This is a genomic window from Streptomyces canus, from assembly GCF_001514145.1.
GTDB lineage: Bacteria > Actinomycetota > Actinomycetes > Streptomycetales > Streptomycetaceae > Streptomyces > Streptomyces canus.
Genome location: NZ_KQ948674.1, coordinates 1 through 115343, shown reverse-complemented (window position 1 = coordinate 115343; position 115343 = coordinate 1). Strand labels below are relative to the sequence as shown.

The window sequence follows — 115343 nt, the reverse complement described above, 5'->3', positions numbered from 1 at the left end:
CGTGCTGGTGAGCAGCGCCGCGGCGTGGGCCAGGACGACGGGGTCGTGATCGACGTAGACGATCCTGGTCTCGGGGACGAGTCGCTGGGCGACTTCGTGGGTGTTGTTCGCGGTGGGAAGGCCGGTACCCACGTCCAGGAACTGCCGGATGCCGGCCTCGCCGACGAGGTACTCCACCGCCCGGACGAGGAACGCCCGCTGTGCCACGGCGATGTCGAGGATCTCGGGATTGGCACTTGCGATCTGGTCGCCGACCTCCTCGTCTATCTCGTAGTGGTCCTTGCCGCCGAGCCAGTAGTTCCAGATCCGGGCGGAATGCGGCACGCTGCTGTTGATGACCGGGCGTTCAAGTGGCATGGAGATTCCCCGAGTTGAGCGGACGTCGCTCCATAACCTAGTCGTGTGAACCACCGAGCGCCCGGTGGATTTGTACCGCGACTGTGCAGGTGCGGGTCGACGAGCGCTTCTACTCTGCGGCGGCGAGGGCGAGCGGGTCGAGCCCGGCGAAGCGGTAGTTGAGGAAGGCGATCAAGATGGAAAGGACCGCCGCCCGCCGGGCGAGCGGCGTCTGTTGGACGTGTTCCCAGGCACGGTCCGGCTCGCCGGACAAGCTCATCTGGATGATCTCTTGCGCCAACAGCATCATCGGATCGTCGGCGGCATTCCCTACGGAGACGACCAGACCGTCCGGCCGGGTGTCTCCGGCCAGCATCCGGCCGGCGATCTCGAAGGCGGCGCGCAGGTCGGCCTCGTCGCCACGCACGAGCTCCAGCAGCAATGCCGTGTTAGCCGCCCGACCGGTCACCGGGTCTGCAGCGGCCATTCGGCACAACACGGGAACGACGGAGCGCTGTGATGGAAGCACAGCGGCAGCGTCGGCGGCCGCGGCCAGCTCCCCCGCCTGCTGTTCGTTGAGGTCAGGCACGCCATGCAGCATAGGCCGGGGCGCCACCTGAACTGAGCGAAGTTCGTGGGGTCCACCTGATCGAGTGGTACGGCCCCAGGCACCCCGCCCGCGCATGAACGGCCACCACGCTGGGAGGATGAGGTCGGTCTTCTGCTGACCTACTCGGTAAAGACAGTTGTCAGGAAGGGCAGTAGGTCGGGCGCCGGGATCCAGGAGCCGTGGAAGAGGGTGCCGGATCCTGCACGTGCGAAGGCGCGCACCCGCTGAGGCGTCCCGCCTTTCTCGGCGATCATGCGGAAGCTGTGGCCGAGCTCGGCGGCGTTGGCCACAGCGTGCCCGCCGGCGTAGCTGCCCAGGTCGAATTCGAGTTGCTTGCCGTCGGGCCCGAGGGCGGGGAACAGGTACGGGAGCTGGATTTCGCCGCCGCAGTCGATGTCGATGCCGACCGTCGCGATCTGGACGCCGATGGGGCCACGGTTGGCTGCTCGGACCCCGAAGAAGTACGGCCCGGAGAAGGCCTCGGAGCTCACCTTGCCGGCGACCTCGATCGGCAGCAGCGCCACGCCGCCGTGGGCCATCGTGTAGCCGGCTTGAAGCTCGACGGTGATGTCGAGGGGCCCGGAGCCGAGGCCTGGGGGCGATTCCGGGATGTCCTTCGGGCTGGCGATGCCTCTGCCGTTGAGCAGGTTGACCAACTGCCAGTAGACGGACAGGAATCGGTCCCGGGCCGTGCACGCCTGGCGGTTGAGGTCGTTGCGTTCCACGGCGGTGCCTGGGTGGCTGATCTCCAGCACCTGCGGGCCTTCGTCGGAGATGTCCGTCATGCCGTTCAGTTCCAAGCACAGTGCCCTCAGTCCCGCCAGCATGGCCTCGTGGGCGGGCTGGAGTTCGGGGTCGACGTACGTGAACTGGTCGTCCTCCAGGGCGGGCAGGGCGTCACACACGGCGTTACTCACGTCCAGCGGGACCCGGAACATGGTCTCGGCCTTGCGTAGCCAGCTCTGCCAGAGGCCGTCCGGCGGAAGCAGTCGCAGCAGGCGGCCGGCTTTGTCGGCGTCGCCGGCCGCCGGAGGCGGGGCCTCGGCGGCGCCTCTCGCGGACGGGATGGCTCCCGGTGCCGGGGCGGAGCCGCCTGACGCGGCCCGGCGGCGTTCCTGGTCGGCGGCGTCCCGCATCGTCCGCCACGCGGGGACCCCTCGCTTGGGAGTGCGGGACTTCTGCAGGGCTCGGGCCTCGAGCAGCTCCACGAGCGTGGTGAAGGGCCGGCCGTCGGCGGGCACGCTGATGCCGTTGAACCACGGGCTGAGTTTGCTCTTGCTCAGGTTCACGGCGGGATTCTGCCGCTGGCCCCACGCCGCGATCGTGTCGTACGACGGGCTGCCGGCCTTCGCCTTGAGCTCCCTCAGTGCACGCGCCAGGTGCTCGGCCGCGGGCCGGTCGTCCATGTGTCCCCCGTTCACTTTGAACCTCCGCTGAACACCAATTCCACCAGGTGTGGCCTGCGTCGACGTCCCGTTCGGCGGGCCTGGGGGTCGCTGAACCCCGGGCCGAACGGGATCAGTGGTGTTCACGCCGGTCAGCGGGGCCGGGATTCGAGGAGGGGCTGGCGATGAGGAAGTTCACGGCGAAGTGGCGTGACCAGGCATGGCGGCGCGAGGCGCTGAGGACCGCCGGAGGGTGGGTGGTGTCGGTCGTGGTGAGGGAGCTCGTGCGGACTGCCCTGGGCCTGTGGCTGTCGCCATGACGGGGCGGCCGGGGCGTTGATGCCGGTGTCACCGGCGATGCGTCCCGGCCGCCGCCCGGGGCTGGTTGGGGCAGCCCGTACTGTGCGCGGGGCTTGTCACATATGGAGGGTCCGGCCGTCGAACCAGGCGTGCTTGGGGATGTCGGTACCAGGGAGAACGCCGGTGATGATGGGGGCGGGCGCTCCGGGTACGTCGGTCACTTTCACCCGGGGGTTGAGGGGCTTGGCGCACATCCGGGTGTCGTCGGTGGTCTGTGCGACCAGGCCGACCGGGAGGTTGATCACCAGCATGTCGGTGACGGTGTACCCCAGGTGTGTGTAGTACCTGTCGTGGTCGCCATCGTGGTTGAGGGTCATCAGGTCATATCCGGCGCGGGTGAAGCGCTGCTCGGCATGGGCGATGAGGGCTCGGCCGATGCCTCGGCCACGGTGGCCGGGGCGAACCGCCACTCCGTGGATCATGCCGATCTTCTCCACCATTGTCCCCGTCAGGACGATGTCGTGGGCGATGCCGGGATGCTCGAGGACCCAGCGCGGGACTCCGGCCAGCAGCGCGCCGACCGGTGCCCCGCGGCCGTCGCGGGCGAGCAGGCACAAGTTCAGGCCCGGATGGGACAGGGGTGGTTGGTGCGGGAGTGCCAGAAGCTGCCGGGCCTCCCCGAACGGGTCGGGATGGCCGGGATCTGCCATCGCGATCAGGTTCATGAAGGCGCGGGTGTCTGCTCGCCGGGCGTCGTGGAGAGTGAAGCGGGGGCGTCGGGACGGTGCAGTAGCCATCGCATAGTTCCTTCGTAAAAGGGGGGTGCCGCGCTCTGGGCTTCACTGCGGCCGCCGTGGATCCAGAAGCAGGTGCCGTGACGTGGGGTGACCTCGTGAAGCTCGAGCTGGCCGCTGCGTCGCCGAGCGGGCACACATGCGGCTCGTGAGATCCGCCAACCCCGAAGTGCATTGCTTACTTCTATTTACACATACGCCGAGCCAGAGATCTAGCCTTTCAAGAGATTTCTTAATTATTTTTGATGGCGTAATGTGTCACTGCCGGGTCCAACGGCACCCCGCGTTGCCATTCCTTTGCACCGCATGGACCGCACGGCGATGACTGGATGCATCGCGTGGCCGGTCCATCTCGACAGCTACGGAGCGTGCGGAACCAGCGTCTACGCCGTGTGGCCCGAGCAGCGCCCCGACGAACCGATGGTGGTGTGCTGTGCAGGTCTGTCCGTGCAGGCCGTACTCGTCGAGGAACCCTGTGGCCCGCAGGAGCCGTGGCGCCAGGTGTTCCCGGATCTGGACGACCCCGACATGGAGATCGCCGAACGCTCCGAGGACCTCCTCGCCTTCGTCCTGCTCGGCACGACGGGAGCGACCTGGGCGCCGCGTAAGCCGGGATTCGCCCCTCAGGCACCGATGCACGACTGCTTCGACGGGTTCTGGAGCGCAGGCCTCGACGACCTCACTGACACCGGGCGCGCGGCTGTCGACGCGCTCAGCAGCATCTACGGTCGCCCGCCGGTCCTGCTCACCCTCCACGACACGTGAGACCAGGCCATCTGCCGCGGCATGGCGGTCCGCTCCGCGGCTGTCGGCCGACGCACGGTGAAATCAGTTCTTTCCGTGAGGAGTTGCGTGACGGCATGGCGCGGCGAGCGGCGGCCCGGAACAATTGCGGGCATGCGACACGATCTCGCCGACCTGCTGGAGACCGCCGCCAGCCTGCTGGACAGCGCCGGCCCCCTGGAGCCGCTGCACGTCGCCGTCGGCGGCCGGGACGTCCGCATCACGTTCACGCCCGGCGTTCCGCTGGCTGATCAGCGTGCGAGTGTCGACCGTCTCGCCGCCGCCACCGGTGCCACACCGACGCACTCCAACCTGGGGGCTGCCGCGGCGACTTACACCTTCAGCGCGGAGCTTCCGGGCTCCCGGTTCCTTCTGGTCGGCACCCACCCCACCATCAGCCGGCCTCGGCCCTGCCGTACCACCTCCACGGAGGCGACTGCGGCGCTGCTGCGCGCGCTGGCGCCCTGGGGCCGGGCACTGTCCACCCGTTGCGTCGATGTCTGCGAACTCGTGGCGCAGGACGACGAGGAACGACTGACCGTCCAGCTCGTCGTGGAGAGCGACGGCGATCCCGGGGAGACGCTGCGCCTGGCCGCGGCGGGCACGACCGGTCTGTGGCGGTGCCGCGAGGGCGAGGCCGGGCTCGATGCCCGCGGCCGGCTGCCCTCCGGCGAGACCGTCATGGTCAGCGTCATGTAGCTGCCACCGCGCCGGCCTCGCCGCGGGCCGGGCGTCTCGGCACCGGGCCGGAGAGGGCGGGGCGGGCCCTTCTCCCCGGTTCGGCCGTTGTCACCACGGAGATCCCCTACACGAGAGGCACCTTCCATGGCCACAGATGCCCACACGGCGAAGGAACTCGCCTTCCACGCCCGGCACTACGTCACCGCGGTCGCCGAGCAGCTGCTGGCCGAGAGCATCCCCGTCCGTGCGGTGCATGCCTGCGGCCCCTACGCCGAGCCGGGCCAGTCCTTCGCCGACGTCGAGGGCGGCAGCACAGAGCGCCCGTACTACCGCCAGGAGGGCCGCGACTTCCCCGAGCTGCTCAAGCGCCTGGCTCCTCACGTGCCGCCCGCCGAGGCCCCCTCACATCTGCCCGGACCGCGCTTCACCCAGGCTCAGGCCGTTGCCTATCAACGCCGTGTGCTCGCTTCCCTCGCAGCTCAGGGTCCAGATCCGATCTTCGACCTGCCGGTGCGCGCCAGCGAACTCGAGGCACTCGCGCACTTGCTGGAGTACATCGAGGCCGTCTCCTCGCCGTTCGGGCCCGGGACACTCGCGGCACACTTCGCGCAGGACCTGCGGGACCGACGCGGCGGAGGTTACGAGTCCGTCTACCGGCACCACGCCGCCGTGGACTACGCGGTCGAACTCCAGGAACGGCTCGAACGCAATCCCCGCCCGCAGGGCGACGGGGAGAGCTCGTTGTGAACCAGATGGTCGTCCGACCTCGATGAGGGCGGCGCTTCGCCAGCTGGCGGACGCTTCCTCGTCTCGACGAGGGCAGGCGTCCATGAGGCGCTGACCTGCCTGGCATGGATTGAGTGAGAGGCGTGGACTCGGTCCGGTGGGGCGACCCCATGTCGGCGTAGGTGCGCACTCCGTCAGGGAAGAACGCAGATATGACCGCCATCTTGGTATCGGCCGTGGGCGTGCTGGGAACCGTCATGGGGGCCGCCCTCACCGCCTTCATCGCAGCTCGTACGGAACGGCGCAGAGAAAGATCACAGGAGCGGGTACAGCTGAATGACCTGCGGGTCGAGCATCAGCGATGGCGCCGTGAACGCCGACAGGCTGCCTATCTCTCATTCCTCGAAGCGCTGGGCAACGCTGACCGGGACAACCAGGCCTTCTTCCGTGAGTTGCGCGCCGGGCACGCTCCGGTCCCGCTCGACGAGACGCGGAGCGCCGCGATCAGGCTGAAGTTCAAGGATGCCGAGAGCGCGGGACTGGTGGTGGTGCTGGAGGGCCCCGAGGCCGTCGCGGAAGCAGCCCACAACCTCGTCGATCAGTTGTCCTCCCTCGTCCAAGACGTTCGGGAGTACGCGGAAGCAGTCGCGGCGGACGGCCACCCCAACGGGGGCGACAACGTGCACGAGGCCGGCATGAGATTCGTAGCCGAGCGGAAGGCGTTTCTGGGCTTGGCCAGGGATGCGCTTGATGAGGTGACCAAGCACATCCAGATCCTCCCCGAAACGCAGCTTCGAGATTGAGCGAGCTGACGCAGAAGCAAAGACGACGCGGTTCGGTGGGAACACGACTCGATTGCGCGAAACGCGGAGCAGTACGCGGCCCGGAGGAGGTCCTCCTCCGGGCCGCGTACTGCTCCGCGTTTCGACCGGGCCCCGTACTCACAGCGGCGTGCGGAGCCGGTGCGGCGGTGCAGCGCTTTCGCACCCCGACCAGCCACTGTCCGCAAGGATGCCCTCGGCGTCAGGTGCCGGTGTCGGCCAGGGGCCGGGTGATGCCGGGCACGATCACGTCGATGTCGTCGGCTTCTGTCAACGGCCCGTGAACGACGTACGGCTCGTCGAAGGCGAACGGGAGCACGGCCGTCTTGGCGTGCCACCAGAAGACCGAGTAGTACGCCGATCCCGGGGACCCGACGGTCGGGCACGTCGTGCTGTCCGGACCGGGGCCGTGATGCAGGCACTGGGTGAGGGCGAGCTCCGGGCGCGCGACGAGGCCGGCGGCAGCCGCGTCCCGTGGCGTCTGGACACGGCCACACGGAGTGCGAACGGCCCACCGCTGCCAGTCGTCCGTGCCGAAGATCCACCGTCCGTAGCGGGACCACACCCCAGTCGACAGCATCGAGGGGCAGCGCGGGATCGGTGAACGTCGGCCTCCGGAACGGACCACGCCGCGTGCGTCGGTGTAGGTGCCGCCGGTCTGCCGGTCTCGCATCCTGCGGGCCGCTCGCTGTACGGCACGATTGCGCTCGGGCATCGTTCCTTCGCTTCCTGACTCCCATGCCGCCATCAGTGAGGGAACACACGGCGGGTCAACTTCGCGCTGGGTCTGAGACCTTCGCCGAGCTGGGCTCGGCAGTCCTTGCGGTCCTGAGCGCCGGATGGCATGGGCATCCACGGCACGGACCAGGCGGGCGCACCACCTTGGCGCGACTTTACCGCGCCGGGGCCTCGCTGCGCCGCAGTCGGCATGCGGCCGTTCCGTACACCACCATGATTCAAATATTGCTTACTTCTATATTTCAATGTATCTTGATGATCTGACGGCGCTCGCTCGGCCGTCCCGCAGAACGGTGCCGCCGGCTCTTCTGCTCCGGGGCTCGGACGGACGATCGCCCCCGGAGCGCGAGGCAAGCACCACCCGTGCGACCCCTGTATCGGCCGGAGCTCACCGCGCCGGATCCGCCCCGAAACGAAGGAACTTCGCTGTGCCTCATGCCGTCTCGCACGCCGTAACCGCCGCCCGGCTCGCCGCTTTGCTCCCCGCGCGCCGGGGCCAGGCATGGCAGGTCGCGCCCGCGCCGTACAGCGTCCGACCCAACGCCGCGACGTCCCGCATCACCAGCGGGGATCGAGCCCTGGTCATCGCCGAGTCGGGGGGCGTGATCGAGGTGTTCGCCGACCGGCAGGACCTGTTCGCCGTCACCCCTGAGATCGTCGTCGACGCGTCTGGGCCCGACCCCGCTGCGGTGCTTGCCGCGCGCGTCCTGGGCTCCGTCTTGCCCCGTCTGGAGCGAGAGGCCGCCAACGTGACCGTGCACGCCCACGGCTGGCATCAGGTCATCATCGACAAGGCGGCAGAGCTGAACGAGGTGGGGTTCGCCCTCATCGACCACGGTGCGCGCCCCGCCCCCGTGCCGCGAGGCGACGGCGTCGGCATCGTGTGGATGGACCACACCGGTGCCCGGTGGGGTTTGTGGGTCCTCACCCCCACCGGGAACTTCACCCTCTCCTATGCCGGTCCCGTGGGCGGCCTGTATGACGCGCTGCCCGTCCTGCTGCCCCCGGCCGAGGGTCACCAGTCCGACGGTGCCGGGAGCGTCTTCACCCGTCACCTGAGCAACCGGTTCCCTCAGCTCCGCCCGCTCGACGACCGGAGGGTCGAGTTCGGCGGCTTCGGGGACGCGAAGGGGTGCATTGCGCTTTCGGCCGGGGACGAGCCGGCCGACTGCCCGGACGACAACCGCCGCGTCGCCGCCGAGTTCGGCCGCCTCGGCGCGGACCTGCTGCTCACTGCCGTCCCGCACCTGATCTGACCCGCCGCCCGGACGCGCCCCGGCCGCTTGCCGGGGCGCGTCCGCTCCGAAAGGCCGCACACCAGGCTTCGCCCGCCGCCGCGCCCGCACCCGTCGCTTCCCGACCCGCACGAAGCTGCCGCTCGCTGTCGCGAGGCCGCGTACCCCGCGACCCGCTGGCGCCCAGCTTGTCCTGCCTCGAATTCAGTCCCGCCGGACGGTCCGATACGTCCGATACACGGAAAGGCGGTGCGTGATGCGCCAGCCCGAACCACCCGATGTCATCGAGGAGTTGCGGACGCTCCTCTCCTTCGCCGTGCCGCTGCGGTCCGCGGATCTCGCGTACAAGCTCAAAAGCTGGGGCTACTCGCGGGCACAGGCGATCGCCTGGCTGACGAGCGAGGCCAAGAGGGCCGGCGTTTCCCTCGGCGGGCGCGGCGACGCCCTTCAGTTCAGCGATCGCACCCCGCGGACCGGGCGGGCCCGGGACACGGTGGTGCGAACCGCGGACGACTTCGTCAGCGGGATCGCCGCCGCAGGCCTGCTCGCCCAACTCGAGGGCCGCGGCGGCGTCACCGTCTTCGGGGACTACTACGGCGCGCCGAGCGTGCCGAGCGGGACCGAGCCCCCGGAGCCCGCCGAGCAGTCCACGCCGCCGAACGACGGAAACCACGAGAAGTGAATTGCTTACTTCTTTTCAATCGGGTAACTTGGTGATTACCGATCAGGTGCACCCCTCTCGCCTGGCGCACGCCGGTGCGCCCACATCGCAGGAGTTCACTCATGACGCACATGCAGACCGCCCAGCCGCAGCAGGACGCGCCCTCGGACAGCGCAGGCGCCGACCAGGACACCGGCTCGGGCACCCACGGCGCCCGTCACGCCGGTGTACCCGCCCCGGACGGCGCGGGCTCCCTCTTCGGCTCTCCGGGCCGGCGTTCCGCGCGCAGCCGCGGGCGCGGGCTGCACGGGCAAGTCGTCCAGCAGCTGGGCCAGATGATCGTCTGCGGCGACATCGGCGCGGACCGCCCGCTCGTTCCGGAGGACATCGGGGAAGCGTTCGAGGTCTCCCGCACGGTCGTCCGCGAGTCGCTGCGGGTCCTGGAGGCCAAGGGCCTGGTCAGCGCCCGCCCTAATGTCGGCACCCGCGTCCGTCCGGTCAGTGACTGGAGCCTGTTCGATCCTGACGTCGTCGAGTGGCGGGCCAGCAGTCCTCAGCGCGAGGAGCAGCGTCGCGAGCTGGCCGAACTGCGCTGGATGATCGAGCCCCTCGCCGCCCGACTGGCCGCAGAGCACGGGCAGGAGGAATTCCACCAGCGGCTCAGCAACGTTGCCGTGACGATGGCCCAGGCCATGGCCCAGGGCGACGCGGAGGGCTTCTCGCGGGCGGATGCGGAGTTCCACGCGCTGCTCCTCGACGCCGCGGGCAACCAGATGCTCACGCACCTCGCCGAGATCGTCTCCGGCGCGCTCCGGGCCTCCGGCCCGCCCCTCACCGGCTGCGACTGCTTCGGCAACGCGTCCGTGGTGCACCACGTCCGGATCGTCGAGGCGGTTGCCGCGGGGCACGGCGCCGAGGCCGGGACGGCGATGCGCCAGCTGCTCACCGTCCACCCCGAGGCAGAGGCCGCCGTGCCCGCCCCGCGCGAGCCCTGACCTCCGCCCCGGCTCGCGCGCGGCGCAGCCGTCCCGGCGCCGCTTGCCGCCCGAAGGAGACCTGATGGAAGCCGAGTTCACCGCGGGTGGCCGCATCGAGGTCGTGCGCTGCGCCGATGAGCACGATCCCCTCCCGGCGGGTGCCACGGGCACCGTCACCCGCTGGGACCCTCACCCCCTCGTGCGGCAGCTCAGCGTCGACTGGGACGCGCCGCACGCCCACCGCCGCCTCATGCTCGTCATCGCCGACGACGCCGACGCGATCCGACTGATCTGAACGCCCAGCCGGCCGTACCCCTCCCCTGGTCGGCCGGGCCCTTCACGAACGAGAGAACAGGAATAGCCCCCATGCCCTGTGACGCTTCCCCCGCCGCGCAGACCGTCGAGCTTCCCGAGGGGTGGACCCTCACGCTCACGCCCGCGCTGAACCTGACCAGCCTGACCCTCCGCGACGCCGACGAGTGCCCGCGCGAACACGGGTTCCACCCCGGCCCGCTGCCCTCCGCGCTCGCCGACCGGCAGCCCGTACACCGGCTGACGGACATCGGCGACCGAGAGCTGCGGGCCAGCGCCGAGCAGCTCGTCGTCCGCCACCTTGAGCGTGTGGCCACGGCTCAGGCGAACGCGGACGCCTTCGGCGCGCAGTTCCCCGACCTGGTGCCACTCTTGGCCGGCCTGGCGGGCGAGGTGCCCGGCTGCCGGGACAGGATGGATATCGATCCCGACCGGCTCACGGTGCGGCTCTCTCTCACCACCGACGCCGCGGGGTCGGGCGCCCTGTTGGAACTGGTGAACTCCTGGCTCGGCCCGCACGGACTGAAGAACACCACCGACGGCCTCAGCATGGAGTTCGATGGTCCCAGCCGGGGCCTGGCGGTCACCCTGGACCAGGTCCACGCGACCGGATTCCTCTCGTGGCTGCGAGAGCGTGGTGCGTGATCGGCCCTTCCGAACTCGCCGTCCTGCTCTGCCTCCCGGCGGCAGAGGTCACGCGGCCAGAAGGGGGCGGTCAATGTGCCGGTGCTCCGTCTCACAGCCGACGCCGGCAGCCCGGAGGTAGGCGGCGATTTCCTCCGCTACGGCAACCGACTGGTACTTGCCGCCCTCACAGACCACGTGGACGTCGACCCGGGACCGTTGCCCGCCGGCCCACCTGCCGAGGCTGTCCGCCCGCAGCAACAGCAGGACTTGCTCGGCTCCCTGACGAACGAGGCGCCGTGCGCGGGGCGTTGCCATGACGTACCGGCGGACCTCACGGTCCAGCCCGGTGGCATGAAGCACGCTCTCGCGCACCTCCGGGTCCTCAACGGGGTTGGGCAGAGGGCGGGCGTCGACCAGCATGGCGGAGCCGGTGGGCGCGTCACGATGTCCGTCGCCGTAGGAGATGACGACGCACTGGATGTGCCCGTCGTCGTACAGCCCGCTGAGGTCGTCGGGGATCGTGTCCATGGCATCAGGATCGACGAGGATCGGCCCCCGCGGTAGCCGTTCCGGAATGTTTCCTTTCTCCTCTTTGCATCGGCGCCATCGGCGTTCCCGGCGCGGCCCTCATCTGTCCCGTCCTCCACACCGTGAACCGCCCGTGAGGGCGACGCCGCGGGCGTACGATTGCCCGTGCGGTGGTCAACGCGCCGCATCCCCGCGCGGTACGCGCAGTGGCACGCCCACAGCCTCGGTGGGCCAAACGCCCGGCACGGCTGCCGGGGTGAGGATCGCAACGCAACGTGCGTCCCTCTGCCACGGGCAAAGGGACGGAGCACTGTTGTCGTCATCCCACCCTGGCACGGAGAGCCTCATGGACACCTTCAGCAAACCCCTCGCCGACGGCCGTACCGCACACGTCACCCCGCTGATCACCCTGTTCGGGGCCGTCAGCTACGAGGCTGTCGACGACGACGGCCAACGGATCGCCTCCGGCTGGCTGTACGACGCGTCCGAGCGCGGCGTCGCAATCGGGGACAGGCCGTCCGGGTGCACGCATCTGATTCCCGCGTTTCCGGCGGCGCTGTGGTTCACGCCGGAGGAGGTGTCGCGGCTGAGTGCCCTGGGCGACGCGGCCAAAGCGGCCTTCGACCGCTCCCCCGAAGGGCAACAGCTTGAGGCATGGCGCCGCGGCCAGGCCGAACGGGAGATGGCGGAGGCCGCCCGTACGACCGTCCTGCACTCACCGGAGGGGAAGGTGCTGGTCGCCGAGCGCGCCCGCCTCGCGGCTGCGGCGGAGGCCGTGCTCGACGGTGACGCGGACCAGCGGACCAGCGGGCGAGCGCCCACGACGACGAGGGCGGAGACCCAGGGGCCTACTACCGCGATCAACAGCCCAGGAACGAGGCCGCGTACGCGGAGGCCGTCGACGCGCTCGCCGCGTTCGATACCGAGCACCCGCAGATCGTCGCGGCGCTGACCGAGCAGACCGCCGCCGACGTACGCCGCCGGCTGGACGTCGACTGATCTTCGACCGTGCCGCGCGCGCAACGCCTGGCCACCGGCATCATGCAGTTGTCTCATCTGCCGCGAGGCGGCGGACGGTGTCATCCGGGAGCGGTGCCTTGCGGGTGTGCGTCTACGGCCTCCCGGTGGATCCGAGACGGCTGAGGACGGCGGCTATGGGACCCGGGCTGCCCGGCGCGACCCGCACGAGCAGATGAGCGAGGGTGTAGCCGGTCTCGGTGAGGTCCTTGTCCACGGGGGCCTGCATCCAGGCGTACACGGCGTTCTTGAGCGTGCGCGCGGTCGCCTCAGTCGGGGCAAGCAGCCGGTTGCGTCCTGCGGCGGCGCTGGTGTGCAGGCGGGCGGCACTGGCCCAGTCCCGGGCGCGGACCGCGAAGTGGCCCTGGAGCTCGCGGGCGAGCACGGTGTGCGGGTGCTGATCGCCGAGGTCGTTGTGGACGTGGACGGCGAGCCGCTCGGCGGCGACCTGGGCCGCCGACCAGTCGCCGGCCCGCTCGGCCGCCCGGGCGGTCTCGAGCATGGCACTGTGCTGGGGCATGCCGTCATCCCACCGCGGGTCCGGCGGCTCGAGGACGGCGGCGGGCGGATGCGCCTCCACGGCCGCGGTCGTGCCATCCGCGGACAGCAGGTACGTCTCCACCGATCCCGAGGGCCGACCGATGCTGACCCGGACCGGCCGCTGCAGATTCGTCGCCTGCTCGCGCGGAAAGAGCCACGCCTCGCTGAGCAGCTCCTGCTCGCCGTCCTGGCCGGACAGCAGCGTGCCGCGGCTGTGCACGGTGCCGTCCGGCAGGACCAACGCGGTCGTCAGCGGGTCGAGCGGGATGGCTGTCGTCGAGCCGGGCACGGTCATCGGAGACTCCTCACAGATGAGTGGCAGATGTGCACTAACAGCCACTAGGGGTGTGGAATATGCCAACGGTGTGACATCCCGCGAGGGCCTTTTTGTTCCGGAAGGCCGCGAGCTGGCGGGACGTCCGCCGTCGTGTTGCCCGCCGACCGCCGTGCCAGCGCCTCTATCTGCCCTGGTGAACACCCGGTTGAGGGCGGACGCGAGGCCGTGTCCGGTCCTGTTGACCGGACACGACGGCCAGGTCACCGCCAGAGCGTTGAAGGGCCACCAGAAACTGAGAGATGTGGAGGACGCCGCGAGGGATACCCGAACCACGCGCGGTGCTGGTGGACTGGCACCCGGAGACATTCTCGACGGCGACGCTGACTGGACGACCCCGCACCGATGAAGGCGTCGCCCTCGCCGTGGAGTGCTGGCCTGCGTGCACCGCGAGGTGCGCCGGCGTCACTGATGGCGAATCCTGCTGCGCCCAAGGCTGTGATCTTGAGAGGGTGAGCCGGTACGAGTAGGACCGGAGGGGACGGAGCCACCACCCTTGATCATTCTGGACACCAACATGCTCTGGGGCGTGACGCTGGACAACAGCACCGCCGACCTCCTCCGGGCGCTCGCGGCGGCCGATATCCGCGTCGCTGTCCCGTCGGTGGTCCTGGAGGAGCTGGCTTCACAGCGGACTCTGGACTACGTCGCGGCGCACGCTTCGGCGACGTCGGCGATCGCCCAGCTGGAGCGGCACGTTCCGTGGGGAGGGGTGCCCAGCCTCGGCCGGGCCGACACGGAGCGGCACCGGGAGCACTGGCGGGACGTGTACCGGCAGATGGTCGAAGTGATCGAGCCGAGCGCGGAGGCACTACGGACCGCGCTCTTCCGTGAGTCCAATGTCCTCGCGCCGTGCAAGCGGCTCGGGAAGGGCGATAAGACCGGTTCCCGTGACGCTGCGATATGGCTGACGGCCGTCGAGTACGCACGCGACCACGAGGACGAGACGGTCTACTTCGTCAGCGCGAACACGAAGGACTTCGGCACCGGCACTGAGTACCCGGAGCCGATGAAGAGGGACCTCGCAGGCATTGAGGACCGTTTCGTTCACCTCACCTCCCTCGACAGCGTCGTGGAGATCTTCGCGAAGCCCGCCGAGCTGGACGAGGGCTTCCTTCCTGCGCTCCTGGCAGGCGAGGAGTGGATCGAGCGGGTTGCTGAGGCTCTGTCGGACCACCTGCCGGCGAACGACCCCAACGACGACACGGGATGGCTGAACCGTCGGCTCGCCTACACCCCGCTCGACGACGGCGAGGGTGCGGGGGAAGCCCGCTCCGCGCTGGGGTGGTTCGATCCGCCCACCATCACCTTCGACGGCGTCTCGGACATGACTGCCCACCGCATCGGCGGACAGGACTGGTACACAGCCACGGTCCGGTGGTTCGCCTCCGGCTTGATGATGCTGACCGGACCGTGGCTGGCCCCCGCGGCGAACGCCCTGGTAACCCGCGTACTCGTGACCCAGGATGGCAACGGCGCACGGATGTCAGTCCTGCACAGCCAGCCTCCCCGGGCCCTCACCGGCGAGGAGGTCAGCCGGGTTCCCAACACGTGGACCAACTGGCGGCAGGAGCTGGAGGTGCGATTCCCGCCCAACCCGCTGCCGAGGCACGTCTCGCCCAAGGCGTCGCTCCTTCCTCAGGCCCTCTCGACAGCCGACGTCTTGTCCACTCTGCTCACGATGACCATTTCCAGCTGGGTGAGTCGGAAGAAGGCGAAGTAGGCGCCTGCTGGCCCTCCTCGGGTGGGGCGGAACCCCTGGTCGCCGCAGCCCGAGGAGCGTAGCCGGGCTCAAGGCCTACTTAGCGGCGGCGGCCGCGGCGGTTGAGCCGGGTCAGGTCGGCGCCGCGGACGATGAAGGCCCAGAAGTCCAGGGTTTCGTTCAGCAGGTCGGAACGATGGTCGTGGTCCATCCCCTCGATCGCGGCGAGGAGCGGTTCGGCGTCGCCGGTCTGCCCGGCCTGCCGTACGCGGGGGAAGAAGGAGCGGGCGGCCGGTGAGGCCGTCTCCCCGATGTCGTCGAACTGGCTGTAGACGGTGCGTGCCAGCTCGGCGAGCAGGATCGGGTCGTCGTCGAGGACGTCGTCGAACAGGCGGCTTTGGCAGTCACCGCACCGGTCGGCGACGGCTCCGACCAGTGCCGCCGCCGCGGCCATGTCCGGGGCGTGGACGAGGCGGTAGCTGACGAGGTCGACGGGCGCCAGTGCGAAGGAGTGCTCGTGGGGGCCGTTGCCGGCCGGCCGGGGCGGGGGTGCGGGGAGGGTGAAGTTGAACTCCCAGATGCGTGGGGGGTCTCCGTCTGCGCGCGGCGGCTCGGAGGGAAGGCCCAGGTCGATGATGACCCGGGAGGGGTCCGCCTGCTCGGGCGAGGCCGCGGCGGCATCGAGCGTGGGCGCCAGGTCGGCCCAGTGGTCGATGGCGTCCGCCAGGAGGTCGGCCCGCTCGCGGCGGGGCATGGCCCCGATGATGCCGAGGATGAGCACGCCGCTGCCGGTGCTGAGCACGGGGTAGATGGTGCGCGTGCCGCTGCGGACGCCGGGCGGCGGGATCGGGGGCAGGTTGGCGGCGAGAGCGGCGAGGACCAGGAGATCGCCTTTGAGGATCCGCGTGGTCAGCCGCTTCTGGCAGGGCTCGCAGGCTGCGAGGCGGGCGGCGAGGAGCGCCGCGGCCTTGCTCATGTCGGCATCGTGGTCGGTCTCGAAGGCGGCCCCGGCCACCGTGGAGAACCGTGGTCCGGGGTGATCGTGGAGCGTATTGGCGTTCGCCGACGTGTACGCGCTCCCGGCGCGATCCTGGCGGCTGCGGGCGGTGTTCTTCCGCGCGTGGTCCTTGGTCATGGCCGCGTCTCTCACATCTCTCGCGCTCGGCCCCATGATCCGGATGCGCGTGAAGGTCGAAGCGCAACGGAGAACAGCGTGCAGTCCAGCAACCGCGGTGGGCGGTGTTGCCTCGCGCACTGATGCAGCTCGGCCGGCCCCCTGATGGTGCGGGACCGGGCACCTTTGCCGTGGTGCGTCCCGTTCATGGGCCGGGGCGCGGCTTCGGCCGGTGCGCAACCGGCCGTTGGCGTATTGCCCCAGCTTAGCGACGCGTCCTCAGCAGTGTGTGGGAGTCGCAACTCCTCGTCCAAGAAGATGTGCACTCCCCCCCCGTACACAAGCACCCTGCCGCACGCGCACATGGCCTGCCGGCTCGCGCACGGCGGACGAGCCCTTCCCCTGAGGCACGTCACTGCCCGCGTCGTCGGCGCAGCACGCGCAGAGCATCTGTCCACCGCCGTTGCCGAGGCACCGGGGACACGGCGGGCGGATCCTGCGGTGGCGGAGGGATCGTGGGCGGGGCCGCAGGCGGAGGCGGGAAGTCCTGCGGCAGGTCAGCTGACGGTGCCGGTGCCTCGGCATCCTGCCGGCCGGTCGCTTCTGGCGACTGCGGAAGCTCGGCGACGGTGGCCGGTTCCGTCGTGGCGGCCGGGGCCTCGGCCGCCGGGACCGGAGCGGCAGGTCGCGGAGGGCGTGGGGCGTTCCGTTCGGCATACACCTCGCGGGCTCGTCGGTCGCGCCAGCGGTAGCGGCCCTCCTGGGCGACATACAGCTCGTCCATGATCTTGTGCGCGTCGGCCGGGTGGAAGGCCGCCCGGGTGCGGGTCAGGGAGGACAGGGCGATCGAGACCAGGCCCCAGCAGTCCGCAGTCGGAGCCGGACGGGGCTTGCTGATCCGCCAGTCGTCCCGGGGGTCCTTGCGACGCGGCCACTTCGGCCAGGCCGTCCAGTCCTGCTCGGGGCGGGCCGGGTGCCGGAAGGCGTGGTAGCCGTAGGACACCAGCACGAGTTTCCCGTCGAGCCAGTACACGTGCCCGCCGGCGTCGAGGATGGCCAGCTGCTGCTCGGTGGGGGCGACGCGCTGGTGCTCGACGTCGCGTCCGCCCAAGCGGACCGTGTGGCTGGGGAGTTCGCCGAACTGGCCGAGGTCGCGGCGCAGGAACCAGACGTGTGCGGCGCCGGCATGATGGTCGCGTACAGCGAGGATGCGCCGGCGTACGGCCTGCGGGCTGGGGAGTGTTCCGGGTCGTTCGATGACCACGGTGGTCTCGCCGCACTGCGCGACGACGACCGGCGGCAGCCCGATCGGCTGGTGAGGGTCGTCCCCGGGAGAGGCGAGGGTGCAGCCGGTGACGCCGGGCAGGGCACGGATCTGGTGGCTCAGCTGGATGACGACCTCATCGTCCGCGTCGATCTCCGCCTCCCGGTCGGGCAGCCGGCACGGGCCTCCTCCCTGGTGGGCGAAATGCGGCGTGACCTTCGCTTCCGGCTTGGCTCCCTTGAGGATCAGCGGATCCGTGCAGGCCCGGCACAGGTATCGGCCGCCGGCCAGGCCGATCGGCAGGCCCTCAACCCCCTGATCGACATGGATCGGCCGCTTGGTCTCGGTATCCCACGCGCTTGCACCCATACGGTGATCATGACCGGCGGTACGGCTGTCCGGCCAGACCTTCTCCCGCCACACGGGCACCCTGCACTTCCAGGGCCAGCAGGCCGGGAGGCGACCTGCTCCTGGCGGCCCGCCCGGCGGGAGGCCTCGCCCGACGAGGCGATGAACATGTGCGCGGCAGGAAGTCCGTGGTGCCCGATGCCGTCGGGCGCGAAGGGGCCCCGGCAGCTGCGTACGGGGGATGACGCGGCTGCCGGGGCCCACGGCCAACGTACCGCCCCCGGCCGCCCGTCGGCCGGTGAACACGAGATCGTTGGCCAAGACTCCCCCTCCCCCGCTGCGGTCGGCCGCCCGCCGCGTCACGGGCTCGTGGGCTCGGTCTGGCATGAAGTACCCGAAGTTCCGGCCGAGTTGGCGTCGAATGGCGATCACGTACCGTGGGGCTGACCGGACACGGCAGCCCGCTCCCGTGACCGCGTGGTCGCCGCCGGGACGGGCCCGTGCACGGCGCGAGCGGGTGTGGTCGTACAGGGGGAGGAAGCGGTGACGGAGACCAAGAAGCCGGCGGGCAGCACGCCGCGCCCGGTCCTCGACCCGGATGCGGAACTCTCGGACACGACCCAGAAGGTCCTGCGGCAGGCGATGGAGGACCCTCGCCGGTATGCGGGCCCACCGGTCAACCCACTGCGCGCTGCCGTCCCGCTTCTGGCGCGCGGCGGAGCGGGAGTGGCGAGTGCCGCCGCGGTGTGGTCGTGGACCGGTCGCCTCGAGGTCGCGGATCCCGCCGCGGACACCTCCACCATCGTCGGCGCGCAGGACCATCTGCTACAGAAGGCCGTCGACCTGGTGCACACGCTGCTGTCCGTGTGGCCGCTGGCCGCCGGCGTCGTGACCCTAGTGTGCGCCGGCCTGGTCGCCGACCGGGCGCTCTACAACCGGCAGTTCCGCCGGCTCGCCACCGCCCAGGCGCACCTCGTGCATCCGGAGGATCTGACCGCGGACGCCCAGGAGCTCCTGGCCCGGGCCCGGCAGGCGATGACGGCCGTACTCGACTCCAGAGTGCACCGCGAGAAGTGGCTCGACGCCCAGCGCAACGAGGCGGCCTTCCCCCGGCAGGAGTGGGTGATCGCCCAAGGCCTGCGGGACTACAGCCGAGTGGCACGCAAGGATCAAAGGGCGCCGCAGCAGACGGACAACGCAACGGTGGCCGGGCTGCTCACCTCTCGCCAACGCATGCTCGAGACGAGCCTGCGAGGCATCGAGCGGCGGGTGGCGGCACTGGAGGCGTACGCCGAACAGGTCGCCGAGGCCGATGCCCGCTACGCCAAACTTCGGGAGATCGAGCGGCTGGCCGCGGGCAGCGACGAGCTCCTCGACCTGCTGGCCCGCACCGCGGCCGACGACCTGGCGGTCGCCGAGATCGAGGCACTGACCGACGAGGCTGCCGTCGTCGCCTCGACGTTCACCAAGGCGCTGGAGTCCGCCAGACAGGCAGCCGTGGCCGCCCTTCCCGTCCAGAGCGCGGCATAACCCACCGCACCACCACTCCCCCGCCCACCCGCTGCCCACCGAGGTCGGCTCGCTCACCTGGCCGAACCGGGCCGGGCCGGAGCCCGGGGTCAGGGTCGGGGCTGTTCGAGGTCACCCTCGGACAGCTCGGGATCGTCCTTCGGGGAGTAGCTGGTCATGGCGCTCTGGCGCATCACCGCTTCGATCCGGCGCCACTCGGCGTGCTCGACCTCCGCCGACCGCAGGCATTCCTCGGCCCGGTAGTTGTCCAGCGCCCGCCCGGCGAGGTTGCGCTCCTTCTCCTGGCTCTCCTCGGCAGCGGCACTCACCTCCGGCAGGGTCATCCCGGTGGCGTCCCTGCGCACGTAATACCGGTAGAAGGCGATCGACCACTCCGACAGCACTGTCGGCGTGCCCAGCGGCAGCAACCAGCGCGTCGGGATGAACGTGTAGGCACAACTAGTGGGCAGCTCGACCGGCGCGTTCGCCTCGACGTCGTGGAGCGTGCCCTCGATCTCGTAATGACCGGTGATATCGGGCAGGCCCAGGGTGATGGCCTGCTCGAGGGTGAGCGCCAGGCGCACACGGCTCGTCGTCGACGTCTCGTAGCCGTCAACCGTGCGTTCCACCGGGTCGACGGCAGTGACGGTGAGATCGAACCGGTTCCCGCGGTACAGGTGCAGCCTGAGGCCAGCGGTGAACTCCTCGCGGGTAGCAGGCCTCCGATCCCGCATACGAGGCGGAAGCCGCTGGGGCACACAGACCATGTACGTCTCCCCAACCTGGATCTCCCGGGTACGCATCGAGTCCTCCCGGCGCGACGACACGGTGTCGGCACCCCAGGATCCTTCCCCGGCCGGCCTGCCGCCAGGGCGTACGCAAGCACCTCATAGCGTGCCGGCCCGTAGCCGTCGGCCCTCACCCCAATGGCAGCGGGGCAAACCGGGTCGGCCCAAGGCCTGCCGACGCGTACACACCACTGCCCGCCACTGATCCCGCTGCCCGCCTCATCAGTCCGAGCGTTTCCGGAACCTGCAGAAAGCGCGGCACATCCAGGCCCACGCGACCGGGACCCATCCAGATCCGGTGGCCGAACCGCAACAGCCTCATCGGCCACCCGGCGTCAGGGTCGTCCGGGATCCACTGCGCCGGCGCTGCCTCCGTGCTGGGATGCGTCACCAATACGACGTGCGCACCAGGCGCCGACATCAGCGCCGCCAACTCTCGCGCCGCAGTCACCTCGGCGTGGTCGACGACCACAACGCACGGCTCCCCCGTCGCCCCGTCAGCGATCGCCTGCATCACATCCAAGATCCCTCCAGGCAACGCATCGGGCACCGGTTCCCGCAGACCGTCCAACACCGTCACAGGCCATCCCGACGCCCTGGCCGCCGCCGCGACCCGCCCGGCTATCACCGTCTTACCTGTGCCAGCTCCCCCGCTGATCAGAACGTGCTCGCCATCCCAGGCCAGACCGAGCGTCATCTCCTCCCCAGCGCTAGTCCCCACGGGCACGGCAAGTCGAGTCGGAGCCTTCGTCTCTTGCTGTGTAAGCAGCACGGTCACCCCTCCAAGGTCCAGTGCGGCCTCCTCGGCCGCATCACCTACTAGGGGTGTCGAAACTGGTTCGCGTGTGACATGAGGTGTGGCACCTGTTTCCCATTCCTCAGATGCTGCGCCTCGGCTCCCCTCAACCCGCCGCGCACGAGAGCCCTGGCGAGGCTGGAGTGCTCCTGGGGTGGCCCAACGGTGACGTCGTGCTGGACGACGCCGAGGAGCCCCCGAGGCTTATGCAGGACCTCTTCCAGCGCTGCTCCACAGACACGTAGTGGGCTGTTCCGTCGACGACGACAGTCTCGCCGGTCGCACTACGCTGCAAGCTGGGAGCAGCTTCGAGGCGACCACTCTAGGCGTCGAGCACCCCCAGGTGTCCACCATCTGTGGCAGCACGGCGCTCAATTCCTCCGTCAAGGCTGAAGTTGGCATCCAAGCAGATCTGAAGGGTCGAACAGCAGGAGCATCGTGGTTCGTGATCTGGCGTACTGCCCAGCTAGCAAGCCTGTAGTGGGGCATCTTTCCTCAGCTTTGACGAAGCGGTGCCACAAGGTCTCCCATGACTCCATTGCCGTTGCTCTTGTTCGGTCGGTTGCGAAGTTACCTTCCTTCGTTACTGTTTCGGCGCGCCCTCTTGTCGATGTGGCTTACAGCTTCGGTTCACGTCAAGCTGCGAGCAGTTGCGAAGTCGGTGGACTGCTCACGCGCTCGACTAGCTGGTCTCCGGTGGAGTTTTTTATTGCTTCACCTTGATACTGAAAGACTCCAGCATTCGTAGTGCTGAGGTCTTTCCTTCTCTGGTTCTTCGGCGGCTACGAACGTAGCCAGCTGGCAACCGTGCCGTGCCATCAACCCTCCACAGTTGAGGGGTGGATGTCTCCTTGCTCCTGAGGGAGTCAACTCACCCCGCAGGTGAGTGACTAGGCATGGAAGCTGCGCGCCGATTAAGGAAGCATGCCCGGTCGCCCCTACTCGCGTCACTCCGAATGTTGCCTGGCCGTGTCGCTACTTGGCTGGAATGTTGGCTCGTCCGCTCGTCAGGCCTGACGTTTGCGAGCGCAGATCCGAGTAACTTCTGGACGAGTTTGAGACTCGGCCACGTACCCATTGATCCTTGTAGGGATCTTTGTAGGGATGCAAGTAGGCAGGCGAGTAGCCCTGTAGGGATCTAGGTAGGGATCTAGGTAGAGATCTATACAGGGTGCCAAGTAGGCCTGTAGGGATCTAAGTAGCTACAGATCTCTCTCAATGCCTGACCATTTACTTGCTTGCCACGGTGCACCTGAGGTTCCCCATCCGCCTCTGCCCGTCAGGCCTCACAGGCCTCCTTGGCGACCCCTGGTGCACCCACCCTTCCCAACCAGCTACCCCTCCGACGCTCGATGCTCCAACAGTCCGACCCTCCCAGGGGCCACTCCAGTCCGTCACTACAGCCTGGACAGCACAGACCCTCTTCCCCAACCGCGAATCACCGAGCGTACGAGTTCACCTCGTCAGCACCGCTCGGCCCCCAACGTGACACGCGGAAGCGCGGGTCCCGCCCTACACCCCAATCATTCCTGTTATCTTCCTCGTGTCACGACGTAGCATCTGAAGGCCCGCTACACCACAAGCCGGGATACAGAAGTGTCGCGAACGCCCCAATTTTCGCGAGACTTCCAAGTCTCAGGCTGGCTACAGCAGACCCGCAGCGAGTCGCGGCGTGGCACACATAAACGGTCAAACCTCCTCACAGTGAAAGGCATCCACCATGACCATCGTCTTGGCGATCGCTACGCAGAAGGGAGGGGTTGGCAAGACGAGCACGGTGGTCAACCTTGGCTGCCGACTGGCCATGGACGGGGCAAACGTCCTCATCATCGACCTCGAGCCGCAAGCTCAGGCAGGATCGGCGCTTGGGGTCAACCTCGTTTCCGAGGACGAGATCCGGCGGTCTTTGGGGCTCGCCCTTACCGACTCACTCACGAAGGCGGGCGGCCGCGACCCCCTCGCAAAGATCATGTACGACCGAAGTGAACTCGTGAGCGAGTATGACGGCGGCCGTCTGTGCGTACTCGCGTCTGAGGAATCGACGATGACTGCGGCGCAGAACGCATTCGTCACGAGGCCGTATTCCGACACACCAGTCCTCAGGCGCCGGCTGCTCCACGAGTTCTCGGGCGAGTTCGACTACATCCTCATCGACACACCGCCTGCTGTCTCGTCCCTCAACGCCGTCGGCCTGGCCGCGGCCGACCACGTCATCAGCCTCGTAAACCCGGAGTACCCCACGATCAAGGGGGCGATGATTCTCAAAGAGGCCGTTCAGGCTGTCGAGAACCTCACTGCCGGCGAGTGCAAGCCACGCTTCCTCGGAGCGTTCATGAACCGGTCTAACCCTGAGTCGGCTTGGACCATAGAGGACCTCAACATCCTCGACATGATGATCAATGGCAGCCTGTACCCCTACGTGACGGATATCCGGCGGGATCGGCGCATCTCTCGGGCCTACTTCGACGGAAAGCCAGCCGTCCTCCAGCACCCCAACCAGTCGTGTGGCAAGCAGTACACGGACCTCCTCCAGGAGGTCATTGACCGCATGGACGCACCGGAGGCGTCCTGGCCGATTGCGCAGCTGCCCGACGCAGGTGAGGAGGCAGCGGATGTCTGAGACCCCGGCCAAGAAGACAGCAAAGAAGGCGGCGTCGAAGCGCATCTCCGCTCTCCGACGCCCCGAAGGCAACGGGGCCCTCCTGAACAACCCGGCGCTAAGCGGCGTAAAGGAGACGGTAAGCAGGTCGTACATCGGTGGAGGCCAAGGAGTCATTCCGGGTCCCTCTACATCCGACGATGCTCCGTCGGCCAGCGGCGCCGCAACGCCGGACAGCCGTGACACGGCGGCCGACGCCGCGGTAGCACCGACTACCGACTCTTCCGAGCTCGCCTCAAAGGCTCCGGAGTCAGAACTTCCCGAGATTCCCGGAGATCGAAGCACCACGCCGGACAGCACGCCGGAGCCAGCCAGCGACATCGCCGACGCACCTGCTGGACCTCAGTCCACGACCGCCACCTCTCAGCTCGTGCGTAGCGAAGAGCCTCAAGTCGCTGCTGAGGCGAACGGTGCTGTCACCGGGCCTGATCAAGGCACCCAACTCACGCCCGCAAGCGATCACTCCGCGAACGCCGACGTAGAAGATGGCGACGACGACCACACCGACGAAGCTAACGACGCGAAGCAGGCCGACGCCAAGAAGCGCTCTGCGACACCGCGTGGCCGACGTCGTCAGACCGCTCAGCAGATCCTCGAGAAGTCGTACACCGAGAGTGTGATCGACCTGCGGCTGCGGAAGAAGGAGTGGGCAGCGCATCCCTTCCGCTTCACGCCCGACCAGATCACTCAGATGAACAAGCGCGCCGCCGAAGATAGCGCGGCGACTGGGTTGTCACTTACGTCGGCGCAGTACGTCAACGCCGCGATGGCCATGCACCTGCCCGCCACGCTCGAAGAGCAACTCGATCTCGCCGAGGCCTTCCTCCGAGACATGGGAGCTCGCCGCATCCCCGAAGGACAGCAGTCGTCCTATCGAGTGAGCCCCGAGGTGCTCGACATCGTCCGCCCCTTGTCGAATCACCTCAAAGCGGCAGGAAAGGCGAGAACCGGCTATCACATCTACTCTGCTGTGCTCGCACGCTACTTGCAGGATCTCGCGAGCGAGGGTCCGCTGACGTTCGAGAGCTAAGCGCAAGACGAAGGGGCCACCTCCCGACTCGGGAGGTGGCCCCTTCGTTTTGGGCATCTCCTGCCGTTCGTGCTTTGTAGGGATGTCAGTAGGGACTCAAGTAGGCATGCCAGTAGGTCTGTAGGTATCTACACACTTATCTCTGCTCTCTTCTATCTATGGATCTACGGGTCTTACTGGGCCACGCTCCAGTGCTGCGGCGCATCACGTTTATGACGCCAAAAAACGGACCTCCAGGGCGAGAACCTGCCGAAACACCGAACTGACCGACACGCCAAGTTGCTACGACGTGACACAAACTGGGCCTCGACTGCGATAGTGTGACCGGTGATCAATTGGACAGATGGATTCACCGTGAGGAGGGCCTGACGTGGCGGGGCGCATCACGCCGGCGTCGCTGGCAACGGCCGCGAAGCTCAATCGCATCTGGGTCAAAAAGGCAACCGAACTTGGGTTGATCAGTCCGGCTTCCCTCGACGGCGAAGACGTCATCGTGGTTCAAGTTCTGGCTGTCGTAGATCAGCTCGTTTGGCCGGGCAACAAGCGTTCGAGGAGTCAGTCGAGGACTCTCGAGGTCGGCCTGCCACTCGTGGTGAACACCGCCCGCGACTCCATCACGGACATCCGAACCACCCGGGACACTGTGCTCTGGGTAGTGCAGGACGAGGTTCCTAAGGTCACCAACACCCTTGGCGAACGAGCCCAGTACGTCATCGACGTCCTCGGGCGGAGGTGTGCCTACGCCATTCCGCTCGGCGAGTGGATTGCCACTCTCCCCAAGGGCTACGAGGTCCCAGCGACCCACAGGCTAGCGGGGCAGGGAGTCGTTGCCTCTGCCAGCGCCGACACCGCGACCGAGGACCCCGGCCTGGATCAGTCCGCCGCGGCCTAGAACTTGTGCGCAGAAACTCCGGCTGAGCACAAAAACTGCTGGCCCGGGACTCCACAATCCCGGGCCAGTCACATCGAGGAGGTGAGCGTTACTCCACATCCCTAGCTGAATACGTGTCGCGCGTCCGGCTTCCCTACCTGCCCAGGCGGTGCCGGTTGGCGATGTGAGTTTCCCTCGTACCTCCTCGACTGGAGCCCATCATAGCTACCCGTACGAGGGCTGGCGTAGTCGTGCCCGAAGCAGACCGAAATCGTGCGTCCGCCCGTTCACCAGTTCCTCCGTCCTCGTCGTCCTCGACCGTGCCGTCTGCGTCAGATGGTGTGAAGGATGGCGAGGGGTCTGTGCTCACTTCCAACGAGCCTCTTGTTCTCACGCGGAGCATGCGCAGCGCGCTGCTCTCGTCTGTGTGGACCCTCTTTGCTGACCCGCGTCTGGATGGGGCGAGCGATCCCGTACGTCTCACCTCAGTCCTGGTGCTCGCGAAGGCGCCGGCGGCGTCCGCGCACGTGATCACGATGTCCCGGGATCTGGCCGGCTGGCTGGGCTACGGGGTCTCGCACGTTCTGCACACGGTTGTACCTGATGTCCGGGCCAGCGGGATCGCGACGTGCGTTCCCGCTCGAGACTCGGCCGGTTGGACGCACGCGCTGGATTTCGAGCTGCTGCCGCTCAAGGAGGCGCGTGGTCAGCAGGGGTTGAATCCGCTGTCGCTGTTGAGCCGGCGGGACCTCGCGACGTTCCTTCGCTTCTGCGAGGCGGTGCTGTGCCCGGGCTGGGCGCCGCGGGACCGGCCTGCGACGCCGGCGGGATTCCTCGCGAAGCGGCGGGGGAGAGGGTCGGCCACCGACCGTTTGGCCATGCTGCTGCTGGCGTTGAGCGCCCGTGCCGATGGCGGGGTGCCGATGGCACCGGGGCGTCTCCCGAAGGGCTACACCCGCTCCGAGGCGACGGTGGCCAAGCTGCTGGGCTGCTCCGTCGACGAGGCCCGTCCGGTTCTGAAGCGGTTGCTGGTGCTGGGAGGTGTGGCGTGGGACCGGCCGGAGCGGTACGGGGAAGATCGACTGCTGGTGCCGGCGATCCGGGACGCGTACCAGCGTGCTCGGACAGCGTCGAAGCCTGCGCCCGAGCAGTCAGTTGAGGATGCGTCAGGCTCGTCGGCTTCCGCGGCCCCGGAGGAGCTGGATGCGGGTGCCGGGTGCGCGCGGTGTGGCGAGGAGGGGGAGCGCGAGAGCCTGGTGCTGGCGGGGGATGGCTGGGCGCAGCTGAGCTTCGAGGATGTTCCGGTCGAGGTTCCTGCTGCATGTGGGGTTCAGGAGCCAGAAGTCGAGGCATCGTCGCAGGTGAAGACGGGTGTTGATGGTAGTTCAGGGGAGGCGGTTGCTGCAGGCCCCCACGCTGCCCACCCACCGGTGGTTACTCTCTCTTCTTCATCTGCGGGTGATCTGGACTGCTTTTCCGGCTCTGCCGTCTTGGGCGAGGACCCGCTGCGGGAACGCGCGGGCGCGTACGAGGATCTCCCCGGGGCGACGGAGGTTCTTGACGCTGCGGCCGGTGGGGCGGTCCCGCTTCGCGGGGAACAGCTCAGCGCGTCGACGGGATGGGGGTGGGGCTCGCCGGTGCGAACTGGCGGGTCGGTGCGGCCGGTTGGGGTACCGGACGACCTGACGGTGGCTCTGGCTCCAGTGGCGTGGCTGTGGGCCGGGCTGGGGCGGGCGTCGACCGGGGCGTGGCTGGCGAAGACCGTGCGTCGGGAGCTGGTGCGGCTGCGCAGCTTCGTGGGAGACAGCGAGGGTGTGGCCGAGCGTCGGCTGGCCGAGCGGCTCAAGCGCCGGCTCGACCGGCAGCGAACCCCGGTGCAGGACCTGGCGGCCTGGCTGATCCGGCGGGGGCTGCCGCAGAACAACGGGTGCTGGTCGAACCTGTGCGACGACGGGATCCGCATCGACTCCGGCGGCACCTGCCCCAGTTGCGACTGTCTGATCGGAGATCGGCGTGGCCTGCGCCAGATCGTCGCGACCGAGGTCGCGGCCCAGCATCCGCAGGTGGCTGCGGGGGAGTGGCGCGGGGCCTACGAGGAGGCGCTGCGTGCGAAGTTCGACTACCAGAGCGCGGTGGATGCGGTGCGCTGGGAACGGGCGGCGGAACGCCAAGTTGCCTTCTACGCGGCCGTCGAGGAGCAGAAGGCGCAGCTGGCCGAGGAGAAGGAGCGGCGGGCGGCGCGTCCGTGTGAGGACTGCGGTCGCACCGAGGCCGCCGGGCTGTGCCCGGTGTGCTCGCTGAGCCGGTCCACCAAGGCCCTGGTCGACCAGGCGGTCGACATCGCCGTCGCGGTACGGGCCGACGTGGACGATCCCCAGGCGGTGGCGGCGCTGACGGCGCAGGTCGGCGAGGACACGTGGGCGGTCGTCCGGGGTGCCGGGGCGCCGGACGGCGCCGGTGATCCGGTGTGCCGGGCGTTCGCCGAGAAGGACCTGGCCCAGAAGGTCCTCGAACAGCGCAGGCAGCGGGCCCTTCAGCGGCTGCGGGAGTCCGGGCCGGCCGAGATGGAGGCCGCTCATGTCCGGCGGATGACGCTGCACGGCATGTTCCCGACGGAGAAGAACCGCGAGCGGGCCGAGAAGGCCGCTGCGAAGGCGCGGGAGCGGGTGGCTCAGGACCTGTTGCGCGAGTTCCTCGGCGACCTGGCCCGGGCGCGGGCCGCGGCACTGCCGCGCGAGAGGCCGCCGGCGTGGAGCGAGCGGTGTTCCGACCTGGCGGGCCGCCCGCTCGACGAGGACACGGTCGCGGTCGGCGCGGGGGCGGGGTCGGCGTGATACGGCTTGCACCGTACGGTGGCGAACTGCCGTGCCCGGCGCGGGTCTTACCGGAGGTGTTGGGCGGGCGCTGGGCAGGCACGGCTGTGATCGTCGGGGCGACGCGGGTCACGCGGTGTGCTGCTCGCCGGGGCCCGGTCCACTTCTCAGCCGGTTGTCGCGGGCTCGGCCGGGGCCGGCTGGGTGGCGTGGATCAGCTTGGACCGCGCGTCGGCGCGTTCGGCGGCGGCGACTTCGCCCCAGAACTTGTGGGTGATCACGAACGCGCTCAGTTCCCGGGCTCGTTCTTGCAGGGCCGTGTACGCCGTAGTGTCCTCGGCGCTCCAGCCTTCGGTCGCGGGCCGGACGGAGGGATACCACTTGGCGGAGTCGTCCCAGCCGTCGTTCGGCTCGACCGACCAGGGCCTCTCCGCTTGAATCGTGCGGAGCTCGGCGTGGATCTCATGCAGTTCCCGGCGGGCGTCGAAGAGGACCTTGGGGAAGTCGAAAACGTTCTGGTCGGGCATGAGCGCATCGTAAGCGGCGGGTCTGACACCGCCCGTACCGCGACCAGCCCACCGCCATCGGCGTGTGATGCAGACCACATGCCGGTCGGAAGATTCTTAGCCGGACGGGCGTCCTGCCGGTGCCGAGGGGTGAACGCTCGTACCGATCAGCAAGGAGTACAACCCCGATGACCATCCACGACGGCGCTCCCACGAAGCCGTCCGGCCCAAGCGGCCCTCAGCCGTCGGCCGACCTCGTCGCTGTTCCCCACGTCCGGGTGGCGCATCTGCCCCGCCACGTGCGGGCCGAACTCGCCGCGGCCCGGCGCGCACTCGCCAGCCGCAGGCCTGCCGAAAGAGGCCTCGGGACGGCGCCGGCGGAGACGATCTACTCGATCGCCTTCCTGGGCAGCGCCGCGACGACGGAACCCCGGGAGCGTGGAGCCGACTTCACCTGGGTTCAGCAGGTCGACGGACAGCTGCGCACGATGGTGGTCCAGGCGAAGCGGGCCCCCTACAGTGCCGAGGCTGTCCGGGCCCGGCTGGGCGTCTTCGCCGCCCTCAATGCCCGTCAGGCGATCCTCGAGAGCCGGACCGTGGACGGGTGGAAGCCGGCGGTCGCCGAGTTCGTCAGCATGTGGCTCGGCGTCCCGAACCCCGACACCGAGTGGCTGGAGGCGGTCTCGACGGCGTTGCTAGGCAGCTGGGTGGACCTGCTGGACCAGCACCTCGTCGACGACGCCGGCGCCCTCGGCCTGGAGCAGCTGAAGCGGGAGTCGTCCGTGGTGCACCGCCAGTTGCAGCCGCTGTGGCGGCGCAAGGCGGCCGGCGGGCGGCTCCTGTCGCTCGACCACCCCGTCCCCGGCGGCGGCACGCTCATCGACGTGCTCGCCGACCGCGCCGCCCACGACGGGCCCTCGGTGCTGTGGGAGCCGGACACCGCCCCTGCGGCCTGCGTGTTCTCGCAGCTCTCGCCGGACGAGCAGCAGGTCGTCCGGGCCTGGGCGCAGTCCGGGCGCGCCTCGTGGGCGGAGGCTGCCGACCTGGCCGGCGTCACCGCCGCCGACGCGGACAGTGTCCGTCGCAAGCTGCGCCGGCTGGGCCGACGCTTCGAGGAGCGGACTGCGGCCGCCCGGGTCACGCGGGGCTCGCTCACCAACATCGCCGGGAGCGGGGCATGAACGTCCTCAGCCAGTTCGCAGCCGAGTACCTCGTGGACGTCGCCGCTGCCGTGACGGCCGCGGCGTGGATCGCCCGCAGACGAGGCGGCGGTGGAGGCGGGCCAGGCCAGGACACTTTCGTGATCCCCACCCCTGGCGGAGGGCCAAGAACCGAGGCCGGGACGCCGCACGCAGGCACAACCGGCAGATGATCGGCAGGAACGCCGACCTGGTCATCGCCCTCACCGACCCAGACCACCACCACACTGCCGATCTCGCTACGCGCGCGCTGCGCAGAGCCCCGTGTGGGAAGTCCACGCGCCTGACACGCCGTCGAAGAGCACGAGTGCCCAGGAGCCGGGACGAACGTCGCTGTCCGGTACGGGCCGCGGCCGACGCCTTGAGCACGTCGCGATGGTGGACAGCTGGGCCGTACGCAGACCTTCCCGCGGCGGCCCAGCTGCCATGGCGGCTGTCAGACCAGGCCCAGCGCGGCCAAGGTGGTCAAGGAGAGCCCCATGGAGACAGCGAAGGCACCTCCTGCGGAGAGGACAGTCTCGGCCAGTGACGCGCCGGTGGTGTGGGTGAGGATGCCGGCGCCAGTGGCCACGATTATGGAGACCAGAGCGCAGATCACGACCAGCAGCACTTTGACGCTGAACGACGGGTTGGACATCGGTCCGGATGACCTTTCCGGTGGCCGGACCTTGGGTGCAACGGCACTCAGCCCGACCACCACGTTCGTGTACGTGGGATCTTGCTGAGGCCGTGCCGACGTTCACTGGTCTCGGTGCCTTGCCAGGGCCGCACTACGGCTGTTCATCCCGGTGAGCTCGGAATCAGGGGTTCGTGGGCTCAACAATCGAGCTCTCGAGGCATCAGCCACGGGCTCAGCAACGGCCACTCAGACAGCGCAATAAGGCTCAAGCCCGCTTCGGGGCGCCTTGTTGTCGGCCGACCCAGGACACGTCGGGGTCCCAGGCTCGCGCATGTCGCACGCGCCGCACTGTAGTGGAAAGACCGCGCACCAACACCCGTGACACGCACACGCGTTCAGGCTGGCGGCTGGGCGGCAAGAGCTCGATCTCCGTCATTTCGGGACCGCAGTCGGGCAGTGTGCCGACCGGCCGTGTGCCGCTGCCGGCAGCGGCACAGGATGCCCGGCAGCAGGGCCTCCGGCGGCGACCGCTGGACGGTGACCACCGAACGGCACTGGCGGGCCCGGGGGTTCCGCCCGATTGGCCGCGAGCTGGTCCTCGACAAGTGGGTGGCCGACCAGGCCCCGCCCCGCGCCCGGCTGGTCGGATCGCCCAGCCACATCGACGCAGGCCTAGACGGGCACAACGTCGTCGGCGGACCCGGAGACCATCAAAGCGTGCCGGCCTCACAACGGGCTGCTGGTGGGTGTCTCCACGATGTTCGAGCCGGTCTCCGGGACCGGACCCAACGACGTCCTGCGCTACGGCGCCGCCGACCACATCTTCCTTGGCTGGGTACCTTTCACCTGGCCACCCAACAGCCATGCCAGTAAAGCGACTTGCCGACGATCCGATGCGGGAGGCCCTGTCCGGTGTCCGGCCCGGATGTCACAGGCGGCCGCTAGCGTGGCATGCATGATCCCGCACCGAGCGTCCCCAGTTGAGCCGTGGCCGGGCTGGGTGACCAGCCGGGCGGCGCAGGCCGTGTACGGCGAACACCTGGTTCGCATCTCCGAGCTCATTCCGGCCCTGCTCTACGGCCACATCATGGATCGCAAGGACCTGGCCGTCGCGCACGAGCAGGGTGATCAGGACCGGGTGCTGTCCGCCGTTGGCCTGCAGGTGATGGAGTACCGCGATGAGCTGCTGGAGACGGCCGTTGCCCTGGACGTGCTCGCCCTGTGCCACCCGCCGGGCGGCTACCTGCCCTGGCCCTACAAAGAGGAGCCCGGCGGGCCAGAGGAAGGGGATGAGCTGCGCACGGACGCCTCCAGCGTCGCCAGCCACCTGGCGGAGCACCGACCTGCGCCACGGCACGAGCCGCAGCGGCGACATCCCGCCGCCGTTGCGGGAAGGCTGCACGGAGATGGAGCGCGACGCTGTACGCGCGTACGCCCGCCGGGAGTGGCGGGCCCGCGAAGACCCAAAAGAGTATTGACACCCGTGAGCCCCCGGCCCAGTGGCTGAGGGAGCGGGATTATCAGGGCGGCGTGCCCTGCGCGCGCACCAGAAGATCAGCGTTCGGCTGGTTCCGACTACGCCGGATGGCTGGCTCGGCTTGGATAGTGCATCGAGACGGGACACCGGTCGACGAAAGCCGGCGCACGAGCGCTGGGCGAGAACACCGGCGCCATGGCCAGCGACATCCGACAGCGTCGTGAGGAGACGACACCCCGATGGATTTCCCGGTATTCACCGATGCGGCGCCGCTGACTGCGCTCGAGGTCGAGGCGCTGCGCTCCCTGCACGTCACGTTGCAGGACCTGCGGCACGAGTACGAGTCCGCGCTCGCCATGACCAACCGCTGCTACCGGCTGGAGGAGAACGCGGCGGTGTACACGCAGGGCCGGGCCCTGACCCACCACCCCGACGCCGTGCACCGGCTTGGCCGTCTGGCCGACCGCTACGAGCGTGGCGTCGGGTTGCTCGCCTGGCGCTACGCGAGCGCGGCCGCGGTGCTCGGGACCAGCATCCTGGACCGTGTCGTGGGCGGCCGGCCCGCCCTGACGGCGGCCGCGGTGACGGAGCTGTGCGAAGAGCCGGCCCTCGGCCAGCTGCGCGATGCCTTGTCGATCCCGTGCACCGACCTGCTGATCGCACGAGAGCCCACGTTCCGGGACCGGCACGAAAAAGACCGCCATGAACTTCTCCGTTCGGTGGAGGGCGTCGTCGAGTGTGCTGCGGAGCTCGGCGACGGCGTGCCGACGGACACGGCTGCTCTGTGGGCGGGGCGGCTCACCGAGTTCGACCGCCTGGGCACGGACCCGTTGTACGAAGGCGTCCTGGAACGGCTCCTGCGCTTCGCCGACCAGTTCCCCAACGAGATCAGCTGGTACCTGAAGCAGTCCCGGGCTGGTGCACTGCCCCATCAGATCCGCACGTGACACCAGCGCGGGGTCGGGCTGCCGGCGCCCAGACGTGCGTACCGCAGGGATCATTACGCGTCACCCGACAACACTCCGCAGAGATCAGTAGGTAAACGAGGGGACGGTCGAGGAAAGACCCGGCGGGGAGCGAAGTCACACAATCGGCACGCAGTACATGGCCAGGACTTGGTCATGGGGTGGGGGCGCACCGCTCGCAGCGGTGGTAGTAGCGGCCCCCTTTGGGGCCGGTGTTCCGTTCCATCCACGCTCGGGTCTCGGCAGTCGTCATGGCGTGGAAGGGGACGTGGTAGCTCGGCTTGAGGCCCGTCGGCGGCCGGTCGTAGGCGTCCTTTCGGTGGGCGAAGGAACGCAGCGCTTCGGCATCATCGGCGGCTGGCGGGCTGAACTCCTGTGGCATGCCCTGCCGCAGAATGTGGCAGCCGACCTCGTGCAGTCCCTTGGCGTTACCTGTGGCGTAGGGGTACTGGTCGGGCAGCGTCCAGCGTCGCCACCGCTCGGCCGCCAGGGCCAGGGATTTCGCGAAGGCGTCCCGGTGACGGTCGCAGGTCTGGCAGGTGCCGTCCCGCCGGCACCAGGCCAGCTTGTCCTCGTCGCTCTCGTAGCACCAGCAGTCAGCCCGCGGATACATGCCGTCGACCACGTGCAGCAGGAGGTCTTTGACGTCTCCTGCTTTCAGGACGCCGTCATCGATGCCGGTGAGCAGATCGAGTACAGCCGGAAGCTCGATCTCGAAGCCGTACCCTTCCCGGATAGCCCGCTCCCGGGGGTGGGGGAACGAGCTGCCGAAGGTGAACTCGACTTCGCTGAGCTCAAGTCCGGCGGGCCGCAGAGTGGCCCTGTGGGCGGACGGCATGCTGCATCTCCTGGTGGCTGAGAGGGTGGGTGCGGAGCGTTAGGCGGCCAGGGCGGCGCGGCCGGCCTCGGTGGGTTCGACCATGTCACCGCGTTCCCCGTTAGCCGGCACGACGACGCGGACGAGGTCTCGCTGCCACAGCTCGACGGAGACGCTGTGCCACTCGATTTGGCGCAGGAGCCACTCTTCGTGACCGGGATGGTGTTCGTTCATGCCGGGAGCCGGCGGACTCAGCTGGTGGAAAAAGTCGGACATCACTACCGGGTCGGGGGAGTTCGTGATCAGTGTCAGCAGGGAGCGTTCATCGGTGCTCAAGGCCATGCGCTGAGGCTAGAGGCGGTCGCCGGTTCCACCGGCCAACCCGCGGTGCCGCGCTGGCGGCGTGTCGTCAGGGCTGGGACGTAGCGGGCACCGCAACAGGCGGTGCCGGCATCGGGGCTCCCTCCCAGGAGGCTTTGGCCGCGTTCCACTCCATGAGCAACCGGGCGGGCAGCTCGCGCCGCTCGATGACGCAGGCCGCCAGGGAGTTGACGCGCACGCCCCTGTCGCCGGCCCGTTCGACGAAGCCTCGGGCGGCCAGCCGGTCGACTGCCTCCAGGACTTCAGCAGGCGCCAGGTAGTCGAGCGGCATCAGGAAGAACGCCACCTGGAAGTTCTTGACGTCCAGCACGGTGGCCCGCTCCTGTCCGGCCTGTTCCAGTACGAGCCACAGCAGCGCCGCGGCCTCGTAATGGGAGCGGGCCAGCTCCGCGACCACGTCCTTGTGCAGCGACACCACCAGAGTGTCGGCGCAGTCGGGGTCCAGAGGCATGCAGTGACGGTCGGCGTCCGGCGGTAGGATGCGGTACACGGGCACCTGCATGGCCTGTTCGGCGTCCCGGATCCGGCCCCGGTGCAACTGGGAGCGCCCGGCCCGGTCAGGCGCGCATTTCTCGCCCGGTGCTGCACGGCAGTCCGGACAGGTACGGCTGCGGGCCTTTTCCCGGACGGCCGGCGCTACAGCTCTCGTCACGCCTGACTCACCTCCACGGCGGTTCCTTCGATGGTCCAGAACCTGGCAACGGCCCGGGCAAGAGATTCACCGGGTGCTGGAACTGAGCACCGTTGCCGGGGTCCTGTCCGTTTGGGCGGCCTTCCCCGGGCGCAGCGTCCACGGCACGGGCGCGGTGTTGGTCAGCCACTCGTTGGTGATCAGCCGCTGGACGATGAAACTGCGCAGTTCACGCGACTCGATCTGCCAGCCCATGCCCTCGCACAGCTGCTTGAGGGACGGGCCGTGCTGGTGCTGGGCCCGGAACGCGGCGGCGAACTGCAGGGCATGCGGGCCCCGGTCGGGATGGGAGTCCTTCCACGCACCGTAGGCATTGCGGACGCGTAGCGGGATCTGCATCGGCACGGCCGGCCGCATGAAGGCCGACGCCACCTGCTCCAGCGGCGGCGTGCACAGCGGGCAGTGCTCAACATTTTCGGCGTGGCGGCGCAGCGCCGGGCTCACGCCGTCCTTCCAAGCCTGCCACCGCAGCCGCACCAGCGCCGTGCTGTCGTGAGAGCGCGGGTGCATGCCCGACAGGCGCCGTGCGTCTTCGTCCAGCAGATACCGGCCGTCGGCCAGTTCTGCGAGGAATCCTCGGTCCAGCAGCTCGGGCAGCGCCGCGCGGCAGTGCTCCGGCAGCTCTGGTGGGACTGCGCCGTAGCGGTCGTTGGAGCTGTGGGCAGCCAGGAACAGCGCCGCCAGCCGCGCGGACGGCGAGGCCTTCTTGACCGTCTTGGAGGCGAGCGTGCGGGTGATCCATCCCGAGACGCGGGAGCGTGCGGTCCTGCTGATCGGCAGTGCGTCAGCAAGACCGGGCACGGTCACGGCGACCGGAGTCTCGCGGTCGCCGTCCAGGAGGTCGCCGGCGAACTGCCAACCCAACGATGCGAGCTCGGCAACGGCTGCCGGCGTATCTCCCAGGCGCAGGAAGTCCAGGTCCTGGCCGGTGATGTTCCCCGACCCGGCCCGGGCCGCACGGATGGCAATCACCACCGCGAGCAGTTGCGCGTCGGCACCGGCGAGCCGCACGGACGCCACATGGCTCAGGAGGCGGCGCGCGGCCTCCCCCTGCTGGATCGTCAGCAGAGGAGGGGGGACCGTGCTTCTCACTGCTGGCGCGGGCGGTGCGGGCGATGCGGAGGAGGACTTCGGCACGGGCTCTACAACGCGACCGGCCAGCAGAGGTCACCACCCGTACCGCCGACAGGGTCAGCCAGGCGAGCCGCCCTGTGCCGTCACCGCGGCCTGGCGGCGCTTGGCGCGTTCGACCTGGCGCAGCAGCAGGTCGGCGAACTGGATGATCTCGGCGGCTTCGATCGGATCGTCGAAGTCGACGGTACGGTGACTGGCGGGATTCTTGTACGCGCCCATGGCGCCGGCGAACAGCGCGGACGCGGCCTCCTGTTCACCGCCCTCGGCTCCGGCGTCGGCGAGCGGCCCGCCGACTTTGCCGTTCTGATGCGGCTGGAACGCCGCACGCATCAGCTTCACGCCGACCAGGGAGTTGTCGAGTCCGGAGGCGTCCCGGACTGAGACCTCGACCGCCTTCATCGCGGCGAAGCACGCCGTCTCGTAGTCCCCCAGGTCAAAATTGGTGCGCACCGTGTCTTCCAGGGCCGGGTGGAGCGGGCCCGACAGCCGCTCGCGGGCTTCGAACCGCGTGATGCCCTGCGGGTCCTTCGCCAAGGCCCTGCCGTCGTCGGAGATCCGGCGGAACGCCTCGGACTGGCTGGGTTCCCGGGACAGCAGTGCGTTCGCCTCCAGCCAACACCAGGCATCGGACAGACGGTTCACGAGCGTGTCCATGTCCGGCTCTTCCTGGAACGCCTGCCGTGCCGAACCCATCGTGCTCGCGTACTGCAGATATCCGGTGCCGCTGGCGAGGTGCCGCAGAAGAAGGAGCGCGACATCCCGCGTGGGCAGCTGCCGGATCTGCTGTGCCGGGACCGGCGGTATGTACTGGAAGTTCATGGGGGCACACGCTACGGCGCGGCACCGACACTGACGCTTCCTTTCCAGGCGGGCGCCTCACGGTGTGGAGCCGTCGCGCGCTCCTGGACCTCGGGGCCTGGCCTCGGTGGGCGCATCCGTGGCGATCAGAACCGTCGCATACGCGGGTAGCGGGGACTCGTGTCCCTGCCCGCGCAGGTAGCCGGACGCGGCAGAATGCCTGGACACGGACCTGAAGCAGGGAGGGATGTTGACGACTGCGCGTCACGGCTGGCCCACCGATGAACGCACCGACCGCACCGGCACGAGCGGGGAAGCCGTCCCACCGTCGACGCTGAGCACACTCGACGCGAACGCCTGGTCCGAGCACCTCAAGTCCGCGTGTGTGCACGGCCGGTTGTCGAGAGCCGTACGAGCCGAAGTGGTACGGCGTACGACGGCGGGGATGATGTCGCTGCGTGACCTGCGGATGGTCCTGCTCGTCGCCGACGACGAAGAGTCCTGGTCGCCGGTGCGGGAGTTGGTGATGACGGCGGTGGCGGCGAACCCGGAGACGGTACGCCAGGTCCTCCAGCTGCACGTCCAGCTCGAGATGTGGCCGCCGCTCGCCTTCACCGACACGTCCGGCGCCGCGCAGGCCCGGGTCGGCCTGCCCGGTCACGAGGTCACCGGCCCCGAACGCTGGGGGCAGAGCAAGCAGCAGGCCCGCGACGCGGCGATGACCAGCATGCTGGCCTACCTGGCCGGCGCCACCGACCCGTTCGACGCCTCCTCGGTGCCGCCACCGCGCCACGAGCGGTTGGGCCGCGGCGGACTGGGCGTGGACACCTTCGAGTTCCTGCTCGCCGAGGACATCACCGCGCCCGCGCCCCGTCCCCTCCTGCTGGAGGACCTCCTCGGGCGCGCCGAGCACGGGCAGTACCAGCACCGCCACATGTACGCCCTGCTCTTCACCGCGGCCGGCCCGGGCTGGCAGCAGGCCCGCAGCGCGATGCTCGACGTCGTTGCCCAGCGATCCGGGTACGCGGCCGCGCTCCTGGCCATGCGCGCCAAGGACCTTCAGCTCGAGCAGTTCTCCTACGACGAGGTGCTCGAAGACGCCGAGCACCGGCACGTGATCACGGCGCGGTGCGACGGCGGCGCCGGGGAAGTGCGCGGCAACGTGCAGCGGGCCCGGGGCCGTAAAGCGGGCAGGCACCGCGCGGCGGTCAGCCTGCTGGCGGCGTTGACCGCACTGCCCGAGCCGGAGGTCCGTCTGCCCGACGAGCCCGAACCGGACAAGCCGTCCGCGCAGGCTGCCGGCGGCAAGGCAGCGGCCGACCAGCGGCGTACGAACGCGCTGATGGACCTCAACCAGCTCAAGCTCGACGACGTGATCACCAAGCCCGAGTGGACGTACGAGTCCATCGGCACCCCGAAGAAACCCCGGTTCCGCTGTACGGGCTCGTGCGAGGTCCGCGGCACGGCGGTCCAGGCCGATGGACGGGGTGGGAACAAGTCGGACGCCCGGATGAACGCGGCCGAGGCCCTGCTCGTTGTGATCCGCCAGAGCCGTTCCGAACCCGCCGAGGCTCCCGTCGCATCCCCGGCACCAGCCCCCTCCGAGACGGAAGCCGAGACCGGCCCGGAGACGGCGGGGGAGGGGGAACTGGCCCCGGCCATGGCGGTTACGCCGGTGGTGCCCGTCCAGCGCACCGGGGAGCTGGTGCACCTGAGTGGGGAGTTGGCGGTGGCCGAGGCCTTGGCGGCTGGCTGCGCGCTGACCCTGATCCGGCCCGTACCCGGCCGGGCGACCTGTTTCCTGTTCTACCGGGACGACGGTGCGGCGATGCCACCCGCCGTCCTGCCGGCGCCGATGGCGGAAGCCGTACACGAACTGGCGCTCGCCTGCGGGTCGGAGGCCCGGCGAGCCCAGGTGGCCGGCTGGGCGCTGCCCCTCCCGCTCGCCGTCGACGCGCTGATCGCAGTGGAGCATCCCTCCACCGGGGTGCACCCGTCGGCGGCCGCATGGGCGGAGGTGCTCCGCTTCGGCCTGCAGCTCCTCGCCGACGGCCGGGCTCACCCGGCCGTCGGCCACGACGGCTCCGGTGTGTGGCGCGTCGGGCCGATCACCGGCACGGACCGAACGGTGCTGGACTGCCTCGTCGAGGACCTGCCACCTCACGCGCACTGCGAGGCCCTGCCCGCCGATGACCCGACGACGCTGCGCATCCCGCACGCGGACGACGCCGTCGACACGGTCCTGACCACCCTGGCCGACACGTTCGTCGCCACGCCGGGCGCGCGTGCGCTCTTCGGCACGCACCCCTTCACCACGCCCGCCCAGCCACTCCACCCGGACCTGCAGCAGTGGGCGGACGATCTCGAGGAGACCGCCGAACCCGGCCCGGCGCCGCGTCTGCTCCTCGCCATCGAGGCGCCGAACGAGGCAGACGCCGACGCCCAGCAGCTGCGCGCCACGCTCCTGGTGCACCGCGACGACGACACCGGATCGCCGGAGCCAGCCGGCACGCTCTGGTCCGAGCCGGCCGCCGGGACGGTGGTGCTGCGGCGCCGGATCCAGCGCGCCCTGCGCCGGTGCGCCACCGTGTGGCCGGCCGCCGAACGCCTCGCCGGTCAGCCTCAACCCGCCGGGATGCGACTGAGCCTGGCCGAGGTGGCCCAGCTGGCCGAGTTCGGTGCCGACGGCATGCCCGGACTTGCCGTGCGCTGGCCGGCCGACCTGATCGACGCCCTCACCACCCGCACGGTCGTCGGCGCCCGCTCGGCTACCGGCGCCACCCGCCTCGGCCTGGCTCAACTGCTCGATTTCTCGTGGCAGATCGCCCTGAATGGGCAGCCGCTGACCGAGGCCGAGATGGACGCCCTGGCCGAGGCCGCCCGCCCGCTGATGCGGCTACGCGACACCTGGGTCCTGCTCGATCCGGCCACCGCCCGGCACGCCGCCCACCGCCAACTCGACTCACTCACCGGGATCGACGCCCTCGGCGCCGTGCTGTCCGGCACGATCACCGTCGACGGCCAGGCCTACGCGTGTGAAGCGGCCGGCGGCCTCGCCGACCTCATCACCGCCCTGCGCACCAGCAGCTCCGACGCCCCTCTCGTCCCCGTCCCGGACGGACTGCGCGCGCAGCTGCGCGGCTACCAGCACCGCGGCCTGACCTGGCTGGCCCGCCTGACCGACCTCGGCTTCGGCGCGGTCCTCGCCGACGACATGGGCCTGGGCAAGACCCTCACCGCGATCTCCCTCATCTGCCACCGCCAGCAGACCGGGGCGCGCAAGCCCACCCTGGTCATCGCCCGCGCCAGCCTGGTGACCAACTGGATGCGCGAACTGGCCAAGTTTGCCCCCGAGTTGAAGACAATCGCCTACCACGGGACGGGCCGCACGCTCGGCGCGGTCACCGACACCAGCGTGGTGGTGACCACCTACGGCGTCCTTCAGCGCGATGCCGAGCTCCTCGCGGCGACGCAGTGGGACATGGTCGTCGCTGACGAGGCGCAGAGCGTGAAGAACCCCGACAGCCTCGCCGCCCAGGCGCTGCGTACCCTCACGTGCGCCGTGCCGCTGGCCATGACCGGCACTCCGGTCGAGAACCGGCTCGAGGAACTCTGGGCGATCATGGACTGGGCCAACCCCGGCCTGCTCGGCACCCGCGCCACGTTCCGCACCCGCTACGGCCGCGACGCCGAACGGGATACGACCGGCGAGAAGGCCCAACTGCTCGGCCGCCTCATCAGCCCCTTCCTGCTGCGCCGCCGCAAGAGCGATCCCGGCATCGCGCCCGAACTCCCCGACAAAATCCACTCGAGGCGGATCGTCCAGCTCACCCGCGAACAGGCCGCCCTGTATGAGGCGGCGGTCCGAGAAACCCTCGACGCCGTCCGCGGCTCCACGGGAATCGCCCGCCACGGCCTGGTGGTGAAGCTGATCACCGCACTGCGCCAGGTCTGCAACCACCCGGCCCACTATCTGAAGGAGCCCTTCGACCCGGACGCAGGCCCGGGCGCGTTCGCGGCCCGCTCGGCGAAGCTCGCCGCCCTGGACGAACTCCTCGACCAGATCAGCACCTTGGGCGAGTCCGCGCTGATCTTCAGCAGCTATGTAGAGATGGGTCGACTCCTCCAGGCGCATCTGTCCGCGCGTGGGATGCGACCGGAGTTTCTGCACGGCGGCACGCCCGTGCGTACGCGCCAGCGCCTCATCGACGCCTTTCAGGCCGGCGACACCCCGATCCTGATCCTGTCCGTCAAGGCAGCCGGCGTCGGCCTCAACCTCACCCGCGCCACCCACGTGATCCACTTCGACCAGCAGTGGAACCCCGCGATCGAGGACCAGGCCACCGACCGCGCCCACCGAATCGGACAACACCGGCAAGTCCAAGTGCATCAGCTCCTCAACGACGCCACGCTCGAGGACCGCATCGCCGCCCTGCTCGTCCACAAGCGCGGGCTGAGCGACGCCGTCCTGGCCGGCGGCGAGAAGGCGCTCGCCGACCTCGACGACCAGGAACTGGCCCAGCTCGTTTCCCTCAGGAGCCGCCCGTGACCACCGCCGACCATGCCCCGACCTCCGCCACCCACGGCTGGGTGGATGCCTGGCTCACCGCCTTCGAGGCCGCGGCCTCCGACCCGGTGATGCTCCTGACCGGCGAACGCCTGCTGACCAGAGCGGACATCGGCCAGGTCCACATCAACCACGGCACCGCCAAAACGACCCTCACCATGCCCAACGCCGCACGCCCCCACCAGCCCTGCCTGACCATCAGCCCGCTCCAGAGCCACGAGTGGGAGCGCATCTACCAGGCCATCGCCGCCTCGGACGAGCACACCGACGTCATCGCCGCCGGCCGGCTGCCCGACACCATCACCGACAACGCCGACGTCATCCGCATCGCGCCCGCGCCCGGCGACATCACCTTCACCTGCAGCTGCCGCCCCGACCCCGGCATCTGCCCGCACAGCGTCGCCGTCGGCTACCGCGTCGCCCAGCACGTACGCGCCAACCCCGGAGTCCTCCTCACCCTGCGCGGCGGCTCCACGAAGCAGCTGCGCACCATGGTCCGGGGACGCAAGCCCACGGATCCCGCTCCGGCCCGGGGACCGGAGCAGACGCGGACCGGGACCGACGCACACCATGCCTTCGGCCGGTTCAATGCCCGCCCCACCCGCCCAGCCCATGCCCGCACCAGCCAAACGGTGCCGGCTCCGCTGCTGGACGGTCTGCGGTCCGACCCTCCGGCCCCGGGACCCACCGCCCAGGCCCTGCGCCTGCTGACCCGGGACGCCGCCGTACGGGCCTCGGCACTCCTGGCCGGCCGCCCGCTCCCGGCCGCCGACGACCCCGTCCAGGACACCGCCCGTCTGCTAGCCGACCCCGCCCACCGGCGCTACCTCGAACACGCCGCCGAGCAGCTGGGCCTGTCCACCCTCCAGATGCGCGACCTCGCCCTCGCCCACGAATACGGCGGAGCGGCAGGCGTCGAAGTCGCACTATGGCCCCTGGCCGCCGACGCGGAGATGCTCGCGCACGCCGAGGCGGCGATTCAGCCGCACCGGCCCGCACGGCTCGCCTCCCTCGTCAGCCGGGACAACCAGCTCACCGATGAGGCCGCCCGCATCCAACTCCGCCTCGGCGCCGACGGCCTGTGGTACCCGTTCACCGACTGGCACGGCACCTGGCGGCCCGCCCCCGGCCCCTCGGACAACCCCGCCACCGCATACAAGGCCGCTCGTCGTGCCCTGCGCGACCGGTAGCCGGATGCCCTCGGCCGCCGGGCGTTACTTCTCCTGGAACTCAGTGCTCTTCACACCGTAGAAGGTGGCTTTCGCGGGCCGGACCTCGGACTGTTCCAGAGGGTCAGCCAGCCTGGCGAACCCTCGCTGCGCCGGACCACGTTCAGGAACGTGCTCAGGGCGTCCTTGTCCTCCCAGAGGTCCTGCGCGGTGCTGATGATCAACGACTTCAGGTGTTCCGGCTCGGTCGCTGCGACGCTCGCTGCCACTACTGTCCCCCCCTAATCATGGGAAGATCAGCCAACCAACCGGCGGCTGTGACCCACAAAACCGCCTCGGCCAGGCGCCGGTGTGGTGGGCCCCGCGCAACCCGCGCTGAACAGCACCTGGTTCTCGACGGGCGCCCACACAGCTTCTGGCTTGCCGAGACCGCTGACTGCCTGATGACGCTCTGGGATCATCGTCGGATGGTCGACAGCAGGGATCGCTCGGCACTTCGGCAGCTGGTGGGCGAAGTGGTCTCGCGCCGCCTCAGTGGAAACACGCACGCCACGCTCAACGCGGCATTTGAAGAGTTGGCCATGCCGCACGTACCCAAGGAGGAAGGGTCGCTGCGGGTACGGATCGAACGGAGTTTCGCGCAGACGTCCGACAGCGACCTTCCCCGCGTAGCGGAACGCATCCTGGCGCAAGGGAACCTGAACGCCGCAACGCGCAATGGGATAGAGGACCTGTTGTGGGCGGAGTCGTCGCCCCCGGAAATACCGAAGAGGATTCGGCGCGAGCTGGCACGCGCTCTGGACCTGACGGCCATGGCCCGCAACCAAGCCCGGTTCATGGCGCTGCTGGAGCGCTTCTGGGTGCTCGACCCCGAGGAATCCCTCGCTGACTTGCTGCTCCCTACCGCCAACCGCACTCCGAGCCTCAGACAGCTCATCCAGCAACACGTCTTCCGCAACCAGGAAGACTGGTCGGCTGAAGATCTCTTCGAGAACCTGAGGGCGTTCGAAGCCGGTGACGCACGGTTCGCCCGGTTCCTAGAAGGGGCTGTCTCCGCAGACGTCCTCCTCGACGAACCCGCCCAGCGTCAACTCGTGGACGTGATCAACGAGCGGCTCCGCAGCGCTGGGATCGAGCTGCGCGAGACCGGGACCGACGGGGGCTACCCGCGCTTCACCATGGTCTCAACCCGCCTCGCCGACAATCGACGGCCGAAGAACGTCATCTTCGCCTCGCTCACCAAGCCGGATATCCGCTTCCTGTCCGCGGTGGACAACGACATCGAGATCGTCGGCGACCCCGACAACGTCCTCGTCTACGACCGCGAAATCACGGGCGACGGCATCCGCTGGCGAGACCTCCAGAGCTGGTGGCAAGACACCCAACAGATCTCCAGCGAAGCCGAAGCCAAGAAGACCCTCTACCACCGGCTCCGCCGCAGTCTGCCCGGCAACTCCCCAGGACAGCGCAACCTCTTCGAGCTCTATCACCAGATTCTCGGACCCGCCGTCTACGACCTCCCGGCACTCCTGCCCGAGGTCTGGCTCCACTGGGACCACAAGACCGTGCGCGAGCGGGGCCCCGAAGCACTGCTTCGCTCCCGCATGGATTTCCTGCTCCTCCTGCCCCACGGGCAGCGCATCGTTTTCGAGGTCGACGGGTCCCAGCACTACACCCGAGACGACGGCCAGGTCCCCGACAGCTCCAAGTACGCCGAGATGGTGGCCGGCGACCGTGACCTCAAGCTCAGAGGCTACGAGGTCTTCCGGTTCGGCCACGACGAACTCAAGGACGCCGAATACGCACGGGGCCTCCTGCACGAGTTCCTGCCGGCCCTTTTCCAGCGTTTCGACGTGAACGGCTGGACCAGGTGATGTCGAGATCTCCCCGACGGGATGGTCTGGCGCCCACGAGAAGCCCAGGGACACCTCGCAGGCCGCACGTAGGACGACCGAGCCCGTACGGGGCGGGCTCCTGGGCCGTGCCCCCGTCATGGTCTCGCAGTCGAAGCCCGGAAAAGGAATCACCGTGACCATACGACTGGTGCCTCACCCGGCGTCGTTCCCCGCAGATCCACCGCCGGACCCCGACAGCGCCTGGGCCGTCGCGGCCCACGACTGGCATGCGTTCGACGAGGTCACCAGCATGGTCAACCACTGGGACCGGCCGAGCTGGCGGCCGGGGATGCGCGCGGTCTACTGGCTGCTCACCTTCTCCACGCCGCTCCTTGTCGACCACGTCCGACAGTGCCAGGAAGCCATCCGTCACCTCTGCTTCGACGCGATCGGCATGCGGAGCCTGCACCTGACCCTCGGCCGCATCGGCGTCGCCGACGCCCTGCCCCGCTCCCAGCTGACCAACCTTGCCGCCGAGGTCCGCCGACACCGCCTTCCGCCCGGATTCCCGTTGAGTGCCATCCCGATGACGGCGTCGCGAGGCGCGGTGCGCTACAGCGTGGCCCCGTGGACACCCGTGATCACCCTCCACTCCCGGCTGGCCCGGGCAAGCAGCACCATCGGCCTGCCGCCCATGGACTCCAGCGGTTATCTGCGTCCTCACCTCGGCATCGCCTACTGCAACCGGCCTCTGCCGGCGTCCGAAGTCCGCGCGGCGGTCGAGACCTTGCGCCTCCTACCGCCCGTGCCGCTGCTCGTGGACCGCGTGCAGATGGTCGAGATGTGGCGGGTAGAGGGGGCGTACCACTGGCAGGTCCTGGAGGAGATACTCCTGCCCACGGCAGCCTGAGCACGACCGAGACCAGGAGAGTGGACGACCATGAGGCACACGCCTTCCGGCACCGCGACGTTCTTCGGAGCGATGGGGCGAGGCAAACCGCCCTTGCTGTCCGACGCGGATGCCGACGACGTCATCGCCCGGCTGCGGCACGCTCTTCACACCATCGAGTGCCGAGAGCTGGGGGCCGACGCGGCCAAGGAGCGGTTCGGCCAGTTCGCGGACACCAATCCGGGCCACGTGTTTGTCGGGGTCGATCCGGACGACCTTCTCGCGCAGTACCCAGACCATACGGAGCTCCACAGACTCCTTGGCGCCGTACGCGACCGAGGGTCGGCCGTCGCCGTCACTCTGACCGCTGAGAGGGCATGAGCGGGGGCCCGGCGGCCGCGCCCAACTGCTCCCAGGTCTCGTACACGGGACATCGTGATCAGCAGCTACGCCGGAGCGAAGTCGTCGCACGCAGCAGGGTGATGGCCGTCAACCGGTGCAAAGACCAGTCATGCGACAGGAGACGCCCCGCTGGTCTGTGATCCACCGACGAAGTTGGTGACCAGCGCGCGGATCCGGGAGCGGAGCTCCGACCACTCGTCGTTGGCGCCGTGGTCCGCCTTCATCTGCTCGAGCACTTTCTCGAGCGACACCAGCGCCACACGGCCACGGCGCCGCTGTAGCGCGGTACGGGCCTGCTGGACAAGCGACTCCCGCTCATCCGCGGCCTCGGCTCGTCGGTGCAGCGCGGTAACCCGGGGGAGGGCATTGAGGTCGCCCAGAATGCGGATGAGCTGGCGATCCGCCCATACGCCGAGCACGACGAGCCTGCCCCTCCAAACCGCGAAGGCGATGCCGAGGAGCCACACCGCAGCATCACCATGCGAACGGCCGGCGTTTCGGCCTGCGGGATGAGCCCGCCGGCGAGCAGCAGCCCGTACGGGCCCTGTGCCAGCCCGATGACCATGAACCAGTGCAGGAGACTGGACGGGTACCAGCGCAGGCGCCCATCCGCGAGAACCACCATCAAGCCGACCACCGTGAGGCCGACCAGTAGCAGCCAACCTGCCGCTGCACTCACCGCTGTCATGTCACGCACGTACCGACGCTAGTGCCCGCCACTGACATTCGCACCAATGTGCAGTTCCAGGACAGGAAGGACGTTGGAGGAAAGCGTCTGCGCCCTGGGATCAGAAGCCCCTATGTGAGGGGACGCGGCTATCGAAGGCGTGGGACGGCCACCCAAGGGTTCGGACGAGCAGCTCCTGTCAGGCCGACTCTGCCGCGCTGTGCTCGGTCTCCGGCACCGGGGGCAGCCAGCGTACGGCGTTGTCGTGGAAGGATGCGTGGATGGGCACAAGGTCTGTGCCGCTGGTGTCGTCGAGGGCGGTGACGTTGATGCCGATCTCCGGGATGTCGCTGTCGATCGCCGCGACGCGGCTGCCGCAGGTCGGGCAGAAGCCGCGCTTCGCCTCGCCTTCGAAGGTCTCGTACCAGGTCGGCTCGCTCTCGCCGGTCCAGGTGACCGTCGCGAATCCCACCCACCACATCAAGGGGGTGCCGCCGAGCTTCTGGCAGTGCTTGCAGGCGCAGGTGTGGGCGAAGACGGCCGGACCCCGGGTGGTGAAGCGGATGCGGCCGCACAGGCAGCCGCCGGTACGTCCCTCGGCTTCTTCAGCTCGCTGGGCGTCGGCGGCGCGGGATGTGCTCGTCATGAGGATCCTCGGGTCGATTCGGGTTCAGTAGCGGATGTGTTCACTGGAGGCGGAGCCGGTGCGTGACGTGGTCGTTCTGAAGCGTCAGGGCGTCAGCTGAAGCGGATCGCCTGGGACGGGCCCGGGTGCGAGGCGCGTGAAGTACTCGGTGGAGATGATCCTGCGGCGGTTGTCCTCGGGCAGGCGGGCCAGGATGCCGGGCAACGGGCGCTCACGTGCGACCTCGCCGCGATGCGCGAGGATCGCGCGCCATTTCTGTTCCGCCCAGGGCGTCACATCGACGGCCGCGGTCACGTACGCCTCCGGGACGGACAGTACGGTCTTGCCGACGCCGGCCAGCAGCGGTCCCAGGTCACCGACCCCGGAGTGCGGGTGGGTGGCTGCGTAGAGGGCGCGGGTCTGCCAGGGCTCACCGGCCTCCGGGTAGAGGTGCGCGAGACCGGCGGCCTCCACCGCGAGCAGGGTCACCCGGTGCGTGTGGCGGTGGTCCGGATGGCCGGTCAGCTGGCCGATGGCGTCATGGGTGACCACGATGTCGGGACGGAACTCCCGCAGCTGCGCCACCAGTTGGAGAATGACCTCGTCCAGGGACGCGTCGCAGAGACGAGGGCGCCCGGGCGCCGACGAGGTGTTGCGGGCATCGCCGTACCCGAGCATCCGCGGTCGGCCAGCACCGAGGACGGCCAGTGCCTCCGCAAGCTCGTCCGCCCGGTGACTGTCCGGCGCCCACGTGGCGGTGACGACCCCTGTGCGTGCACCTCCGGCGGCATGCTGGGCGAGGACCCCGCCTGCGAGGAGACATTCGTCGTCCGGGTGAGCGAAGACGCCGAGTATTGACGGCATGGACGGCGAAGCGGATGTGATCACGGATGGTGCACCTTGTCAGGGTGGGTTGGTCGGCAGGGTCGCCGAGGCGATCCGGGAGGAGTCGGTGAGCCGCTGGGCATCGAGAGACGCTCACGGCGGGGCGATACGGCCGGCCGCGTGCCGGTCGGGTACGCCCGCGGAGCCTTGATTACAGGGGCTCGGCGCCGGTGCGTGCCGCGAAGGTCTTCAAGCCGGTCAGGCGAGGGCGCCGTACGAGCAGCTCACGGGTCAAGGCACGGACCGACGGTCGGGAAGCCTCTTCCGAGGCTGCTTCCTCCACTGCGTGCAGAGCCGTGAGCGCGCGCTCGTAGTCCCCCACAGCGATCAATGCGCGCGCGGTGTCGGTTCCGAGCCTGGCCCGGCGTTCGCCGGTCGGCAGCGTGCTGGGGTGGAGTCGCTGGGCGGCCCGCACGGCGGCGATGTCCTGGCCGAGGAGGTGATGCACCCCGACCTGGTACAGCTGGACTTGACCTGCGGTGAGGCCGCCCGAGTACGACTGCGGGGTCCGTGCCAGCCGGCCGGCAGCGTCGGCGGCCATCTCCATCAGGGACAGGGCCGTGGTCCTTCGGCCTTCGAGGGCAGCGGAGTAGGCGGCCGTGAGCGCCAGGGAGCCCGTCGCCGAAACGAGCGGGGGCTCAGGGGTGCTGGAGGCGGCGCCGGTCAACGCCGTGATCATGTCCTGTAGGAGCAGCACCGCGTCAGCGGCCCGTCCCTGGCGCCGGAGAGGGGTAGCGCAGACGCGTGTGGCCTCGGCCAGCACGATCACGTTTCCCGAGGACTCGCCTGCCGCGACGGCAGACCGGGCGCGTTCCCACGCCTCGTCGCTGGCACCAGACTTCACCGCAAGTTCGCTCGCCAGGATGTGAACCCTGGCGAGTAGGGCGCTCGCCGCCTGACGGCGTGCACCGGTCGTGTGGGCCTGAGCAGCCAGCGCGTCTCGGCGCAGGCGCGGAAGGGCTTCGGCGAGGTCGGCGTAGTGCGCGGAGCGGAACTGGGCACGTGCGACGACAAGTTGGCGCTGAAGGGTGCTCAGATCCGGGGCGGAGGCGGCCACGGCCGTGCCGGGCAGCAGCATCGTCGTCCCGAGAGCTGTGCCCACGGAAAGCACGTGGCGACGGTCGATCAAAGTGTCCTCCTGGGACAGGTTCGTTGCGATGTGTTCTGCCGCGACTACTCACGGTAGAAGCTGTGCGGGTCTGCCGGTAGCACGCCGACGGGTGTGGGTTCACGCGGCCGGTGATCAGGGAGCGCCCTCACCCTTCACCGGGTGTCGGCATGGTCCGAAGGCGCCGGACGGGGGGGTGGGCCAGGACGAGGAATCCCCCGGCCGTGGCGGTCGCCGCGACGGCCATCGACGGGCCGAGACCGATCACGGAGACGAGCGCGCCGGCAGCGAGGGCGCTGAGGAACCTCGGGCCGAACGTCACCCATGTGCCGATCGACTGCTGTCGCCCTTGGTAGCGGGGATCGCACACGCCCTGACGTACCGAGCGCTGGGTCGAGCCGTGCGCGGTCGCCCCGGCGAACCGGACGGTGACGCACCCCCCGATGATGATCTGCCACACAAGGCCCGGCTCGGCGAAGAGCACCGGCACCAGGATGAGCGGCTGCAGGGCGAGCGCGCACAGCAGGAGCGGGCCGACACCCCACCACGTGCCTCGCGGGCGGGCGAGCCGTCGGCCGGCCAGCGCGCCCACGACGCCGCCGACGCTCGCGCACCCCATGACCACGGCCAGGGCAACCGGCGACCAGTGCAACTCCCGGATCACGTAGATGAGGTAGAGGACATCCCAGGCAGTCATCGCCAGCGACAAAGCCGTGTTGGACAGCACGAGCGGCCAGAGCACCGGGTGCCGGGCGGTGTAGCGCAGCCCGTCGCGGATCTCCCGCCACAGGGTGCTGTCCGCCGGCCGTGGGCTCGGCGGCGGCTCCGGCGTACGGATCCGCGTCATGCACGCCGCGCTGATGAAGTACGAGGCGACGTCGGCGACGATGGCGCGGCTCGTACCGAGCAGCGCGATCAGGCCAGAGGCGAGGTAGCTGCCCGCGGCGTCCGTGAAGGAGAACAGGGCACCCATCTTCGAGTTGGCGGACGCGAGCTTGTCACCCCGCGCGAGGGAAGGCAGATAGCTGATCCCGGCCGTGGAGGAGACGTCGTTGACGGCGGCGAGCAGGAGGCCGACGACACACAGCAGCGGCAGCGACAACCAATCGAGGTAGGCGGCGAGCGGCACGCACAGCAACAGGATTCCGCCCACCACCTTGCCCCAGGTCAGCAAGACGAGTTTGCGGTGCCGGTCGACCAGTGCCCCGCACAGCAGGGCCGTCACCGCCGGCGGGAACCGCTGGGCGGCGTAGAGCACGCTCATCTCCAGCGGCGTCGCCCTCAGCGTGATCAGAGCCAGGCTGGGCAGCGCGACGGACGTGACCGCGCCGCCCAGCACCCCGGCTGCTAGCCCGTTGTTGAACAACACGAGGTCCCGGTTGACCGTGTCCTCGGCGGCCACCGGCTCCGAGGACACGGCGGTATGGGGGAGTGGTTCATCGGAAGCCGTCACGCACAGCCTCCTTCGACCTCATCCAGCAGGTTCAGCGCTCGTGCGCGGCTCGGTCCTTGCTGCGGTGTCGAACGGCAGTTGCTCATGCCGGCTCCGCCGGGGCCGGGACTGACGCGGGACCCGAGAGAAGGAATTTTGCCGACTTGGCGGCCAGATGCCGGTCGAGGTACTCCGCAGCGTCGTCGGGGCGCATGCGGGCCAGGGCGACCAGGGCCGTGATGGCTACATCCGCGACTTCCGCATGAGCGTCCTCCCATGGCGCGGTCCCTTTACGGGGGTTGATGCCGCGGGCGCCGATGACCGCCTGGGAGGCTTCCCCGGTCTCCTCGGCGATCTTGAGGACTTGCAGGCTCCACTGCTCGTCTTGGTTCAGACCGAGCGCGGCGTCGTGTTCGTTGAAGCGGCGGGCGAGTCGGTGGATGGTGTCCCAGATTCCGTGCACGGTGGGGTGTCTCCTTCAGGAAGTACGGGTCGGGGCGCCGAATCGGCCGCGCGGGGCTGTTCGTGGGGGGAGGCCGGTGGTGCTGATGACGTGACCGTTGGCGTGGAGGCAGTGCGTGACCGCACGAGGGTGATCCACACGATCACCGGAGGTCTGCGGCGCTCGTCAGGTCCCCCGCTGTTGTACTGACCGTGGCGCTGCTGTCCAGGGCGGGCCAGCGGAAGACCAGCCGGGAATCCGCCTTGTCCAGCACATGGCCCGCGGGCAGGTCCTGGTCCGCTGTGCCGGCCGGGTGCACGGTCACGTGGGGGTAGCCCGCGCCGCGGACGGTGCAGTCCCAATCGCGGACCCGGGCGGCCATCCGCTGGGCGAGGCCCTCGCCAGCGGGGCCGAAGGCGTGGACGATGAACTCGCTGAGCCGCTCGGCAGGGGTGTCCCCGTCCTTGACCAGGACGTGGGTCAGATACGCCAGAGACCCTTCACTCACCAGGGCGGCCGCGTCCGCGCCGCGCGGCACGGCGGCCAGGCCGCCGTCGCGCTCGCCGTCCATCGCGAGTCGGCAGAACCCGTCCAGCGTGGTGGCGAGGAGCAGTTGCAGGGTCTCGAACGATTCGCCGCCAGCCACACGCACGCCCGTGCCGAGTTCGTGGCGAGGCCGTTGCACCGCCTGGTCCAGGCCGGTGGTGTCTACCGGGATCCCGTCCTCGAAGCGGAGTTGAAGTCCGCCGGGCAGATCGACGGTGGGGGTGGTGCGGGCGGCGGATCCCCGGTCGCGGATGAACCCGCAGAACGTCCAATCGCCGGGACCCGCCTCAAGCATGCTCCCGCGCTTTTGCAGGGCGATCGCGCGGGTGTAGCCGTGCATTTCCAGCGGAATGACGAGGTAGCCGCCCTCGGCGAGCTGCTCGCGCCACGCCGGTGCGAGGTCCCACACGTTGTAGGTGATCACAATGCCGTCGAAGCCGTCGGCGGGGACATGGGCCGGTGCTCCGAGCGCCCCGTCGCCGAGGAGCGCGGTGACGCGGCCGCTGCCGGCCTCGGCCGTCAACTGCTGGGTTCGGTGCACCACATACGGGTCGAGGTCGACCGTGACCACGCGCCCGCGCCGGCCGGCGACGTGGGCGAGGAGCTCGGCGTTGAAGCCGCCCGAGCCGACCTCCAGCGTCGTCATCCCGGGCTGCGGGCGAAGGCCGTCGATCATGATGCCCTGCAACCACGCGGCGGAGACGCTGCTGACCGCCCGCCCCTCCTGGTTCCTGAGGGTGACGACGGCGAGATCGTCGTCGTACGCCGTCTCCAGGGGGACCTCGGGCGCGTACCGGTGGCGGGGCACGCCGCGCAGTGCTTCCAGGACCGGTGCCGACAGGCGGTACCCGCGCCGGAGGATCTGTTCGGTCATCTCGTGCCGCAGCCGCGCCGCCTGCGGCGGTTCGCCAGGGACCGGCGGACGCCGGCCGGCCACCGGGTAGGCGTGCACGGGCGGCAGGCCCGGCAGCACGCCCGGCCACACGAGATTCAGCGCTTGGGCGCTCGGCGAGAAGATCGGGCCGAGAGCGGCCAGTGTGTGCAGATCGTGCCACTCCCACCGTGCGAACCGGTGGCGCTCCTGGTCGGGGACGGCCGGTTCACCGGACCAGGCGACGGCGCGCACCACGCCGGACAGCCGCCGCAGGAGGCCCCGGTCGTCCTGGAGGACCGCCACCAAATGGGCGTCCTCGATACGGCAGTTCAGCCCGGCCTCCTCGGCCAGCTCGCGCACGGCCGCCGTGGGGAAGTCCTCGCCCGGCTCCACGCCCCCTCCGGGCAGCTCCCAGACACCGTCGCTGGAGCGTCCCAGCAGCACCCGCCCGAAGGCGTCGGTGATCACCATGCACGCTCCGGCGACCGCCTGCGCCGACGGCGCCCCCTCCTTCTCCACCGCGGTGAACTCCCGCAAGGCGTTGCGCAGGACGAGCACCGCCAGGCCGTCGGCGTCGAACCGCTCCACGGTCTGCCACCTCTCGGTCAGCACCCGGACCTCGTCCTCGTCCAGCGCGATGTCGCGCCGGTCTGCTGGGGTGCCCGCAGCCAGGGGAGTGATCACCACGATCGCGCCGCCCGGACGCAGCCGTCCGGCGAGCGCGTGCATGACCCGCTGCCGGTCGCCGAGGAAGGGATACACCAGGCGGAGAGTGATCAGGTCGTATCCGTCCTCGCTCAGCTCGCCCGGGTCGTCGTGGGCGACGTCCAGGCACAGCCACCGCACGCCTACCGTGTCCGCCCGATCGGCCCGGGCCAGCGCGCTGTCGGCGAAGTCGACGGCATCGACGAGGTAGCCGAGTTCGCCCAGGTAGGCGGCCAGCTCCCCGGTGCCACAACCCGCGTCCAGCGCCCGGCCGTTGGCCGGCGCGGGAACGTGCTCGGCCAGCAGAGCCTTCTCGGCCTGGCCGACCCGGCGAAAGCCCCGGTCCTGCGCGTAGTGCTGGTCCCACTGGTCCCGGCGGACATAAGCCACGGAGCTGCTCCTGATCGTGTGGTGTAGTGATCGGCTGTCGCTGTGGTGCTCGGATTCGGCGCCGGTCAGGTCCCGGGCGCGGTTGCGTGAGCTGAGGACGGGGTCCGGGTCATCCGCATCAGGGCCGGGTCCTTGGCGAAACCAAGCGCGGCGTACAGCGGGGCTGACTCGTCGGAGGCGTGCAGTTCGTAGAGCGTCACGCCGTCCCCTTCCAGATGCGCGAGCAGCGCGGTCAGCGCGGCCTTGGCGTAGCCGCGGCGGCGGTAACCGGGAACGGTGGCGACGGCTTGGATCCGCGCGGCCAGCCCCTTGGGGTACCGGGGAGCGGGGAGTACGGCACCGACAAGAGCGAGAGCACAGGAGACGAGCCCGCCCTCCGGGGCGTCGACGACGTAGGCCCGGGCGTCCCCGCCCGGGATAAGGCGCGCGGCGAGGTGATCGCGGCAGGTGGACAGCCAGTCCTCGTCCAGCGGCTCGGACAGGATGAGTTCGGATCGCAGACGGGCGATCTCGCCCGCATCGGCCGGAACTGCCAGACGCGGCACTCCTCCCGTGCGCGGACCCGGCACGGTGGCACCCACGGGCGTGTGGTCGGCGACGAGAAGGCCGTGCCCGGTGTCGTTCCGCTGCTCGGGGCGGTGGTCTTGGCCGAGGAGGGCGGAGCGGTGTGCCGCGTGCCGGAGCAGCAGGTCGCGTGTTGCCGGGCTCAGCCGCAGACGGTGCAGCATCTCGGGCGCGAACCAGCGCAGCAAGACGCCCTCGGTGAGGCGCAGACGGTCGGGGTCGCCGTTCCAGCGGCCGGCGAACACCTGGATTGGTACGCATAGCCCGTCGGTGCCGGTGGCCCACTCCACTGCGAAGGGTTCCAGGTCCGGGATGACAAGATCGGGGACTTCCTCGCCGAGTTCGCGCCGGACCGTGTCTTCGAGCGTCACGTCCTGCGGCTCGCTGCCGCCGCCGAGCAAGTCGAATGCCCCTGGCTCCCAAATGTCCGGCAGATGATCGCGCAGATGAAGCAGATATCGGCCGGCGTCGTCGAAGATCAGCGCCGAGGCGTTCACCGCCGCCGGCCGGCCGTCGAGCCCTGAAGACAGCAGCTTGGCGCGCAGTGTCGGGGAGCTGACCGTGTCGAATCCGCGCCACTCGGCTCCTGCGACCTCCGCCTCCTGCAGAACGAGCTCGGGCTGCTCTCCGACCAGGTAGAAGGCGAACCGTACGTCGTAATGCCGGTGCGGCGGCTCTCCCTTGTCCGGGCGGGCCTCGATGTCCTGAAAGTCGATATCGATCGGGACACCGAGAAGCTGCGGGGTCAGGCACAGACTGCCTGCCTTGATCCCGGTCTCCTCGCCCACCTCGCGCACCGCCGCGGCGCGCAACGTGCGATCCCCCGGCTCGGGATGACCGCCAGGGACGAGGATCAGACCGCTCGCCCTATGAAGGATGTGCAGCACACGCCGATCCCGGTCAATCACCACGGCACTGCACGTGATGTGCGCTGGCATCGTGGCGCGGCTCGTCGGGTCCTCCACTCCTTCGAGCAGCGTCAACAACGGTTCCACCGCGCCCTGTTCGGAAGGATGGCGCGTCAGGTACATCTGCACGAGAGCGCTGATGTCGGATCGGGCGGGCGGCATGTCAGCACCTCTCGAAGGTCGGGGAACAGCGGGCCTGGTAGCTGCGGGGGCAGGGCCCGAACGAGTTGGGGTGGTCGTCGTCCGGGCCGCGAGCAGGAGCTCCCTGCTGGAGCAGGGCGGTAGGAGCCCGGGTTCCGCGAGCGGTCATTGCTCCTCCTCAGCGCCCATGACGTCGGTGTTGGGAAGCGACCAGGAGAGTTCTGCCGTGGCAGCGCCAGCGGTGACCCACTGCTGGGTGTCCTCGACGTGCAGCTGGTAGGTGGACGGCTCACCTGCGGCCCTCCAGAGACCGGCGACGTCCTGGATTTCTCCCCAGATGTCCCGAGGCCCACAGGCCGTCAGACTCCAGCAGTCGGCTCCAGTAGCCCGGGCGGTGAGCCATGAACCACAGGCCGGGGCCCCGATGACCACGTGGCCGGCAGACCAGTTGCGGACCAGCCCGGGCCGCAAGTGATCGAGAGCAAGCCAGAATCCGCGGGCCCCGTCCGGTGGAGGCGCTGTGCTGGTGTGGACGACGCGGGTCCCGTCCCCGGCCTCGATCCGGTCGAGGAACTCCCGTGAAATGCATAGCCGCTCGAATCCATGACCGGGCCGATGCCCGAACTCCACCGGACGTAGTTCCCCTCGTACGCGGCCGCCGGACGTGGCGGTGATGATCGCCAGGCCGGGCCACGACGGCGACGTGCCGCTGAGGGTCGCCATCGCATGCCCGCCCGGAGCGAGTTGGTCCACCCAGGCCGAAGGCACCCTGGGAACGGCGTACGAGACGAAGATCCGCTCGTACGGTCCGCCGGCTGGCCAGCCGGCCGCCCCGTCCCCGGTCACCGCCCTCGGCCGGTAGCCGAGACCGGCCAGACGCGCCTGCGCTGCCTCGGTGAGATGTGAATCGCGATCCAGCGTGACCACGGTCCGATCGCCGCAGATCCAACAAGCGACTGCCGCGGTCACGGCGGCGCCGGTGCCGATATCCAGTACCCGCTGCCCCGGCCGGAGGTCCAGGCTCTGTAGGAGCCCGGCGGTCATGTCCACCACGCTCGACATCGCCGTGATCGCGCCCCCGGACCTCGGACCCGGGACCCGGCCGAGGAGCCGTTCGCCGGCGTGCTGGACGAGCACGCTCTCCCCGCCGTACAGCAAAGCGAGCAGCTCGTCGCGGTAGGCCGGCTCCGCCCAGTCCAGCAGGTCCCACCGTGGCGGCTCCTCGCCGGGCTGACTGCGCCGCACATAGGCCTGGGGAATCAGCACTTCGCGCCGGATCGCGAGGAGGGCGTTGCGCACCGGGCCCGGCCGCAGAACGCCCGCCTCCTCGAGCCGGGCGACCATAGCCTCCCGCGCTGTGCCCGGGTCCTGGACGACGCGCGGCGACGTGCGTGCTGAGGCCGCTGCTCCGGGCGAGGCGGGATCAGCCGGACCCTGCGCGAGTTCCGGTGTGCTGTCCTGGGCCGGGGCCAACGGCTCCTCCTGTTCCTGTCGCGTGATAGTTCGAGTGCGTATGGCTCAACGAGGTGGAAGGGTCTTCGAACGCACGTTTTTAAGACGCGCTCACTTCCGCCAAAGGACGGGGGCGGTGGGGCGTGTGGGATGCAACGACCCTTGCCCGGACTGGCCCGAGATGAAGCCGATCTTGGCCGAAACGCGGAGAGCCCGGGTGCCCCGGGGCCGGAGGGCGAGCATCCCGTCGGCATCACGAGTCGGCGGTGATGCCGGGCGCTGCGTCCGCGGTCCGGCCGGCGCGCTCGGCAACGAGTTCGGCCATGCCGTCGATCGTGGCGAATCGGGGATCGAAGAGATCGGTGTCGCTGATCGGGGTACTGAGTGCCTCTTCGATGTGGACGGTCAGCGCCACCACCGTCAGGGAATCGAGGTATCCGGCGTCGAACAGGTTCACCTGTCGGCTGAAGCCGAGGTCGTCGTCGGCCACCGAGGCTTCGCGCCGGATGAATGCTTCGATGCTGGCAGCGATATCAGCTGGTGAGGGACTCATGATGGCCTTCCGCAGGGATACGGGGTGCGGGGACGGGCTGGTGAACGCCGCCTCGAACGGTGGTGCGCAGCTCCAGCGGTGATCGGATGCCCAGGGTCCGTCGGAAGTGGTCTTCGAGGCTCTGTTGGTCGATGCCGGCGCGGAGCAGTTGGGGCAGGACACCGGTCTCGGCGTTGCGATCCCCGATCTGCGCACGGAGTTTGGGCCGCTGAAGTACCGCTGCCGGCAGCGTGCCGCGCGCGAGCGCCATCATGAGCTGTGGCTTGCTGACGGGTTCCGACAGGGCGAGAAGCGGGGAGACGGCCCAGCCGTAGGGTTGTACGACGGTCAGCCCGTGCGCGGCGAACACTCCGACTTCGCGGTCACCCGTCTGCAGACCCCGCGCGAGGTGGATCCGCAGTCGGTCCGGTGACAGGCGCGGCAGCCGGTAGTAGTCGATGCCGTCGTGGGTCACGGGGGTGTAGTCGGCGAGGAACTCGTTCATCAGATCGCCGGTGAGGACAAGCGCTCCGGCCGGGTGGTCGGTTGCGATGGCCGCGGCCAGGACCTCGTTGACGATGCCGGCGTGGACATTGAAGTCGCGCCAGTCCTGGCCGTGGAGCAGGGCGGCAGGAATCGTGTCGAGCAGGGCCTGGCGGTCGGCGCGCACCAGACGCCAGGGCAGGCCGAGGTGGTCGGCGACGGCCCGGGCTGCGATAGCATCCTCGCTCAGCGGCCGGGCGTCGAGGCAGTAGGAGTACGCGACGGATTGGGGAAAGTGCCGGCGCGCGTAGGAGGCGATGACGGAGCTGTCCGCACCGCCGGACAGGCAGACGGCGACGGGGAGGTCGGGGTGTGCGGCCGCGAGGTGCTGCATGCCCTGGTCGAGGAGCGCGATGATCTCCGCAGCCAGCTCTCCCACCGTGCGATCAGATCCGGCACGGCCGGGCAGTGCGGCGAAGCGGCGCACCGCACCCGTACGGTGCTGCGGGTCGAGCGTGACCACGCTGCCCGGGGGGATGGCGTAGATGTCGGTGAAGCTGGTCCCGGCCCTGACGAGATCGATCAGGTAGTTCGCCGCGATGACGCCGGCGTCGGGGTGGAAGGCGGCGTACAGCTTGTTCAGGCCGAGGGGATCACGCAGTGCGATCACCTGGCCTCCGTCCTGGCGGACATCGGCGAAGCGCCCGAGGAGCATGCGCGCCATGTCCGGCGTCACGCTCCCGGAGTGTGCGCCCTCAGATGGTGTCCAGCATGCGTTCGTGACGGGCAGGTGCGTTTCAAGCACGGGCGCACTCCTCGCCAATGGTCGCTAGGGCACGGTCGAGGTCCGGCACGCCAAGGTTGAGGGCGATGCGGAACCAGCCGCGCTCGTGGAAGAGCGATGACGGCATCACGAGGACCCCGCGGTCGGCCAGCTGAGAGACGAAGGCCCGATCGTCGGCGCGCGGACAGCGTGCGTAGAGGAACCGCGTGGCGTGGGTGTCCAGGACGGTGATGCCGGCCGCGTGTAGCTGCTGACGTGCATGATGCTGCAGATCGGCGAGGCCTTTCAGATCAGGGGCGGTCTCGCACAGGGCCGCTGCGAGCTGCTGGGTCAGAGCGGTCGGCGCGCAGTGCCCGCCGATCCGCATCTGCCGCAGGAGCGCCGTAGTGGTCTCGCTGCGGGGCTCGAGGCGGGGTGAGACGGCGACGCAGCCGGTGCGCTGTCCCTGCATCTCCCAGGCCTTGCCGAACGACCGCACCGTGAGGGTATGGGCGTAGTACGCGGCCGGAGCCGGGCACGGCGTGTTGTCCCAGACCTGGTGAGCGTGGGCCTCATCAGCAATGAGCAGCGGTGGCTTCGCTCGTGCGTGCCGTTTAAGGACGACGGACAGCTGCTGCAGTTCGGTGTGGTCGTGAATCACCCCGCTAGGACTGGCTGGCTGGGAGATGATCACGCCTCGGGTGCTGGGCGTCCAGGCCTGTGCGATGGCGTGCGGGTCGAGGCGCTTGTCGTGCGTGCTGGACACCAGGGTGTAGGAGAGGCCGAGGTCGGTGAGGTACAGGGGGTAGTCCATCCAGCAAGGGCTGATCAAGATGATGTGGTCGCCAGGGGCAAAGAGCGCATGGAGGGCGACGCGGAGGGCAATCGTGGCGCCCGGCGTCATGATGATGTCGCTCCAGGCGTAGGGCAGAGCGTGCTCCTTGGCGAGGGCGCCGGCCAGCCGACGGCGCACGGGAGTGAACCCGCCGAAGGGGCTGTAGCGCAGATCGAGCGGGCCCGCCTGGGCGGCGAGGGAGGCGAGCACCTCATAGGGGCGGGGGTCGGCCAGGAACTGCGGGTTGGGGAAGGCCAAATCGACCGCGCGTCGTCCGAAGCGGCGCACGGTGGCCCCGTGGAGCTGGGTGAACTCCTCCAGGGGCGTGAGGAGTTCGCTGTGCGCAGGTCTCATCGGTCGGCTCCCTCGCTCGTCAGGAAGGCACGGATGCGCTGGCGGTCGGGCTTTCCGTGCGGTGTGCGCGGGAGTTCGTCGAGGACCTCGATGCGCCCAGGACGCATGTGCGGCGGCAGTTCGGCGGCGCAGTACGCGTGCAGGGCGTCGACGCTGAAAGAGGACTCCCGGGGCTGCACGGCGAGGAGGAGGCGCGGCTCCGAGGCACCGGAGGGATCGGCGACGAACACCGCGACCGCGGCCGCGGTCAGACCGGCAGCCGATACCTCCGTCTCGACTTCCGTGGGGGTGACGCGAATCCCGTGGATCTTGGTCAGTTCGTCGAGGCGGCCCGTGATGTACAGGTCGCCCTCGGCGTCGGTGTAGCCGAGGTCGCCGGAGTACACGACGGTCTCCTGCAGCGGGGGCCGCAGCCCGGGGCGAGACCGGAAGACGCGGGCGGTGGCTTCGGGGTCGCGCCAGTACCCCAGCGCGACCGTCGGACCGCGGTGCACCACTTCGCCGACCTCGCCCGGGGGACAGGGCCGGCCTTCGTCGTCCACGACGTCGACCTGGCAGTCGGGGATGGCACGGCCCACGGAGGCCGGCTTCTCCTGGAGCCGGCCCGGGGCGAGGTAGGTGCTGCGGAAGGCCTCGGTGAGTCCGTACATCGCGAAGACCGCCAGCTGGGGCTGGGCGGAGCAAAGCGCCTGAACGGCGGCGGGCGTCAAGGCACCGCCCGTGTTGGTGAGATAGCGCAGTGCGGGGTAGCGGGCGGTGACGAAGGGGGAGCCGGCTCGCAGCAGGTCGCTCCACAGGGTGGGCACCCCGGCCAGCCCGGTCACCTCGTGGGCAAGGAGTGTCTGGCAGATGTCCGGGGCGAAGGAGGAGCGCTGGATCACGACGGTGCCGCCCGCGTGGAACGTGGCCAGCACCTGGTTCAGCCCGTAGTCGAAGGAGAGCGGCATCAGGGCGAGCGTGCGGTCCTTCGGCGTCAGCTCGAGGTAGTCGGCGACGATCTCGGCACCGGCGAGGAGGTTGTCATGGCTGAGCATGACGCCTTTGGCCCTGCCGGTGGAGCCGGACGTGTAGATCAGACCGGCGAGATCCCGGCCGATGACGCGCGGACGGACCGGCTGTGCCGCCGGTGGCGAGGCAGCGAGGCCCGGCACCGTCAGGATGCGCTGCGGCGGCAGACAGGTGCTCAGCCGCGCGGCCAGGCGGTCGGTGGTGAGGGCGAGGCCCGCTTCGGCGTGGTCGACAATGTGCGCGAGCTGGCGGGTACGGAGCTGTTCGTGGGCGATCACCGGGACGAGGCCGGCCAGGTGCGCCGCGAAGTACACGGCGAGCGTGTCGGCCGAGCGCGGCAGGAGCAGCACAACACGGGAACCCGCGGGGAGAAGGCCCTGCAGGCCTCCCACCAAGTGCCATGCATGGTCAGCGAGTTGGCCGTAGCTGACCGTGTCGTTGCCGTCGATGACGGCTGTCTTCTCCGGCCGGGTGCGGGCGTTGGCCAAGACGAGATCTGCGACGGTGTACATAGGGAGCCTCCTCACCGAGGTAGGACGTCGCTGGTGGTGGCGGTCTCATGCAGTTGCAGGTCGCTCCAGCGCTCGCCAGGTAGCGCGACGCCGTGGGAGGCGCGCCGTGAGGAGTTGAAGCGGTAGAAGTTGTCGTAGGTGGTGGTGGTCGCTCCGTGGTGCTCGACGGCGGTGTGGATGAGCGGGGCGTTGGTGGTCTCCCAGCGGACGGCCGCGCAGCCGTGGTCGGCGGCGTGCGTCCGGACCGCGGCGAGCAGGTGGTCCGCGTCCTCGTTGGTTGCGAGGTGGAAGTCAACGACGTGGGTGACCTTGCGCAGATGGAGCGTGACCGCGATGCCGGTGGGCCGGCCCGCGCTGCGTACGGCGAGGAAGGTGGCCGGGGCCGCGGGATAGGTTGCGTGCCGCCAGTGGTAGTAGGAGCTGTCGCGGGCCACCGTGAAGCCCGCGCGCTGGACGGATGCCGCGCACAGGTCTTCGTAGTCGGCGGGGAACGCGCTGCTCTCCTGGGCGCTCCATGCGGACGGGCCGGTCGCGCGGCGGTGGGGCGAGGCGGGCAGGTCGAGCTGGGTGACGCGGATGCGGTGCCAGGCCCGGAAGGCGGTGTGGATCTCTGGGTTGGGCCGGTAGACGCCGACAATCGGCTCGTGATCAAGGAGCGCGCGCAGCAGCCGGCCTGCGGCCGTGGCGTGCGCGTGGGGGAGTTTGCGCCAGCCGGACAGGTAGATGCCCGGCACCCGCTGTCCGTCCACGGCGAAGGTGGTGTGGAAGTGGTACGCGATGGCTTCGGGATAGCCGTCGGCCTCGACCGTGCGGTAGTCGGCGCGGGTCCCGCGGTAGGGGTTGGCCGTGAACTGGTGGTGGAAGTACGCCGGATCGCTGGCGTGGTCCTTGCCCTGGCGCAGCACCATCTCGAGCGTCCCCGCACGGCGGGCGCTGCTTCCTTCGAGGATCTGTACCGGCCGGTGGTGCGCCACTTCCGGCACCTGCCAGATGGCCGCGCGGGTCGCGCCGCGGACCGCGGCGTCCACCTGATCGGCGAACCCGTGGGCCGTCTCGGCCGCGTGCACCCGGATCAGGTGCAGGACCTGGTGCTGGTAGGGGCCGTGGACGCTCACTCCGCCGGAGCCGACCCAGAGGATGCCCTCATAGCCCAGGGAGATGAGTGGATCGAGCAGGTCCAGGGCGAGTTCCTGCGTCAGGCGGCCGAAGGGGACGGTGAAGTACCGGGCGGACGCTCTCATCTGGCGGGTGGAGTGGGTGTGGGCGCGCGCGACTTCGGCGCGCACGGCGTCACGGCCGAGGGCGGCGAGGTTGTCGTGCTGGTAGGTGTGGTTGGCCACCGTGACCTGGGGATCGCGCGCGAGGTCCCGCAGCTGGGGCCAGGTGAGGTAGCCGCGTTCGGCGAAGAACGGGGCCGCGCGGTCCTGGACGGACGCGTACAGCGGGTCGATCAGCCGGGTGCGCACCCGGTCGGGATCGAGGTCGGCGCTCTTGGTGAGGTGGTAGAAGGTGCTCTCCCGGCGGGCGGCTTCCGGGAGGTGGTCGGCGACGTGCTGGGCGATGTGCTCGGGATCGGCGTACTTCTCGATGGCGTAGACCTTGTCGCGCCATCCCAGTCCGTCGTCGGCGAGCACCCCGGCGGGCGAGAGCGTCACCGGAAGGCCCTGCGAGCGCAATAGTCCGATGCCGGTGAGTGCGGAGACCGGCACGTCGTCGAAGCACACCACGAAGTTGACGTCGGCCGGCAGGTCGGCGGCGCGGGCCTGATCCGGGGAGACGATCGCGCCGCGAGCACGCATCCAGTCGAGCTGGCGGGCGAAGACCTCGAGCGGCACGGTGTGGAGGCGGTGGTAGGGGTTGGCGGGATCCACCTCGCCGATCCGGTGATAGTTGACGCCGATGATGACGGGCGCGGGCATGGTCGGCTCCCACGGGGCGGCTGCCCGGCCGGTCCCGGCCGGGCAGCGGGGCGGCTAGAGGGCGGCGCGGAGCCGTTCGTTGCTGCGCACGACCTGGCTGAGCAGATCGGCGCTCGCACCGACCGCGCGCGCCGCGGCGATGATGGCGGTCATGTCCTTGGGCAGGCACTTGCCGCCGAAGCCGGGGGCGTTGGCGAACACCGCCGTGTGGGACGGCTCGACGCGCGGGTCCAGCAGCCACCCTTCGCGCACGGTGTGCCAGTCGGCGCCGAAGGCCTCGGCGATCTCGCGGAACTCGTTGACGAACGTGACCTTGGTGGCGAAGAACGCGTTCTCCATATACTTGATGACCTCGGCCTCGGCCGCGGTGCACTGGAAGTAGGCCTTCGTCGGTCCCAGGATGGGCACGAGCGCGTCGAGGAAGTAGCCGCGGATCGCCTGCTCACCGCCGAGAATGACGAACGGCATGGTCAGCGGGTCGTCGCAGACCGGGTTGAAGTAGGTGCTCTCCCCGACGTACTCAGGGCTGAAGCAGATCTCCTTGCCCGTGGCCTCGGCGAGCTGCGCGGTGGTGCCGGGCGGGACGGTGGACTTCAGCATCACCCGCTGTGCGGGGACGCGCTTGACGGCGTCGAAGACGTGGGACACGTCGCACTCCCCGCCGGGGCCGGCCGGGGTGTTCACGCACACCACGGCGAAGTCGCATGCCTGCAGGGCGCGTTGCGGGTAGGTATCGCCGTCCTTCTGGTCGTAGGTGACCAGGTCGGCGTGGCGCGCGAAGAGGGTGTGCATGGAGGCCCCCACGTGGCCCATGCCGATGATGCCAACCTTCATGTCAACCTCCGACGGCAGATGGGGCGAGGAACGCTTCGAGACGGCAGGCCACCGCGATCGACGTCAGGTCGTGCGCGGCCGGCGTGCGGACGTCGTCGGCGGTGAAGCACGCACTGGTGTGCATGGGTGCGTAGGCGTAGCGGAGGGTGTCGACCTCCACGCCGCCGGCCGTGAGGCGGTGGGCCATGCGGGCCGCGTCCTCGGGGTCGCGGCAGAGGGCGACCAGGCCGTACCCGCCGTGCTCGGCAACGTCGCTGCTGTGCGGGGCCTCGTGCCAGGCGATGCCGGTGCCGTCGAACACGGTGCGCGCGGCCGCCCTCAACTGTGCGTGGCGGGCGCGCAGTGCGCCAGGGTCTTCCAGCTGGCCCAGGCACCAGGCCGCCCCCACACCGTTGATCTTGAAGTTGGTGCCGAGCCGGCTGCCGAAGGGGCCCGTGGGATCCACCCGTGTGCCGGAGAACTCCGCCACCTGGCCGAAGTTGCGCACCGCGAGGATCTTGTCGGCGACTGCTGTGCTGCGGGTGAGGCAGGCGCCGCCCTCGCCGGCCTTGATCGGCTTGCGTCCGTGCAGGCTCAGGCAGATCACGTCGGCGACGTCGGCCAGCGCCTGCGGTTCAAGCCGCAACAACGGCGCTTGCGCGGCGTCGACGATCACCGGGATTCCGCGCTGGCGGAGGTCGGCGAGCACCTGGGGGTCCTCGTCCCAGTAGCCCCACATCGGAACGGGGACCACGGCGGCGAGCGGGCCCGCCTTGGCCGCCTCGCTCAGCGACTGCGGGGCCAGGCCGAAGGAGCCGGGGCGGCAGTCGATGAACACCGGCTGCGCCCCGAGGGCGGCCACGGCCAGTCCGGTCATCGACGGGCCCAGGGCCGAGACGGCCACCCTCGCGCCGGGGCGGACGCCCACCGCGTACAGGGCGCTGATCAGCGCGGCGGTGCCGCTGGAGACGCACAGCGTGTACGGGGCGCCGACGAGCGCGCCGAGCCGGGCTTCGAGAGCGCGGACGGCGTCCGCGTTGCCCGTGCCGCCGGCGGCGATGGCGTCGTGGAGGTACTTCTCGGTTACGCCGTCCATCCCAGGCCCTCCGAGGTCAGCAGGGCGTCGAACGCCTCGTAGACGGGCAGCAGGTCCTCCAGGCGCGCCAGGCGGTGCGGTGCCTCGCCGTTCAGGAGGTCCCGGAAGGCGGCCAGTTCGGGCCCGTATCCGGCATGGGTGTAGCCGTCCGAGCCGGGCGAGCGGCGCCACAGGACGCGGACGCCCGGGTATTCGGTGACGTGCGGGTCGCCTCCGCTGGGGCGCAGCTGGAGCTCGGAGAGGTCCCGCAGGTGGAACATGTCGCCGCGCGAGGTGGTGACGTGGACGGAGTGGTAGAAGGCGGCCGCGCAGCTGCCGAACAGCACCTCCAGCCGCGTTCCCGCCTTGGGGTTGGTGGCGCCCATGGCGCACAGGCGTCCGCGGTCCACCGAGATCATCTGGCCGGCGGTGCCGGTGGTTCCCGGCATCAGCATCTGGGCCAGGTCGATGGCGTGGATGCCCTGGGCGGCGAAGAGGCTGGCCTCCAGGGAGAGTTCCGCACTGAAGCTCGTCACCGGCTTGCGGGCGACGTGCTCGACCCGTACGCAGGTGGCGGTGCCGTAGGTTCCGGATTCGAGGGCTTCGATGAGCTTGCGGATGCCCTCGGCCCAGCGGAAGTTCATGCCGACGCAGCAGACGGCGTCGGACTGCTGCGCGAGTTCGATCAGGGAGTGCAGGCCCCGCAGGTCCGGGGCCGGCGGCTTCTCCACGAAGGTGTGGAGCCCGGCCTTCAGGGCCCAGGCGGCGTGTGCGGCCTGCTCGGTGACGGGAAGCGCGATGAGGGCGGTGTCGAAGGTGCTGCTGTCGACCTGGTCGGCCGTCGCGTAGACCTGGGGGATCATCCATTGCGCGGCGAGCTGGCTGGCCCGCGGGGCGTCCCGGTCGACCAGGGCGGACAAGGGGATTCCGGCGGAGCAGGCAGCGGGCAGCAGTGTGTCGCCACCGTGGCTGCCGACTCCTATGAGTAGTGATCGCATGACACTCCGTACGCGAAGACGTGCATGGGCATGACAGGGTGCGTGGGGTGCGGGGCCCGATCGCCCGGGCGCGGGCGCGCGTGTCTGGGGGGCGGCCGTGCCGCCTGGCGGGTTCTCGGGACTAGCTGTCGATGTCAGGGAGGAACAGCTGCTGCCCGGTGGGCTCGGCCGCCGGTTCGCGAAGACCGAGCGGGTCCAGGGGGCGCTGGCGCCGCCGGGAGGTCCACCAGGATCCGACGGCATCGGCCTGGCGGCGGTAGGCGTCCACGCCGTAGGCGTGGCCGAGGCGTGCGATCTCCTCGTTCAAGATCACGGCGAAGCCCTCGATGGCGGTGACCTCGGCGGGCCTCAGCGGCCGGATGCTGCGATAGCCGGCCAGGAGGTCCGCGGCCCGTGACTGTCGGTAGTGGGCCCGGCCGTCGCGGTGCACGAAGAAGCCGGTGGCCAGGAGTTTGGCGAGATCGAAGACCGGAGGGGCGCACATGACTTTGTCGAAGTCGATGAAGCCGAACCCGCCGCCGCTGCTGCCGGCCACGACGTTGTCCCAGTGCATGTCTCCGTGGATGGGCTGGGGCCGCAGGGACGCCTGGCTCTGGGCCAGCTGGGGCAGGATGCGGTCCCGCCACAGGTGCCGGGCCACGTACCAGGGCGGCAGGTCCTGGTCGGAGGCGGGGATCGGTCCGCGCTCGAAGGACAGGCGGCGGTCGGTGAAGTCGCCGGCCCCGGGCCGTGTCAGGTCTGTGTGCAGCCGGGCGAGGTCCTGGCCCAGCCCGTAGGGGTCGCTGCGGTCCGCGCCGCCCTTGCCGATCCACGTGCACACGTGCACGGTCCGCGGTCCGTCCGCGGTCGTGATCGTGCCGACCGCCAAGGTTTGAGGGGTCTCGACGCTCGTGACCCCGTCGACCAGCGCGGCAATCCTCCGGATGAGCGCCTCCGGCTTGGGAGTCAGCCGCACGGCGACGTCCGGCAGCGTCGGCGACGGTGAGACGCCTCGCCATACCGCGGCCATCGTGCCGCCGGCCACCGGTTCGAAGCCGTAGCCCGACGGCTGCCACGTCTGCATCGCGCACGCCAGCGCGTCGCTCAGCAGCCGCTCGCTCTCCTCGGCCGACACAGCCGTCCATCCCTCCTACCGCCTACCGGGGCGTCTTGGCCGGGGCCTGCTGGCCGTGCCGAACGTGTCCGTACAGGGCCGGCCAGAAAGCCAGCCCTTCCATGGGCCAGGATGCCAGCACTCCGGCAACCCGCCGACCACGGCCCATGGCGCGCTGCTGCTGCGTCGTGGCCACCAGGCCGGGGATCACCGGATAGGCAGCCAATGCTGCCATCGCGGCAAGATCGGCCGCAGGGCTTCGCCTGCGAATCACCCGGTGCACTTCGGCCACAATCCCTGTGGCCACCGCCGCCGTACTCAGCCCCCACGCCACGGGAATGGCCAGGTGGCGGGCTTTGAGCAGGCTGACCTCGGTGGCCGGAAGCCGCAGCAGGTTCTGTTCACGGCACCATTCCACGGTGACGCCGAAGTTCAGAAGGCCCCGTAACCAGGCGGTCTGCTGCAGGACGAGGTCACGCCCCGTGCGGGGGACCTCGGCCACGTCGCGGTTGGCCAGCAGACCGATCGGCTCACGCGCGAGGCGGGCCACCCAGCCGAGCAGGAGCCCGTCGGCGTAGGCGTACCGCGGAAATCCGCCGATCATCTGGAGGAAGTCCGCGCGGATGAACTCTCCGTGCCCGAACGTCGAAAACGGTGAGGTCCGCGACCACAGCGAGTCGCCGCGGCGCCCTCGCTCGTTCCGGGCGACGTAGTGCGACAAAGTCCACCAGGTCTGGAGCACCGCGTTGCCCGCCGCCACTGCACCGGTGCCTTCGCGGTCCGGGACGACGTAGTCGACCAGCTGCTGGAAGACACGCACCCCGGGAGCGGCGCCGATCGCCGAGCGCAGTTCGTCGAACGTGTCCAGGTGCGGCCGGGAGTCGGCGTTGTAGACGCCGATCCACAGCTCGTTCGCCTCATCAGCGGACGCGAACCGATCCCGCGCCCACGCGACGGCCATGTCCAGCTGCGCGGCACGGTAGGGGCAGACCTCCTGGCAGTGCAGGAGCACCAGGTCCTCGTGGTCCTCGGCGCCGGCGGCGAGGACCTCCCGGAGCAGAGTGTGCGTACTCGCCCCACCTGATGCCGTTTCCTTGACGGTCGTCACCAGCACCACCGAGTCGACAGTCTTCGCCCGCAGGGCGTGCCGCCAGAACCGGACGGTGTCCTCGGCGAGCGCGGTCTCCTCGTACATCGGCACGACACACACCACCCGCGCGCCGCCCGAGAGAGCAGACCCCGTCCCGGAGCCCGCTGCGCGGCGGCCGGCACTGAGGCTACGGCGTACCTGACGCGACTCCAGCACCCTCCGCGTCACGAGGGAGGCCGCCAGCACGCTGGCCGCCAACGAGACTCGTGAGGAGCGCGCACGCGTATCCGATGCCATGAACAATCTCCTGACAGGTCAGCACTGCCACCACCCGGGCGGGCGAGTCAGTGATCCGGCGCCGCCGGTGGACGGCGTTGTGCCACATGAGATTCGTCGCGACCGCGGCGGCGACGGCCGCAGGCGAGTCCTCCCGGTACTGGCGGTGCCACCACAACAAGCCCCGTGCCCGCCCGCTGCGCCAGCAGCGCAGCATGTACTGTCGAAAGTCACTGGGGTGATCATGGTGAATGGCCATGCGCGGGCTGAGCACCGCTCGCTGCCGCAGTAGCAGGCGCCGGCCCAGCTCCACGTCGCTGTAGGCGGGCAGTAGAGCGTCGAAGCCCTCGCTGGCCAGGAGCGCCTCACGCCGGTAGGCGCAGTTCCCGCCGTTCACGTACGGGGCGCCGATCACGTCCGCGGCCGCGGAGCTGTCGGTGTACCAGGGGCCGAACGTTTCGTAGTAGTAGATGCCGTCCCGCAGCTGGCTGTACAGGTTCGACGGGTCGGTCCCGATCACGCGTCCGCCGAACGCCGCCTTCTCGGGGTGCTCGCTGCTCATGCGCAGCAGCTCACCCAGCCAAGTCGGCGCCGGCACGCAGTCGTCGTCGAGGAAGGCCAGCAACTGGCCCCGGCTGGCGGCGATCCCGGTGTTACGGGCACGGGCGATTCCCTGCCGCTCGGGGAGGACGATGACACGGAGGTCTGGACCGTGATCGGTGAGCCAGCTGTAGCGCGGGCAGCCGTCGAGGACGAGGACGATCTCGTACGCGCATGCCGCGGCCGCGAACTGCTCCCGCACGGCCTGTACCAGGCGTCGGCACCCGTGATCGCGGGCTGTCGCCACGATGACACTGATCACGATCTCCGGCGGTGGGGACTGGTGTGTGGTCATGACACCAGTCCCGTCGACTCCAGAGTGTCCCGCAGCGCCTTGGCCGTGCTGAAGAGGTGGCCGGTCATACCGAGACGAACTCCGGCTTCCACCCAGGAGGCAGTGTCGTCGGCGTACAGCGCCCGCTCCAGTGCGAACCCCGCTCGCTGCGCGGCCTCACGAAAGCAACGCGGATTTGGTTTGACCAGCCCCATCTCGGCCGAGCAAAAGACGCGGTCCGCCAGGTCCGAGAGTCCGTGAAATGCCAGGTCGTCGTGCAGCCGGGCAGTCGCGTTGGAGAGGAGCACGACACGGGCCCCAGCACCTCTGGATTTCTTCAGCAGTGCCACCACTTCCGCGTCCAGCTCGCCGTGGTAGGCGAGCCACTCGTCGATCGCGGACTCTCCCACCAGGCCGGTCATGGCCTGCTTCCAGTCCTCGTGGGTCATCTCGCCGGCCATGGCCTGGCGGCCAGGAGGAGACTTCAAGGCAGCGGCCAGGAGCGATCCGCTGTCTAGATCGTGCCGCGCTTCGATCTGCTGCGCGACGCCGGTATCGAACCTGATGATCACGCCGCCCACGTCGCAAACGACAGTGTCCAAGGCACTCGGTTTCACGGAGTCGAGCCCTCCCTTCGGCTGGGCTGCCGCCCAGCACGCTCGGGTCATCGGTACGGGGGAACGGCCATTGGCAGTCCGTGGCCTGCCCTGACTGGGCGGCCTGTCCCGACTGAGCTGCTTACTGCCGCAAGGAGACCTCAAGAAGCTGTGGCCTGGGTAGGGCGCGCGCTGTGGCGGATTGGGGAGGCTCCGTGGCCCGTTGTGGCGCGCTGTGGCGCGCCGCGCAACGGCCGACACGATCACTCACGTCTCGCGGGACCGCTCACGGTGTACGCCAGCCGGCCAGCTGGGGCTGTCGCGGGAGCGCGTCTGGATGAGCGCCGGTCCCGTCGGGGACCGGCGCCGGGATCAGCGTGTACCGGAGGTGGTTTCGCCGAGGAGGGCCTGCCGGAGATGAGGGTCGTCGAGCGAACCGACCCGCATGTGGCAGGGGAAGAACGAGCCTGCCGTGTGTGGCACCCCTACGACGCAGAGGCCCGCGGCCAGGGCCGCTGCAGCGCCCGTGGCAGAGTCTTCAAGTGCCCAGGTGTCAGCCGGATCCGAGGCGAGAGCGGCGCAAGCGGCCAGGTAGACATCCGGCTGTGGCTTGGGCGCGTCCACCATGTCACCTCCGACGATGACGACGCCCGAGAGGTCGAAGAACCTGCGCAGATGTGCCTCGACGACGTCGGTTGGCGCGTTGGACGCCACGGCAACGGGACGGGTGCCGGCCAACTCGGCAACCAGCTGAGTGGCCCCGGGCATGGGTGCGATGACCCTGTCGACGTGGCTGCGCATCAGATCGAGGGCCTCTTCGGCCAGAGCCGAAGAGGAGGCTGGGCGATGGAGCCGTTCAGCCAGGAATAGCCCGACCGCGGTGAGGTCAAGGCCCCTCAGACGGTCCCTGTCGGCTTCGTCGACCGCGGCACCATGCTGAGCAAAGATCGCATCGTAAGCGAGATCCCAGGCCACCTCGGTTGTGATCAGCAAACCGTCACAGTCGAAGACGACGGCGGCCCCAGGCCCTGGCCTAGTGCGCTGAGCGGCGTGATTTATCAACTATGTCCCTGCTTCCCATGCCATCAAACAGATGGAACACCGGACGAGATTGCGGCAGTATCCGCGAACAGTGGAATGCGAAAGGCGCGCTCTTCGGTCACCGACCCGGAGTGCTTTCCAGCGCGTTCCGCAAGCCGTGCACCAGTTCCAGGAATTCTGTGACACTCGTCCGGGCCGGATGTCGGCGGCGCAATTCGCGGCCCAGGTACTCGGCCCGACCGACGATGGCATGGACCAGACGCTCACCGCCGAGCGCTGACAGACCGGCCCGTACAGCCTCGTCCGGCTCTCCCAGAGCTGTCTGCGCCAGCGCGAGGTCGAGTTCGGCCACCGCCAGGCGGGTGGGCGCGACCGCGGGCGCCTCCAGAGAGCGGTAGTGGCTTATGGAGTCCAACGCTGCCGACTGCGCTTCACGGGGCCGATCCAGCCAGAGATATGACGAGGCATTGAAGGAGCCGATAAGGGCCCTATCGACTCTGAAGAGACCGCTCCAGCACGCTGTGAGGTTTGAGCAGAGAGCCTCGGCGCGCCGGGCCGCATCGGCGAAGCCCTCAGCGTTTCCCAAGCACGCCTGCGCACGGGCCACCTGCGCGATGAGGCGAATGGAGGCGTCACCCGAACGCGGTGCCACGGCCAGTCCGCGAGTCGCGGCGGTCAGCGCGTCCAGGGGCCGGTTGTCGTACAACGCGTCCGTGGCGAGAACGTCCTCGGCCCACGCGATCACTTCAGGAGCATCGGCCTGTTGTCCGTGCGCGGTTGCGTCCACCGCCCATGCTTCCACGGCCTGCTGGTGTCCCCCGTCGTGAGACAGCCAGGCGAGGACGACGGACAGCATTCCCGCACACCGGGCGATCTCACGTCCCTCCCGGAGGGTGTGCCGCCGATGATGCAGTAGGACGTGGGCGCGCTGGCGGTGTTCCATCGCCTCATCCCACAACTCCTCCGGCCTACGAGTCGGGTAGGCCAGGGCCAACGCGTCGATACCCGATTCAAGCTCGTCAATCTCCGAGGACGACAGGTCCGTGGAGACGACGCTTCGTGAGAAGGCTGTCGCCATATCGACGACTCCGAGGCGCTCGACTCCAGACTGCGGGCCGCATGAGAGCCCCAGGTCGGCCACAGTCACGGTGCAGCCGGACAGGCGCGAGAGTGTCTGTGCGAGATAGTCCGGCATCGGATGCTGCGGCGTCTGTCCGTCATTGACCCAGTGACCTATGCGTGACCGATCCGGTCGTAGGTCGGAACGCCCATTCAACTCAGCAGTCATCCATAATTCGCGTGCGAATGCGGCGTAGCTCAAACCGGTTTGGTGAATCCACCACCACAAGCGTTCATTTCGACGAACAGACGTCGAGCGCTCACTCATGAGCGTTCCAGGATCGCGCAGTTGGCCACAGCGAGTCCTCCCGAGAGGGTGAGACCTTGCCGAAATAGACAGCTATCTGAATCTGAACCGATTGCTCCGTGGACGTCCGCCACCACCGGTGAAGGGCGGCGGCCGCGGTGACGATGACGACCATGACCAACGCCTGGCACCATTGAGCTCCCGCCGGGCAGGATGAGGTGAGGGTGAGGAGCACTCACTCACGATCGTGTTCAACTCCACGAAGGAGAACAGTCGTTGGAGATCGAGCGCGGAGTGTTTGCCGCGGAGCTCACGCGTTGGCGCACGAATCGCGGGCTGTCCAAGAAGGCGTTGGCGGACCGGCTCAACGTCGACCGCTCGTACATCAGCCATCTCGAGGCGGGCCGCGAACACGGCAGTCCCGCCCTCGCCCGCCGGGCGGACACGGAACTTGACGCCGGCGGCGCCCTGTGGACGGCATGGCAGGGCAGCGACGCTTCCCCGTCGGCGGCCGAACAGAGCGAGTCGACAGCCAGCACAGGCCTGCTGGTCCTGGAGGACGACGCAGCCCTGGACTTCGACGGCAGCACTTTCCACCTGCGGATGCGCCGGTTGCTGCGCAACGACGGCACCGATCCCGTCAGCCGCTACCTCGTGCGTATCGCCGTGGACCGCTACCCCGAGGAACCAGAACGCTCCAACGCTCTGTATCGCAGCAACCCTTTGACCTGGGATGAACTCGGCCTTCAGGCTCACTGCAGCGACGAGCCGATGGAGTGGACCGTCAAACACGACCGCGACGCCGTCAAGGAACTCTGGTTGAAGTTCCAGAGCCCAACCCGCCGCTTCCCTCTCTATCCGGGCCAGGAAGCGGAGATCACCTACTCCTACAGTGTGAGCGCTGGCAAATGGGGCCCTTGGTTCCAACGAGCCGTCCGGTTGCCGACGCGTCGCCTCACCGTGGAACTCGCCTTTCCCTCCGCAGCCGAGCCGGCCGTCTGGGGGACCGAGACATCCCTGAGCGCGGACCTCGCACCACTGCGGACCCAGCCTCAAGCCACCACACGAGGAGATCGCACCGTCTTCACCTGGGCGACGATGGATCCACCCCTGCATGCCCGGTACCGCCTGGAGTGGCGCCTCAAGGCGGGACCCGACACGAAAGAGAACGCCTCTGTGAGCACTCTCTCCGCGAGCCAGGCCATGGCGAACGCCGGCATCATCCAGGACGGCGCTCCCGTCCTCGTCACCCCAGCGCGCCCGTTCGACCTGCCAGCCGAAGCAGACGAGGCCGGGCGCATCGTCGGTGAACTCCTCGGCGCCATCGACCGGGTCCGGAAACTGCACACGTTCGGCAAGGGAATGGGAATCGCCGCCCCCCAACTCGGCATCGATCGTTCCGCCGCAGTGGTCATCCCTCCGGATCCGGCCGCCGACCCGGTCGTGCTGATCAACGCCACGATCGAGGAGTCCTCCGCCGACCAGGACGAGCAGTTCGAGGGCTGCCTCAGTTTCTTTGACGTCCGAGGCCGCGTTCCCCGTGCCCTGAGCATCGTTGTCGCGCACGACGACCTCGACGGCAGCACCCGGTTGTCCCGCTTCACCCACGGCATGGCCCGCCTCGTCGCCCACGAACTCGACCACCTCGGCGGCGTCCTCTACCGGGAGCGCATGCGTCCCGGCGTCCTGCCGATCCCGGTCGAGGAATATCGAGACACCGGCCGGCAGTGGCAGTACGGCTGAGGCGAGACCAGCTGCTGGATGCCGGTCCTCTGCGCAAGTCGCCGCTGCGTCACCGATGTCGGCATGGCCGCCTCGTCTGGTCCCGGTCATCGCGGCATCTGCCCGTCCCCGCACGCCGTATGGGCCGTGGCTTTTCTGCTGGCGAGGTAGGCGAGCGCAGAGGTGAGGACCTGCTGGTGGGTGAGCATGCTCGTGTCGATGATGTGACCGCTGGCGTGGAGCCCGCTCACGGCTGCGCAGCAGCCGCTGTCCAGGTGACGCAGCCGGTCCGCGCGTCTTGCGGCGGCATCGATCGAGCCCTCGCCGGGCGTGCGGGCGGAGATGATGCGCTCTTTGAGTACCGTGGGGTCGGCGTGCAACACGAGGTGGTGTACGTCCGCCGACTCGCTCAGGACTGTCAGCAGCGCGGCCAGCAGGTCCTGGTCGACGACGGTCATCGGCACGATGACCGGGCCGCCGACGTAGGCGTGCAGACCGGCGAGAAAGACCACCACGGTCGCGTCCCACGGCGGGCAGCGTTGGTGGTCCTGCCACGCGCAGGGGTGGCCTCGCAGCGTCTCCCGGATGGCGCGGCTGATGGGCTCGAGATCGGCAACAACCGCGCCGGGAAGCTCGCCGGCGAGAGCGGTGGCGAGCGTTGTCTTCCCCACGCCGTACGCACCACTGATCCACACGATCATCTGTGTTGCCCTTCGCCTCAGGCGTTCTGCGGATCGGCTCGAACGGAAGCCATGTGGAGGTTGGTTGGCCCGGTGTCGGACGCGGCCCGGTCGACGCCGTAGAGGCGGATCACGTTGATGCTGAGGTCAGCGTTGGCGACGGTGCCGAGCGCGTCACCGCCGCGCGCGATGCGGCGCACCGCATCGACCTGCCAGCCGGTCGGTAGATTCGCGAGCCGTCCGCTGGTGGTCGCTCCCTGCCTTTCGTCTTCCTTGCGGTCCCACTCGGCGGTCCAGTCGTCTTCGGCGGGCGGCGGGCCCAGTCCCTCGGAGCTGTGGCGGCCGGCCCAGGCCACGGCTTCGTCGAGCGGCATCCGGGCCTGGTAGCGGTTTTCACGCTGGCCGCCCAACACCACAGTGCGCCATTCCGGGGGAAGGCGATCGAGAGTGCCGAGGAGGGCTGCGGCGGTGTCCCCGTCGGGTAGTCGCTGCGGCGAGGAGGGCTCCCACAGCCGTGTCATCTGTGCGACGTCGACCGTGAGTTCGCTCGCCGTGCTTGCGACGGACGAGCGTGTCGCGCGAAGGGAGTCGGCGCGGGCGAGGAGCCGGTACATCGCGGCCTGGTCGCAGGCCGGCAGCCTGGTCCAGACATGGCGGGCGCGCAATTCGTCCCAGGTGAGGAGGGTGGCATCGTGGGCAGCCGTTTGGACAGCCAGCTTGTCGTGCTGGTCGGCCTCGGCCAGCACGCCCAGCGCGGCGTCGATGCGCGCGACCCGCGCAGGGTCCTCCACCAAGGCGTCATCGCGGGCGAACGAGCAGGGGCCCAGATGGGCACCGAACAGGGAACACGGTCGCCCCTGCTCCTTGCTGCGCTTGCCGCAGTCGTACAGGGCGAGGCAGACGACTTCATCCGGTGTGGTCCAGGTGGCCCACACCGCCCCGCCCTCGGGGCGCGCGAGCGGGCGGATGCGGCCCGCGTGCTGCTCTGGGCCGTGCTCCGTCAACTCGCAGAGGACGGAGCCTCGTGGCATCCCTGGAATGTCAGGACGGGCGGCAAGTGCGTGGGCGCGTAAGTCCGTGGTGACGGCGATGCGTGCACCGCAGGTACGCGGGAGTAGTGCTGATGACACGAGGTGGCCCTCTCGTTCAGGGTGCGGTGGCACACGAAAGTCGGATCGGTCGCAACGCGGCAGCGGCGGAAGGGAGCGTGGCGGCGCCCGGCGAGCTGGCCGTCGGGCGAACGTGGGAGCGGCGCGAAGGAAGGTCTCCAGCGCAACGTCGCCGGAGCGGCGATGGGATCGCCAAGGCGACGGGGTGCCGACCAGGTCAGGGGATGCCCCATCGTGATGGGGAAGAAGTCAGCGTGGCGTTGCTGACGCTCTCGGGAGCAGCCCCACACCTGTGGGGAGAGGGCGTAGATCAGGACGGCCAGGATGCGGCGTTCGGGTACAGCCCCACCGGAGTGAGGAGGCCTCTTCGCTGTACGGACGAACGCGCGCAGACTTGAGTTCAGCCCAACCTCCACAGGGGTGAGGGGAGAGCCGGTCGGTCCGGGCTCGATGGTGTCCCGCCGAGTGGTGTAGTCACTGGTCGAGCTGATTCGGTTTCTGCTGTGGCGGAAACTGGTGATCGTCCGCGGTCGGCTGCGTCGTGAGGAGTTCGGCCATGGAGGCTTCGGAGAGATAGCGGCGGTCGAAGACCTGCCATTCGTCGTGGAGTTCGGCCAGGACCGCGGCGGCGAGCCGGTCGAGGGCTGCGGGGTTGGGGAAGACCTGGACGACGTCAGCCCGCCGTTTGATCTCCCGGTTCAGCCGTTCCAGCGGGTTGGTGGACCAGATCTTCTTCCAGTGCGTGGGCGGGAAGTCGGCGAAGGCGGTGATGTCGACCGCGGCGTCCAGCAGCATCCTCTTGACCTGGGGGAACTGCCGTCCGAGCATGTCGGCCACCACGTTCAGCTGGGTGCGGACGGCCTCGCCGGTGGTCTGCGCGAAGACGGTGCGGATGGTCGCGGCGACCATCTCTCCTGAACCCTTTTCGATCACGCCGAAGACGTCCCGGACGAAGTGGACCCGGCACCTTTGCCAGGCGGAGCCGAGGAAGACGGTGCGGATCGCGGCCACCAGGCCGCTGTGGCTGTCGGAGATGACCAGCTGGACGTTCTCCAGGCCGCGGGCCCGTAAGGAACGCAGGAACTTCGTCCAGAACGGCTTCGACTCGCTGTCGCCGACCATCAGCCCGAGGATCTCGCGGTGACCGGTCACGGAGATACCGGTGCCGATGACCACGGCCTGGGACACGATCCGGTGGTTCACCCGGGCCTTGCAGTAGGTCGCGTCGAGGAAGACGTAAGGAAAGACGGTGTGGTCCAGCGGCCGTTCCTTGAACGCAACCAGTTCTTCGTCCAGTTCGCCGCAGATCCGTGACACCTGCGACTTCGAAATGCCGCTGTCCGCCCCGAGTGCTTTGACCAGGTCGTCGACCGAGCGGGTCGAGACGCCGTGCACGTATGCCTCCATCACCACGGCGAACAGGGCCCGATCGATGCGCCGGCGCCGCTCGAGCAGCGAAGGGAAGAACGACCCGGTCCGCACTTTGGGGATCTTCAGGTCCAGGTCGCCGGCCTGCGTGGTCAGTAGCCGGTCACGGTGACCGTTGCGCCAGGTCGTGCGCTCGCTTGAGTGCTCGCCCGGGGCGGCACCGATGGTCTCGGTCGCCTCGGCCTCGATGAGTTCCTGCAGGATGCGCTCGCACAGCATCCTGATCGTCTCAACTCCGTCGGCCGTACGTAGTGACTGAAGCAGTCGCATCAGGTCAGACTGGGACAAGGCCATCGTGCACTCCTCCGGTTGAACTGCCCGTTCACCAGGGAGACTTGCGCGATGGCCTGCCCTTGTTCAGGGAGCAGGCAGCAGCAGCGGGTGCACGCCCCGGGCAGACACCCGCGCATTCACGAACCTTGACCAGCTACACCACTCAGCGGGACACCATCCCGGGCTCGGCACCGTGTCCGGGTCATGGTGTTACCAGGCCTCGTCGGTGAGTGGCTTGGTGAGCAGCAGACCGCAGCCGTAGGCCTTCGCGGGGCCGAGCCCCTCGGCGAGCGCTCGGTGGAAGGCGTCAGGGCTCTGCACCGTTCCCCGCGCCCGGAACGTCCTGGAGATCACGGTGATGGCGTGGTTGCCGCCCTTGATGCCGGTGATCCGTTCCCGTTCACCGACCTGGATGTGGTGGGGGGCGACGTCGACGCCTTCGGCGGCAAGGCGGCGGCGCAGCCAGGATCCGCATTCGGCGACGGTGGACAGGGAGAGGCGGCGCCGGGTGGTGGTGTCGCGGTACGAGGGGTTGGCGATGACCCGGAGGTCCACCTCTTGGCCCAGCCCGTACTCGTACTCGACGGGGAATGTGCTCGCCTGGCTCAGGCGGCCGCTGTCGAGCAGCGGCTGCCAGTCCGGCCGGTCGGGGGACTGGACGACGACGGCCTTGGGCGGGCCGGCGACCCGGCGCTGCTCGGCGTCCGGGTGGGCCGGGCCGCGGTCCGCGGCGTACAGGACGAGGGGCGGCCGCTCGGCGGGGACCGCCGTACTCAGTGCGGGGTCGCGGAAGCCGGCGAGGACGAGTTGGTGGAGCCGGTGGACGTCGAGGCACTCGTTCTGTTCGGCGGCTGGCAGGGCGAGAGCGGATCGCCAGCCGTTGTAACCGGACACGACGGCCATCGGGGCGACGGACGGGCTGGTCACGCGGCGCCTCCCGGGGGCTGTGGGGTGGCAGGGCGGACGCGGCGCAGTTCCAGGTGCAGCAGCCGGTGGTCGCGTTCCTGGAAGGTCGTGGGGACTTGTTCGGGGCTGGCGATGGTCCCCGGGCCGGGCGGTGTCTCGGTCCACACCTGGGGGTGGGGGTCGGAGGCCTCGGCGAGCAGGGCGATCTGTTCGGGCCAGGTTTCCGGGGGGAGGTGGGTGGTGCTGTGGTAGATCGGGTGGGCGGGCGGGCAGGAGCGCCGGCCGAGGTAGAGCGGCCGGGCGGGCCGGGTCAGGGCAGCGGCGATCTCCTCGGCGAGGTCCTTGTCGGGAGTGCTGAGGCCGGCGAGGAAGGCTGCGTCGGCGACGTACTGCTTGATGATCAGGACGGTCGTGCGGCCGGTGGCGGTTTCGTTGGCCTGCAGGGTGCCGGCGGGGTCCGGCTCGAGGTTGCGGGGAGCGCCGTATGCCGAGGGGATCCGGGTGGCGGGGGCGGGATGGCCGCCTCCGGCGGTCTGGTGGTCCACGGCGGTGCGGCCGGGGCGGTCGGCGCGGACGGCGAACTGCAGCGTGGCGAGGGCGCTGAGGTCGTCGTCGAGCTGGTAGCCGAGGGCGTTGGCGACGATGCCGATCACGCCGGATTTGGTCGGGCGGACGGTGGTGGCGCGTTCTTCCCACTGGGAGGTCGTGCCCCACGACTGCATGGGGGCGGACAGGCGCAGCAGCACGGTGTGCATGTCAGTGTCCCTCCACGGTGAGGACGTCGGGCAGGGGCGGGGCGTCGGCTCCGGTGGGCGAGAGCCAGCGCGCGGTGCCGCCGTTGAGGTGTGCGGCGCTGGTGAGGTAGGCGGTGAGCCGTTCGGCGGCTTCTTCGCCGGCCGGCGGGTCGATGGCCGTCTCGTAGGCGGCGGCTGCGGTCAGTGCGATGTCGCTGGTCGCGGCGATGGACAGGGTGGGCAGGGCCGCAGATCCGGTGCGGCTGCTGCGGGCGTTGGGCAGGGTGTAGGTGATCGCCGTGGTGAACAGGTGCTCGGCACGCTGCGCGGCTTCCTCCACCTCGTCGTGGCTGGCGCCGGAGGCGGCGAGGTTCTCGCGCAGCTGGCGGCGGTTGAGGCAGGCCCAGCGGTAGAGGGTGCCGGAGGACAGGTGCTGAGCTCCGAGCATGCCGACGCTGCCGATGATGCCGCCGGTGTTCCAGTCGTCGAGGGCGGTGAATTCGTCGGTGAGCAGGACGTGCGGGTCGACGGACAGGGCGTGGGCGACGGAGACCGCGGAGCGGATCCTGCCGCCGGGTATCTCGGCGAGGAAGCGCCCGAAGAGAGCGATCTCCAGGGCCAGGCCGGGGGCGAAGGCCTTGCGGGCAGCCGCGACCATGACGTCGGGCAGGGAGTCGGTGAGGTCGGTTGCCGGGGTGTCCTCCGGCGGGGGCTTCTTCCGGCCGCGGGCCCGGGGGCCGTTGCGCATGGCGGTGGCGATGCGCGTCTCCATCTCCTTGCGCGCAACGCTGGTGTCGTCCCAGTACGTCAGCATCACCTCGGCCAGCCGCGTGGGGGCGGCGGCGGGGACATAGGTCATGGCCCGGGTCTTGTCGGGCTCGGCCGGATCGACGCTGATGCCGGTCGCGAGCACGACCAGGAGGGCGGCGGGCACGGCGTCCGCGGGGTCGATGCCCCGTTCCTGGAGGCTGAGCGCGGTCTGGTAGGGCAGGAGGCGAGAGCTCACGCCTTGCTCGTCCACCATGCTCTGGGCGCGGATCCAGGTCCGGGCGGGCCTGATCAGGGCCTGGGAGGAGACCCGCAGCCGTTCGGTGCCGCCGAACAGCAGCGTCTTGGGCAGCCCGTCCATGTCCCGGTTGAGGCAGACCCCGGCCACGGTCGTCAGGCTGTGCACGACGACGAAGTCGCCAGCAGCAGCGGTGGTGTCGATCGTCCGGTACGGGGCGGCGGAGGGCGCCAACACAGGGGTGGTCATGCGGTGATCGGGTCCTTGTCCTGGTCGTTCACGGTCGGGGTGGTGGCGCCGGATGGGGGTGCGGTGCGCCGGGTGGGGGCGGTGAAGAACAGCTGGGACCAGCGCTCGCGTACCTCGCGGTCCCAGCCGGCGAGGTCGTCGAAGAGGCTGCTCCAGCGCGGGGCCATCTGCCGGCTGGCCGCGTAGCGGATCAGCCGGCCGAGGTGGGGGCGCAGGGCGTCGACGGAGGTGGTGCGGACCATGACTTGGAGGGTGGCGCGGGTGGCGGGGTGGGCGGGGCCGAAGCGCCCGCCGGAACCGAAGGCCCGCATGAGCCGGGGGAGGTCTGCCCTGCCGTAGAGCGGGGCACGCCGGTTGGTGCGGTGATGGACGGCCATCAGCGCGGCGGTCTGGAGAGCGGCCTGGTGGTGCTCGGGGGCGAGCGGCCGGGTGACCAGGGCGATCGCCGGGTTGTCCGGCTGAGGGTTTCTGGCCCAGCGCTCCAGATCGGAGACCACGGAGCGCATGTGCGAGCTGGCCAGCCACCGGCCCATCTGCACCGCCAGGGCCTGCCCGGGAGAGTCGGCGTACGCGGGATTTTGTCCAGGGCTGTCGTCGGCACCGGGCGAGGGCAGCGAGGGCGGACGGGATACCTCGGTGAACAGGTCGTCGTCTTCGGCGCCCGTCCCGGTCAGGGCCGCGGCGGCCAGTGCCGCGGTGCGCATACCGTCACGGACGGGGTCGCCACTGGGCGCGGACGTGGCCTGTTGGAACAGCAGCTGGTCCCGCTGGGGGCCGGGCAGGTTCAAGAAATCCTCCTGGAGCAGGGCGGAGGACCCGAACGCGGGCGGCAGGACCGTCCCGGTGGCCGGGTCGTCGCGGCGGCTGGGTGTCACGCGGGCTGCCCGCCGCCGGAAGGACATGACGGCCAAGGCAGCGTCCGGGCTACGCGGATCGGCCAAAGCCGAGCCCGGAATGTGGATCAGCTGCTGGTGAAGGATCTTCCGGTTGCTCGTGGCCAGGCCCCATGGCCACCACGTCGGGCGCCCGGCCGGTCGCGGTGATCGCCGTGCGCGCGGCATGGGCCCAACTGCCCGGCGGGGCCGTGCTCCACAACGCCAGCAGCGGGGCGACGTCGTCGTCGGAGGCGATCCCTTCCGCGGACAGCTGTTTGCCCTGCTCGGTGCCGACGACGTCGCGGCTGCCGTGGCGGACACCATCGCCCGGGCGACCATGCCGTCGGCGTCGGGCAGCAGCAGCATGCGCCGGGTCATCCAGTTCAGGCCGTCGCACTCGCTCTCGGGCAAGAACTCGGCGGTGCCCGCAACGCGCGGCGTGTAGGTCCACTGCCCGCGGCCGGGGCCGCCGGACACGGGCATGAGCCGCCAGGCAAGCATCTCGGCGACGCTCCCGGCTGGCTGCCACATCACGCCGCCGGAAGCAGCGGTCGGCCGGCCGAAGTTGCAGCCCGGGCCGAACACGGCAGTCTTGGCGGAGATCCGCCCGCCCACCGCCCACGTCTGCTGGACCAGCAGCAGCTCCGCGGCCCGGCGCCCGTCGACGGGAACGGAGGTGTGCAGGTGGCGGTGGTCGGACAGCAGCGGGCGCCCGCTCGCCGCGGTCAGGTCGAGATACAGCACCGGCACGGTCGCCTCGGGAAGACCCGCGAGGCCGTGGAGGGCGGCGTCCTGGAACAGCGGCCGGTCGGGCGCGAACAGGTCCAAGTCCGCCGCGTGGTCGTGCACCCACGCCACGGCCGCGGACAGGTCGATGCCGGCGTTGATGTTGTCCCAGTAGGCGGTGTCGTCGGTGGGCGCGCAGCCCGCGCTGTAGGCGACGGCTGTCAGCAGGCGGGCGGTGGCCCCCCACAGCAGGGGGTCGGGGGCCCCGAGCCGCAGGCGGCCGGCGTTCTCCAACACCTCGGCCAGGGAACACAACAGGGTGCGGCCCGTGTCGTCGAGGGCGGTGATCCAGGGGCGCTGGGCGAGGCTGAAGCTCGGACGCCCGCTCATGCCGGCACCTCCGCGGTCGTGCCGGCGTGCGCGTCGAGCTGGTCGGCGAGTTCGGTGAGCGCTCTGGCGTCCGCGCTCGTGCGGGCCAGGGCCTGGGTGTTGGCCGCGGATCGCAGCATCCGCGCCAGCCAGGCCTCCTCGGTCGTTCCGGGGACGTAGACGTAGACCGCCAGGGCGTGCTGTCCGTCGCGCGAGGCGCGTCCTTCGGCCTGCAGGGTGCGCTTGCCGCCGGTGAGGACGTCCGCGACCACCGTGGCCCGGGGCGCGGTGGTGGCGTGGGTGCCTTCGCCGTCGAGATTGCGCTCGCCGGCGTGCAGGTTGATTCCTTCCAGCGCGTTGAAGACCACGACCTTGCACCGGCCCAGCTGGAAGGCCTGCCGCTTGCGCTCCCGAAGGCCGACGTCTTCACCGGTGATGTCCACGACCCGGTGGGGCAGTTCGCGGGATTTGAGCTCCCATGAGATGTGCTCGACCAGCGCGTGCACCGTCTCCAGGAACCAGGTGGGGACGCAGACCTGGTAGCCCTCCGCGACGAGGTCCGCGACGACCGCGGCGACATGAGCCGTCTTGAGGAAGGAGGCCCGTTGCACTCGGCGCAGCGCGGCCTGCCGCCCGTCGCCGTGCAGCGCGGTCTCATCGTCGGTGGCGAGACCGACCTCCTGGCGGAACTCGTGCCACGCCTGCGCGTACTTGCGGCGGTCGTCCGCCGACAGCTCCACCGGGCGCAGCTCGCGGGCCTGGTCCGGCAGCCCGAGTTCCTGGGGGGAGGAACTCGCCCCGACGGCACTGTCGTAGAGCAGTTCCTTGACCCGCTCCACATCGTGGGCGTTGTCGACGTGGTGCCACCGGCCGCCGGTATCGGTAATCAGCTCGAACCCGCACTCGCGCAGCCAGTCGAGATAGGCACTGCGGTCGACATCGCCCGGCTCCTCGGCGCCGGTGACGTGCGCGATCAGGTCGGCGACGTAGCGCGTCTCGTGCGGAGCGGTGAAGGGAGTCGCCGACAGCCGCAGCCACCAGGGACGCTCTCCGTCCGCCCGGTCCATGATCCGGGCGTGCAGGCGCGAGCGGATCGACATCGGGTCCGCGAGAATGTGGGACTCGTCCGTGATCACCGCCCCGAAGTCGACCCGGCACCGCCCCGACTGCGCCGCGATCGCTGCGGCCTCGTCCACGGGAAGCGTCGCCAGCGGATGCCACGGGTGCTCGAACAGCCTCCACATCTGCTCGGGGTTGATCACCACCCAGCGTTGCGCGCCGGTGCCGAAGAAGTCGATCGCGGCCCTCCAGGCCGGCACCACGCTGAGCTTGGTCACCACGAGCACCAGCTGCACCGGCAGGCCGGACACCGTGGTGATGGCCATCGGCGTCTTGCCGGACCCGGTCGGATCGGCCAGCAGAAAGCCCGGAGCCCCCAAGGAGTACGCGGCCCGCATCTTCTCCACCCGGGGCCGCTGGTAGTCCCGCAGCTCCGGCTGTTTCCGCTCCCGCGCCGACGCCGGTGGTACGCCGTTGAGGACGTCCTGGACCAGCCGCTCCCACGAGTGGCGGGGAGCGGCGAAGTCGGCGAGTGCGGGCGGAAGCCGCCGCCCGCGGTAGACCGGCAGGCCCCACCTGGCGTGCCGGGCGACGCCCGGGTACGGCGGACACCCCGTGGTCAGCACGTGGTACGGCTGGTCCCGGCCTGTGGCGCCGGGCGGACGGCCGGGTTGGGCCGGAAGCGGCTGCGGGCCCTCCACCAGGGCGGGCGACGATATCTCCAACGAACTGAACTCTCCGTAGTTTCACCGCGTGGCGGGCGGTCGATAACTGAGCCGACTGTGTGGTCTGCGCTCTGTTGGGATGTGGTTGGGGCGTGGCGGCCCGGTCGGGTGCTCAGGCGGCTCGGCTCAGGGCCTGCTGCACCCGGCGGGCGTCGCGGCGGCTCACCCGCTCGTAGAGCTGGATGGCCTCCCGGTAACTGGCGCGCGCTTCGTCCCGCTTGGAAGCAGCGTGGAGGGTGTGGCCGAGCAGCTCGCGGCTGCGGGCGCGCCAGCGGGTGACGTCGAGTTGGTCGAACTCGGCGACGGCGTCCCGGCCCTGCGCTTCGCCTGCTGTGAGGTCGCCCGCCTCGGCGTAGGCGCGGGCGAGCCAGGCGAGTGCCCGGCCGGCATCGAGCGGATCCCGGGTGTCGAGATCTCGGCCGGCGTCGAGGGGATCGCGAACGTCGAGCAGGGTGCTGCGGGCTGAGGCGAGCGTCTCGATGGCCTCAGCCGGGCGGCAGGCCTTGAGGAGGACCTGCCCCAGGCAGACGTCGGTGATCGCCACACTGCGCTGGAAGGTGATGCGGTCCCGTTTCTCCTGGCTGGTGCGGCTGAGGGCTACCCGCAGCGCCCTCGCCTCGAGGAGGAGGGACTCGGCCTCTCCCAGCCGGTCGGTCTCCAGGGCAACGGAGCCGAGTTCGTGCAGCGCCTGCGCCTCAGCGCGCTGGTCCTGGTCGGCACGGGCGAGCGAGAGGACCTCGGTGAACGCCTGTGCGGCCTGATCGAAACGCCCGGCGCCGCGCAGCCCCACCGCCGAGGTGCCCAGCAGTTCCCGCTCGGCAACCCGGTCTCCGCAGCGGCGGGCGGCCTGAAGCCCGAGTGAGTGGGATTCGAACCACAGGGGATAGTCGTGCGTGGCCCTCAGCAACGGCCATAGGGCATGCGCCAGTTGATACAGCGAGGTGTCGAGCTGCCCAGCGTGGGCCGCGCGGATCGCCGCAAACAGGTTGTCCCGTTGCGCAACCAGCCATGCCAGGGCCGTCCCCTCCTCGCCGTCGAAGGCGAGCGGCTCCACGAGCGGATGGGCGTAGTCGCGGGCGACGATGCGGTGCGTGGGCGTAACGATGGCCTCGGCCGCGGTGGTGTTGGCGAGAAAGAAGTCCAGGGCTCGGCGCAGGACCTCGTCGAGTTCGCCGCCGGCGGCCTCGGCCTGGGCTTGGCTTCGCGCGTGGACGCGGGCCGCGTCGTGGAACCGGTAGACGGCTCCGCGCACCGGGTGCTCGCGGCCGGGAACAGACTCGAGGAGGTGAGCGGCCCGCAAGACCCGGAGCTGCTCTGCGGCGTCCGCATGGGTGAGGCCGCAGACGGCAGCGGTCAGCGCCGCGTCCACGTCCAGAACGAACAGGCTGCCCAGACGGCGGTACACCATGGCGGCCGGGGTATCGCCCGGCAACGCCGCATACGCGTGATCGAGGGCCGCGGACACGGCCGCCTCCTGACGGTTGAGTGAAGGACGGGAGCGACGCAGCAGGTTGTGGTTGCCGCTGAGCGTCGTCGTCATCGCGGCGAGGGAGCGGCCGGGATGTGCTGCCAGCTCGGTGACCGCCAGTGCCAGTGCCATCGGCAGCCCGGCGCACAGGTTGGCGATCTCCCGGGCAGCCGCAGGTTCCCGGCCGATCCGGTCCTCGCCCAGGCAGAAGGTCAGGTACTCCAGGGCAGCGGCCGGATCGAGAGGGCCGAGGCGGTGGAGGACCGCGCCGTCACCGGCGAGGCTCGCCAGGTGCTCCCGGCTCGTGGCCACGATGATGTGGCCGCTCCCGCCGGGCAGGAGCGCGCGGAGATGGTCGGCGTCCACGACGTTGTCGAGCAGGATGCCCATCGGCCGCTCGGCTGTGACCGAACGCCACCACGTCGCTGTCTCCTCGACGGCCGCGGGCCGCGCGTCCGGACGCAGTGCGCGCAGGAAGCGGCCGAGGATCTCCGCGGGCCGGGCCAGGGATTCGGGCGCATAGCCGCGAAGATCCGCATACAGCTGTCCGCCGGGAAACCGATCGCTGAGCTCGTGCAGCAGCCGCGTCGCCAGCGCGCTCTTGCCGATGCCGCTCGGCCCGCTGATCACAGCGATCCCGATGGAACCGACGGGCATCCGGTCCAGGCGGGCCGTCAGCCGCTGCACGTCGTCGATCCGGTCGGTGAACGCGGCGGGCACCGGCAGCAGCTGGCGGGGGACGGGCAGCGTGGCGCGTGCTGCGTGGACGTGGACTCCGCCGTGGATGAGGCCGGCCTGGACGGTGGGCCCCACCAGGGTGCCGCCTGAGATGATGTTGGCGGTGCCCGGCTGGATCAGGCCTGCGGCCGGGGCCGGACAGGCGCTCTCACCAGATGCGGGCTGTGCCGCGGTCACAGGCCGGCCGCCAGAGCGCGGACCCGCTCGGCGTCGGCCGGGCGCATCCCCTCATACAGCCGCTCGGCCTGCTGGTAGTACTCGCGTGCCTGGACGGCATCGCCCGTGCCGCGGTGCGCGTCACCGAGCCATTCCAGCGCGCGGGCTTGCCAGCGGGTGCTGCCGGCGTCGGCGAGCGCGGCAAGACCCGACATCATCTCGCGGATGCCGGTCTCAGCGTCGCCGGTCAGAACCCGGGCGTGGCCCAGGAGGGTGAGTGCGCGGGCGGCGTCGTACGGATCGTTGACCTCCAGCAGGTCGGCGCGCGCCTCGGCGAACACCTCCAGCGCGCGGCCGGGGGCCTCGGCGAGGTCGATCTCGCCCAGGATGATGTTCGCCAGGGCGACCCCGCGCGGGTAGCCGCAGGAACGCCACAGCGCGATGGCCCGGGTCAGAAACGGACGGGCCTGCTCCGGCATCCCGGCGTCGCTGTGGCACGAGCCCAGGCCAAGGAGCGCTTGGCCCTCGTCCCGGAGATCGCCCGCATCGCGGGCCGCGTCACACGCCTCGCCGTACCAGCGGATGGCGTCCACCACCCGCCCCGCCGCATTCAGGCCGATCGCCCCGGAGAGAAGCATCTGCCGTACCGCCGCCGCGTTGCCCGCGCGGCGCGCGGCAGCGAGTCCGATCTCGTGGGCGGCCGCCCACAGCTCGTAGGGGTGCCGTCGAAGGAACAGCGGCCAGAAAGTGTCGACCAGCGGCCACACCAGGTCGTCCCAGCCGGCGGCCTCCGCCGCGCGCAGCACTTCCAGGAGGTGCCCCTCGTGCGACTCCAGCCAAGCCAGAGCCTCACCGTCGCCGTGGAAGGGGGCCTGATCGGGCGGCAGTTCGGTCACCGTCGACTGCCAGAGGGTTGCCTGAGCCGGGGTGAGGCGGAGCTGGGCCTGCGTGGAGATCGCCAGCATCCACTCGCAGAGACGGCGCAGTCCAAGGACGCGTTCCTCTTCCGGGTCGTGCTGGAGCGCCAGCTGCCGGGCGTGGTCGCGGGCGGAGGGGATCAGCCGGTACCGGGCGCGGCCGCCGCGCTCGGCCAGCGGCTCCAGGAGCTGCTCTTCGGCGAGGATTTCCAGCCCCCGCACCGCCCGCGCCGGCGGCAGCTCGCAGACCGCCGCTGTCAGGTCCGGGTCGACGTCGCCGGTCGGGAGCAGGCCCAACCAGCGGTAGATACGCTGCGCCTCCTCCTCCAGCTCCTGGTAGGCGCCGTCGAGTGCCGTGTTGGTGATCATGCGGGCGGGGTCCTCACGGTAGGTGTCGGCGGGAAGGCCGCGGTGAGCCAGGCCATCGGTGATGGCGGCGACGGAGTGCTGGGGGCGCGAAGCCAGGCGGGCGCCGACCAGGACCAGCGGGAGCGGAAGGCGAAAGCACCGGTCGGCCAGGCGGGCGGCGTCGAGGGGTGCGGCCTCGATCCGGTCCTGTCCCGCGAGGGAGGCGAGGAGCTGGATGGCTGCCTGCTGGGCGAGGGGCCGCAGCGGGTGGCAAACGGCGCCGTCAACGGCCAGGTCCGCCAGGGCGCTCCGGCTGGTCACCACGGTCGAACTGTCTTCTGCGGCCGGCAGAAGCGGGCGGACCTGTCCGGCGTCGGTCGCACCGTCGATGAGGACCGCGACCGACCGGCTAGCCGTGACCGACCGCCACAGACCGGTCAGCTCCCCGAGTTGGGCGGGAGGACGGTCGATGCCGAAGGCTCGCAGCCATCGCCGCAGGACCGCTTCGGGGCGGATGGACTGCTCCGGGCCGGACAGGTCGACGTACAACTGACCGCCGTCGTAGGCACTGTCCAAGAGCCATCGCACGGCCAGCGCGCTCTTTCCGACTCCGCCGATACCGCTGATGACATGGAGACGAGCGCCAGCATCCCGCGCGTCGTCCAGGGCGCGCCGGTCCGCTTCCCGATCCGTGAAGTGCCGCGCACATGGCGGGAGCTGCCGGGGAATCGGCAAGGGCACGGCCGACACGTGGTGGTGGACGCCTCCGTAGATGCGGCCGGCCTGCACCGTGAACCCCGTCAGGCGGGCCTGGCCGCCGATCTGGTTCCCGCTCATGCCGCGTTGCTCGCTTCGCGGTCCCCGGCTGGCACCGGTGCCCAGGGCTCGGACACCCTGGCGTCTTGGTCGGCGCGGAAGCCGGCGGACGGCAGGCTGTAGCGAGCCTGCTCGCAGGCGACGGCCGCCATCACCCAGGGGAGCGCGGGCAGCAGCGTCAGCACGAGACAGCAGGCATCAAGGGCGACGCTCACAGCAGACCTCCGCCGAGCGATGCGGCCCCACACAGGAGGTCGTGCCCGGTAGTGCTCTGGGCCGGGATACCTCGCGAGGCAGCGGAGTAACGGCTCAGCGTCCAGGCGGCGTTGATGAGTCCCGTGTGGGAGAAGGCCTGCGGGAAGTTACCGGTCTGCCGCTGGAGGTGGGGATCCCACTCCTCGGCCAGCAGGCCGACGTCGTTGCGCAGGCGCAGGAGTCGCCCGAACAGGAGGTGCGCCTCCTCGAGGCGGCCGATCGTCGCCAGGGCCTCGACGAGCCAGAAAGTACAGAGGAGGAAGGCACCCTCGTCGCCCGGCAGGCCGTCCACACCGGGACGCGCCCCCGCAGTGGTGTAGCGCAGCAGGAATCCGTCCCTGGTCGACAGCTCACGCTGGATCGCCTCGACCGTCCCGATGACCCGTTTGTCGTCCGGTGGCAGGAAGCCGACCTGCGGGATCATCAGAAGGGCGGCGTCCAGGTCGGTGGAGTCGTAGGACTGGGTGAACGTGTTGCGTCCGCGGTCGAAGCCCCTCGCGCACACGTCCTGGTGGATCGCCGTGCGCAGCTTCCTCCACCGGGCGAGCGGGCCGTGCGCGTGGCCGGCCTCAACGAGGCGGATAGCGCGGTCGACTGCGGTCCAGGCCATCACCTTCGAGTGGACGAAATGACGGCGCGGGCCGCGGACTTCCCAGATCCCTTCATCGGGCTGGTCCCACTGGGTCTCCAGCACCGTGACGAGGGTGATCAGTAGCTGAGTGCTGTCGGGATCGCTGTCCAGGCCCCACCGGCCGGCGAGGTACAGGGCATCGGCCACCTCGCCGTAGACATCGAGCTGGAGCTGCTTCGCCGCAGCGTTGCCGACCCGCACGGGCACCGAGTTCTCGTAGCCCGGGAGCCAGCCGAGTTCGGCCTCTGGCAGGTCACGTTCGCCGGCGAGGCCGTACATGATCTGAAGGTTCTCCGGGTCCCCGGCAACGGTGCGCAGCAGCCAGGCGCGCCAGGCGCGGGCCTCGTCGCGGAAGCCGGTGCGTACGAGCGAGGACATGCCCAGCGCGGAGTCCCGCAGCCACACATACCGGTAGTCCCAGTTGCGGACGCCGCCGATCTCCTCCGGCAGAGAGGTGGTCGGGGCCGCGACCATGGCGCCGGTCGACGTGAACGTCAGGGCCTTGAGCGTGATCAGCGAGCGGACCACCGCGTCGCGGTAGGGCCCGTCGTAGGAACAGTGCTCGATCCACGCGAGCCAGAAGTCCTCCGTCGCTTCCAGCGAGGCCTCGGGAACCGGCACCGCAGGCGGTTCCTGATGCGAGGGCTGCCACGAGATGGTGAACGCCATCCGGTCACCCGGCGTCACCAAGAAGTCGGCATACGTCGTCTGGGACTTGTTGTAGGTTTCCGCCTCCGTGTCGAACCACACCGAGTCCGGGCCGGCCACGGCCACCGTGCGCTCCTCGTGGGTGTGCACCGTCGGCACGACCCGGCCGTACGCGAAACGCGCTCGCATTGCCGAGCGCATCGGGACGCGGCCCGAGATGCCCTCCACGATGCGGATCAGCTGGGGGGCGCCGTCACCTGGGGGCATGAAGTCGATGACCCGGACTGTGCCGTGCGCGGTGTCCCATTCGGTCTCAAGGATCAGGGAGTCGCCGCGGTAGCGGCGCCGGGTAGCAGGCGGCGGGGCGTCGTCGGCGTGGGCGGGGCCGATGCGCCAGAAGCCGTGCTCCTCGGTGCCGAGCAGGCCGGCGAAGACCGCGGGCGAATCGAAGCGGGGAAGGCACAGCCAGTCCACCGATCCGTCCAGGCCGACCAGCGCGGTGCTCTTCATGTCCCCGATGAGCGCGAAGTCCTCGATGCGGGACGTCTTTCGGGTGTCCAGGGGGGACGGCGGCAGGATGCTCGGGGTGGTCACGACGGTCACGGCACCTCCACGGGCAGGCTGGTGATGAGAGCCGACGCACCGTGGCTCGATTCCGGGCGGCGCTGCATCAGGGAGACTTGCCCGAGCTCCTGGTCACGGTTGGTGCGGACCAGCTGCCAGCCCAATTGGTCGCGGTAGTGGGCCATCAGCGGTTCGGGCACCCGGCACCGCACCCACTCCGGCGGGTCGGGCCGCCGTGCGGCGTAGTCGCTGACCCACATCGTCATCAGCCACCCGATCCGGTCGCGGCGAAATGCCGGGTGGGTGTGGGTCATTGTCATGATCCAGGCACGCTCACGCCGCTCGGCGGACGTCCAGCCGGGGGCGGCGGAAGCGGAGCAGAACAGCACGCTGCATCCAAGGACGACCGGCTCGTCCTGCTCCTTGAAGAGGCCGATGACCGTGGCGGTCGCGTCCGGCTGGCCGATGAGACCGAGCACGGCGTTGGGCTGGCCGTAGCTGTGTTTGCCGCGCTCACGCAGCCACCGCTCCCGCTCTTCGATCATGGCGGTGACCGGCTCCAGATCCGCAGTGCTCACCCGGCGCATCACGTACACGAGGTCTCGTCCCTATCGGCTCGGAGCGGCGGCGGTCACGGGCAGGCACTGATCCAGGAGCCGGGCGTAGGCGTCGCCCATCATCTGGGGCACGACTGCGACGGCGAGAGCGTGCAACTGACGCAGGTAGGGCACCTGGCTGTCCGGAGAGCTGAACGGCCCCCCGGCCGGCTCGTCGTCACGCCGTGGCACGGTGCGCCCGGTTAGGTACCGGAAGGTGACGATCTTGAAAGTGAGCGTGGCGTGCGTGAGCCACGGCATCGTCCGCAGCAGCCGCAGGTGTCCCTCCACACCGCGTCCGGAGGGATCCGTCAGGACAGCCCTCTCGGCGCGGAGCGCCTCCAGCAGCAGCCGTGCCTCCACCCCGCACCGGGCCTCGACGAGCTCGTGGACTGCCTCGTCGGCCATGGGCCACTGGGGAACGGCGTGCAGCAGACACGCGGCGACCACCTGCGGCGGGGCGTCCGGGGTGTACCGGCCCAGCGTGTTGGCCACGTTGACGGCGTGGCTCAGGGCGTCCACGCCGTCGGTGGTCTGGCCGGGGCTCCACTCGGCGGCGAGGTGGAAGGCGGTCTCTGCTCGTGGGTCCTGGCGGGTACGGGCTAAATAGCCGGCCACGATGGTCCTTTCTATGAGGAGATCACTCGGTGATGCGTCGCCCGTGCGCAGCGCGTCCGCGCAGAGTCGGCGTCGGGAGAGAGCGAAGGGGTGTAGGGCGATGGCTTGCCCCTGTGGCAGGCGGACCAACGGGTCGGTGGTTCAGTCCTCCTGGCGCTCAACGGTGAGATCGGCGCCGAGGGCTTGAAGGCCGCTGGTGAGGTGCTGGTAGCCGCGCCACACCGGGTGGCCCACATGCAGGACCGATGTCCCCTGTGCCACGAGGGCGGCGATGACGACGGCCGCGGCGCCACGGATGTCGCCGACCTCCGTGTCGGTGGCACGCAGCTTCGCGCCACTGCGGACGCGGATGACCGGACCGGCGGATGAGATGTGGGCGCCGAATCGGCTCAACGGGGCGATGTGGGTGTCGCGGGACGGGTACACGCCCTCGGTGATGACTGAGTCGCTCCTGGCCTGGGTCAGCATCGCCGCGAGCGGCGGTCCGGCGTTGCTCGGCAGAAGGCCTTCACCTGTGACCGCTTCGACTCCGTTCAGCGGCCCGGCGGACTTCGCTTCGACGCACTGGGCGCCGGCCGCGCTGAGCGAGATGCCCGTCCTCGTGAGGACCTCGGTCAGGCCCTCGGTCAGCTCGTGGAGCGCGATGCCCTCAAGGTGCACCTCACCGCCGGTCGCCGCGGCCGCGCAGATCACCGTGGCGGCCTCGTCGCGATCGCCAGGCACGTCGACCTCGCCACCGGCAATCCAGTCACTGCCGGCGACGTGGAGCCCCTCCTCGTCCTGGTCGACGATGACGCCGCGCTGGCCGAGAAAGGCGACCGTCTCCCGGACCTCGGGCTCATGGCTCGGGTTGATGATCAGGGAGTTGCCCCGGACCCGGGCCGCGAGCAGCAGCGCCGTCACGGTGGCGCCCCTGCTGGCGCCGAACCGAGTGGCGACGTCGACGCGGAACGGCCACAGCCCGGTAGGACAGGTCGCCGTGATGCCAGAACCGTGGGACTCGAGCACCGCTCCCGCTGCCCGCATGACGGCCTCGTGGCGGTCGGTGGGGCGGGGACAGAAGGCGTCTCCGCCGGCGCGAGGCCACGTGACTCTGCCGGTGCGCGCCAGCAGGGCGGCAGCCAGGACGGGCGTCGTCCTCACCAGCCCACCCAGGGCAGAGTGGACCTCGTGACGGATCTGCCCGGTCGGTTCGAGCGTGAACGTGGATCGGTTCGCGTCCATCGCGGCGTGCCAGCCGGAGTACTGCAGCAGCCGCTCGTATACGACGAGATCAACGATGTCCGGGGCGCGACGCACGGTGACCGGGGCGTCGGCAAGGAGGGCGGCAGCAATCAGGTGTAGCGCCGCGTTCTTGCTGCCCTGCACCCGGTAGCGGCCGCGCAACGGGCGTCCGCCGGACACGTTCAAGACCGCCTCGGCGGGTACATCGGGCATCTGTCCGGCTGAGGAGAGCACCACGTCATCTGCCTTTCACACGCCGGACGAACGCAAAGGAGGGGACAGGCGGCCGGCGGTGGGCGGCCACGCCGGATCGGGAACGCGCGGCGTGCCTGAGGGCGCGCCGGCAACGTGTTCCAAGGCGGGAACCAACGCGTGCGGAGGGGTGAACGGCCCGGATGGGGGACGGCTGATCCACCACAGGCCGTGCGTCTCGTCACGGGCGCAGCGGGCCGGAATGGACACGAAGCAGCCGGTCAGATACCTGGCCCCGACCGGCCACGGAAGGTGCGCGGATCGTGCCGGAACGACAAAACTCCACCGGTCACCAGCGGCGAGGACAGCTCCGCACTGGACCCCGCGCCGCCGGAGGTGGTGCCAGGCATGGGAGGCGACGGCCTCGGACACCTCGACCAGGTCGAAGTGCCGACCGAGTCGCACGGCGGTCGCGACGGGGCTGCGCCATGCGTCCCCCAGTAGCTGGACGCCTTCGAACTCCGGGCCCTCGCGGGAGAGAAGGTTCGGGGGCCAGGTGTCCGGTTGTTCCGGGCGCCGAAATGCCTGGGCCAGCCTGCGCGCCCAGCTGGCGTGACCGCCGAGGGCGGAGGGCTGAGCCAGAGCGGCGGCTGGGAGGAATCCGGCGGGCAATTCCCGGGACAAGGCGGAGGTGTTGACGGCCACGGTGGGAGATTCCGCTTTCGAGGGCAGGGCGGTGGACTGGGGGCGCGAGCCCCGTGGCGCACACGGTGGCGGCGCCTCGGCGGCATAGCACCGGCCGGCTCGCTGGGGTGCCGTGCAGGCAAGCCGGCGGTGACGCGGGGCGAATCCGGGGCGCCGCGTGCGCGCTGTCTGGGCGATGCGAGGCCTGGATATACGGCCGGGCGTGACGGCCGCCGCCGAAAGGACGGCCCGGCAGTGCAGGGCGTGGGAGCGGCTGGCAGCCGGCTCATCGCGGTGCTCAACGTCGGTGTCGGGCATGCGGGCGCACAGGTCCTCTGAAATATGGGGAGTACGCCGAGTCCGGCGTACGGCATGGGAATGTCTCGCTCACGACCGCGGCCGACCGAGTGGCCTTGCTGCCGCGGGGAAGCCCCACTCTGGCGCCCCGTCACGCGCGATTCCACCGTTTCAGGGGTCTCACTTCTGTCCCATTTGGCCGGTACCCGTCTCACCATGACGGCCCTATTTACTCCGTTATGGGCGTAGCGGTGGCTGGAAATGTCATCAGTCCATCTGGCCGAAGTCCCACATCGGTACCGGACTTCCAAATCTCACGACCTGTCGACGAGCGCTGGATTGCTCTGATATGCGGGTAATACGGGACCAAAGGGCTCGTTGGGTGGCTGCGAATGTGGGACCGAAGTGGGACTGGTTGAGTGCTGCGCCATTGCATGCGAACGGGCACTGTGGGGTGTACCGGGTCCACCAACTAGGAGCTGAAGACCTCCAGTTGACGGAGCCCCTCTGCCCGAACGGCCCGCATGAAAGCGAGCACACCGTGACGTTGTCCCCCCGCTCGTTGGCGGGCATGACCGTGCACCCCCTCGGGGTCGGCTGCCGGCCGATCGGCGGCCGGGTCACGGGTTCCGGGTCATCCGCCCGTCGCAGCGCCCTCCAGGACGACGATGCGCGCGACGGCCTCCAGCGGGCAGTCAAGCGCGGGGCGACCGTCTTCGACACGGCCGACATCTACGGTCTCGGGCACAGCCAGCGACTTGTGGGACAGGCCCTGGCGCACGATCGCGACCAGGTCTGCATCTCGACGCGGGTGTCATTCCGCGGCACAGCCGCACATCGGTATGCGCCACCGCACCTGCGGCACCAGCTGGAACAGACGTTGGAGAACCTGCAGACCGACTACCTTGACGTGGTCCTGCTCGATGACGGTTTCGGCCCAGGGGACTGTTTCCTCGCCGACACGGCAGTCACCCTGAAGGACCTGCGCACCCGGCAAGTTATCCGCGCCGTCGGGCTGTCGCTGCCGATCGAATCGAGTGCAGGCGATCCAGCCGCCGGCGCACGCATGGCCCACGTACTGGAGGCCATGGAGCCCGACGTCCTGGCGGTGCGCTACAACGGGCTGAGCGTCGCGCCCACCATTTCCGGCGAGGACCTGTTCGCGTACGCCGCGCGCAAGCAGCTTCCGGTCCTGATCTGTGAGCCGCTCGCCCGTGGCCTGCTCACCGGCAAATATGGCGCCCCGCCCCACTCCGCACCCGTGCTCATGCCCTCGGGCCATCAGCTCAGCGCCGAGCAACTGGCAGCGGTCCACGATGGTCTTGAGCCCCTACGGCGGCGCTTCGGCGCTGATCCGGCCGCACTTGCACGAGTGGCCCTGCGGTTCTGCGTCGGCCGGCACGACCAGGCCGTCGTCCTGGCCGGCTTCAGTACGAGCGATCAGCTCGAGCAGAACTACTCCATGATCGACGAGCCGTTCAGCGAGGACGACCTCGCCTTCGTCGATGACATCTACCGCCGACTGCGTGTACGGCTTGCCGACCTCAGCGAGGCGGGCGGCCCCGTGTCCTGACCCAGGCCGGGCAGGCCAGCGCCTTACGCCCCTGCCTGGCCCACCGGAGAGACCCTCCAGTGATGTGAGGCAGCGCCCCGTACTCCTCCTGCCCTGTGGCCACGACGTTCTCCACCCCCACCCCCAAGGGTTCGGTCCGCTACGCGCTGGCTGACGCCCGGACAACCCAGTCGGCGCGCCCGGTCCTTGACCGGCGGACACACAAGGAGGCTCACACATGGACGGCTACCTGACTCGCCGGCCCCATGAGCAGCTGCGGGCCCAGGTGCGCTCCTTCATCACCGAGGAGATACGCCCCCGCCTTCCGCTCAAGGGCGTCGACGCACGCACCGACGCCACTCTCATTCGCCGCATGGCCCGCAAGGGATGGGTGGGCCTCACCATTCCCAAAGCGTACGGCGGCCGGGGGCAGGGGCATGTCGCGAAGCTGATCGTCACGCACGAGCTCGCGCGGGTCAGCCCCGGACTGGCCGCGGAACTGCAGGCTTGCCAGCTGGGCCTGGCGGGTCTGCTCAACCTTGGCTCTGAGCAGTTGAAACAGACGTGGCTGCCGCGCATCGCCCGCGGAGAGGTTCTTCCGACGATCACCGTCACCGGACGGGACTCGGGCTCCCATATCAAGGGCATCACCGCCACCGCCCGTAAAGACGGCGACGAGTGGATCATCAACGGCGGAAAAGCATGGATCGGCGCCTCTCACGTCGCGGACGTCCACTGCGTCGTGCTCCGAACCAGCGATGGGACGGGCGACAACTGCCTCACCGCGTTCCTCGTGGAGGCCGAGCGAGAAGGGGTCCGACTCCTGCCGCATCAGGAGTCCGTAGCGCTCCAGGGCTTCTCCTTCGGCGAGGTGCACTTCGACGACTGTCGGATCCCCGACATCCATCGGATCGGCGAGGTGGGCGAGGGCGAGGCGGTCGCCTCGTCCTCCAGCATCTTGTACGGGCGGCTGAACCTGGGAGGGGTGGCCCTGGGCATCCTGGAGGCGATCCTGGACACCGTCGTCGAGCACACCACGCAGCGGTCCTTGTACGGGAAGCCGCTGATCAAGCACCCCGTGGTCAACGACCAAGTCGGCGAGATTCAGGCGAATGTCACCAGTGCGCGGATGCTCGCCTACCTCGCGGCGCATCTCCTCGACCGAGGTGAGGAGGCCGACACCGAGCTGCTGACTGCCAAGTACAAGATCGCCGAGAAGGCAGTCGCTTCCGCCACCTTGGCCATGGAGATCTCCGGCGCCTACGCCCTCTTCCCGGATGAGTCGCCGATCGCGCAGCTCCTTCTGGACGCGCATGCGATGAGGCCGCCGGCCGGCACCCCCGGGATTCAGCGGTTGCGACTGGGACAGCAAGCCGCCGGACTGGCCAAGGGCGTGCCGTGGTCCCGGCGGTTTGCGTCTCCTCGTCACTCAGGTGTGCTGGAGCGGCTCACCGGCGATTGATGAGCTCCGTGATCTTCACGGAGATACCCTTGATCAGTTGCAGGCCTTCCGGACCCCACTGCCGCTCCTCGGTGTCCACCACGCAGACACTGCCGAGGACGAGACTCTCGTCGTCCGGGTCGAAGACGGGGGCACCGAGGTAGGAGCGAACGCCGAGCGCGTTGGCCACGGGGGTACCCACCCAGCGCGGGCTGTCGCGTACGTCGTCCAGCGGGTAGGCCTTCTTGCGCCGGACGACCTTGGGGCACCAGCCGTCCTCCAGCTCCATGTAGCGCGGGATGTCCTCGGCAGTCGCAGCGCCGAGGACGCCGTTCGCGACGTGAAGGCCGCCGAAGAACTGCCAGTTGAGGGTTCGCCAGTTCAGCATCGACGATGGAAGGTACGGGATGTGGGCTATGTCCGCGGCCTGCTTGGCGACCTCGGCGGCGATCGCATCAAGCTGATCGTCGGCAGTGTTGTGCAGGCCCAGCTCCTGCAAGCGGGCGTCACGCCGGTGCGCGTCGGGGTCGGAGTCGGGGCCGTTGTCGAGGGCCATGGGTGGCTCCAATCGAGGAGAGAGCAGCAGATTTACAAGATCACGGCCTGGGCGCGGGCGGCCTGGGCGACGACGGCGATCAGTACCTGTTTCACCGAGTTCGCACGCCGCGCGTCGCAGGTCACGACCGGTACGTCGGGGGAGAGGCCGAGCGCGTCGTGCACCGCTTCGGAGGTGTACCGGTAGGTCCCGTCGAATTCGTTCATCGCCACCACGAAGGGCAACGCCCGGTCCTGGAAGTAGTCGACTGCGGGAAAGCAGTCCTCCAGGCGGCTGGTGTCGACGACCACCGCCGCGCCGACGGCTCCGGCGGCGAGCTCGTCCCACATGAACCAGAAGCGCTCCTGCCCCGGGGTGCCCCACAGGTACAGCAGCAGGTTCTCGTCCAGGAAGGAGATCCGTCCGAAGTCGAGGGCGACGGTGGTTTCCGTCTTGCCGCCGACGCCTCTGAGGTCGTCGACGCCCAAACTCGCCACCGTGAGCGGGGCCTCGGTACTCATTGGGCGGAGCTCACTGACCGCCTGGACCATGGTTGTCTTGCCGACACCGAACCCGCCCGCGACGAGGATCTTCAGCGGGATCAGATCAGCAGGCGTGTCCGGACCGCCCGTCCGCGGCGGGACTGTCGGGGACGTCCATCTTGTGGAGTGCACGGGAGAGCCTTCTCAGGAAATCGGGTTCGGGAGCCTCGTCGAGGAGGACGGTCAGTCGGTGGGTGAGAGCACCCTTGTCGATCAGGTCGGAGATCAGGATCCGGGCGACCAGGAGGGGGTAGGGGACGCCGACAACGACGTCCCCCACCGTGACGGACTCCGCCCTGCACACATCCAGTACGCGGCGGTGCTGGGGTGTCAGATCCTCTAATTCCGCGGCCGTACGGGTAACGCTGACGAAGGTCCTCAGGTCGAGAAGATGTCTGGGTTCGGTCCGCCCGCCGGACACCACGAACGGCCGGCCCGTCGCCCTTTGAGGACCTGCCTCGCTGGAACGCGGATTCGTGCCCATGTCACACGGCCGCGTCAGGAGTCCGGGTCTGCGTCGCGAGGTACGTCGCCGCCCGGGTCGCCAGCAGAGCCATTTCGTGTCCGACTTGGCCGGCATCCGCCTTCGGACCGGTGACGACGGCCAGGAGCGAGTTCTCGCCCGCCGCGGTCACGAAGAAGGTATGCGTGTCGAGCTGGGCCACGTGCTGGCGGACCAGACCCGGCCCGCCGACCTCCATGTCGGCACGGCGCATGAGCCCGTAGGAACTTGAGGTGATGGCGGCGAGGCGATCGGCGTCGTCCACGTGCAGACCCGTCATGAGGTGCGTCACCCGGCCGTCGACGCTGGCGATCAGCACCGTCTCAACACCGGAAACACGCTCCTTGAAGCCGTCAAGCAGCCAGGTCAGGTCGCTGGCGGCGGGCGGAGGAGTGTTGTTCGTCGTGGTCATCAGCGTGACTCCTGTGGGGGAAGAGGCTAGTTGTCCGGCTGGTCGGTGGATGCGGGAAGGGGCTGTTGCGTGTGCTCGGCCGTGGCCTGTCCCTGCTGGAACGCGGCCATCAGGCCCGGGTTGTAGGCGCCGGCGGGGGCCTGAGCGGGGGCCGCGGACTCACGAGGAGTCCGAAGCTCGGGCGCCATGTGCTGACCGCCCTGACCACGCCGGGGGAGAGCAGGAGGCTGCCCCGGCGCAGCGGCGGCCGGCTCCGGCGCCACCCCCTGTTCCCCTGACGCCGACGAACCCGCGCTGGAAAGTCGGCGGGGCAGCGACGGCCCGCCGACTGCGGAGCCGGCGTACGTGGAGGGCACCGGACCCGAAGGCCCGCCGTGCCCGGGAGACTCTGCGCCAGCCAGGGCTGTGCGGGTCGGCGCCGTCGGGACGAGAGCCGGCATCGCACCGGTGGACCGCACCGGCTCGGAGGACGGAGCCACGGACGGGGCGACCAAGAGCTGGGCGGGCAGGAGCAGTACGACGGTGTTGCCCTCGGCGGACGGTGTCAGCTTCACGCGGATCCGGTAGCGCCGCGCGACGATGGCGACCACGCTGAGACCGGTCCGCCCGTCGCTGGCGTGATCAGTGACACTGAAGTGCCGGGCGTTGAGCAGGTGCTCAAGCCGGTCCACCACTTCGGTGGGCACGGGCAGGCCGGAGTCCCTGATCTCGATCCGCAGTGCGTCACGGGCGGGCCTGGCACTGACCACGACCTGGGTGCTCGGCGGCGAGAAGACGGTGGCGTTCTCCAAGAGCTCTGCGAGCATGTGGCTGACGTCCTGCGCTGCCTCACCCACGATCGAGCCCTTGAGCATCAGGGGAAGGTCGACCCGCTTGTAGTGCTCGATCATGCTCACCGCGGACTGCAGCACACCGTAGATGTCCTGGGGCTGCGAGAACCGCTGGATCGGTGCGCCGAGCGACATCAGGATGCTCTCCAGCCGCCGGATGGCCAGCATGAGGCTCTGGTCGACCCGGAAGACACGCTTGAGGAGATCGCCGTCCTCGACCTCGTTCTCCAACACGTCCACGTACTGGACCGTCTTGTGCAGCAGGACCTGAACGCGTCGAGTCAGGTTGAGAACGACCTCCTTCCACCGGCGCTCGGCGTCCGCCGCGGCGTGCTCCAGGATCGATTGCATGACCCTCTGGGCAAAGGGCTCCAAGGAGGGGGGCATCCCGGCGGGGGTCTGTGTCGGAGCGGCCGGCTCGTCACGGTGGACCGCCAACGCGTCCGTGATCAGCTTTCCGACCGTGACGCTGACGGTTCCCGCGATTTCACCCGGGATCTTCTCCATGAGCAGCTGCAGGTCCAGGTGGCCCGTTTGCTGATGTTCGGCTTCATCCGCAGCCTGTCGTACGGCCTGCTCGACCTGGCGCTCCTGCTCCTCGACCAGTCGCGTGTTCGCCGAGTCCAGTGCGCGTCCGCCGCGCACCAGGGCGATGACCGCGACCAGCACAGACACTCCACCGGCAGCGGCGAGCACGCCCACGGTCGGGCCGATGGCTGCCACGAGCACCGCGGTCCCCGAGGCGATCAGAAGGACCATGGTCGCGGTGAACGCGACGATCGCCTTCAGCCGCGAGCGCAGCGCGGCCACGGCCTCCAGACTGCGGGGCACGTGTTTTCCACGCGATCGGCCGCCACGACGGCCTGGCATATCGGAATCAAAGGGCCTTGACATCGAGATCCTTGGAAACAGGGGACAGAAACACATGGGCAATACCGAGGCCATGCCATCGGAGGGGGCCGATGGCGCAGGGCGGATGAGCGTGCCCGACCAGGGCGGGACAGCCCGGCGGATGGCAGCTCCACATGACCTGAGGCCGACAGGGCGCGGTGCAGACGGGTGGGGAATCGGCTCACGTCGCGAGGCTTCCGACGAAGCGGAGGGCCTTGTCGAGTTCCTCGAGGCCGATCAGACGACTGCGCGCCTGCAGCATGTCGACCGTGCCGTACGCGCCGAGCTCGCGGCAGCGCCCGGGAAGGGTTTTCCACACCGGGCCGAGCCCGAGGTAGTCGACTGCCGACCGCAGCCTGTCGGTGCTGGACGATCCTTCGAGGACGCTGTTCGCGCGGGCGTGCCGCACCGCCAGGTCGTAGTCGAGGACTTGGGCCTTGCGCACCGCGACATCCGCAGACCAGATGGTGTCCCGGGCCCTCATCCATGTGCCGACGACAGCCTGTTGCCCAGGCACGAGCACGAACTCGTCCAGCTTCGCGTACTCGGGCTCGCTGCAGATCCAGGTGACCAGGCCGCGCATCTCAAGCCACGCCAGGGCGAGGAAGAGCATGATCCTGTCATAGATGGGGCTGGCGGCCACGACGTCCTCGGGCACGCACAACGCCATCCCGGGCTGGTCTTCTCCGCCGGCGGCCAGCTGCAGGAACTGATCGATGAACCAGTGCTGTTGGCGGAACAGAAGGAGCGGGACGGCTTCCTCACCGATCTGGGCTCGGCCCCACAGTGCGCTGGGCGCCGCGCTCTTCGTCAGCCACTGGAGTGCGTGGCGCGAGCAGAACCGTGACCCCAGCCACGCGGCCCCAACCTGTGACAGCCCCGGCACCGACTCGCGCGCGACCACGGATCGTTCCTTCTGCAGGTGCTGCTCCATGCCCTGCTCTTCGGAATCGAGCAGCCGGTCGTCGGCGCCCAGTGCGTTGTCCGCGGTGATCAGGCTGCGTACGACGGCGAAGGTGAGATCGTCGAGCTGGTAGGCGGTCGGAATCGGGAGCCGCTCGACCGGCCGGTCGAGGGCCAGGAGACGACGAGCGTGAGCGGCGTCCAGCACGTACAGGCTGCCTTCACTCCCATCCTGGCGTTCTTCCACAGAGGCCAGGAGCAGGGCGCGCCGAGTCGGCCGGACGAACTGTCTGACGTGCGGATAGTCGTGCGATCCGATCGCGACAACGTCGTCATTCAGGTGAGCAGTGGCCACGTACATCTGGGCCGCCACGGACGTAGAGTCGAGAAGATCCAGCCCGTCGAGGTACCACGCACCGTCGACGCCGGCCACGGGAGCGGTCGGGTGGAGCATGGACGTGGACCACCGTGAGTCGACCAGCATCGCCGCGGCACGGGAAGCTCCGTCGAGGACGCCGGGCAGTATGACCTCGCGGTCCGGGGCCGGGCCCATCAGGAGATCGAAGTCGATCCCGAAGAGCTCTTCCAGCACCAGCCGGGCCAGGCCTTCAGGCGTGGATTCGCCGGAGGCCCAGCGCATGTAGGTGGAGCGCGCGACACTCACGGGAGTGCCGCCCCGCCGGGCGGCGACCCGCTTGGCGGCCTCTGCGTAGAGGCCCTCGAAGCGTCCCCAGCTCGACCACCGATTCTGTTCGAGAAGAGCGCGGAGCAAGGTTCGGAACCCCGGGGACTCGATCGTGGAGGCAGACATTAGCGATCTCCCACCCCGTCAGTCCTGATGTCTGCGGCCGCCGATGAGCCCGCGCCCTGGCGGTGCACATCCCGTCCAGTGCGGCACCTCCACGCCACGCCACGGCCCGCTCGAGACGCCGCTCCTCCACTCGCGGCTGTTACCTCCTGCACCAAAGACGCGGAGGACAACGCGACCAGTGCAACGGCGCCGAGCCCTGGCAAGCACGGCGGCCGTCGATGCTGGCGAGGAAGCGGAGAGGGAGTCATGGCCCTTTCAAATCGTGGTCGGAGGAGCCGGACAGGAAGGAGTGGGAGGCCACCGGGGCGGGCACCGCCGTCGGCTGGTTCCGGCCACGGGGGATGGGCCGTTGCAGTCAAGACGTGCCGCGCGCCCCGGTGACCGGCTATGGGGTGAGGGGATGAGGCCCTCGTCGGGGGTCACGGTCTCGACCGGAGAGATGGCTGGCGGATTCGGATGCAGCCTCGACGAGCTCCGCCAAGTGCTGGGCGGAGGAGGTGCCCGGGACGACCGCGACGTGGCCCCCTTGACTGAGCACCCACGACAGCGCGGCGGCAACGTTCCCGGCGAGCTGGCCGGAGCACAGAGGCCGGCTCGCCACGTACGGGACCCCGGCATCCCGACATATGTCGAGGACCGGGTCGTCCGGGTCCTTCAGGTTGAGCGGACTCTGGACGACGTCGATGCGTGCGTAATGCGAAGCCCAGCGCACGTCTTCCGGGGGAGCGTCAGCCAGCCCGATGTGCCTGATCTTTCCCTCGTCCCGAAGAGCGTCGAGAGTCCCGATCTGATCCGCGAACTCGACCTCGTGGTCGAGTCGGTGCAGGTAGCACAGATCGAGCCGGTCCACGCCGAGGCGACGAAGACTGGCTTCCACCGCGGCACGAAGGTATGCCGGCCGCCCGACCGGGGCCCAGTGGTCCCGAGTCGGCCTGACCATCCCCACCTTCGTGGCAATGAGTAGGCCTTCGGGGTAGGGATGCAGGGCCTCACGAATCAACTCCTCGACCAGGTGCGGGCCGTACGCGTCCGACGTGTCGAGGTGCGTGATGCCGTGCGTGCGCACTGCGGTACGCAGCAAGTCGAGCGCGGCACTTCTGCTCGTCGGCTCACCCCACGCTCCGCGGCCGGCGAGATGCATCGTGCTCAGGCCAAGGCGGGAGACGATGCCGCCAGCAATCTCGATCTGCCCACCTGCGAATTCGGTGTTCATACCGCAGCTACCGCCTTCATGGTGGTGGCAGTGGAAATGGCCTCGGTGCCCAGGAAGGCGGCTGGCCTCAAGATGCCGGATCGGAGGCGCAGCGCGCCTTGATACAGCCAACGCGGCAGTGAGAGAACGACGCGTGACGGGGGCTCGGACTTCGTCTGGTGGTGCGAGGTAGCCGAGGCGGGCGTCTGCGCGGAGGGCACGGAATCGGCTTTCTCTGCACTTAAGGTGCACCACGTCGATTTGCCCCGGCTGTCCGCTCGAGGACGTGTGCCCCACGCCAGAGCAATCGAGTCCACGATCATCAGGCCGCGGCCGTGCTCCTGCTGCGCGTCAGGCTTCTTGAGTCGAGCTCGCCCGTCACCGAGATCGCTGACTTCGATCTCCAAGATGCTCTCGCTATGCGACAGCCGTGTGTCGACATGTGCGCCGTTCGTGTGCTCGATCGCGTTGGTGAGCAGTTCGGTGATCAAGAGGCAGACGGGATCGACGAGGTCGGGCAGTCCCCACTCAGCGACTTGGGCGGCGGCTTGCCGTCGGACGATGCCTACTTGGCTCGGGTCGGCAGATACCGACCACTCCGCCGAGGGGGCCGGAGGCTTGGTCATGGCGTTCTCCTGCGCTTCTCGTCTTCCCTTGCCCTCTGACGGGACGAGACGGGCGCCGGCGGCCACAGCGATGGAACTGGCTTCCCTCGGCCACTGACGCATCGGCCGCAGGCCAGCTCCGGGGACTGAGTGCCGGAGATCGAAGGCCGTGCCTGGCCGCATGAGACATCCCTTGATCAGAGCTGGAGGCGCCTTCAGAGCGCCGTCTGTCGCGAGCTGGTCACCCTAGAATGGACCGTAGAATCTTCAGTTAGCAACTTCAGGCAGAAGATTCACGGATTTTCTTCAGGCAGTGGAGGCTTCATGGACCCGGGCCATGCACCCCGACGCCCTCGTACGGCACACTTGCTCCGTAGCCGCCGACGTGGGTCGAAGAGGGAGCAGCACCGTATGAGCACCACTTCTCGTGGATCCGCCGGGAAGCGTCGTCTTCTCGGCGAGCAGCTCCGTGCGTTGCGTGAATCTTCTGGGATGACGATCGTGCAGGCCGGCGCCGGCATCGGACGGTCGAATCCAACGATCAGCCGCATCGAGAATGGGAAGCGGACGCCGCTGCTGATCGAGCTCAAGGCGCTGGCAGACCTTTACGGCGCTGACGAGGAGACCACGGCCGCCCTGCTCAAGCTGCTCTCGGAGATCAGAGACGACGGCTGGTGGGATGCGTACAAGGACGTGATGCCTGCCAGCCTGGTGAATTACGTGGAACTTGAAGCCGAGGCAGCGTCTTTGAAGGTCTTCGCGCTCGCGGCAGTGCACAGCCTGCTCCGCACGGAGGACTACCTTCGTGCAGTTCTGCGCGCCACTTCCCCCAACGCCCCGGCCAAGGAGATCGACAGGCTCACCGCGTTCCACTTGGAGCGGCAGCGCCAGTGCCTGCTGAAGGCGGAGAACCCGGTCGAGCTCATTGCCGTCCTGGACGAAGCCAGCCTCCGACGTGAGGTCGGAGGCCGCGCCGTGCTGCGAGGGCAGATGGAACACCTGCTCAACTGCATGGACAACCCCAACGTCACCGTGCAGATCTTGCCCTACGACAAGGGCGCGCACGGTGCGCTCAGCGGCTCTTTTACGATCTTGGACTTTCACGATCCGTCCGAGCCGTCGGTGGCCTACGTGGGCAGCCCCGGCGGGAACCTCTACCTGCAGAAATCGCCAGACATGCGGCGCTTCGACAAGACGCACGCGGCTCTCCGCGGTTCCGCGCTCGACGGGCCCGAGTCCGAGCGGTGGCTGCGGAATGCCATCAAGGAGATGTGAGCCATGCTCGCCCCCGATCTGAGCACCGCCGTGTGGCGCAAGGCCAGTAAGTCCGAGACCGCGCAGGGATGCGTTGAAGTCGCCTCTCTGGGTGGTGACTTCATGGCCGTGCGCGACAGCAAGAACGTGACCAAGGCTGCTCACATCTACCCGGTCAGTGACTGGCAGGACCTCCTGGCTCACCTGCGGGGTGAACGCCCGACCGCAGGTCGCATCGTTGTCACCGTGGCGGATCAGCTGGTGATCCTGAGAGACGGAGACGGTGTGGCCAGCCAACCGCACGAGTACACGTTCCACGAATGGGCGTGTTTCCTGGACGGCGTGCGGAGCCGCGAGGCGCAGTTGATCGCCGCGTAACGGACAGCTCGGAAGGGGGCCGGCGAAACATCGTCGGCCCCCTTCGTGTTTGGCCGAGCATGTGAGCACCCCTCCACGCCGTGCATGCCGAGATGGGCCGGGACGAGAGAGTCCTCAGAGAGCCATGCGAAGCTGCCCCGCCTTCAACGGCGGCAGGGTCAGTGCGCCCAGCCGCAGAGGCGGTTGATGACGGGAGGTTCGCGTACGGGGTCACGGGGGGTGTCTTCCGAATCCGTCACAGGCAGTGCTTGCGATGTCACCAGCGAACAGCAGGCCAGATGAAGAGGGAAGGAAGTTTCAATGAAGTTGACCCGTCAGTAACTCTGTTCGGGGGTGCCGCTGCCGAAGCCCTTCCTGACATGCTGTGAGCCATGGCGACACTTGACGGACAGCCCGTGACTCCCGATGACCTGCTCCCCTTGGCACTGACAAACCTGGGCCACTTCACGTCCATGCGTGTTGGCGCCGACGGCCGGATCACTGGTCTCGCTCTGCATTTGGAACGACTCGTTCGGGATTGCAAGACCGTGTGGGGGGCCGACTTGGACAGCGTCCGCGTCTGCGACTACGTTCGCCAGGCCCTGGACGGACACGATGGACCGTGCGTTATCCGCGTCACCATTTACGACCCCACAGTCGACATGGGACACCCCGCAGATGCCGATCAGCCGCGTGTGTTGGTGACCAGGCGGCCTGCCGGCGCCATGCCGCCGCCACCATTGCGTGCCATGAGCGTTCAGTACGAGCGAGACCTCCCTGAGGTGAAGCACACCGGGCTCTTCGGCGCGCTGCACGCCCGACGCGCAGCGCAACTCAAAGGATTCGACGACGCCTTGTTCGTTGGACCCGACGGCCACGTGTCTGAAGGCGGCACGTGGAACGTGGGTTTCATCAACGACCAAGGCGTGATCTGGCCGAAGGCTCCGGTGCTGCCGGGCGTGACCATGGCACTGCTACAGCAGCACGTCGACCATCAGGTCTCCGTCGTCTCCCTCAAGCAGGCCAAGCGCATGCACGTTGCGTTCGCCACCAACACTTCCATCGGCGTCCGTGCGCTGTCAGTCATAGACGACACGCCCATGGCAACCGAGCACCCGGTGCTCAGCAGGCTGCGAGAGGCGTATATGTCGATTCCGGGCGAGACGCTGTAGGAACAATCATGGCGGGGGTGACTAGGTGGACAGGCAGGGAAGTCGGGCTTCTACGGGAGGCCCTGCGCAAGAGTGGCAAGGACTTCGCTGCCCTAGTTGGCGTGAGTCACCGCCAGTTAGTGACCTGGGAGAACCGGGGCGAGACCATCCGACTGCGCCCCGGCAACCAGGAGGCACTGGATACCCTGCTCACACGCGCCGGCATCGACGCGCAGCAGCGATTCGCTGCGCTCCTCACGGAGAAGGCCGCCGTCGAGCACGACGAGCGAGCCGAGGAGCTGCTTCGCAGCGACCCACACAGTGTGAAGCATCCGGTCGACGGCAAAATCATGGTCCTCATTGAAGAAGGCATCTATTTGTCTGGAGCTGAGGACATCCCGATCTGGGTGGAAGCCTTCCGTATCGACGCCTACCCGACCACTAATGCAGACTATGAGCGGTTCGTACGGGCCACCGGACACCGTCCACCAAAACACTGGCCCGGTGGCCGTTATCCAGACAACCTCTTCGACCATCCTGTGGTCTGGGTGACGTGGTACGACGCCTCGGCGTACGCCGCATGGGCCGGCAAGGCCCTGCCAACCAGCGCGCAGTGGGAGAAGGCCGCACGCGGTCCAAAAGGTCGCAAGTATCCATGGGGTGACGATCCAACTGCCGCTAAGTGCAACGTTCAAGACTCTGAGATAGGACATACAACGCCAGTCAGCCGGTATCAATCAGGCGTGAGTCCGTACGGAGTGTTCGACATGTGCGGCAACGCGTGGGAGTGGTGCTCCACAACGACCGAGAAGGGACGGTACGAGTTGAAGGGCAGCGCCTTCACGAGCCCGTTCACTCGTTCTGCGCCGTCTCTGACCAACGACGCCAACGCCACCATGTCCGACAACGACACGAGTTTTCGCTGCATCAGCCTCCTGACCAAGTAGCCGAGACGGCTGCCGCAAGGGGCGGTGGTGGTAGGCAACAGTGTCAGCGGCAAGCCGTGGCGTGACCACAGACCGCTACGGACTGAATGTCCTTGATGCCGCGTCGTCGAGACGAGATCGAAACCGCGTTCACCGCTCCCCGGTGAGCCACAACTGCCCGGAGACTTCGCCATGCGAACCACTGCAATCACCGTCGGACGCCAGATTATGGTCGTGCTCGAACACGGAGAGGACTTCTATACCGGCCTCGCCGAGGCCTGCGCCAAGCACGGGATCCAGTCGGGGTATATCCCCTCTTTCGTTGGAGGCTTCCGGAGCGCCCGACTCGTCGGTGACTGCAAACCCCTTGAGAACCCGGACGCTCCCCTGTGGGAGCACGTTGAAGTCGAGCATTTGGAAGCGCTCGGCGGTGGCACGCTCGCTTGGAATGCCGAAGACAACGAACTGGCCCCGCATGTCCACGTAGCGGCCGGGATCAAAGACGCCTCCGCCAACGGACGCGTGTCGCACCTCCTGGACGCCACCGTTCAGTTCATCTGCGAGATCCCCGTAGTGGAGATCATCGGAACGTCGGCAGGGCCGGCACTCACCCGCAGCCGAGACCCTCATCAGTTCGGCGGAGAAGTGCCCATCCTCGGGTTCGGCCCTCAGCGATAAGCATGGGCGGCGACGGCGACGCGCAGAGCTACTCGATTTCGCCCGGTGGTGCGTCAACGGCCTCTGTACCCCTTCGAGTTGTTCTGCTTCCACTTCAAACGAACTGCCCACGACGTGGCTCAGTTCGACGGAAACCTGCGGCTCGCGACCATCCTCCTCTCCCGCAGCGTTTGGGAGAGGAGGATGGAAGTAGACAGCTGGGGCACTCCGCGGGCCGACACCTGAGGGATCTGAGGAATGGCGTTCCGGTTTGGCCAACCCTTGCCCCACCTGAGTGACGAATTATGCACGCACTGGCGCGGGGTCCTGAGCCGGGGGGATGTAGAGGAACTTGAGTATGACGGACAGCAGATGGGCACGGGCGCTCGCAATGCTGCGTGCGCAGCGCAGGGCCGTGCGATCGTCGGCCGAGCGAGTTGAGGAATGCTGGGCACTGGGCGGCTCGGCCACCAGCCCGGACCGCGCGCGGCGGACGATCGCGGCGGCACTGTCGTACGCCTGTGAGGCGGACCTCCTGCGTAGCGCCGCCGTTCTTCTGCGCGCCCACCTTGCCGACCGAAGTCCCTCGCTGCGTCGTTCGGCGGCAGCCATCTGGCCGCGCCCGCTGCGGGCCGCGTGGAAGGAGTACGCCCTCGACCAACGCGGAGGGATGTGGCGGACCATCCGGGGCCTTGATGACCTGCCAGAGAAAGTTCGTGCTGCAGCGGGGGATGAGCCGCTGCTCGTCGAGATCGTCGCCCAGCTTGAAGGCCTGCATGCCAGCCGCGATGGTCACCGGAACCGCGGCAAGCTGTACGAGAAGTACATCCCGTCCCCGGGCGCGGCCCTGCTTGAGGGGAGGTCGGCTCCCACTCTGTTCGGGTTCCCGAAGGGCCATTGGGTCAACCTCCGCTTCGCCTCCGGGACCGGCCTTCGGATCCAGCCGGACCGTATGGCAGAAGTGCGGCAGATGGAGTGCGACGAGCAGGCCGTCGGTGAACGCGCGCTCGCCTTCGCCGATGCCGTACTGGAGTTCCTGGAGCATCACCACGGTCCCGCCGCCGTGGAGGTTCCGCGGCCGCGGGGCGCGGCCCGGTGGATCGGGCGTGAAGACGAGCTGGTGTCGTACCGGCCGCCGTGGCCGCGCAAGCTGCGTCCGGAGCAGGCGGTCACCATGGTCGGGCTGTCGATGTTGGGGCTCGCACTGGCTGCGGTTCCCTGGACGATTGCCTACAAGAGCCGCTTCCTCGTTGAGCACCCGAAGCTGAGTGTCCTCGCCTGGGCAGCGGCGATCGCGATTGCCGCGGCAGCGGTCGCCCGGATCGGCCTCCGCGCCCTGCAGCTGCCGGGTAGAGGCGCGGCCGCACCGGGCGTCGTCGCCGCGGTCGCGGCCGTGATCGTGTGGCAGGTCCAAGGACCGGTCGTGGAGCACTTCTACCCCGGTGACGCGTACGAGCGTTTTCAGCGCCAGTACACCGACGGATGTCTTGCCGCTGGCCCGTACCGGATCGACGCCGTGCAGTCCCACATAGAGGACGAGGTGCTGGTGGTGCGTCCCATCAGTGGAGACCCGGTCCTTCGCCTCGGCCCAGCCCGTGAAGCCGGCACCGACCCTCTGCGCCCTCTCGACCGCTCCACGCGCACGGTCCTGGAGCAGTACGGCTGCTGACGGCCGCCGATGGCGGGGGAGAATCGCCGCGCCGCTGTCCGCCGTGAAGGCCTGAGCCTCCGGGCCCGGGCCTGTCAGCCGGACAGTAGTGCGGAGACGACCAGGGCCCCGCCCAGGACAAACGGAGCGAAGGCCACGTGGTCTTTCCTCGTGGCCCTCCGGGTGGCCAGCAGGACGACGGAGAACGCGGCGGCGAGGGCGAAGCCGGCGAAGGTGCCGAGGATGACTGCGGACCAGCTGTGCCAGCCGAGCAGAGCGCCGACCGCGGGGGCCAGTTTGACGTCGCCCATCCCCATTCCGCCGGCGACCAGGAGGAGATAGACGCCGCCGAGCGCAGCCGCCGCAGCCAGCGCCCGGGTGAGACTTCCCGGTTCTCCGGCCACGGCGGCGCCCGCGAGGAGAACGAGTGTGCCGGCGGACGCCGGGAGCGTCAGCACGTCGGGCAGCCGGTGCACGGCGACGTCGATCATTACCAGCGCGATGCCACAGGCCGCGAGCCAGTAGTGCGCGGCCGCGGTCCACCCGGTCATCCCAAAGGCCGCGAGGCTGGCGAAGACCACCGCGGTCAGCACCTCGGACACGCCTGGCGCCGGGGGTATCCGCTCCCGGCATGCGGCGCACCGGCCGCGCACCAGTTGCAGAGTTCCGCCGGCCGAGGGGAGGAGGACCGTGCCGCAGGCCGGGCACGCGGTCCGAAGCGGCTCGCCGCGCGGCACGGACCGGGCGAAGACCATCGGGCGCATCGCGGCCCCGACCAGGATCCCGGAAACGAACGCGACGGCGACACGCAGCACGGGCATCCGGCAGCTCCAGGGCAGGTCAGCGGTGGATCCCGGCCACCTGCGCAGCCGGTCGATCGCAGCCTAGCCAACTCCCGGGTGACTCGATTCGAACACCCCCGGACTATGACGTTCCTCGCAAATAGGCAGGTCAGAGGGGCGGTCCACAGGCAAAACAGGGTGGTTCGTAGACTTCATCCTTCGTACCGTTTCGAATGGCCGGTCACGGCCGGAAGGAACTGGAGGCCGGTCTGTGTCACACGAAGGCCGCTGATCGCACCCCTATAGGGGATCGGCGCGATGCGCGCTCACAGGCTCGACGGAGGGGAACACGTCCATGACACCTGGGCCGAGCAGCGGCTCCTACGAGCAGCCAGGCGCCATCAGAGGCGCAGCCCGTCGTCGTGTGAAGTGGACGAGAGGCCGCAAGGCCGTGTTCGGCGTCATCGGCTTCGGCTCGATCATCATTGCCACGGTGGGGTTCGTTGGTTCCTACGAGGCCGTGCGCCGCCTCGCCGAAGAGAAGGGGTTCGGCTGGTTCGCCCAGATCTTCCCGCTGGGCATCGACATCGGCATCGCGGTCCTCCTCTCCCTCGACCTGGCCTTGACCTGGATCGATCTGAAGTGGGCGCCGCTGCGCTATATAGCCTGGGTGCTGACCGCCGGGACTGTGGTCTTCAATTCGGCTGCGAGCTGGCCGGATTTGCTCGGAGCGGCGATGCACGGGGTCATCCCGCTGCTGTTCATCGCGGTTGTCGAGGCCGTCCGCAATGCCATCGCCAAGGCCGCGGCGATCGAGGACGACCAGCACATGGAGTCGATCCGCCTCGCTCGCTGGCTCCTCGCCCCGGTCCCGACATTCCTCCTGTGGCGGAAGATGAAGCTGTGGGAGCTGCGCTCCTACGAGCAGGTAATCCTGTTGGAGCAGGAGCGGTTGGTCTACCAGGCGCGGCTCCACGCACGCTTCGGACGACGCTGGCGACGCAAGGCACCGGTGGAGGCGCTGATGCCGCTGCGGCTGTCGCAATACGGAGTGCCGCTGGCAGAGACGGCGGCTGACGGCCTGGCCGCAGCCGGGATCGAGCCGCTGCCGGCCTTTGTCCTGCGTCGTGCGGCACTGTCCCGCCCGGCTCCCAGTCCGCAGCAGCAGGTCCATCGCGAGGTGGAAACGCCTGAGGCTGCCCCGGCCGTCGAGGCGCCGCACCCCCCTCACGAGCGGGTTGCCGAACCGGAGGTTCCCCCCGCCCCCGGCCAGGGCGGCGACCACGGTGTCGGGCAGCAACGTGCGGAGGACCTCGTGCAAGAGGAGGTCCACGAAGCCCAAGAGGTCGACGACGTCGGGGACGGCCAGGCGGAGGATGGCCGGCAGGGCGAGGAGATCGTCGATGCCGAAGACACCGAGGCGGCACAGCCCGATCACGGCTCGGGGGACTCACCCGCGCTGGATGTGGGCACAGCACCGCCGAATGAGACCAAGAGCCAGAAGGCGGCGCGCATCTACCTCGCCCACCAGAAGGCTGGAGTGGAGCTCACGAGGGTCAACCTGGCGAGATGGGCGGGTTACAAGCAGGAAGGCTCCGGCCGTACGCAGTACGCGAAGCTGGAGGAGAAATATGGGCCCATCGTTGTCAGAGAAGGCGCCGATCAGCTGGACCTCGACCTCCAGCACGAAGACCTGAGGTGACAGCTGCCCTTCGCACGGCGTCACCCGCGCGAACGTCCCGGCTCCCGAGTGCGTCTACGTCCGTCCGGCACACGGCGGCATGACCTCGGAGCCGCGCAGCCCGGCGCACTCGTCCTCGGCGCACTCGGCCGAGTCAACGCACGCTCCGGGGGTGCGGGCATCGCGAGACAGATCGGACTCATCAGTCCCGGGGGCTTCCGTGTAGATCCCGAACGGCCCCGGTTCGCCCGCGCGGCAGGCACCCAGCATCGGCGCACCGCCCTTGTGACGGTGAGGTCCTCCCGCAATCACCACGCACCCGCCTCGCCCTGGATCCGGACGGCCTGGTCCGCGCACACCACGCCGAAGTCGAAGTCCCCGTAGGCGAACTCCTCCGTGCCGATAGGTGCGAAGATCTTGCGCATCCACCGGTGCGCCTGTCCTTCGGCCCGGTCTGCCGCAAGAGGGTCTCCCAGCGGAGCGGTGACGTAGGCGTCGACGAGACCATGCTGATACCGGGTCATCTCCGTGACGTGCTGTCGGACACGTGTCCGGGGGTGAGTACTGACACCGATCTTGACGCGCGGCACAGCCCCCGCGATCTCCAGGACGTACAGCCGCGGGCGGTCCGCGCCCTCGAGTTCGTCGTCGACACGGGACAGAACCCGGTGCTGGAGGCGCCGGACGACGGCCGGCAGCGGGAAGACCGCTGCGGCGCGGAGGAGCTCACGGACCTCGGCCTGCAGTTCCTTCAGCGTCGGAGGCGCCGGCACCGAAGGCGACAACACGACCGGGGCGGGAAGGAACGGGGCGAGCGGCGATCGGGACGACAGGGCCGGACTCCTTCGGACGGGCACGAGATGGCAGCGGGCGGCGTTCTGCTGGAGGGCTCAGCACCCTAGCCGGGGCTGGAAGTCCTCGGAGAGCGTTCCACGAGCCGCCAGGCGGCGCGGACGGTCCACGGTGCTCGGCTCCCTGTCCGGGCGGCGACCATCGTGGGGGCATCCCGGTGTGTACCAGCTGCCTGCGGGCGGGCGGCAGGGTCACGCGGCGGAATCACCCAGCCAGGCCACCGGGCGGCCGCGGTCCGTGTAGCCGCGATCGGGCCCCGACGGGCAGCGCGGTGACCGACGCGAGCCGACGGAGAGGATCTCGTACGGGGCCAGGATGACCAGAGCATCCGTACGCGCCCGACGCGCCCGGCCCGCCGCGCCACCGGCTGGACCTCTCCGCCGGCCTCTCCCGCGAACGACGCTGAACTGTGCCCCCATCGTGTGGACACGGCGGTTCAGTGGCGGCCGCGGCGGGACGGGGTGGACAGCCTTAGGGGTTCGAGGCGGTAGGCGAGCACGTTGATGGCTCCGTCGGCGCGCTCGAGGGTGCCGTGGATGAGGAGTCCGGCGTGGTCGATGGCGACCTTGGCGTAGCGCTCCCAGACTGGCGGCGGGACGATCACGTTGGCCATGCCGGTCTCGTCCTCCAAGGCGAGGAAGGTGGTGCCCTTCGCGGTGGGTGGCCGCTGCCGGTGGGTGACCAGGCCGCCGAGCAGGAGCGGGGCCTGATCGGCGAGGAGGCGCACGTCGGCGGTGGTGACGGCGCCGCACCGGTTGAGGTGGTCGCGCAGGTGTTGGACCGGGTGGCTGTTGGGGGAGGATCCGGTGGCCCACAGGTCGGCGAAGGTCTCCTCGATGACGGACATGGCCGGCAGCCCGGGCGCGGGCGGAGGAGCTGCGGTGCCGGGCAGCACGTCCTGGTCGGCGCCGGCGAAGGTGCCGGCGTTCCACAGGGCTTCGCGGCGGCCGACTCCCAGCGGGCGCAGTGCACCGGCGGTGGCGAGCGCTTCGTAGGCGCGGGCGGTCAGGCTGGTGCGGCGGGCGAAGTCGTCGAGGTCGGTGAACGGGCGGGCGGCGGTGATCTGTTCGGCGCCGTCGGTGCCGAGGTGGCGTACGGAGGACAGGCCGAGTCGGATGGCCGGCTGCCCGGCGGGGGAGTGGGGGTCGCTCTCCAGGGTGGCGTGGACGGCGGAGGCGTGTACGTCGACGGCGTGGACGGCGATCCCGCGTCGGCGGGCGTCGCCGATCAGGCTCAGCGGCGAGTAGAAGCCCATGGGCTGGTTGGCCAGGAGAGCCGCTGTGTAGGCGGCGGGGTAACGCAGACGCAACCAGGCCGAGGCGTACACGAGGTGCGCCAGGGATTGCCCGTGCGACTCGGGGAAGCCGTAGTCGGAAAACGCCTCAATCATCTGGATGATCTCGTGCGCGGCGGACTCGGGGATGCCGCGCTCGCGCATGCCGGCCATCAGCTGGGCGCGCAGTGCGGCGACCTTCTCGACCGAGTGTTTGGCGGCCATGGCCTTGCGCAGCCGGTCCGCGGCGCCGGGGCTGAGCCCCGCGCAGTCGATCGCCAGACGCATGGCCTGCTCCTGGAAGAGAGCGACGCCCAAGGTCTTCTCCAGGGCCGGGCGGGCCAGCGGATGCGGATAGGTGACCGCCTCCCGGCCGGAGCGCCGCCGCAGGAAAGGATGGACCGAGCCTCCCTGAATA

At 69.5% G+C, this 115343-nt stretch carries 102 protein-coding genes and 1 pseudogene (1 of these 103 running past the window's edge); 35 read left to right on the top strand and 68 right to left on the bottom strand.

Annotation, left to right across the window (positions count from 1 at the left end):
* The 3 genes from AQJ46_RS42185 to AQJ46_RS42175 all read right to left on the bottom strand — a co-directional run.
* A protein-coding gene (locus AQJ46_RS42185; protein ID WP_059210644.1) for an SAM-dependent methyltransferase crosses the window boundary here: on the bottom strand, window positions 1-357 show its 5' end (the start). It extends 435 nt beyond the left edge of the window; only the first 357 of its 792 coding nucleotides appear in the window; it begins with the start codon at window positions 355-357; its stop codon lies beyond the left edge, outside the window.
* A 109-nt stretch (window positions 358-466) separates the two neighbouring features.
* Window positions 467-925: a hypothetical protein gene (locus tag AQJ46_RS42180; protein ID WP_159064137.1), complete on the bottom strand. Its 459-nt coding sequence runs from the start codon at window positions 923-925 to the stop codon at window positions 467-469.
* A gap of 140 nt (window positions 926-1065) precedes the next feature.
* A complete protein-coding gene (locus tag AQJ46_RS42175) occupies window positions 1066-2352 on the bottom strand; it encodes a hypothetical protein (RefSeq protein ID WP_059210642.1) in 1287 nt (428 codons plus the stop codon).
* A 164-nt stretch (window positions 2353-2516) separates the two neighbouring features.
* Between AQJ46_RS42175 and AQJ46_RS58575 the strand changes: the two genes are divergently transcribed.
* The gene (locus AQJ46_RS58575) at window positions 2517-2651 is read left to right on the top strand and encodes a hypothetical protein (RefSeq protein WP_263972899.1); all 135 of its coding nucleotides are present in this window, start codon (window positions 2517-2519) and stop codon (window positions 2649-2651) included.
* Between the two features lie 96 nt (window positions 2652-2747).
* On the opposite strand, the gene AQJ46_RS42170 is transcribed toward AQJ46_RS58575, so the two are convergent.
* Window positions 2748-3428, bottom strand: a complete 681-nt coding sequence (locus AQJ46_RS42170; RefSeq protein ID WP_079072666.1) for a GNAT family N-acetyltransferase — start codon at window positions 3426-3428, stop codon at window positions 2748-2750.
* Window positions 3429-3746: 318 nt separating this feature from the next.
* Here AQJ46_RS42170 and AQJ46_RS42165 point away from each other — a divergent pair, with 318 nt between their 5' ends.
* The 4 genes from AQJ46_RS42165 (at window position 3747) to AQJ46_RS42150 (ending at window position 6418) form a co-directional block, all read left to right on the top strand.
* Entirely contained in the window at window positions 3747-4190 is a 444-nt protein-coding gene (locus AQJ46_RS42165; protein ID WP_059210640.1) for a hypothetical protein, read from the top strand.
* Between the two features lie 132 nt (window positions 4191-4322).
* Window positions 4323-4907 (top strand): hypothetical protein, encoded by a 585-nt coding sequence (locus AQJ46_RS42160; protein ID WP_059210639.1) that lies wholly within the window; start codon window positions 4323-4325, stop codon window positions 4905-4907.
* A 126-nt stretch (window positions 4908-5033) separates the two neighbouring features.
* Complete coding sequence (locus tag AQJ46_RS42155) at window positions 5034-5636, top strand: hypothetical protein (RefSeq protein ID WP_059210638.1); 603 nt, start codon at window positions 5034-5036, stop codon at window positions 5634-5636.
* Between the two features lie 191 nt (window positions 5637-5827).
* On the top strand, window positions 5828-6418 hold the full coding sequence (locus tag AQJ46_RS42150; RefSeq protein WP_059210637.1) for a hypothetical protein: 591 nt from the start codon (window positions 5828-5830) through the stop codon (window positions 6416-6418).
* Window positions 6419-6638: 220 nt separating this feature from the next.
* Here the strand turns inward: AQJ46_RS42150 and AQJ46_RS42145 are convergent, their stop codons facing one another.
* A complete protein-coding gene (locus tag AQJ46_RS42145; RefSeq protein WP_159064136.1) occupies window positions 6639-7151 on the bottom strand; it encodes a hypothetical protein in 513 nt (170 codons plus the stop codon).
* Between the two features lie 451 nt (window positions 7152-7602).
* Between AQJ46_RS42145 and AQJ46_RS42140 the strand changes: the two genes are divergently transcribed.
* The 5 genes from AQJ46_RS42140 (at window position 7603) to AQJ46_RS55685 (ending at window position 11004) form a co-directional block, all read left to right on the top strand.
* A complete protein-coding gene (locus AQJ46_RS42140; protein ID WP_059210635.1) occupies window positions 7603-8430 on the top strand; it encodes a hypothetical protein in 828 nt (275 codons plus the stop codon).
* A gap of 235 nt (window positions 8431-8665) precedes the next feature.
* The gene (locus AQJ46_RS42135) at window positions 8666-9091 is read left to right on the top strand and encodes a hypothetical protein (protein WP_059210634.1); all 426 of its coding nucleotides are present in this window, start codon (window positions 8666-8668) and stop codon (window positions 9089-9091) included.
* 101 nt (window positions 9092-9192) lie between these two features.
* The gene (locus tag AQJ46_RS42130; protein WP_159064135.1) at window positions 9193-10065 is read left to right on the top strand and encodes a FadR/GntR family transcriptional regulator; all 873 of its coding nucleotides are present in this window, start codon (window positions 9193-9195) and stop codon (window positions 10063-10065) included.
* 64 nt (window positions 10066-10129) lie between these two features.
* Window positions 10130-10342, top strand: coding sequence for a DUF4314 domain-containing protein (locus AQJ46_RS42125; protein ID WP_059210633.1), 213 nt, complete (start codon window positions 10130-10132; stop codon window positions 10340-10342).
* A gap of 71 nt (window positions 10343-10413) precedes the next feature.
* Window positions 10414-11004, top strand: coding sequence for a hypothetical protein (locus tag AQJ46_RS55685; protein WP_059210632.1), 591 nt, complete (start codon window positions 10414-10416; stop codon window positions 11002-11004).
* 48 nt (window positions 11005-11052) lie between these two features.
* Here the strand turns inward: AQJ46_RS55685 and AQJ46_RS53080 are convergent, their stop codons facing one another.
* Window positions 11053-11514, bottom strand: coding sequence for a RapZ C-terminal domain-containing protein (locus AQJ46_RS53080; RefSeq protein WP_059210631.1), 462 nt, complete (start codon window positions 11512-11514; stop codon window positions 11053-11055).
* 346 nt (window positions 11515-11860) lie between these two features.
* On the opposite strand from AQJ46_RS53080, the gene AQJ46_RS42110 reads away from it, so the two are divergent.
* Complete coding sequence (locus AQJ46_RS42110; protein ID WP_059210630.1) at window positions 11861-12466, top strand: hypothetical protein; 606 nt, start codon at window positions 11861-11863, stop codon at window positions 12464-12466.
* Between the two features lie 159 nt (window positions 12467-12625).
* On the opposite strand, the gene AQJ46_RS42105 is transcribed toward AQJ46_RS42110, so the two are convergent.
* Window positions 12626-13366, bottom strand: coding sequence for a hypothetical protein (locus tag AQJ46_RS42105; protein WP_059210629.1), 741 nt, complete (start codon window positions 13364-13366; stop codon window positions 12626-12628).
* Window positions 13367-13901: 535 nt separating this feature from the next.
* On the opposite strand from AQJ46_RS42105, the gene AQJ46_RS42100 reads away from it, so the two are divergent.
* A complete protein-coding gene (locus tag AQJ46_RS42100; protein ID WP_059210628.1) occupies window positions 13902-15128 on the top strand; it encodes a PIN domain-containing protein in 1227 nt (408 codons plus the stop codon).
* Window positions 15129-15207: 79 nt separating this feature from the next.
* On the opposite strand, the gene AQJ46_RS42095 is transcribed toward AQJ46_RS42100, so the two are convergent.
* A complete protein-coding gene (locus tag AQJ46_RS42095) occupies window positions 15208-16242 on the bottom strand; it encodes a hypothetical protein (RefSeq protein ID WP_059210627.1) in 1035 nt (344 codons plus the stop codon).
* Between the two features lie 391 nt (window positions 16243-16633).
* Complete coding sequence (locus AQJ46_RS42090; RefSeq protein ID WP_059210626.1) at window positions 16634-17854, bottom strand: competence protein CoiA family protein; 1221 nt, start codon at window positions 17852-17854, stop codon at window positions 16634-16636.
* Between the two features lie 522 nt (window positions 17855-18376).
* On the opposite strand from AQJ46_RS42090, the gene AQJ46_RS42085 reads away from it, so the two are divergent.
* Complete coding sequence (locus tag AQJ46_RS42085) at window positions 18377-19363, top strand: hypothetical protein (RefSeq protein ID WP_059210625.1); 987 nt, start codon at window positions 18377-18379, stop codon at window positions 19361-19363.
* An 89-nt stretch (window positions 19364-19452) separates the two neighbouring features.
* Here the strand turns inward: AQJ46_RS42085 and AQJ46_RS42080 are convergent, their stop codons facing one another.
* Together AQJ46_RS42080 and AQJ46_RS42075 are read right to left on the bottom strand one after the other, a co-directional pair.
* Window positions 19453-20145, bottom strand: coding sequence for a hypothetical protein (locus AQJ46_RS42080; RefSeq protein WP_159064134.1), 693 nt, complete (start codon window positions 20143-20145; stop codon window positions 19453-19455).
* A 115-nt stretch (window positions 20146-20260) separates the two neighbouring features.
* Complete coding sequence (locus AQJ46_RS42075; RefSeq protein ID WP_159064133.1) at window positions 20261-20827, bottom strand: AAA family ATPase; 567 nt, start codon at window positions 20825-20827, stop codon at window positions 20261-20263.
* Between the two features lie 1819 nt (window positions 20828-22646).
* On the opposite strand from AQJ46_RS42075, the gene AQJ46_RS42070 reads away from it, so the two are divergent.
* The 4 genes from AQJ46_RS42070 to AQJ46_RS57725 all read left to right on the top strand — a co-directional run bounded on the left by AQJ46_RS42070 (window position 22647) and on the right by AQJ46_RS57725 (window position 28320).
* The gene (locus AQJ46_RS42070; RefSeq protein WP_059210622.1) at window positions 22647-23546 is read left to right on the top strand and encodes a ParA family protein; all 900 of its coding nucleotides are present in this window, start codon (window positions 22647-22649) and stop codon (window positions 23544-23546) included.
* Window positions 23539-24615, top strand: a complete 1077-nt coding sequence (locus AQJ46_RS55680; RefSeq protein ID WP_159064132.1) for a hypothetical protein — start codon at window positions 23539-23541, stop codon at window positions 24613-24615. Before AQJ46_RS42070 ends, AQJ46_RS55680 begins: the two co-directional genes overlap by 8 nt.
* Before the next feature lie 370 nt (window positions 24616-24985).
* On the top strand, window positions 24986-25507 hold the full coding sequence (locus tag AQJ46_RS42060; RefSeq protein WP_059210620.1) for a hypothetical protein: 522 nt from the start codon (window positions 24986-24988) through the stop codon (window positions 25505-25507).
* Between the two features lie 1667 nt (window positions 25508-27174).
* Window positions 27175-28320: a hypothetical protein gene (locus AQJ46_RS57725; RefSeq protein WP_225887537.1), complete on the top strand. Its 1146-nt coding sequence runs from the start codon at window positions 27175-27177 to the stop codon at window positions 28318-28320.
* A 146-nt stretch (window positions 28321-28466) separates the two neighbouring features.
* Here AQJ46_RS57725 and AQJ46_RS42050 read toward each other — a convergent pair whose 3' ends face one another.
* Window positions 28467-28826 carry a hypothetical protein gene (locus tag AQJ46_RS42050; RefSeq protein WP_059210619.1) on the bottom strand — a complete coding sequence of 120 codons (360 nt, stop codon included), beginning with the start codon at window positions 28824-28826 and terminating at the stop codon, window positions 28467-28469.
* Window positions 28827-28993: 167 nt separating this feature from the next.
* On the opposite strand from AQJ46_RS42050, the gene AQJ46_RS42045 reads away from it, so the two are divergent.
* Complete coding sequence (locus AQJ46_RS42045) at window positions 28994-29986, top strand: hypothetical protein (protein WP_059210618.1); 993 nt, start codon at window positions 28994-28996, stop codon at window positions 29984-29986.
* 454 nt (window positions 29987-30440) lie between these two features.
* On the opposite strand, the gene AQJ46_RS42040 is transcribed toward AQJ46_RS42045, so the two are convergent.
* The gene (locus AQJ46_RS42040) at window positions 30441-30641 is read right to left on the bottom strand and encodes a hypothetical protein (protein WP_059210617.1); all 201 of its coding nucleotides are present in this window, start codon (window positions 30639-30641) and stop codon (window positions 30441-30443) included.
* 937 nt (window positions 30642-31578) lie between these two features.
* On the opposite strand from AQJ46_RS42040, the gene AQJ46_RS42035 reads away from it, so the two are divergent.
* The gene (locus tag AQJ46_RS42035) at window positions 31579-32130 is read left to right on the top strand and encodes a hypothetical protein (protein WP_159064131.1); all 552 of its coding nucleotides are present in this window, start codon (window positions 31579-31581) and stop codon (window positions 32128-32130) included.
* A gap of 209 nt (window positions 32131-32339) precedes the next feature.
* On the top strand, window positions 32340-33047 hold the full coding sequence (locus AQJ46_RS42030) for a hypothetical protein (RefSeq protein WP_059210615.1): 708 nt from the start codon (window positions 32340-32342) through the stop codon (window positions 33045-33047).
* A gap of 172 nt (window positions 33048-33219) precedes the next feature.
* Here AQJ46_RS42030 and AQJ46_RS42025 read toward each other — a convergent pair whose 3' ends face one another.
* The 6 genes and pseudogenes from AQJ46_RS42025 to AQJ46_RS42005 all read right to left on the bottom strand — a co-directional run bounded on the left by AQJ46_RS42025 (window position 33220) and on the right by AQJ46_RS42005 (window position 36907).
* Entirely contained in the window at window positions 33220-33903 is a 684-nt protein-coding gene (locus AQJ46_RS42025; protein WP_059210614.1) for a hypothetical protein, read from the bottom strand.
* A 39-nt stretch (window positions 33904-33942) separates the two neighbouring features.
* A complete protein-coding gene (locus AQJ46_RS42020) occupies window positions 33943-34224 on the bottom strand; it encodes a hypothetical protein (protein WP_059210613.1) in 282 nt (93 codons plus the stop codon).
* Window positions 34225-34291: 67 nt separating this feature from the next.
* Window positions 34292-34714, bottom strand: a complete 423-nt coding sequence (locus AQJ46_RS42015; protein ID WP_159064130.1) for a hypothetical protein — start codon at window positions 34712-34714, stop codon at window positions 34292-34294.
* Window positions 34715-34777: 63 nt separating this feature from the next.
* Window positions 34778-34915: pseudogene (locus tag AQJ46_RS59500) on the bottom strand (zinc finger domain-containing protein); the annotation flags it as partial.
* A 66-nt stretch (window positions 34916-34981) separates the two neighbouring features.
* Complete coding sequence (locus AQJ46_RS42010) at window positions 34982-35965, bottom strand: hypothetical protein (protein ID WP_225887536.1); 984 nt, start codon at window positions 35963-35965, stop codon at window positions 34982-34984.
* A 180-nt stretch (window positions 35966-36145) separates the two neighbouring features.
* A complete protein-coding gene (locus AQJ46_RS42005; RefSeq protein WP_059210610.1) occupies window positions 36146-36907 on the bottom strand; it encodes a TIGR02391 family protein in 762 nt (253 codons plus the stop codon).
* Window positions 36908-37136: 229 nt separating this feature from the next.
* Here AQJ46_RS42005 and AQJ46_RS42000 point away from each other — a divergent pair, with 229 nt between their 5' ends.
* The 5 genes from AQJ46_RS42000 to AQJ46_RS41975 all read left to right on the top strand — a co-directional run bounded on the left by AQJ46_RS42000 (window position 37137) and on the right by AQJ46_RS41975 (window position 45727).
* Window positions 37137-41435: an SNF2-related protein gene (locus AQJ46_RS42000; protein ID WP_159064129.1), complete on the top strand. Its 4299-nt coding sequence runs from the start codon at window positions 37137-37139 to the stop codon at window positions 41433-41435.
* Entirely contained in the window at window positions 41432-42643 is a 1212-nt protein-coding gene (locus tag AQJ46_RS41995; protein WP_059210608.1) for a hypothetical protein, read from the top strand. The genes AQJ46_RS42000 and AQJ46_RS41995 overlap by 4 nt, the downstream gene beginning before the upstream one ends.
* 296 nt (window positions 42644-42939) lie before the next feature.
* Complete coding sequence (locus AQJ46_RS41985) at window positions 42940-44496, top strand: AbiJ-related protein (protein WP_225887535.1); 1557 nt, start codon at window positions 42940-42942, stop codon at window positions 44494-44496.
* Window positions 44497-44650: 154 nt separating this feature from the next.
* The gene (locus AQJ46_RS41980) at window positions 44651-45367 is read left to right on the top strand and encodes a 2'-5' RNA ligase family protein (protein ID WP_225887534.1); all 717 of its coding nucleotides are present in this window, start codon (window positions 44651-44653) and stop codon (window positions 45365-45367) included.
* 30 nt (window positions 45368-45397) lie between these two features.
* Window positions 45398-45727 carry a hypothetical protein gene (locus AQJ46_RS41975; protein WP_059210604.1) on the top strand — a complete coding sequence of 110 codons (330 nt, stop codon included), beginning with the start codon at window positions 45398-45400 and terminating at the stop codon, window positions 45725-45727.
* Window positions 45728-45855: 128 nt separating this feature from the next.
* Here AQJ46_RS41975 and AQJ46_RS41970 read toward each other — a convergent pair whose 3' ends face one another.
* From AQJ46_RS41970 to AQJ46_RS41860, 23 genes are all read right to left on the bottom strand, one after another.
* Complete coding sequence (locus AQJ46_RS41970; RefSeq protein WP_059210603.1) at window positions 45856-46215, bottom strand: hypothetical protein; 360 nt, start codon at window positions 46213-46215, stop codon at window positions 45856-45858.
* 399 nt (window positions 46216-46614) lie between these two features.
* Window positions 46615-47061, bottom strand: coding sequence for a GFA family protein (locus tag AQJ46_RS41965; protein ID WP_059210602.1), 447 nt, complete (start codon window positions 47059-47061; stop codon window positions 46615-46617).
* An 84-nt stretch (window positions 47062-47145) separates the two neighbouring features.
* A complete protein-coding gene (locus AQJ46_RS41960) occupies window positions 47146-47904 on the bottom strand; it encodes a PIG-L deacetylase family protein (protein ID WP_059210601.1) in 759 nt (252 codons plus the stop codon).
* A 172-nt stretch (window positions 47905-48076) separates the two neighbouring features.
* A complete protein-coding gene (locus AQJ46_RS55675; RefSeq protein ID WP_159064128.1) occupies window positions 48077-49027 on the bottom strand; it encodes a transcriptional regulator in 951 nt (316 codons plus the stop codon).
* Window positions 49028-49181: 154 nt separating this feature from the next.
* Window positions 49182-50486: an MFS transporter gene (locus AQJ46_RS41950; RefSeq protein ID WP_159064127.1), complete on the bottom strand. Its 1305-nt coding sequence runs from the start codon at window positions 50484-50486 to the stop codon at window positions 49182-49184.
* Between the two features lie 82 nt (window positions 50487-50568).
* Window positions 50569-50928: a MazG-like family protein gene (locus tag AQJ46_RS41945; protein WP_059210598.1), complete on the bottom strand. Its 360-nt coding sequence runs from the start codon at window positions 50926-50928 to the stop codon at window positions 50569-50571.
* A gap of 142 nt (window positions 50929-51070) precedes the next feature.
* Window positions 51071-53422 (bottom strand): methyltransferase, FxLD system, encoded by a 2352-nt coding sequence (gene fxlM, locus AQJ46_RS41940; RefSeq protein WP_059210728.1) that lies wholly within the window; start codon window positions 53420-53422, stop codon window positions 51071-51073.
* A gap of 65 nt (window positions 53423-53487) precedes the next feature.
* Window positions 53488-55056, bottom strand: coding sequence for a GNAT family N-acetyltransferase (locus AQJ46_RS57720; RefSeq protein ID WP_063803909.1), 1569 nt, complete (start codon window positions 55054-55056; stop codon window positions 53488-53490).
* 144 nt (window positions 55057-55200) lie between these two features.
* Entirely contained in the window at window positions 55201-56379 is a 1179-nt protein-coding gene (locus AQJ46_RS41930) for a protein-L-isoaspartate O-methyltransferase family protein (protein ID WP_059210597.1), read from the bottom strand.
* 361 nt (window positions 56380-56740) lie between these two features.
* Window positions 56741-57040: an acyl carrier protein gene (locus tag AQJ46_RS41925; protein ID WP_079072664.1), complete on the bottom strand. Its 300-nt coding sequence runs from the start codon at window positions 57038-57040 to the stop codon at window positions 56741-56743.
* Window positions 57021-58238 (bottom strand): asparagine synthetase B family protein, encoded by a 1218-nt coding sequence (locus tag AQJ46_RS41920; RefSeq protein WP_159064126.1) that lies wholly within the window; start codon window positions 58236-58238, stop codon window positions 57021-57023. Before AQJ46_RS41920 ends, AQJ46_RS41925 begins: the two co-directional genes overlap by 20 nt.
* 61 nt (window positions 58239-58299) lie before the next feature.
* Window positions 58300-59454 carry an aminotransferase class I/II-fold pyridoxal phosphate-dependent enzyme gene (locus tag AQJ46_RS41915; RefSeq protein WP_059210594.1) on the bottom strand — a complete coding sequence of 385 codons (1155 nt, stop codon included), beginning with the start codon at window positions 59452-59454 and terminating at the stop codon, window positions 58300-58302.
* The gene (locus AQJ46_RS41910; RefSeq protein ID WP_059210593.1) at window positions 59451-60974 is read right to left on the bottom strand and encodes an AMP-binding protein; all 1524 of its coding nucleotides are present in this window, start codon (window positions 60972-60974) and stop codon (window positions 59451-59453) included. Before AQJ46_RS41910 ends, AQJ46_RS41915 begins: the two co-directional genes overlap by 4 nt.
* Window positions 60975-60985: 11 nt before the next feature.
* On the bottom strand, window positions 60986-62893 hold the full coding sequence (locus AQJ46_RS41905) for a polysaccharide deacetylase family protein (RefSeq protein ID WP_059210592.1): 1908 nt from the start codon (window positions 62891-62893) through the stop codon (window positions 60986-60988).
* 54 nt (window positions 62894-62947) lie between these two features.
* On the bottom strand, window positions 62948-63727 hold the full coding sequence (locus AQJ46_RS41900) for a Rossmann-fold NAD(P)-binding domain-containing protein (protein ID WP_059210591.1): 780 nt from the start codon (window positions 63725-63727) through the stop codon (window positions 62948-62950).
* 1 nt (window position 63728) lies between these two features.
* A complete protein-coding gene (locus tag AQJ46_RS41895) occupies window positions 63729-64802 on the bottom strand; it encodes a DegT/DnrJ/EryC1/StrS family aminotransferase (RefSeq protein WP_059210590.1) in 1074 nt (357 codons plus the stop codon).
* Window positions 64790-65779: a Gfo/Idh/MocA family protein gene (locus tag AQJ46_RS41890; protein WP_159064125.1), complete on the bottom strand. Its 990-nt coding sequence runs from the start codon at window positions 65777-65779 to the stop codon at window positions 64790-64792. Before AQJ46_RS41890 ends, AQJ46_RS41895 begins: the two co-directional genes overlap by 13 nt.
* A 121-nt stretch (window positions 65780-65900) precedes the next feature.
* A complete protein-coding gene (locus tag AQJ46_RS41885; protein WP_059210588.1) occupies window positions 65901-66893 on the bottom strand; it encodes a phosphotransferase enzyme family protein in 993 nt (330 codons plus the stop codon).
* A gap of 22 nt (window positions 66894-66915) precedes the next feature.
* Window positions 66916-68073, bottom strand: a complete 1158-nt coding sequence (locus AQJ46_RS41880; protein ID WP_159064124.1) for a hypothetical protein — start codon at window positions 68071-68073, stop codon at window positions 66916-66918.
* 76 nt (window positions 68074-68149) lie between these two features.
* A complete protein-coding gene (locus AQJ46_RS41875) occupies window positions 68150-69133 on the bottom strand; it encodes a glycosyltransferase family 2 protein (RefSeq protein ID WP_059210586.1) in 984 nt (327 codons plus the stop codon).
* Window positions 69130-69780, bottom strand: a complete 651-nt coding sequence (locus AQJ46_RS41870; RefSeq protein WP_079072662.1) for an HAD-IA family hydrolase — start codon at window positions 69778-69780, stop codon at window positions 69130-69132. Before AQJ46_RS41870 ends, AQJ46_RS41875 begins: the two co-directional genes overlap by 4 nt.
* Window positions 69781-70080: 300 nt before the next feature.
* Entirely contained in the window at window positions 70081-70770 is a 690-nt protein-coding gene (locus tag AQJ46_RS41865) for an HAD family hydrolase (RefSeq protein WP_079072661.1), read from the bottom strand.
* Window positions 70771-70867: 97 nt separating this feature from the next.
* A complete protein-coding gene (locus AQJ46_RS41860) occupies window positions 70868-71944 on the bottom strand; it encodes a hypothetical protein (RefSeq protein WP_059210583.1) in 1077 nt (358 codons plus the stop codon).
* 447 nt (window positions 71945-72391) lie between these two features.
* Here AQJ46_RS41860 and AQJ46_RS41855 point away from each other — a divergent pair, with 447 nt between their 5' ends.
* Window positions 72392-73858, top strand: coding sequence for a peptide deformylase (locus AQJ46_RS41855; RefSeq protein ID WP_059210582.1), 1467 nt, complete (start codon window positions 72392-72394; stop codon window positions 73856-73858).
* 86 nt (window positions 73859-73944) lie between these two features.
* Here AQJ46_RS41855 and AQJ46_RS41850 read toward each other — a convergent pair whose 3' ends face one another.
* From AQJ46_RS41850 to AQJ46_RS41780, 15 genes are all read right to left on the bottom strand, one after another.
* A complete protein-coding gene (locus tag AQJ46_RS41850; RefSeq protein WP_059210581.1) occupies window positions 73945-74538 on the bottom strand; it encodes an AAA family ATPase in 594 nt (197 codons plus the stop codon).
* 17 nt (window positions 74539-74555) lie between these two features.
* Entirely contained in the window at window positions 74556-75521 is a 966-nt protein-coding gene (locus AQJ46_RS41845) for a hypothetical protein (RefSeq protein WP_079072660.1), read from the bottom strand.
* Window positions 75522-76100: 579 nt separating this feature from the next.
* Window positions 76101-77348, bottom strand: coding sequence for an IS256 family transposase (locus AQJ46_RS41840; RefSeq protein ID WP_059210580.1), 1248 nt, complete (start codon window positions 77346-77348; stop codon window positions 76101-76103).
* A gap of 189 nt (window positions 77349-77537) precedes the next feature.
* The gene (locus AQJ46_RS41835) at window positions 77538-78254 is read right to left on the bottom strand and encodes a type I-E CRISPR-associated protein Cas6/Cse3/CasE (RefSeq protein WP_059210579.1); all 717 of its coding nucleotides are present in this window, start codon (window positions 78252-78254) and stop codon (window positions 77538-77540) included.
* Entirely contained in the window at window positions 78251-78988 is a 738-nt protein-coding gene (gene cas5e / locus AQJ46_RS41830; RefSeq protein WP_059210578.1) for a type I-E CRISPR-associated protein Cas5/CasD, read from the bottom strand. Before cas5e ends, AQJ46_RS41835 begins: the two co-directional genes overlap by 4 nt.
* Before the next feature lies 1 nt (window position 78989).
* Window positions 78990-80222, bottom strand: coding sequence for a type I-E CRISPR-associated protein Cas7/Cse4/CasC (locus tag AQJ46_RS41825; RefSeq protein WP_059210577.1), 1233 nt, complete (start codon window positions 80220-80222; stop codon window positions 78990-78992).
* Window positions 80219-82213: a type I-E CRISPR-associated protein Cse1/CasA gene (locus AQJ46_RS41820; RefSeq protein ID WP_059210576.1), complete on the bottom strand. Its 1995-nt coding sequence runs from the start codon at window positions 82211-82213 to the stop codon at window positions 80219-80221. Before AQJ46_RS41820 ends, AQJ46_RS41825 begins: the two co-directional genes overlap by 4 nt.
* Window positions 82210-83976 carry a DEAD/DEAH box helicase family protein gene (locus AQJ46_RS41815; protein WP_208617075.1) on the bottom strand — a complete coding sequence of 589 codons (1767 nt, stop codon included), beginning with the start codon at window positions 83974-83976 and terminating at the stop codon, window positions 82210-82212. The genes AQJ46_RS41820 and AQJ46_RS41815 overlap by 4 nt, the downstream gene beginning before the upstream one ends.
* 112 nt (window positions 83977-84088) lie before the next feature.
* On the bottom strand, window positions 84089-86359 hold the full coding sequence (locus AQJ46_RS41810; protein ID WP_059210574.1) for an AAA family ATPase: 2271 nt from the start codon (window positions 86357-86359) through the stop codon (window positions 84089-84091).
* Window positions 86356-88440, bottom strand: a complete 2085-nt coding sequence (locus AQJ46_RS41805) for a hypothetical protein (RefSeq protein ID WP_059210573.1) — start codon at window positions 88438-88440, stop codon at window positions 86356-86358. Before AQJ46_RS41805 ends, AQJ46_RS41810 begins: the two co-directional genes overlap by 4 nt.
* A complete protein-coding gene (locus AQJ46_RS41800; protein WP_059210572.1) occupies window positions 88437-88634 on the bottom strand; it encodes a hypothetical protein in 198 nt (65 codons plus the stop codon). Before AQJ46_RS41800 ends, AQJ46_RS41805 begins: the two co-directional genes overlap by 4 nt.
* Window positions 88631-90463, bottom strand: a complete 1833-nt coding sequence (locus AQJ46_RS41795) for a glycoside hydrolase family 15 protein (protein ID WP_079072676.1) — start codon at window positions 90461-90463, stop codon at window positions 88631-88633. Before AQJ46_RS41795 ends, AQJ46_RS41800 begins: the two co-directional genes overlap by 4 nt.
* 89 nt (window positions 90464-90552) lie before the next feature.
* Window positions 90553-91095 carry a hypothetical protein gene (locus AQJ46_RS41790; RefSeq protein WP_159064121.1) on the bottom strand — a complete coding sequence of 181 codons (543 nt, stop codon included), beginning with the start codon at window positions 91093-91095 and terminating at the stop codon, window positions 90553-90555.
* 30 nt (window positions 91096-91125) lie between these two features.
* On the bottom strand, window positions 91126-91731 hold the full coding sequence (locus AQJ46_RS41785) for an HD domain-containing protein (RefSeq protein ID WP_059210570.1): 606 nt from the start codon (window positions 91729-91731) through the stop codon (window positions 91126-91128).
* Window positions 91732-91872: 141 nt separating this feature from the next.
* Window positions 91873-93168, bottom strand: a complete 1296-nt coding sequence (locus AQJ46_RS41780; protein ID WP_059210569.1) for a hypothetical protein — start codon at window positions 93166-93168, stop codon at window positions 91873-91875.
* Between the two features lie 1531 nt (window positions 93169-94699).
* Here AQJ46_RS41780 and AQJ46_RS41775 point away from each other — a divergent pair.
* Window positions 94700-95701, top strand: a complete 1002-nt coding sequence (locus tag AQJ46_RS41775; protein ID WP_063803911.1) for an aldo/keto reductase — start codon at window positions 94700-94702, stop codon at window positions 95699-95701.
* Window positions 95702-95918: 217 nt separating this feature from the next.
* The gene (locus AQJ46_RS41770) at window positions 95919-97142 is read left to right on the top strand and encodes an acyl-CoA dehydrogenase family protein (protein WP_059210567.1); all 1224 of its coding nucleotides are present in this window, start codon (window positions 95919-95921) and stop codon (window positions 97140-97142) included.
* Here AQJ46_RS41770 and AQJ46_RS41765 read toward each other — a convergent pair.
* From AQJ46_RS41765 to AQJ46_RS41730, 8 genes are all read right to left on the bottom strand, one after another.
* Window positions 97129-97677, bottom strand: coding sequence for a GAF domain-containing protein (locus AQJ46_RS41765; protein WP_059210566.1), 549 nt, complete (start codon window positions 97675-97677; stop codon window positions 97129-97131). The two genes, AQJ46_RS41770 and AQJ46_RS41765, sit on opposite strands and share 14 nt — an antisense overlap.
* A 32-nt stretch (window positions 97678-97709) precedes the next feature.
* Entirely contained in the window at window positions 97710-98261 is a 552-nt protein-coding gene (locus AQJ46_RS41760; protein ID WP_059210726.1) for a GTP-binding protein, read from the bottom strand.
* A gap of 1 nt (window position 98262) precedes the next feature.
* Complete coding sequence (locus AQJ46_RS53065; RefSeq protein WP_159064120.1) at window positions 98263-98682, bottom strand: DUF742 domain-containing protein; 420 nt, start codon at window positions 98680-98682, stop codon at window positions 98263-98265.
* 1 nt (window position 98683) lies between these two features.
* Window positions 98684-99112, bottom strand: a complete 429-nt coding sequence (locus AQJ46_RS41750; protein ID WP_059210564.1) for a roadblock/LC7 domain-containing protein — start codon at window positions 99110-99112, stop codon at window positions 98684-98686.
* Between the two features lie 26 nt (window positions 99113-99138).
* Window positions 99139-100773 (bottom strand): ATP-binding protein, encoded by a 1635-nt coding sequence (locus AQJ46_RS41745; protein ID WP_059210563.1) that lies wholly within the window; start codon window positions 100771-100773, stop codon window positions 99139-99141.
* Between the two features lie 241 nt (window positions 100774-101014).
* A complete protein-coding gene (locus tag AQJ46_RS41740) occupies window positions 101015-102190 on the bottom strand; it encodes a hypothetical protein (RefSeq protein ID WP_159064119.1) in 1176 nt (391 codons plus the stop codon).
* Window positions 102191-102932: 742 nt separating this feature from the next.
* On the bottom strand, window positions 102933-103760 hold the full coding sequence (locus AQJ46_RS41735; RefSeq protein ID WP_063803908.1) for an aldo/keto reductase: 828 nt from the start codon (window positions 103758-103760) through the stop codon (window positions 102933-102935).
* Entirely contained in the window at window positions 103757-104365 is a 609-nt protein-coding gene (locus tag AQJ46_RS41730; protein ID WP_059210561.1) for an ATP-binding protein, read from the bottom strand. The genes AQJ46_RS41735 and AQJ46_RS41730 overlap by 4 nt, the downstream gene beginning before the upstream one ends.
* Window positions 104366-104755: 390 nt before the next feature.
* Here AQJ46_RS41730 and AQJ46_RS41725 point away from each other — a divergent pair, with 390 nt between their 5' ends.
* From AQJ46_RS41725 to AQJ46_RS41695, 6 genes are all read left to right on the top strand, one after another.
* Window positions 104756-105619, top strand: a complete 864-nt coding sequence (locus AQJ46_RS41725) for a helix-turn-helix domain-containing protein (RefSeq protein ID WP_063803907.1) — start codon at window positions 104756-104758, stop codon at window positions 105617-105619.
* A 3-nt stretch (window positions 105620-105622) separates the two neighbouring features.
* Window positions 105623-105976, top strand: coding sequence for a DUF397 domain-containing protein (locus AQJ46_RS41720; protein WP_059210559.1), 354 nt, complete (start codon window positions 105623-105625; stop codon window positions 105974-105976).
* Between the two features lie 371 nt (window positions 105977-106347).
* Window positions 106348-107127, top strand: coding sequence for an aminotransferase class IV family protein (locus tag AQJ46_RS41715; protein ID WP_059210558.1), 780 nt, complete (start codon window positions 106348-106350; stop codon window positions 107125-107127).
* An 8-nt stretch (window positions 107128-107135) separates the two neighbouring features.
* Window positions 107136-108053: an SUMF1/EgtB/PvdO family nonheme iron enzyme gene (locus tag AQJ46_RS41710; protein ID WP_059210557.1), complete on the top strand. Its 918-nt coding sequence runs from the start codon at window positions 107136-107138 to the stop codon at window positions 108051-108053.
* Window positions 108054-108224: 171 nt separating this feature from the next.
* Window positions 108225-108710, top strand: a complete 486-nt coding sequence (locus AQJ46_RS41705) for a PPC domain-containing DNA-binding protein (protein WP_059210556.1) — start codon at window positions 108225-108227, stop codon at window positions 108708-108710.
* Between the two features lie 649 nt (window positions 108711-109359).
* Window positions 109360-110358 carry a hypothetical protein gene (locus AQJ46_RS41695; RefSeq protein ID WP_159064118.1) on the top strand — a complete coding sequence of 333 codons (999 nt, stop codon included), beginning with the start codon at window positions 109360-109362 and terminating at the stop codon, window positions 110356-110358.
* 74 nt (window positions 110359-110432) lie between these two features.
* Here AQJ46_RS41695 and AQJ46_RS51375 read toward each other — a convergent pair whose 3' ends face one another.
* Entirely contained in the window at window positions 110433-111158 is a 726-nt protein-coding gene (locus AQJ46_RS51375) for a prepilin peptidase (protein WP_063803906.1), read from the bottom strand.
* Window positions 111159-111570: 412 nt separating this feature from the next.
* Here AQJ46_RS51375 and AQJ46_RS41685 point away from each other — a divergent pair, with 412 nt between their 5' ends.
* Entirely contained in the window at window positions 111571-112821 is a 1251-nt protein-coding gene (locus AQJ46_RS41685; RefSeq protein WP_059210553.1) for a DUF2637 domain-containing protein, read from the top strand.
* A 287-nt stretch (window positions 112822-113108) separates the two neighbouring features.
* On the opposite strand, the gene AQJ46_RS41680 is transcribed toward AQJ46_RS41685, so the two are convergent.
* The gene (locus AQJ46_RS41680) at window positions 113109-113573 is read right to left on the bottom strand and encodes a hypothetical protein (protein WP_059210552.1); all 465 of its coding nucleotides are present in this window, start codon (window positions 113571-113573) and stop codon (window positions 113109-113111) included.
* 515 nt (window positions 113574-114088) lie between these two features.
* On the bottom strand, window positions 114089-115343 hold a 1255-nt coding region (locus AQJ46_RS41675; RefSeq protein WP_455770094.1), incomplete at its 5' end, for a helix-hairpin-helix domain-containing protein.

Bases quoted from the DNA above. Each gene is read 5' to 3' on its own strand.
- AQJ46_RS42175 (WP_059210642.1), bottom strand. From the start codon at position 2,352: ATGGACGACCGGCCCGCGGCCGAGCACCTGGCGCGTGCACTGAGGGAG.
- AQJ46_RS58575 (WP_263972899.1), top strand. From the start codon at position 2,517: ATGAGGAAGTTCACGGCGAAGTGGCGTGACCAGGCATGGCGGCGCGAG.
- AQJ46_RS42170 (WP_079072666.1), bottom strand. From the start codon at position 3,428: ATGGCTACTGCACCGTCCCGACGCCCCCGCTTCACTCTCCACGACGCC.
- AQJ46_RS42165 (WP_059210640.1), top strand. From the start codon at position 3,747: ATGACTGGATGCATCGCGTGGCCGGTCCATCTCGACAGCTACGGAGCG.
- AQJ46_RS42160 (WP_059210639.1), top strand. From the start codon at position 4,323: ATGCGACACGATCTCGCCGACCTGCTGGAGACCGCCGCCAGCCTGCTG.
- AQJ46_RS42155 (WP_059210638.1), top strand. From the start codon at position 5,034: ATGGCCACAGATGCCCACACGGCGAAGGAACTCGCCTTCCACGCCCGG.
- AQJ46_RS42150 (WP_059210637.1), top strand. From the start codon at position 5,828: ATGACCGCCATCTTGGTATCGGCCGTGGGCGTGCTGGGAACCGTCATG.
- AQJ46_RS42145 (WP_159064136.1), bottom strand. From the start codon at position 7,151: ATGCCCGAGCGCAATCGTGCCGTACAGCGAGCGGCCCGCAGGATGCGA.
- AQJ46_RS42135 (WP_059210634.1), top strand. From the start codon at position 8,666: ATGCGCCAGCCCGAACCACCCGATGTCATCGAGGAGTTGCGGACGCTC.
- AQJ46_RS42130 (WP_159064135.1), top strand. From the start codon at position 9,193: ATGACGCACATGCAGACCGCCCAGCCGCAGCAGGACGCGCCCTCGGAC.
- AQJ46_RS42125 (WP_059210633.1), top strand. From the start codon at position 10,130: ATGGAAGCCGAGTTCACCGCGGGTGGCCGCATCGAGGTCGTGCGCTGC.
- AQJ46_RS55685 (WP_059210632.1), top strand. From the start codon at position 10,414: ATGCCCTGTGACGCTTCCCCCGCCGCGCAGACCGTCGAGCTTCCCGAG.
- AQJ46_RS53080 (WP_059210631.1), bottom strand. From the start codon at position 11,514: ATGGACACGATCCCCGACGACCTCAGCGGGCTGTACGACGACGGGCAC.
- AQJ46_RS42110 (WP_059210630.1), top strand. From the start codon at position 11,861: ATGGACACCTTCAGCAAACCCCTCGCCGACGGCCGTACCGCACACGTC.
- AQJ46_RS42105 (WP_059210629.1), bottom strand. From the start codon at position 13,366: ATGACCGTGCCCGGCTCGACGACAGCCATCCCGCTCGACCCGCTGACG.
- AQJ46_RS42095 (WP_059210627.1), bottom strand. From the start codon at position 16,242: ATGACCAAGGACCACGCGCGGAAGAACACCGCCCGCAGCCGCCAGGAT.
- AQJ46_RS42090 (WP_059210626.1), bottom strand. From the start codon at position 17,854: ATGGGTGCAAGCGCGTGGGATACCGAGACCAAGCGGCCGATCCATGTC.
- AQJ46_RS42080 (WP_159064134.1), bottom strand. From the start codon at position 20,145: ATGCGTACCCGGGAGATCCAGGTTGGGGAGACGTACATGGTCTGTGTG.
- AQJ46_RS42075 (WP_159064133.1), bottom strand. From the start codon at position 20,827: ATGACGCTCGGTCTGGCCTGGGATGGCGAGCACGTTCTGATCAGCGGG.
- AQJ46_RS42070 (WP_059210622.1), top strand. From the start codon at position 22,647: ATGACCATCGTCTTGGCGATCGCTACGCAGAAGGGAGGGGTTGGCAAG.
- AQJ46_RS55680 (WP_159064132.1), top strand. From the start codon at position 23,539: ATGTCTGAGACCCCGGCCAAGAAGACAGCAAAGAAGGCGGCGTCGAAG.
- AQJ46_RS42050 (WP_059210619.1), bottom strand. From the start codon at position 28,826: ATGCCCGACCAGAACGTTTTCGACTTCCCCAAGGTCCTCTTCGACGCC.
- AQJ46_RS42045 (WP_059210618.1), top strand. From the start codon at position 28,994: ATGACCATCCACGACGGCGCTCCCACGAAGCCGTCCGGCCCAAGCGGC.
- AQJ46_RS42040 (WP_059210617.1), bottom strand. From the start codon at position 30,641: ATGTCCAACCCGTCGTTCAGCGTCAAAGTGCTGCTGGTCGTGATCTGC.
- AQJ46_RS42035 (WP_159064131.1), top strand. From the start codon at position 31,579: ATGATCCCGCACCGAGCGTCCCCAGTTGAGCCGTGGCCGGGCTGGGTG.
- AQJ46_RS42030 (WP_059210615.1), top strand. From the start codon at position 32,340: ATGGATTTCCCGGTATTCACCGATGCGGCGCCGCTGACTGCGCTCGAG.
- AQJ46_RS42025 (WP_059210614.1), bottom strand. From the start codon at position 33,903: ATGCCGTCCGCCCACAGGGCCACTCTGCGGCCCGCCGGACTTGAGCTC.
- AQJ46_RS42020 (WP_059210613.1), bottom strand. From the start codon at position 34,224: ATGGCCTTGAGCACCGATGAACGCTCCCTGCTGACACTGATCACGAAC.
- AQJ46_RS42015 (WP_159064130.1), bottom strand. From the start codon at position 34,714: ATGCCTCTGGACCCCGACTGCGCCGACACTCTGGTGGTGTCGCTGCAC.
- AQJ46_RS42005 (WP_059210610.1), bottom strand. From the start codon at position 36,907: ATGAACTTCCAGTACATACCGCCGGTCCCGGCACAGCAGATCCGGCAG.
- AQJ46_RS41975 (WP_059210604.1), top strand. From the start codon at position 45,398: ATGAGGCACACGCCTTCCGGCACCGCGACGTTCTTCGGAGCGATGGGG.
- AQJ46_RS41965 (WP_059210602.1), bottom strand. From the start codon at position 47,061: ATGACGAGCACATCCCGCGCCGCCGACGCCCAGCGAGCTGAAGAAGCC.
- AQJ46_RS41960 (WP_059210601.1), bottom strand. From the start codon at position 47,904: ATGCCGTCAATACTCGGCGTCTTCGCTCACCCGGACGACGAATGTCTC.
- AQJ46_RS57720 (WP_063803909.1), bottom strand. From the start codon at position 55,056: ATGCCGCCCGCCCGATCCGACATCAGCGCTCTCGTGCAGATGTACCTG.
- AQJ46_RS41930 (WP_059210597.1), bottom strand. From the start codon at position 56,379: ATGGTCGCCCGGCTCGAGGAGGCGGGCGTTCTGCGGCCGGGCCCGGTG.
- AQJ46_RS41925 (WP_079072664.1), bottom strand. From the start codon at position 57,040: ATGAGTCCCTCACCAGCTGATATCGCTGCCAGCATCGAAGCATTCATC.
- AQJ46_RS41915 (WP_059210594.1), bottom strand. From the start codon at position 59,454: ATGAGACCTGCGCACAGCGAACTCCTCACGCCCCTGGAGGAGTTCACC.
- AQJ46_RS41910 (WP_059210593.1), bottom strand. From the start codon at position 60,974: ATGTACACCGTCGCAGATCTCGTCTTGGCCAACGCCCGCACCCGGCCG.
- AQJ46_RS41905 (WP_059210592.1), bottom strand. From the start codon at position 62,893: ATGCCCGCGCCCGTCATCATCGGCGTCAACTATCACCGGATCGGCGAG.
- AQJ46_RS41900 (WP_059210591.1), bottom strand. From the start codon at position 63,727: ATGAAGGTTGGCATCATCGGCATGGGCCACGTGGGGGCCTCCATGCAC.
- AQJ46_RS41895 (WP_059210590.1), bottom strand. From the start codon at position 64,802: ATGGACGGCGTAACCGAGAAGTACCTCCACGACGCCATCGCCGCCGGC.
- AQJ46_RS41890 (WP_159064125.1), bottom strand. From the start codon at position 65,779: ATGCGATCACTACTCATAGGAGTCGGCAGCCACGGTGGCGACACACTG.
- AQJ46_RS41875 (WP_059210586.1), bottom strand. From the start codon at position 69,133: ATGACCACACACCAGTCCCCACCGCCGGAGATCGTGATCAGTGTCATC.
- AQJ46_RS41870 (WP_079072662.1), bottom strand. From the start codon at position 69,780: ATGACCCGAGCGTGCTGGGCGGCAGCCCAGCCGAAGGGAGGGCTCGAC.
- AQJ46_RS41860 (WP_059210583.1), bottom strand. From the start codon at position 71,944: ATGCCGGACTATCTCGCACAGACACTCTCGCGCCTGTCCGGCTGCACC.
- AQJ46_RS41850 (WP_059210581.1), bottom strand. From the start codon at position 74,538: ATGATCGTGTGGATCAGTGGTGCGTACGGCGTGGGGAAGACAACGCTC.
- AQJ46_RS41840 (WP_059210580.1), bottom strand. From the start codon at position 77,348: ATGGCCTTGTCCCAGTCTGACCTGATGCGACTGCTTCAGTCACTACGT.
- cas5e (WP_059210578.1), bottom strand. From the start codon at position 78,988: ATGCACACCGTGCTGCTGCGCCTGTCCGCCCCCATGCAGTCGTGGGGC.
- AQJ46_RS41825 (WP_059210577.1), bottom strand. From the start codon at position 80,222: ATGACCACCCCTGTGTTGGCGCCCTCCGCCGCCCCGTACCGGACGATC.
- AQJ46_RS41820 (WP_059210576.1), bottom strand. From the start codon at position 82,213: ATGAGCGGGCGTCCGAGCTTCAGCCTCGCCCAGCGCCCCTGGATCACC.
- AQJ46_RS41805 (WP_059210573.1), bottom strand. From the start codon at position 88,440: ATGAGCGGGAACCAGATCGGCGGCCAGGCCCGCCTGACGGGGTTCACG.
- AQJ46_RS41795 (WP_079072676.1), bottom strand. From the start codon at position 90,463: ATGAAGAGCACCGCGCTGGTCGGCCTGGACGGATCGGTGGACTGGCTG.
- AQJ46_RS41780 (WP_059210569.1), bottom strand. From the start codon at position 93,168: ATGCCCGATGTACCCGCCGAGGCGGTCTTGAACGTGTCCGGCGGACGC.
- AQJ46_RS41775 (WP_063803911.1), top strand. From the start codon at position 94,700: ATGACCGTGCACCCCCTCGGGGTCGGCTGCCGGCCGATCGGCGGCCGG.
- AQJ46_RS41770 (WP_059210567.1), top strand. From the start codon at position 95,919: ATGGACGGCTACCTGACTCGCCGGCCCCATGAGCAGCTGCGGGCCCAG.
- AQJ46_RS41765 (WP_059210566.1), bottom strand. From the start codon at position 97,677: ATGGCCCTCGACAACGGCCCCGACTCCGACCCCGACGCGCACCGGCGT.
- AQJ46_RS53065 (WP_159064120.1), bottom strand. From the start codon at position 98,682: ATGGGCACGAATCCGCGTTCCAGCGAGGCAGGTCCTCAAAGGGCGACG.
- AQJ46_RS41750 (WP_059210564.1), bottom strand. From the start codon at position 99,112: ATGACCACGACGAACAACACTCCTCCGCCCGCCGCCAGCGACCTGACC.
- AQJ46_RS41740 (WP_159064119.1), bottom strand. From the start codon at position 102,190: ATGCTCCACCCGACCGCTCCCGTGGCCGGCGTCGACGGTGCGTGGTAC.
- AQJ46_RS41735 (WP_063803908.1), bottom strand. From the start codon at position 103,760: ATGAACACCGAATTCGCAGGTGGGCAGATCGAGATTGCTGGCGGCATC.
- AQJ46_RS41730 (WP_059210561.1), bottom strand. From the start codon at position 104,365: ATGACCAAGCCTCCGGCCCCCTCGGCGGAGTGGTCGGTATCTGCCGAC.
- AQJ46_RS41725 (WP_063803907.1), top strand. From the start codon at position 104,756: ATGAGCACCACTTCTCGTGGATCCGCCGGGAAGCGTCGTCTTCTCGGC.
- AQJ46_RS41720 (WP_059210559.1), top strand. From the start codon at position 105,623: ATGCTCGCCCCCGATCTGAGCACCGCCGTGTGGCGCAAGGCCAGTAAG.
- AQJ46_RS41715 (WP_059210558.1), top strand. From the start codon at position 106,348: ATGGCGACACTTGACGGACAGCCCGTGACTCCCGATGACCTGCTCCCC.
- AQJ46_RS41710 (WP_059210557.1), top strand. From the start codon at position 107,136: ATGGCGGGGGTGACTAGGTGGACAGGCAGGGAAGTCGGGCTTCTACGG.
- AQJ46_RS41705 (WP_059210556.1), top strand. From the start codon at position 108,225: ATGCGAACCACTGCAATCACCGTCGGACGCCAGATTATGGTCGTGCTC.
- AQJ46_RS41695 (WP_159064118.1), top strand. From the start codon at position 109,360: ATGTGGCGGACCATCCGGGGCCTTGATGACCTGCCAGAGAAAGTTCGT.
- AQJ46_RS51375 (WP_063803906.1), bottom strand. From the start codon at position 111,158: ATGCCCGTGCTGCGTGTCGCCGTCGCGTTCGTTTCCGGGATCCTGGTC.